This is a genomic window from Stenotrophomonas sp. MYb238 (assembly GCF_009496535.1).
In the GTDB taxonomy this organism is placed as follows: Bacteria; Pseudomonadota; Gammaproteobacteria; order Xanthomonadales; family Xanthomonadaceae; genus Stenotrophomonas.
Genome location: NZ_WIDL01000005.1, coordinates 113,563 through 210,989, shown reverse-complemented (window position 1 = coordinate 210,989; position 97,427 = coordinate 113,563). Strand labels below are relative to the sequence as shown.

92 protein-coding genes and 8 tRNA genes are annotated in these 97,427 nt (G+C 68.7%); 27 read left to right on the top strand and 73 right to left on the bottom strand.

The annotated features are described in order from the left end of the window. The first annotated feature begins 120 nt into the window (after positions 1–120). A complete protein-coding gene (locus tag CQ393_RS05635) occupies positions 121–825 on the top strand; it encodes a protein phosphatase 2C domain-containing protein (protein WP_153190610.1) in 705 nt (234 codons plus the stop codon). 34 nt (positions 826–859) lie between these two features. On the opposite strand, the gene dnaQ is transcribed toward CQ393_RS05635, so the two are convergent. Genes dnaQ through CQ393_RS05620 form a run of 3 tightly spaced genes read right to left on the bottom strand, consistent with a single transcriptional unit; the run spans position 860 to position 2,652 of the window. Then, the gene (dnaQ, locus tag CQ393_RS05630) at positions 860–1,585 is read right to left on the bottom strand and encodes a DNA polymerase III subunit epsilon (protein ID WP_153190609.1); all 726 of its coding nucleotides are present in this window, start codon (positions 1,583–1,585) and stop codon (positions 860–862) included. Between the two features lie 8 nt (positions 1,586–1,593). Beyond that, the gene (rnhA, locus tag CQ393_RS05625; RefSeq protein ID WP_153190608.1) at positions 1,594–2,046 is read right to left on the bottom strand and encodes a ribonuclease HI; all 453 of its coding nucleotides are present in this window, start codon (positions 2,044–2,046) and stop codon (positions 1,594–1,596) included. Positions 2,047–2,067: 21 nt separating this feature from the next. After that, on the bottom strand, positions 2,068–2,652 hold the full coding sequence (locus CQ393_RS05620) for a class I SAM-dependent methyltransferase (protein WP_228114289.1): 585 nt from the start codon (positions 2,650–2,652) through the stop codon (positions 2,068–2,070). Between the two features lie 80 nt (positions 2,653–2,732). Here CQ393_RS05620 and gloB point away from each other — a divergent pair, with 80 nt between their 5' ends. Next, complete coding sequence (gloB, locus tag CQ393_RS05615) at positions 2,733–3,497, top strand: hydroxyacylglutathione hydrolase (protein ID WP_153190606.1); 765 nt, start codon at positions 2,733–2,735, stop codon at positions 3,495–3,497. After that, on the top strand, positions 3,494–4,705 hold the full coding sequence (locus CQ393_RS05610) for a transglycosylase SLT domain-containing protein (protein ID WP_343199633.1): 1,212 nt from the start codon (positions 3,494–3,496) through the stop codon (positions 4,703–4,705). Before gloB ends, CQ393_RS05610 begins: the two co-directional genes overlap by 4 nt. Before the next feature lie 121 nt (positions 4,706–4,826). Here CQ393_RS05610 and CQ393_RS05605 read toward each other — a convergent pair whose 3' ends face one another. The 14 genes from CQ393_RS05605 to CQ393_RS05540 form a co-directional block, all read right to left on the bottom strand. Further along, a complete protein-coding gene (locus tag CQ393_RS05605; RefSeq protein WP_153190605.1) occupies positions 4,827–6,797 on the bottom strand; it encodes a peptidyl-prolyl cis-trans isomerase in 1,971 nt (656 codons plus the stop codon). A gap of 168 nt (positions 6,798–6,965) precedes the next feature. Next, positions 6,966–7,042, bottom strand: a tRNA-Asp gene (locus CQ393_RS05600). A gap of 30 nt (positions 7,043–7,072) precedes the next feature. Further along, positions 7,073–7,147 (bottom strand) — tRNA-Val (locus CQ393_RS05595). A gap of 12 nt (positions 7,148–7,159) precedes the next feature. Beyond that, entirely contained in the window at positions 7,160–7,432 is a 273-nt protein-coding gene (locus tag CQ393_RS05590) for an HU family DNA-binding protein (protein ID WP_054663508.1), read from the bottom strand. A 208-nt stretch (positions 7,433–7,640) separates the two neighbouring features. Continuing rightward, positions 7,641–10,097 (bottom strand): endopeptidase La, encoded by a 2,457-nt coding sequence (gene lon, locus CQ393_RS05585; protein ID WP_153190604.1) that lies wholly within the window; start codon positions 10,095–10,097, stop codon positions 7,641–7,643. Positions 10,098–10,244: 147 nt separating this feature from the next. After that, complete coding sequence (gene clpX, locus CQ393_RS05580) at positions 10,245–11,525, bottom strand: ATP-dependent Clp protease ATP-binding subunit ClpX (RefSeq protein ID WP_055767686.1); 1,281 nt, start codon at positions 11,523–11,525, stop codon at positions 10,245–10,247. Positions 11,526–11,652: 127 nt separating this feature from the next. Beyond that, positions 11,653–12,279, bottom strand: coding sequence for an ATP-dependent Clp endopeptidase proteolytic subunit ClpP (gene clpP, locus CQ393_RS05575; RefSeq protein WP_153190603.1), 627 nt, complete (start codon positions 12,277–12,279; stop codon positions 11,653–11,655). A 66-nt stretch (positions 12,280–12,345) separates the two neighbouring features. Continuing rightward, positions 12,346–13,641, bottom strand: coding sequence for a trigger factor (gene tig / locus CQ393_RS05570; protein WP_153190602.1), 1,296 nt, complete (start codon positions 13,639–13,641; stop codon positions 12,346–12,348). 170 nt (positions 13,642–13,811) lie between these two features. Beyond that, positions 13,812–13,896: transfer RNA gene (locus CQ393_RS05565), tRNA-Leu, on the bottom strand. Positions 13,897–14,053: 157 nt separating this feature from the next. Then, positions 14,054–14,129, bottom strand: a tRNA-Lys gene (locus tag CQ393_RS05560). A gap of 114 nt (positions 14,130–14,243) precedes the next feature. Continuing rightward, a tRNA-Lys gene (locus CQ393_RS05555) sits at positions 14,244–14,319 on the bottom strand. 81 nt (positions 14,320–14,400) lie between these two features. After that, positions 14,401–14,477 (bottom strand) — tRNA-His (locus CQ393_RS05550). 34 nt (positions 14,478–14,511) lie between these two features. Continuing rightward, positions 14,512–14,588: transfer RNA gene (locus tag CQ393_RS05545), tRNA-Arg, on the bottom strand. Between the two features lie 44 nt (positions 14,589–14,632). After that, positions 14,633–14,709: transfer RNA gene (locus CQ393_RS05540), tRNA-Pro, on the bottom strand. A gap of 136 nt (positions 14,710–14,845) precedes the next feature. Between CQ393_RS05540 and CQ393_RS05535 the strand changes: the two genes are divergently transcribed. Beyond that, on the top strand, positions 14,846–15,607 hold the full coding sequence (locus CQ393_RS05535; protein ID WP_153190601.1) for a Bax inhibitor-1/YccA family protein: 762 nt from the start codon (positions 14,846–14,848) through the stop codon (positions 15,605–15,607). A 146-nt stretch (positions 15,608–15,753) separates the two neighbouring features. On the opposite strand, the gene CQ393_RS05530 is transcribed toward CQ393_RS05535, so the two are convergent. The 3 genes from CQ393_RS05530 to grxC form a co-directional block, all read right to left on the bottom strand. Then, positions 15,754–16,758 (bottom strand): isocitrate dehydrogenase, encoded by a 1,005-nt coding sequence (locus CQ393_RS05530; protein WP_153190600.1) that lies wholly within the window; start codon positions 16,756–16,758, stop codon positions 15,754–15,756. A 129-nt stretch (positions 16,759–16,887) separates the two neighbouring features. Then, positions 16,888–17,223 carry a carboxymuconolactone decarboxylase family protein gene (locus tag CQ393_RS05525; RefSeq protein WP_228114303.1) on the bottom strand — a complete coding sequence of 112 codons (336 nt, stop codon included), beginning with the start codon at positions 17,221–17,223 and terminating at the stop codon, positions 16,888–16,890. A 53-nt stretch (positions 17,224–17,276) separates the two neighbouring features. After that, positions 17,277–17,552, bottom strand: a complete 276-nt coding sequence (grxC, locus tag CQ393_RS05520) for a glutaredoxin 3 (RefSeq protein WP_153190599.1) — start codon at positions 17,550–17,552, stop codon at positions 17,277–17,279. A 150-nt stretch (positions 17,553–17,702) separates the two neighbouring features. Between grxC and CQ393_RS05515 the strand changes: the two genes are divergently transcribed. From CQ393_RS05515 to ppx, 5 genes are all read left to right on the top strand, one after another. Further along, positions 17,703–19,352, top strand: coding sequence for a M48 family metalloprotease (locus CQ393_RS05515; protein ID WP_153190598.1), 1,650 nt, complete (start codon positions 17,703–17,705; stop codon positions 19,350–19,352). A 147-nt stretch (positions 19,353–19,499) separates the two neighbouring features. Next, complete coding sequence (gene phoB / locus CQ393_RS05510; protein ID WP_343199625.1) at positions 19,500–20,189, top strand: phosphate regulon transcriptional regulator PhoB; 690 nt, start codon at positions 19,500–19,502, stop codon at positions 20,187–20,189. 218 nt (positions 20,190–20,407) lie between these two features. Then, entirely contained in the window at positions 20,408–21,748 is a 1,341-nt protein-coding gene (gene phoR / locus CQ393_RS05505) for a phosphate regulon sensor histidine kinase PhoR (protein WP_153190596.1), read from the top strand. Next, the gene (ppk1, locus tag CQ393_RS05500) at positions 21,745–23,832 is read left to right on the top strand and encodes a polyphosphate kinase 1 (protein WP_153190595.1); all 2,088 of its coding nucleotides are present in this window, start codon (positions 21,745–21,747) and stop codon (positions 23,830–23,832) included. Before phoR ends, ppk1 begins: the two co-directional genes overlap by 4 nt. Before the next feature lie 188 nt (positions 23,833–24,020). Further along, positions 24,021–25,547 (top strand): exopolyphosphatase, encoded by a 1,527-nt coding sequence (gene ppx / locus CQ393_RS05495; RefSeq protein WP_153190594.1) that lies wholly within the window; start codon positions 24,021–24,023, stop codon positions 25,545–25,547. Positions 25,548–25,745: 198 nt separating this feature from the next. Here ppx and CQ393_RS05490 read toward each other — a convergent pair whose 3' ends face one another. From CQ393_RS05490 to CQ393_RS05475, 4 genes are all read right to left on the bottom strand, one after another. Continuing rightward, a complete protein-coding gene (locus tag CQ393_RS05490; RefSeq protein WP_153190593.1) occupies positions 25,746–27,830 on the bottom strand; it encodes a prolyl oligopeptidase family serine peptidase in 2,085 nt (694 codons plus the stop codon). Positions 27,831–27,856: 26 nt separating this feature from the next. Continuing rightward, complete coding sequence (locus tag CQ393_RS05485; protein WP_153190592.1) at positions 27,857–29,692, bottom strand: hypothetical protein; 1,836 nt, start codon at positions 29,690–29,692, stop codon at positions 27,857–27,859. Positions 29,693–29,719: 27 nt separating this feature from the next. Continuing rightward, the gene (locus tag CQ393_RS05480; protein ID WP_153190591.1) at positions 29,720–30,631 is read right to left on the bottom strand and encodes an ATP-binding cassette domain-containing protein; all 912 of its coding nucleotides are present in this window, start codon (positions 30,629–30,631) and stop codon (positions 29,720–29,722) included. 113 nt (positions 30,632–30,744) lie between these two features. Further along, a complete protein-coding gene (locus CQ393_RS05475) occupies positions 30,745–31,134 on the bottom strand; it encodes a GntR family transcriptional regulator (protein ID WP_153190590.1) in 390 nt (129 codons plus the stop codon). 214 nt (positions 31,135–31,348) lie between these two features. Here CQ393_RS05475 and CQ393_RS05470 point away from each other — a divergent pair, with 214 nt between their 5' ends. From CQ393_RS05470 to lpxH, 3 genes are all read left to right on the top strand, one after another. Further along, positions 31,349–32,485 (top strand): glycosyltransferase family 1 protein, encoded by a 1,137-nt coding sequence (locus CQ393_RS05470; protein WP_153190589.1) that lies wholly within the window; start codon positions 31,349–31,351, stop codon positions 32,483–32,485. Continuing rightward, positions 32,466–33,005, top strand: a complete 540-nt coding sequence (locus tag CQ393_RS05465) for a phosphatase PAP2 family protein (protein WP_153190588.1) — start codon at positions 32,466–32,468, stop codon at positions 33,003–33,005. Before CQ393_RS05470 ends, CQ393_RS05465 begins: the two co-directional genes overlap by 20 nt. Positions 33,006–33,093: 88 nt before the next feature. Next, a complete protein-coding gene (lpxH, locus tag CQ393_RS05460) occupies positions 33,094–33,834 on the top strand; it encodes a UDP-2,3-diacylglucosamine diphosphatase (RefSeq protein WP_153190587.1) in 741 nt (246 codons plus the stop codon). Positions 33,835–33,879: 45 nt separating this feature from the next. Here lpxH and CQ393_RS05455 read toward each other — a convergent pair whose 3' ends face one another. The 7 genes from CQ393_RS05455 to folC all read right to left on the bottom strand — a co-directional run bounded on the left by CQ393_RS05455 (position 33,880) and on the right by folC (position 40,629). Next, positions 33,880–34,293: a membrane protease subunit gene (locus CQ393_RS05455; protein WP_153190586.1), complete on the bottom strand. Its 414-nt coding sequence runs from the start codon at positions 34,291–34,293 to the stop codon at positions 33,880–33,882. A gap of 74 nt (positions 34,294–34,367) precedes the next feature. Beyond that, positions 34,368–34,814 carry a hypothetical protein gene (locus CQ393_RS05450; protein WP_153190585.1) on the bottom strand — a complete coding sequence of 149 codons (447 nt, stop codon included), beginning with the start codon at positions 34,812–34,814 and terminating at the stop codon, positions 34,368–34,370. A 119-nt stretch (positions 34,815–34,933) separates the two neighbouring features. Beyond that, the gene (locus CQ393_RS05445) at positions 34,934–35,776 is read right to left on the bottom strand and encodes a ferritin-like domain-containing protein (RefSeq protein ID WP_228114302.1); all 843 of its coding nucleotides are present in this window, start codon (positions 35,774–35,776) and stop codon (positions 34,934–34,936) included. A gap of 149 nt (positions 35,777–35,925) precedes the next feature. Then, the gene (gene purF, locus CQ393_RS05440; RefSeq protein ID WP_153190583.1) at positions 35,926–37,392 is read right to left on the bottom strand and encodes an amidophosphoribosyltransferase; all 1,467 of its coding nucleotides are present in this window, start codon (positions 37,390–37,392) and stop codon (positions 35,926–35,928) included. A 31-nt stretch (positions 37,393–37,423) separates the two neighbouring features. Beyond that, the gene (locus CQ393_RS05435; RefSeq protein WP_153190582.1) at positions 37,424–38,155 is read right to left on the bottom strand and encodes a CvpA family protein; all 732 of its coding nucleotides are present in this window, start codon (positions 38,153–38,155) and stop codon (positions 37,424–37,426) included. Positions 38,156–38,182: 27 nt separating this feature from the next. Further along, positions 38,183–39,199 carry an SPOR domain-containing protein gene (locus CQ393_RS05430; protein ID WP_343199616.1) on the bottom strand — a complete coding sequence of 339 codons (1,017 nt, stop codon included), beginning with the start codon at positions 39,197–39,199 and terminating at the stop codon, positions 38,183–38,185. 161 nt (positions 39,200–39,360) lie between these two features. Next, a complete protein-coding gene (gene folC / locus CQ393_RS05425) occupies positions 39,361–40,629 on the bottom strand; it encodes a bifunctional tetrahydrofolate synthase/dihydrofolate synthase (protein ID WP_153190581.1) in 1,269 nt (422 codons plus the stop codon). Between the two features lie 266 nt (positions 40,630–40,895). Between folC and CQ393_RS05420 the strand changes: the two genes are divergently transcribed. Next, the gene (locus CQ393_RS05420) at positions 40,896–42,914 is read left to right on the top strand and encodes an alpha/beta fold hydrolase (protein WP_153190580.1); all 2,019 of its coding nucleotides are present in this window, start codon (positions 40,896–40,898) and stop codon (positions 42,912–42,914) included. A 171-nt stretch (positions 42,915–43,085) separates the two neighbouring features. Here CQ393_RS05420 and CQ393_RS05415 read toward each other — a convergent pair whose 3' ends face one another. Both CQ393_RS05415 and CQ393_RS05410 read right to left on the bottom strand, forming a co-directional pair. Continuing rightward, positions 43,086–43,862, bottom strand: coding sequence for a TonB family protein (locus CQ393_RS05415; RefSeq protein WP_153190579.1), 777 nt, complete (start codon positions 43,860–43,862; stop codon positions 43,086–43,088). Then, entirely contained in the window at positions 43,862–44,506 is a 645-nt protein-coding gene (locus CQ393_RS05410; protein WP_153190578.1) for a histidine phosphatase family protein, read from the bottom strand. The genes CQ393_RS05415 and CQ393_RS05410 overlap by 1 nt, the downstream gene beginning before the upstream one ends. Positions 44,507–44,851: 345 nt before the next feature. On the opposite strand from CQ393_RS05410, the gene CQ393_RS05405 reads away from it, so the two are divergent. Together CQ393_RS05405 and CQ393_RS05400 are read left to right on the top strand one after the other, a co-directional pair. Then, positions 44,852–46,498, top strand: coding sequence for a hypothetical protein (locus CQ393_RS05405; RefSeq protein ID WP_153190577.1), 1,647 nt, complete (start codon positions 44,852–44,854; stop codon positions 46,496–46,498). Positions 46,499–46,626: 128 nt separating this feature from the next. Then, complete coding sequence (locus CQ393_RS05400; RefSeq protein ID WP_153190576.1) at positions 46,627–47,478, top strand: type II toxin-antitoxin system RelE/ParE family toxin; 852 nt, start codon at positions 46,627–46,629, stop codon at positions 47,476–47,478. A 356-nt stretch (positions 47,479–47,834) separates the two neighbouring features. On the opposite strand, the gene CQ393_RS05395 is transcribed toward CQ393_RS05400, so the two are convergent. Continuing rightward, entirely contained in the window at positions 47,835–50,000 is a 2,166-nt protein-coding gene (locus CQ393_RS05395) for a S46 family peptidase (protein WP_153190575.1), read from the bottom strand. Between the two features lie 147 nt (positions 50,001–50,147). On the opposite strand from CQ393_RS05395, the gene tdh reads away from it, so the two are divergent. Beyond that, positions 50,148–51,170, top strand: a complete 1,023-nt coding sequence (tdh, locus tag CQ393_RS05390; protein WP_153190620.1) for an L-threonine 3-dehydrogenase — start codon at positions 50,148–50,150, stop codon at positions 51,168–51,170. A 79-nt stretch (positions 51,171–51,249) separates the two neighbouring features. Here tdh and CQ393_RS05385 read toward each other — a convergent pair whose 3' ends face one another. The 6 genes from CQ393_RS05385 to CQ393_RS05360 form a co-directional block, all read right to left on the bottom strand. After that, entirely contained in the window at positions 51,250–51,948 is a 699-nt protein-coding gene (locus CQ393_RS05385) for a TorF family putative porin (RefSeq protein WP_153190574.1), read from the bottom strand. Positions 51,949–52,214: 266 nt separating this feature from the next. Further along, a complete protein-coding gene (locus CQ393_RS05380) occupies positions 52,215–53,267 on the bottom strand; it encodes a sulfate ABC transporter ATP-binding protein (protein ID WP_153190619.1) in 1,053 nt (350 codons plus the stop codon). A 7-nt stretch (positions 53,268–53,274) separates the two neighbouring features. Then, positions 53,275–54,234, bottom strand: coding sequence for a sulfate ABC transporter permease subunit CysW (gene cysW, locus CQ393_RS05375; RefSeq protein WP_153190573.1), 960 nt, complete (start codon positions 54,232–54,234; stop codon positions 53,275–53,277). Then, positions 54,231–55,073 (bottom strand): sulfate ABC transporter permease subunit CysT, encoded by an 843-nt coding sequence (gene cysT, locus CQ393_RS05370; protein ID WP_153190572.1) that lies wholly within the window; start codon positions 55,071–55,073, stop codon positions 54,231–54,233. The genes cysW and cysT overlap by 4 nt, the downstream gene beginning before the upstream one ends. A gap of 12 nt (positions 55,074–55,085) precedes the next feature. Beyond that, on the bottom strand, positions 55,086–56,108 hold the full coding sequence (locus CQ393_RS05365; protein ID WP_153190571.1) for a sulfate ABC transporter substrate-binding protein: 1,023 nt from the start codon (positions 56,106–56,108) through the stop codon (positions 55,086–55,088). Positions 56,109–56,121: 13 nt separating this feature from the next. Next, positions 56,122–57,549 carry a porin gene (locus CQ393_RS05360; RefSeq protein ID WP_153190570.1) on the bottom strand — a complete coding sequence of 476 codons (1,428 nt, stop codon included), beginning with the start codon at positions 57,547–57,549 and terminating at the stop codon, positions 56,122–56,124. Positions 57,550–57,713: 164 nt separating this feature from the next. Here CQ393_RS05360 and kbl point away from each other — a divergent pair, with 164 nt between their 5' ends. Beyond that, positions 57,714–58,928 carry a glycine C-acetyltransferase gene (gene kbl / locus CQ393_RS05355; RefSeq protein ID WP_153190569.1) on the top strand — a complete coding sequence of 405 codons (1,215 nt, stop codon included), beginning with the start codon at positions 57,714–57,716 and terminating at the stop codon, positions 58,926–58,928. A gap of 126 nt (positions 58,929–59,054) precedes the next feature. Here kbl and CQ393_RS05350 read toward each other — a convergent pair whose 3' ends face one another. The 4 genes from CQ393_RS05350 to CQ393_RS05335 form a co-directional block, all read right to left on the bottom strand. Next, entirely contained in the window at positions 59,055–59,357 is a 303-nt protein-coding gene (locus tag CQ393_RS05350; RefSeq protein ID WP_153190568.1) for a hypothetical protein, read from the bottom strand. 88 nt (positions 59,358–59,445) lie between these two features. After that, a complete protein-coding gene (locus tag CQ393_RS05345; RefSeq protein WP_153190567.1) occupies positions 59,446–60,288 on the bottom strand; it encodes a pseudouridine synthase in 843 nt (280 codons plus the stop codon). Positions 60,289–60,315: 27 nt separating this feature from the next. Further along, positions 60,316–60,801 (bottom strand): hypothetical protein, encoded by a 486-nt coding sequence (locus tag CQ393_RS05340; protein ID WP_153190566.1) that lies wholly within the window; start codon positions 60,799–60,801, stop codon positions 60,316–60,318. 213 nt (positions 60,802–61,014) lie between these two features. Continuing rightward, the gene (locus CQ393_RS05335) at positions 61,015–62,124 is read right to left on the bottom strand and encodes an OmpA family protein (RefSeq protein ID WP_153190565.1); all 1,110 of its coding nucleotides are present in this window, start codon (positions 62,122–62,124) and stop codon (positions 61,015–61,017) included. Positions 62,125–62,495: 371 nt separating this feature from the next. On the opposite strand from CQ393_RS05335, the gene CQ393_RS05330 reads away from it, so the two are divergent. The 5 genes from CQ393_RS05330 to CQ393_RS05310 all read left to right on the top strand — a co-directional run bounded on the left by CQ393_RS05330 (position 62,496) and on the right by CQ393_RS05310 (position 67,972). Then, entirely contained in the window at positions 62,496–63,521 is a 1,026-nt protein-coding gene (locus CQ393_RS05330) for a zinc-binding alcohol dehydrogenase family protein (protein ID WP_153190564.1), read from the top strand. A 76-nt stretch (positions 63,522–63,597) separates the two neighbouring features. Further along, positions 63,598–64,224 carry a hypothetical protein gene (locus CQ393_RS05325; RefSeq protein ID WP_153190563.1) on the top strand — a complete coding sequence of 209 codons (627 nt, stop codon included), beginning with the start codon at positions 63,598–63,600 and terminating at the stop codon, positions 64,222–64,224. Between the two features lie 63 nt (positions 64,225–64,287). Beyond that, entirely contained in the window at positions 64,288–66,318 is a 2,031-nt protein-coding gene (locus CQ393_RS05320) for an NADPH-dependent 2,4-dienoyl-CoA reductase (protein ID WP_153190562.1), read from the top strand. Positions 66,319–66,811: 493 nt separating this feature from the next. Further along, positions 66,812–67,270 carry a cell wall hydrolase gene (locus CQ393_RS05315; RefSeq protein WP_153190561.1) on the top strand — a complete coding sequence of 153 codons (459 nt, stop codon included), beginning with the start codon at positions 66,812–66,814 and terminating at the stop codon, positions 67,268–67,270. 84 nt (positions 67,271–67,354) lie between these two features. Further along, positions 67,355–67,972 carry a glutathione S-transferase N-terminal domain-containing protein gene (locus CQ393_RS05310; RefSeq protein ID WP_153190560.1) on the top strand — a complete coding sequence of 206 codons (618 nt, stop codon included), beginning with the start codon at positions 67,355–67,357 and terminating at the stop codon, positions 67,970–67,972. A 71-nt stretch (positions 67,973–68,043) separates the two neighbouring features. On the opposite strand, the gene msrA is transcribed toward CQ393_RS05310, so the two are convergent. Genes msrA through msrB form a run of 3 tightly spaced genes read right to left on the bottom strand, consistent with a single transcriptional unit; the run spans position 68,044 to position 71,083 of the window. Further along, entirely contained in the window at positions 68,044–68,778 is a 735-nt protein-coding gene (gene msrA, locus CQ393_RS05305) for a peptide-methionine (S)-S-oxide reductase MsrA (RefSeq protein WP_153190559.1), read from the bottom strand. Between the two features lie 16 nt (positions 68,779–68,794). Further along, the gene (locus CQ393_RS05300) at positions 68,795–70,549 is read right to left on the bottom strand and encodes a cytochrome c biogenesis protein CcdA (RefSeq protein ID WP_153190558.1); all 1,755 of its coding nucleotides are present in this window, start codon (positions 70,547–70,549) and stop codon (positions 68,795–68,797) included. 30 nt (positions 70,550–70,579) lie between these two features. Next, positions 70,580–71,083, bottom strand: coding sequence for a peptide-methionine (R)-S-oxide reductase MsrB (gene msrB, locus CQ393_RS05295; protein WP_153190557.1), 504 nt, complete (start codon positions 71,081–71,083; stop codon positions 70,580–70,582). Between the two features lie 143 nt (positions 71,084–71,226). Here msrB and CQ393_RS05290 point away from each other — a divergent pair, with 143 nt between their 5' ends. Both CQ393_RS05290 and CQ393_RS05285 read left to right on the top strand, forming a co-directional pair. Continuing rightward, complete coding sequence (locus CQ393_RS05290; RefSeq protein ID WP_153190556.1) at positions 71,227–71,946, top strand: response regulator transcription factor; 720 nt, start codon at positions 71,227–71,229, stop codon at positions 71,944–71,946. After that, the gene (locus tag CQ393_RS05285) at positions 71,943–73,433 is read left to right on the top strand and encodes an ATP-binding protein (RefSeq protein ID WP_153190555.1); all 1,491 of its coding nucleotides are present in this window, start codon (positions 71,943–71,945) and stop codon (positions 73,431–73,433) included. Before CQ393_RS05290 ends, CQ393_RS05285 begins: the two co-directional genes overlap by 4 nt. Before the next feature lie 15 nt (positions 73,434–73,448). Here CQ393_RS05285 and CQ393_RS05280 read toward each other — a convergent pair whose 3' ends face one another. The 6 genes from CQ393_RS05280 to CQ393_RS05255 form a co-directional block, all read right to left on the bottom strand. Then, positions 73,449–74,510: a suppressor of fused domain protein gene (locus CQ393_RS05280; protein WP_153190554.1), complete on the bottom strand. Its 1,062-nt coding sequence runs from the start codon at positions 74,508–74,510 to the stop codon at positions 73,449–73,451. Between the two features lie 84 nt (positions 74,511–74,594). Beyond that, on the bottom strand, positions 74,595–75,074 hold the full coding sequence (locus CQ393_RS05275; protein ID WP_153190553.1) for a hypothetical protein: 480 nt from the start codon (positions 75,072–75,074) through the stop codon (positions 74,595–74,597). 120 nt (positions 75,075–75,194) lie between these two features. Continuing rightward, the gene (gene prpE, locus CQ393_RS05270; protein WP_343199605.1) at positions 75,195–77,075 is read right to left on the bottom strand and encodes a propionate--CoA ligase; all 1,881 of its coding nucleotides are present in this window, start codon (positions 77,073–77,075) and stop codon (positions 75,195–75,197) included. Between the two features lie 94 nt (positions 77,076–77,169). Further along, entirely contained in the window at positions 77,170–77,793 is a 624-nt protein-coding gene (locus CQ393_RS05265; RefSeq protein ID WP_153190551.1) for an RluA family pseudouridine synthase, read from the bottom strand. Positions 77,794–77,965: 172 nt separating this feature from the next. Beyond that, positions 77,966–78,949, bottom strand: a complete 984-nt coding sequence (locus tag CQ393_RS05260) for a malate dehydrogenase (RefSeq protein ID WP_153190550.1) — start codon at positions 78,947–78,949, stop codon at positions 77,966–77,968. Between the two features lie 120 nt (positions 78,950–79,069). After that, positions 79,070–79,564, bottom strand: coding sequence for a peptidylprolyl isomerase (locus CQ393_RS05255; protein WP_153190549.1), 495 nt, complete (start codon positions 79,562–79,564; stop codon positions 79,070–79,072). Between the two features lie 205 nt (positions 79,565–79,769). Here CQ393_RS05255 and typA point away from each other — a divergent pair, with 205 nt between their 5' ends. From typA to CQ393_RS05240, 3 genes are all read left to right on the top strand, one after another. Continuing rightward, positions 79,770–81,599, top strand: coding sequence for a translational GTPase TypA (typA, locus tag CQ393_RS05250; RefSeq protein WP_153190548.1), 1,830 nt, complete (start codon positions 79,770–79,772; stop codon positions 81,597–81,599). 5 nt (positions 81,600–81,604) lie between these two features. After that, on the top strand, positions 81,605–82,087 hold the full coding sequence (locus tag CQ393_RS05245; RefSeq protein WP_153190547.1) for a DUF2127 domain-containing protein: 483 nt from the start codon (positions 81,605–81,607) through the stop codon (positions 82,085–82,087). A 283-nt stretch (positions 82,088–82,370) separates the two neighbouring features. Then, positions 82,371–83,915, top strand: coding sequence for an amidase (locus CQ393_RS05240; protein WP_228114299.1), 1,545 nt, complete (start codon positions 82,371–82,373; stop codon positions 83,913–83,915). A 24-nt stretch (positions 83,916–83,939) separates the two neighbouring features. On the opposite strand, the gene CQ393_RS05235 is transcribed toward CQ393_RS05240, so the two are convergent. The 20 genes from CQ393_RS05235 to rpsQ all read right to left on the bottom strand — a co-directional run bounded on the left by CQ393_RS05235 (position 83,940) and on the right by rpsQ (position 97,427). After that, on the bottom strand, positions 83,940–85,052 hold the full coding sequence (locus CQ393_RS05235) for a mechanosensitive ion channel domain-containing protein (RefSeq protein ID WP_153190545.1): 1,113 nt from the start codon (positions 85,050–85,052) through the stop codon (positions 83,940–83,942). 169 nt (positions 85,053–85,221) lie between these two features. After that, entirely contained in the window at positions 85,222–86,604 is a 1,383-nt protein-coding gene (locus CQ393_RS05230) for a 3-deoxy-7-phosphoheptulonate synthase class II (RefSeq protein WP_153190544.1), read from the bottom strand. A 36-nt stretch (positions 86,605–86,640) separates the two neighbouring features. Beyond that, entirely contained in the window at positions 86,641–87,156 is a 516-nt protein-coding gene (locus tag CQ393_RS05225) for a disulfide bond formation protein B (RefSeq protein ID WP_153190543.1), read from the bottom strand. Between the two features lie 771 nt (positions 87,157–87,927). After that, positions 87,928–88,314, bottom strand: coding sequence for a 50S ribosomal protein L17 (gene rplQ, locus CQ393_RS05220; RefSeq protein ID WP_132862515.1), 387 nt, complete (start codon positions 88,312–88,314; stop codon positions 87,928–87,930). Between the two features lie 193 nt (positions 88,315–88,507). Next, on the bottom strand, positions 88,508–89,506 hold the full coding sequence (gene rpoA / locus CQ393_RS05215) for a DNA-directed RNA polymerase subunit alpha (protein ID WP_054663357.1): 999 nt from the start codon (positions 89,504–89,506) through the stop codon (positions 88,508–88,510). Between the two features lie 55 nt (positions 89,507–89,561). Beyond that, a complete protein-coding gene (gene rpsD, locus CQ393_RS05210; RefSeq protein ID WP_054663355.1) occupies positions 89,562–90,191 on the bottom strand; it encodes a 30S ribosomal protein S4 in 630 nt (209 codons plus the stop codon). Between the two features lie 14 nt (positions 90,192–90,205). After that, entirely contained in the window at positions 90,206–90,598 is a 393-nt protein-coding gene (gene rpsK, locus CQ393_RS05205; protein WP_054663352.1) for a 30S ribosomal protein S11, read from the bottom strand. A gap of 13 nt (positions 90,599–90,611) precedes the next feature. After that, positions 90,612–90,968, bottom strand: a complete 357-nt coding sequence (rpsM, locus tag CQ393_RS05200; RefSeq protein WP_054663350.1) for a 30S ribosomal protein S13 — start codon at positions 90,966–90,968, stop codon at positions 90,612–90,614. A gap of 349 nt (positions 90,969–91,317) precedes the next feature. Beyond that, positions 91,318–92,673 (bottom strand): preprotein translocase subunit SecY, encoded by a 1,356-nt coding sequence (gene secY, locus CQ393_RS05195; RefSeq protein ID WP_153190542.1) that lies wholly within the window; start codon positions 92,671–92,673, stop codon positions 91,318–91,320. A gap of 7 nt (positions 92,674–92,680) precedes the next feature. Continuing rightward, positions 92,681–93,124 (bottom strand): 50S ribosomal protein L15, encoded by a 444-nt coding sequence (gene rplO / locus CQ393_RS05190; RefSeq protein WP_153190541.1) that lies wholly within the window; start codon positions 93,122–93,124, stop codon positions 92,681–92,683. A gap of 6 nt (positions 93,125–93,130) precedes the next feature. Beyond that, a complete protein-coding gene (gene rpmD / locus CQ393_RS05185) occupies positions 93,131–93,322 on the bottom strand; it encodes a 50S ribosomal protein L30 (RefSeq protein ID WP_005408214.1) in 192 nt (63 codons plus the stop codon). Continuing rightward, positions 93,315–93,857 carry a 30S ribosomal protein S5 gene (rpsE, locus tag CQ393_RS05180; RefSeq protein WP_055767513.1) on the bottom strand — a complete coding sequence of 181 codons (543 nt, stop codon included), beginning with the start codon at positions 93,855–93,857 and terminating at the stop codon, positions 93,315–93,317. Before rpsE ends, rpmD begins: the two co-directional genes overlap by 8 nt. Before the next feature lie 160 nt (positions 93,858–94,017). Next, on the bottom strand, positions 94,018–94,371 hold the full coding sequence (gene rplR / locus CQ393_RS05175) for a 50S ribosomal protein L18 (protein WP_054663339.1): 354 nt from the start codon (positions 94,369–94,371) through the stop codon (positions 94,018–94,020). Positions 94,372–94,404: 33 nt separating this feature from the next. Further along, on the bottom strand, positions 94,405–94,932 hold the full coding sequence (rplF, locus tag CQ393_RS05170; protein WP_153190540.1) for a 50S ribosomal protein L6: 528 nt from the start codon (positions 94,930–94,932) through the stop codon (positions 94,405–94,407). 18 nt (positions 94,933–94,950) lie between these two features. Further along, entirely contained in the window at positions 94,951–95,349 is a 399-nt protein-coding gene (rpsH, locus tag CQ393_RS05165; RefSeq protein ID WP_055767504.1) for a 30S ribosomal protein S8, read from the bottom strand. A gap of 215 nt (positions 95,350–95,564) precedes the next feature. After that, the gene (gene rpsN, locus CQ393_RS05160) at positions 95,565–95,870 is read right to left on the bottom strand and encodes a 30S ribosomal protein S14 (protein WP_153190539.1); all 306 of its coding nucleotides are present in this window, start codon (positions 95,868–95,870) and stop codon (positions 95,565–95,567) included. A gap of 18 nt (positions 95,871–95,888) precedes the next feature. Beyond that, complete coding sequence (gene rplE / locus CQ393_RS05155; protein ID WP_153190538.1) at positions 95,889–96,431, bottom strand: 50S ribosomal protein L5; 543 nt, start codon at positions 96,429–96,431, stop codon at positions 95,889–95,891. A gap of 11 nt (positions 96,432–96,442) precedes the next feature. After that, complete coding sequence (gene rplX, locus CQ393_RS05150; protein WP_054663326.1) at positions 96,443–96,760, bottom strand: 50S ribosomal protein L24; 318 nt, start codon at positions 96,758–96,760, stop codon at positions 96,443–96,445. A gap of 16 nt (positions 96,761–96,776) precedes the next feature. Then, entirely contained in the window at positions 96,777–97,145 is a 369-nt protein-coding gene (gene rplN / locus CQ393_RS05145) for a 50S ribosomal protein L14 (RefSeq protein ID WP_003479595.1), read from the bottom strand. 12 nt (positions 97,146–97,157) lie between these two features. Further along, on the bottom strand, positions 97,158–97,427 hold the full coding sequence (gene rpsQ, locus CQ393_RS05140; RefSeq protein WP_153190537.1) for a 30S ribosomal protein S17: 270 nt from the start codon (positions 97,425–97,427) through the stop codon (positions 97,158–97,160).

Sequence of the window (97,427 nt, the reverse complement as noted above, 5' to 3'; positions counted from 1 at the left end):
CCCCTCCCGCCTCCCGCGGGCGACCGCCTTGGGCCGGCACGGCGCCGGCTCTTGCCGTGCACCTGCGTGAACGCGATCATGAAAAACCTTTCCGCTGGAAACGGCCCCCTGCGGGCGCCCATGATCGAATTCGGACACCTCAGCCATGTCGGTCTGCGCCGCCAGCTCAACGAGGACACCTATTACGGTGACGGCGAGCTGGGACTGTGGCTGATCGCCGATGGCATGGGCGGGCATGCCTGCGGCGAGGTCGCCAGCGCGCTGGCGCGCGAAACCATCGTCCGCCAGATCCGCACCGGCACCGCGCTGCCGCAGGCCATCCGCGTCGCCGACGAGGAGATCATCCGCGCCTCGCGCCGGCGCAACGACAGCCTGCCGATGGGCACCACGGTGGTCGCCGCGCGCATACAGGGCAACCGCTTCGAGGTGGCCTGGGTCGGCGACAGCCGGGCCTATCTCTGGCGCGACGGCAAGCTGGCCCAGCTCAGCCAGGACCATAGCTACGTGCAGGAGCTGATCGCCCAGGGCTCGCTGACCGCCGAGCAGGCCCGCGCCCATCCGCACCGCAACGTCGTCACCCAGGCGCTGGGCGTGACCGATCCGGCCCATCTCAACGTCGCCACCATGACCGGAGAGTTGCGCCCGGGCATGCAGCTGCTGCTGTGCAGCGACGGGCTGACCGAGGAAGTGGACGACCGCAGCCTGGCGCAGACACTGGCGCAGGCCGACTGCAGCGCGCAGGAATGCGTGGATACGCTGGTGGCCGCGGCGCTGGACGGCGGCGGCTCGGACAACATCACCGCCATTCTCGTCCGCTGCCACTGAGCCGCGCGCCGGCCAGCAGCCGGCACCGTCCCGCCTACGCGGTGACGGCTTCCTCGCGCTTTTCCCCATCCCACCAGGCATGGCCGGCCTTCTTGCGCAGGCGCTCCAGGCGCGCCTCGTGCGCCTGCAGCTCGGAGGCCGTGGCCACCACCCGCGGGCGCGGCAGCAGCACCGCCGCGTCGAAGACCTGCACCATGCCCGCGCCGCCGACGGTCTCGGTTTCCGGCAGGCCGAAGCCGATTTCCTCCTGCCCCGAGGTCAGCGCGATGTAGACGTCGGCCAGGATCTGCGCGTCGAGCAGGCCGCCGTGCAGGTGGCGATGCGAATTGTCCACGCCCAGCCGCCTGCACAGCGCGTCCAGCGAGTTGCGCTGGCCGGGGAAACGCTCGCGCGCCATCGCCAGCGTATCGGTCACGGTCACCCGTTCGCCCAGCCGCCCGCGCCCCACGAGCTGCATCTCGTTCTCGAGGAAGCCCATGTCGAACGCCGCGTTGTGGATGATCAGCTCGGCGCCGTCCACATAGGCCAGGAACTCGTCGACGACTTCCTCGAAGCGCGGCTTGTCGGCCAGGAACTCCAGGCTCAGTCCGGTGACCTCCTGCGCGCCGGCCTCGAATTCGCAGTCGGGCCTGAGGTAGCGGTGGAAGTTGTTGCCGCTGGGACGGCGCTCGAGCAGCTCGACGCAGCCGATCTCGACCACGCGGTTGCCCTTCTTCCATTCCAGGCCGGTGGTTTCGGTATCAAGGACGATCTGGCGCATCACCTGCCTCAGTTGCTTGCGGCGCCGTCGCGCACGCGGATTGCTGCGTCGCGGGCCAGCTGGTCCACGCGCTCGTTGTCCGGGTCGCCATTGTGGCCCTTCACCCAGCGCCATTCGATCTGGTGGCGCCCGGTGGCGGCATGCAGGCGTTCCCACAGGTCGCGGTTCTTCACCGGGTCGCCGCCAGCGGTCTTCCAGTTGCGCCGCACCCAGCCCGGCATCCACTCGGTGATGCCCTGACGCACGTACTGCGAGTCGGTCTGCAGCATGATGTTGCAGGACTCGCTGAGCGCCTCCAATCCGGCAATGGCCGCCATCAGCTCCATCCGGTTGTTGGTGGTGTGGGCTTCGCCACCGGACAGTTCGCGCTCGTGCGCCTTGTAGCGCAGCAGGGCCGCCCAGCCGCCCGGCCCGGGATTGCCGAGGCAGGCGCCGTCGGTGTGTATTTCAATCGATTTCATGTCGTTCCGTTGAATGAAGCGTCAGGTCGCCACCGGTGCGCGCCAGCCCACGGGGCGGACGGCTTCGGGCCCGATGAAGGCCAGGGTGCGCTTCTCGAATTCCAGCACGCGGACCGCCCGCAAGGCCGGCAGCGCCCTGCCGCCAGCCTGCCCGGACTCGCTCCACAGCGGCCCCAGGTGGCGTACCGAGCGGACCCGCAATCCTTCCCGTTGCAGGAGGAGCCTGCAACGCGTGGCCGACGGCGGCCGCGCGCCCTGCCATTGCCAGTGCGCGCGGTAGGGGCTGCAGCGGTTGAGCACGGTCATCCACAGCCGCCCGCCCGGCATCAGCACGCGCGCGCACTCGGACAACAGCGTTTCCAGTTCCACCGTGGCCACATGCTGCAGGACGATGGCATTGACCGCCTCGGAGGGCAGCGGCAGCGGCAGCGCGCAGCACACCTCCCCGCCCCAGGCCCGTCCGTCGGCCGCCCGGTGCAGCCGTACCCCGCGTCCGTTTGGGGTTTCGGCCGGCAGCCAGGTGGCACAGGGCGCCAGCCACAGCCACGGCTGCGCGGGAAATCCCTGCACCTGCTCCAACAGGTAACCCTGTTCGGCAGTCCGCATCGCCTCCGCTCCAGCCTTCTCAAACCAGGCCGAGACTGCAGCTTGACGGGGGAACGGGGCGGCAGGCATGGTCCAATTCTATGCGACTGACCGCCCTGCCTGCATTCCAGGACAACTACATCTGGGCGCTGCAGGCGCCCGACGGACGCACGCTGTTCGTCGACCCGGGCCAGGCGCAGCCGGTGTTCGACGCCGCTGCGCAGGGCATGCAACCGGCGGCCGTCCTGCTCACCCATCATCACGACGACCATATCGGCGGCGTGGCCGCGCTGCGCGAACGCTGGCCGGAACTGCCGGTGTTCGCCCCCGAGGATGAACGGATTCACCTGCAATGTGAACGGGTCGGCGAAGGCGACCGGGTACAATCGGCCGGCTTCGATTTCAGGGTGCTCGCCGTCCCTGGCCACACCCGGAGCCATATCGCCTTCCATGGCCACGGTCAGCTGTTCTGTGGCGACGCGTTGTTCAGCCTGGGCTGTGGACGCATGTTCGAAGGTACGCCCGCCCAGATGCTGGCCTCGCTGAAGCGGCTGGCGGCACTGCCGGCGCAGACGCGGGTCTGCTGCGGGCACGAGTACACGCTGGGCAATGCCGTGTTCGCGCGGCATGTCGATCCCACCAACGCGGCATTGCATCGCCGCCAACAGGAAGCCATGGACATGCGCAGCCGCTCCCGCCCGACCGTTCCCTCGCTGCTGGCCAGCGAACTGGAATGCAATCCCTTCCTGCGCACGCATGCCGAACCCGTGCGCCAGGCCATCGCCGCGCGGCTGGACCGCGCACCGGTGGACGAAGCGGAAGTGTTCGCCGAATTACGGTGCTGGAAAGACGGTTTCCGCGCGTGAGGCGGCGCGGCCTGTCCCTGGCGCTGGGGCTGCTGCTCGGCGCCGGTGCCGGCGTTACCGCCGGCGCGCAGTCGCTGCCGGCCAGTGCCGGCCTGACCCAGAACATCGCATTGCTCGCGGCCCTGCCCGCCGAACCGGCCGCGCTGCCGGCACCGCTCACCCGCAACGGCCACCAGATATTCGCCAGCTTCCGCGAGGGACTGGCCATGGCGCAGTGCGATGCCGAGGCGACCAATCCCCGCTGGCGCAAGCAGTTCGCGCATGCGCCGTCGCGGCTGGGCAACGTCGAGGATGATGCCCTGCCGCTGTTCGGCTACGTCGTGGACGAACTGCGCGCGGCCGGCCTGCCCACCGAGTTCGCGCTGATCCCCTTCGTTGAGAGCGGCTACCGGCCCGGTGCGCGCAACGCCAGCGGACCGGCCGGGCTGTGGCAGTTCATCGCCACCACCGCGCGCAACCACCGGGTGCCGATGGAAAGCGGCTACGATGGCCGCCTGTCGGCGGTGGATTCCACCCGCGCCGCGGTGCGCTACCTGAAGACGCTGTACGGCATGTTCGGCGGCGACTGGCAACTGGCGGTCATGGCCTACAACGCCGGCGAGTACCGCGTCCTGCAGGCCCTGCGCCGCGGCGGCATGAACGCCCAGAACGCCCGGCCTGCCGATCTGCCCGGCCTGTCCCCGATCACCCATGCCTATGTCGAGAAGCTCCACGCCCTGGCCTGCGTACTCGAACAGGCGGAGAAGGAACCCGACCTGATGGCGGCCCTCGACCGGCCAGTGCCGGTCCTGCGCGGGCATGCGCTGCCGGCCGGGACCACCCTGGCCGACTGGTCGGCGCGCAACGCGCTGGATCCGGCGCGCGTCGCCCGCCTCAACCCGGCGGTCACCGGCAAGCGCGCCGGTATCCGGGTGCTGGCGCCGGCCCTGCCCGTAATGGACGCCGGCATGGACAGCCTGGCCATGGCCGCTCCCGCACCGACGGCGACTGCGCTACCTACGCCCGCGGCGGTCGATGTCGCCACGGCGCTGGCCGACAGGGGCGCCGGCAGCAGCGGGCGCCGCCACACGGTGCGCAGCGGCGAATCGGCCTGGACGATCGCCCGCCGCTACGGCATCCCGGTCAAGACCCTGCTTTCCCGCAACAACCTCGATGCCAAGGCGGTCCTCAAGCCGGGCATGGTGCTGCGCTTCGAGGAAAGCCGCTGACGGCGGCCCGCTGCGGCGCCACCCCCAGAAATGCGAAAGCCCGGCCATAGGCCGGGCTTTCTTGTTCATGGATGCCGGGATGCCCGCCGCCTGGCGGAGCGTCCCGGTCTCCCTGCAACGCTCAGAGCTGGGATTCCTGCACCTGCACCTTGAAGCGCTTGCGCAGGCCATCGACGAAGGCCTTGGCCGCCGCCGCGCCATCGATCTGGCTCAACTGCTGCTTCAGCATCGCCTGCTGCGGCTCCGGCACTTCCTTCAGGTCGCCCGGAGTGACCTTGGTCACCGCGAACACCGCGTAGCGGCCGTCGTCCAGCTTCACCTTGCCGTAGCTCGGCTTGCCGTCGCTGGGCGGAGCGGCGCTGAACACCGCGCGGTTGGCGGCGGCCGTCGGCATCGGCGCGGTGCGCGGCAGGCCCGGCATCGGCAGCAGTTGCAGCTTCTCGCCTTCGGCCAGCGCCTGCAGCGTCTGCCCGCCCTGCAGCTTGGCCAGCAGCGCATCGGCGGCCTTCTTCTCCGCTTCCTCGGCGCGATGCGCGTGCACCGCGGCGATCACCTGCTCGCGCGCCTGCGCCAGCGGGACGGCCTGCTCCGGCGTATGCGCGGTCACGCGGATCATCACGTTGTGGTTCGGGCCGAGTTCGATCGGATCGCTGACGGTACCGTCTTCCTTCAACGCATCGGAGAACGCCGCGCGCAGCACGGCCGGATTGGCGGCGATGCCGCTGGCGGTGGCGCGGTTGAACGGACCCAGCGTCTGCACCGGCAGGCCCACTTCCTTGGCGGCCGATTCCAGCACGGTCGGGTTCTTGTAGACCAGGTCCACCAGGCGGCCGCCCAGGTCGTTGAAGGCGCGCTCGGTGTCGGCCTGCAGCTGTTCGGCCGCCAGCTGGTCGCGCACTTCCTCGAACGGACGGCCTTCGCCGCCCTTGACCTCGCGCAGCTTCAGCACGTGATAACCGAACTCGGTCTTCACCGGCCCGGCGATCTCGCCCGGCTGCATGGCGAACAACGCGTCCTCGAACGGCTTCACCATCACGCCATGCTCGACCCAGCCCAGGTCGCCGCCTTCGGCCTTGGAACCCGGGTCGTCCGAGTTGGCCTTGGCCAGCGCGGCGAAATCGGCGCCCGGCTGCCTGGCGTCCGCCGCCAGCTTGGCAGCCTTGGCTTCGGCGGCCTTCTGCGAAGCGGCATCGCTACCGGCGCTGATCAGGATGTGCGAGGCCAGGCGCTGCTCCGGCTTGACGAAACGGGCCTTCTCCTCGTCGTAGCGACGGCGCAGCGCCGCTTCGTCCGCGGGGGCCGTCGCCGGCATGCGGGCCGCATCCAACTCGACGTATTCGATGGACACGCTTTCCGGCTGCATGAAATCGCGCGTGTGGGCGTCGTACCACTGCTTGATCTGCGCGTCGTCCACCGCCGAAGTGTCGGCTTCCGGCGCCGGCAGCATCGCGAATTCCACGTCGCGCGTCTCGCCCAGCAGCTTCAGCAGGCGCTCGCTCTCGCCCTTGGTGGCGAAGCCCGACTGCGCCAGCGCGGTGGGAATGATCGACTGCTGCAGGCTGGTGCGCACCACCTGGTCGAACATCGCAGGCGTGCGCGGCGGCTGGCTCTGCGCCAGCACCAGGCGGTACTGCTCCGCATCGAACTTGCCGTCGCGCTGGAAGGCCGGGATGGCGGCGATGTAGTTGCGCACGGCCTCGTCGCCGATCACGATGCGCGCGTCTTCGGCGGCCAGCCGCACCACCTGCTCGTCGATCAGCTGGTCGAGCACGGTGAGCTTGTTCTCGGTGGTCTCGAACTCGCGCGGATCGAAGTTGTCGCCCTGCTGCTCGCGCGTATCCATGCGCACCTGCTCGAAGCGCGCGCGGAAGTCCTCGACGCTGATCTCATGGTGGTTCCACAGGAACGACATCGGCCACCACGACGGCGCCGAGCGCCACCATGACGGCGGAGCGGATACCTTGGCGACGTTCTGCGCGCCGACACCGCCGAGATAGCTGTTGTCGATCACGAACAGGAACGGAATCATCAGCAGCCCCAGGATCACGGTCACGATCCAGCCCGAGGTCTTGTCGCGGAGTTTCTGCAGCATGGGAAAAATCAAGGCCTGATTGGCGAGCCGGGCAGTGTAACCCGCTTCCCGCCCGACGCCCAACCGAGCCGTCCGCACCCGCGACAGCGGCACCGCCACGGGCCGGCGCCATCCCGGCGACGCGGGCAAAAAAAAAGCCCCGGGCTTTCGCCCGGGGCTTGGAATCAATGGCGGAGCGGACGGGACTCGAACCCGCGACCTCCGGCGTGACAGGCCAGCATTCTAACCAGCTGAACTACCGCTCCACTTTCAATACTGCTCGACGGTGCTTTACGTGGTGGGTGCTGAGGGTTTCGAACCCCCGACCCTCTCCTTGTAAGGGAGACGCTCTACCACTGAGCTAAGCACCCCCGGTGAGCCGCTTAGTTTACAGCGTCCTTCAGGGCTTTACCAGCCTTGAACGCAGGATTTTTCGACGCGGCGATCTTGATGGTGTCGCCCGTCTTCGGGTTGCGGCCGGTGCGCTCGGCACGCTCGCGGACCTGGAAGGTGCCAAAGCCGACCAGCGTCACGGCGTCGCCCTTCTTCAGCGCCTTGGTGATCTCGGCGACGACGGCATCGACCGCACGGCCGGCTTCGGCCTTGGAGAGGTCAGCAGCGGCGGCAACGCCATCGATCAATTCGGTCTTGTTCATTATGTAAAACTCCCTATGCGGCAACCCGCGGAATAGATTGGGTTGGTCGTCGCCCATGACAGCAGCGGCGGCAACCGTAAGATCCTGCAAACACGCCGCCCGCTCGTCGAGCGGGCGCGTGAGTCGCACTTTTATACCAGCGCCCCCCTACCCACGCAAGCCGAAAAGCCAATAACGGCGCGGGTTTCAAGGGGTTTTGCGTTCATCATCAATGCTTGACGCGCGCTGCCGGAGCTGCCTTCGTCCGGCCCCGCACCGCCACGCGCTGGCCGTTCTTCTTCGCCTTCTTGGGTGCCAGCGGCGCCTCCAGCGCGATGTCCAGGACCTCGTCGATCCACTTCACCGGGATGATGTCCAGGTCGCGGGTGACGTTGGCCGGGATGTCGGCCAGGTCCTTGCGGTTCTCTTCCGGGATGATGACGGTGCGGATGCCGCCGCGCAGCGCGGCGAGCAGCTTCTCCTTCAGCCCGCCGATCGCGGTGACGCGGCCGCGCAGGGTGATCTCGCCGGTCATGGCCACGTCCGCCTTCACCGGCACCCGGCTCAGCGTGGACACCAGCGAGGTGACCATGGCGATGCCGGCGCTGGGACCGTCCTTCGGCGTGGCGCCATCGGGCACATGCAGGTGCACGTCGTGCTTCTGCAGGAAGTCCACGTCGATGCCCAGCGCCTGCGCCCGTGCGCGCACCACCGACAGGGCGGCCGTCGCCGACTCCTTCATCACATTGCCCAGCTGGCCGGTCAGCGTCACCGCGCCCTTGCCCGGGATCAGCGTCGATTCGATCTGCAGCAGGTCGCCGCCGACCTCGGTCCAGGCCAGGCCGGTGACCAGGCCCACTTCGTTCTCCTCCTCGGCACGGCCGAAATCGAAGCGGCGCACGCCCAGGTACCTGTCCAGGTTGGCCGCGTCGACCACCACCAGCGCCCTGGACTTCTTCGCTCCCTTCTTCGGCGCCTTCTTCGCCGGCTGCGGCCCGGCGAGCGCGATCTCCTTGACCACCTTGCGGCAGATCTTGGCGATCTCGCGCTCGAGATTGCGCACGCCGGATTCGCGGGTGTAGTAGCGCACGATGTCGCGGATGGCGTCTTCCTCGATGGCCAGTTCCGCCGGCTCCAGGCCATTGGCCTTGAGCTGCTTGGGCAGCAGGTAGCGCGTGGCGATGTTGAGCTTCTCATCCTCGGTGTAGCCCGGGATGCGGATCACTTCCATGCGGTCCAGCAGCGGGCCCGGGATGTTGAGCGAGTTGGAGGTCGCCACGAACATCACTTCGGACAGGTCCAGGTCCACTTCCAGGTAGTGGTCGTTGAACGCGTTGTTCTGCTCGGGATCGAGCACTTCCAGCAGCGCCGAGGACGGATCGCCGCGGAAGTCCATCGACATCTTGTCGATCTCGTCGAGCACGAACAGCGGGTTCCTGCTGCCGACCTTGTTGAGGTTCTGCACGATCCGGCCCGGCATCGAGCCGACATAGGTGCGGCGATGGCCGCGGATCTCGGCCTCGTCGCGCACGCCGCCCAGCGACATGCGCACGAACTTGCGGTTGGTCGCCTTGGCGATGGACTGGCCCAGCGAGGTCTTGCCCACGCCCGGCGGTCCGACCAGGCACAGGATCGGGCCCTTCATCTGCTTCACCCGCGACTGCACGGCGAGGTACTCGAGGATGCGGTCCTTGACCTTGTCCAGGCCGTAGTGGTCGGCATCGAGCGTGTCCTGCGCGACCTTCAGGTCCTTGCGCACCTTGGTGCGCTTCTTCCACGGCACGCCCAGCAGCCACTCCAGGTAGTTGCGCACGACCGCGGCCTCGGCCGACATCGGCGACATCTGCTTGAGCTTGTTCAGCTCGTTCTTCGCCTTGGTTTCCACCGCCTTGGGCATGCCGGCGTCGGCGATCTTGCGCGCCAGTTCCTCCAGCTCGCCCGGCGCGTCGTCGAGGTCGCCCAGTTCCTTCTGGATGGCCTTCATCTGCTCGTTGAGGTAGTACTCGCGCTGGCTCTTCTCCATCTGCGACTTGACCCGGCCGCGGATGCGCTTCTCCAGCTGCTGCACGTCGATCTCGCCGTCGACCAGGCCGACCAGCATTTCCAGCCGGTCGCCGACCTGCAGCGTTTCCAGCAGCTTCTGCTTGTCGGCCAGGCGCACGCCGATGTGGGCGGCGATGGTGTCGGCCAGCCGCGACGGTTCCTCGATGCCGTTCAGGGTCTGCAGCAGTTCCGGCGGCAGCTTGCGGTTGGTCTTGACGTACTGCTCGAACAGCGACATCAGCGAGCGCGCGATCGCCTCGATCTCGCGCGGCTCGCGCGACTCGTCCGACTCAAGCTCGATGCCGGCGCCCTGCAGCGCGCCATCCTGTTCGCGGATATTGTCCACGGCCACGCGCGCAAGGCCCTCGACCAGCACCTTGATGGTGCCGTCGGGCAGCTTCAGCAGCTGCAGCACCTGCGCCAGCGTGCCGACGGTGTACAGGTCGGCGGCGGCGGGGTCGTCCGTCTCGGCGGACTTCTGCGCGACCAGCAGGATGCGCTTGTCCGCTTCCATCGCCCGCTCCAGCGCCTGCATGGATTTGTCGCGCCCGACGAACAGCGGAATGACCATGTGCGGGAACACCACCACGTCGCGCAGCGGCAGGACCGGCAGGTCGAGGACTTGGGTTTGGGACTGGGCCATGGGGGGCTCCACTTGGATTCGGGGGTGGCCATGAAAAAAGCCGATGGCCCCGTTATGGGGCCATCGGCAGGGTGATGCAAGTGGCGTCGAGGGAAGGTCCTGAACCCGGCTTCAGCCGCCGTGGACGGAGCGTTCCCCGCAGCCTGTTCAGTCGCCCGAAGCGGCCTTGGCCGGCGGCGTCTGGTAGATCACGTAGGGCTCGGACTTGTGTTCGATGACTGATTCGTCGACCACCACCTTGCTCACGTTCTCCTGCGACGGCAGGTCGTACATGGTGTCCAGCAGCACCGACTCGACGATGGTGCGCAGGCCGCGGGCGCCGGTCTTGCGCTTGAGCGCCTTCTTGGCGATGGCCGACAACGCATCCGGGCGGAACTCCAGCTCGACGTTCTCCATCTCGAACAGCTTCTTGAACTGCTTGGTGATGGCGTTCTTCGGCTCGGTCAGGATCTTGATCAGCGCCGCCTCGTCCAGCTCCTCCAGGGTCGCCACCACCGGCAGGCGGCCGACGAACTCGGGGATCAGGCCGAACTTGATCAGGTCCTCGGGCTCGACCTCGGCCAGCACCTTGCCCACTTCCTGCTTGCGCTCGCTGCTCTTGACCTTGGCGCCGAAGCCGATGCCGCCTGCGTCGCTGGAACGCGCCTGGATCACCTTGTCCAGCCCGGCGAACGCGCCGCCGCAGATGAACAGGATGTTCTTGGTGTCCACCTGCAGGAATTCCTGCTGCGGGTGCTTGCGCCCGCCCTGCGGCGGCACGCTGGCCACGGTGCCTTCGATCAGCTTCAGCAGCGCCTGCTGCACACCTTCGCCGGACACGTCGCGGGTGATCGACGGGTTCTCGCTCTTGCGCGAGATCTTGTCGATCTCGTCGATGTAGACGATGCCCTGCTGCGCCTTCTCGACGTCGTAGTCGCACTTCTGCAGCAGCTTCTGGATGATGTTCTCCACGTCCTCGCCGACGTAGCCGGCTTCGGTCAGCGTGGTCGCATCGGCCATGGTGAACGGCACGTTGAGCAGGCGCGCCAGCGTTTCGGCCAGCAACGTCTTGCCCGAGCCGGTCGGGCCGACCAGCAGGATGTTGGACTTGGACAGCTCGACGTCGTCGCTCTTCTGACGGCTCTCGATGCGCTTGTAGTGGTTGTACACGGCCACCGCCAGCGTGCGCTTGGCGCGGTTCTGGCCGATCACGTACTGATCCAGGACCTCGAGGATCTCGCGCGGCTTGGGCAGCGAGCTGCGCGCCGACTGCGCCTTCTCCTCGAGTTCCTCGCGGATGATGTCGTTGCACAGCTCCACGCATTCATCGCAGATGAACACGCTCGGACCCGCGATCAGCTTGCGTACTTCATGCTGACTCTTGCCGCAGAACGAGCAGTAAAGGATCTTGCCGCTGTCTCCGGAACGACCTTGCCGGTCTTCGCTCATGCTTCGCTTACCCAGTTGCTCCCCCCGTGAACAGGGGGTTCGATTTCGAGAATAGCACAGGGCCGGATGGACGCCAGTCCAGTTCCGACCCTGCAGAAAACGCCGTGTTTTCGGCTACTTGCGCCGGTCACGCCGGCTGGATCGACTCTTCCGAGCGACGATCCACGACCTGGTCGACCAGACCGTATTCCTTCGCCGCTTCCGCGCTCAGGAAACGGTCGCGCTCCATGTCCAGCTCGATCCGCTCAAGCGGCTGCCCGGTGTGCTGGGCGTACAGCCCATTCAGGCGCTGGCGCAGGTACAGGATTTCCTTGGCGTGGATTTCGATGTCGGTCGCCTGGCCCTGCGCGCCGCCGGACGGCTGGTGGATCATCACCCGCGAGTTCGGCAGCGCGAACCGCTTGCCCTTGGCGCCGGCCATCAGCAGGAACGACCCCATGCTGCATGCCTGGCCGGTGCACATGGTGCTGACGTCGGGCTTGATGAACTGCATCGTGTCGTAGATCGCCAGTCCCGCCGTCACCACGCCACCGGGCGAGTTGATGTACAGGTGGATGTCCTTCTCGGGGTTCTCCGCCTCGAGGAACAGCATCTGCGCGACCACGAGGTTGGCGACGTGATCGTCGATCGCGCCGACCAGGAAGATGATCCGTTCCTTGAGCAGGCGCGAATAGATGTCGTAGGCGCGCTCGCCGCGGCTGGTCTGTTCGACCACCATCGGAACCATGTTCAAGGCTGTGGTTCGGTTGTCCATGTGAGGCACCTGTGTTTGACGGGGAACATCCCCGCGCCGGGGCGCGGGGCGGGTGGAGCGGCCGCCTTACGGGCGGATCGCTTCCTGGAACGACAGGGTCTGCTCGGTGTGCTGGGCACGCTCGGCGATCCAGTCGATGACCTGCTCTTCCATGACGCGGTTCTGCAGGCCACCCATCAGCTGGGGGTCGTTGCGGTACATCTCAATGACCTGCTCCGGCTCTTCGTAGGTCGAGGCGATCAGGCGCATGGTTTCGTTCAGGCGCTTCGGGTCCAGGCGGAGGTCGTTCTTCCGCGCGACCTCGCCGACCAGCAGGCCGACCAGCACGCGCTTGGAGGCGGCGTCCTTGAACCCTTCGTGCGCGTCGGCCGGCACCTGGCCCGGGTTGCCGCCCTGGCGACGGATCGCATCGACCTGCTGGGCGAGCATAGCGCGCGCTTCGTTCTCGACCAGGCGCGGCGGCAGTTCGACCGACGCATAGGCGGCGATCAGCTGCTCGCCCACTTCGCGGCGCAGGCGGTTCATCAGCGCGCCCTTGAGCTCGCGCTCCAGGTTGGAACGGATGTCGGCGCGGAACTGCTCCAGCTCGCCGTTCTTCACGCCGAAGCTCTTGATGAAGGCGGCATCGACCTCTGGCACCACCGGCTCGGACACCTCGGTGGCCTTGACCGTGACCTTGACGTTGCGGCCGGCCAGTGCCGGCACGCGCCAGTCGGCCGGGAACTCGACGTCCAGCGTCTTCTCGTCGCCCTTGGCCAGGCCGACCAGGCCCTTCTCGATCTGCTCAAACATCATGCCCTGGCCAATAACGATCGTGCCCTGCTCGGCGCCTTCGGCCGGCAGACGCTCGTCGCCGGCCTGCGACCAGGTTTCCAGCGCGACCAGATCGCCTTCCTGCGCACCGCGCGCGACCGCCTTCCAGCTGCGGCGCTGCTGGCGCAGGTTCTCGATCATCTGGTCGATGTCGGCGTCGGTGACCTCGGCGGCGTGGCGCACCACGGTCAGCTTGGTCACGTCGACGTCGCCGAAGTCCGGCACCAGTTCGACGGTGGCGACGAAATCGAACTCGCCTTCGCCGGCCTTGTCGATGCGCGGGTTGCCGGCGATGCGCAGCTCATGCTGGCGCAGCGCGGCGTCGAAGGTTTCGCGCAGCAGGCCGTCCATCGCCTCGGCGCGCACCTGCTGGCCGAAACGCTGCTCGACCACCTTGGCCGGCACCTTGCCCGGACGGAAGCCCTTGATGCGCACGGTGCGGGCGATCTCGCCGAGCCGGCCACTGATGTGGCTCTGCAGGCGCTCCTCCGGCAGGGAGAAGGTCAGGCGGCGTTCCAGGTTGCCGGTGGATTCGATCGAAGCTTGCATGTGGACTCCTGCCACCGGTGGCGCCCAGGCCCCGGTACGATGTGGAAGATGAACGGTTTCCGGCGGAGACTTGATCCCGCCGCAGCCCTGTAGTTTCGCCGATTCCGGCGGGCGCTTCCAGCCTGCCGCCAGACAGCCGCGCCCGGGAGACCATCCGGCCGACCCACGGATGGTGCGAAAGGGGGGACTCGAACCCCCACGCCTTGCGGCACTGGAACCTAAATCCAGGGCGTCTACCAATTCCGCCACTTTCGCGTCCGGCCGGCATTATCGCAGGCCGCGCAGGCAAAAAACCGCCGGAAACGCCCGTTCGGCGACCACGAGGCGCTACCGCACGGGACGCCGCGCCGGGGCCGCCGGCGATGCGCGGACACAAAGAAAAGGGCACCCGCCGCAGCGGATGCCCTTTGTCTGGTGGGCTGTCAAGGATTCGAACCTTGGACCTATTGATTAAGAGTCAACTGCTCTACCAACTGAGCTAACAGCCCTGAAACAACAACGATGCGCGCAACCAACCGCGGCACCTTACTCCTGCCCTGGAACGCAGGCTCCTCTGCTGGAGAGGAAAACAGCCACCCGGCGTACCGGATGGCTGTCTCGATTGGTGGGCCGTCAAGGATTCGAACCTTGGACCAATTGATTAAGAGTCAACTGCTCTACCAACTGAGCTAACGGCCCTGAAAATCAGGGGGCGAATGTTACCCGCACCCTTCAGTTCTTTCAACCCCGGAATGCACTTCCCGGCGTCTTTCTGTTCAGTGGGGTGGCTGAGGGGATTCGAACCCCCGACCACCGGAATCACAATCCGGTACTCTAACCAACTGAGCTACAGCCACCACTGAAAAACAACAACCCACCGCTTGCGCCAATTGGCGCGCCCGACAGGAATCGAACCTGTAACCGCCGGCTTAGAAGGCCGGTGCTCTATCCAGTTGAGCTACGGGCGCTCTGACCGGATCGTCGCACTCCAACGCGCGCTGGTCGCATCGGATGGTCGGGGTAGAGGGATTCGAACCCCCGACATCCTGCTCCCAAAGCAGGCGCGCTACCAGACTGCGCTATACCCCGGCGGTGAATCTCCCGAGGTTCCCCCCGAAAGGTCGGCTATTGTCGGAACTGCGAGGCAGTCTGTCAACGGCGGATTTCATCGCGACGGGGTTGGTTATGCTGCGGGCATTCCTCCGCATTCTCCAAGGAGTTCCTCATGCGCAGCGGCAACCCCGCCCTTTCCGACTCCACCTTCCTCGATTCCGGCAGCGGCGCCGTGGTCTCGCGCGGTACCGGGGCGATGACCCTCAACGGCACCGTCAACAGGACCGGCCTGCTGCTGTTGCTGGCGGCGCTGACCGCGGCCTTCGCCTGGAACCACACGTTGACCGATACGGGCGAACTGGCCAGCGGCGCGCGCCTGTACCTGTGGGGCGGCCTGATCGGCGGCTTCGTGCTGGCGATGGTCACCATCTTCAAGAAGAACTGGGCGCCGGTCAGCGCGCCGCTGTACGCGCTGGCCGAAGGCCTGTTCCTGGGTACGATCTCGGCGATCTACGAGGCGCGCTTCCAGGGCATCGTGTTCCAGGCGGTGCTGCTGACCTTCGGCACCCTGTTCGCGTTGCTGTTCGCCTACCGCAGCGGGCTGATCAAGGCGACCGAGAACTTCAAGCTCGGCGTGGTCGCGGCCACCGGCGGCATCGCCTTGGTGTACCTGGCGACCATCGTGCTGGGCCTGTTCGGCATCCAGATCCCCTACATCCACGAGTCGGGACTGATCGGCATCGGCTTCAGCCTGTTCGTGGTGGTGATCGCGGCGCTGAACCTGGTGCTGGATTTCGACTTCATCGAGAGCGGCGTGGAGGCCGGCGCGCCCAAGTACATGGAGTGGTACGGCGCGTTCGGGCTGATGGTCACACTGGTGTGGCTGTACATCGAGTTCCTGCGCCTGCTGTCCAAGCTGCAGTCGCGCAACTGATTGCGCACCGGCTCTCGTAGGAGCGACTTCAGTCGCGAGGGACTTTACCGGTGAAGCCCTTCGCGACTGAAGTCGCTCCTACGAAGCCGGGGACGAACGAAGAAGGGCGCCATCGGCGCCCTTCTTTTCACCCTCCGCAGCGCGCCTTACAGGCGGCTGGCGATGGCCCTGGCGAAGTCCATGGTGCCGCCGGTGCCGCCCAGGTCGCCGGTCAGCGAATCCTTGGCTTCCATGGTGGCGACGATGGCCTTGCGCAGGCGTTCGGCGTTTTCCGGCTGGCCGACGTGGTCCAGCATCTGCGCCGCGCCAAGCAGCAGCGCGCACGGGTTGGCGATGCCCTTGCCGGCGATGTCCGGCGCGGTGCCGTGCACGGCCTCGAAAATGGCCGCGCCCTCGCCGATGTTGGCACCCGGGGCCATGCCCAGGCCGCCGACCAGGCCGGCGCACAGGTCGGAGATGATGTCGCCGAACAGGTTGGTGGTGACGATCACGTCGAACTGTTCCGGACGCATCACCAGCTGCATGCAGGCGTTGTCCACGATCATTTCCTGGAACTCGATCTCCGGATAGTTCGCGGCCACTTCGCGGGCGACGTTCAGGAACAGGCCCGAGGTCGACTTGATGATGTTGGCCTTGTGCACGGCGGTGACCTTCTTGCGGCCGGTGCTGCGGGCCAGTTCGAAGGCATAGCGCACGATGCGCTCGGAGCCCTTGCGGGTGATTCGGGTGCCGGAGAACGCGGTCTCGCCGTCGGCCGAGACTTCCTGGCCTTCGGACAGGTAGGCGCCTTCGGTGTTCTCGCGCACGGTGATCAGGTCTACGTTCTCGTAGCGCGACTTGGTGTTCGGGAACGAGATGGCCGGGCGCACGTTGGCGTACAAGTCGAACTGGCGGCGCAGGGCCACGTTGATCGAGCTGAAGCCGCCGCCCACCGGCGTGGTCAGCGGGCTCTTCAACGCGACCTTGTTCTTCTTGATCGATTCCAGCGTGCTGGCCGGGATCAGCTCACCGTGCTTTTCCAGCGCGGCCAGGCCGGCGTCGGCGAATTCGTAGGACAGCCCGGCGCCGAGCTTGTCCAGCACGAACAGGGTGGCGTCCATGATTTCCGGGCCGATGCCATCGCCGCGGATGACGGTGATTGTCTGCGTCATGATTTGGGTTCCGAACAGAGAGGGGGGAGCGCGCCGGCCGGCTGCCCGGAATCAGGCGCATCCAAAAGTTTCAACTGTCAATTATGCCCGATCCGGCCTGCCCGCCCCAACTGGACCAAGGTCGCAGGTTCAGCCGTGGTCGTGCCCGGCGGGCGCCTGCGCGGCCCCGGACTCCAGCTGGTCCAGGAAATCCACCGCGCGCCGCAGGTGCGGGATCACGATCGAGCCGCCGACCACCAGGCCCACCGAGAAGGTCTCGAAGAACTCCTCGCGGTTGACCCCGGCGTCCTTGCACTGGGCCACGTGGTAGCTGATGCAGTCGTCGCAGCGCAGCACCAGCGAGGCCACCAGCCCCAGCAGTTCCTTGGTCTTCACGTCCAGCGCGCCGGCCTGGTAGGTCTGCGTATCCAGCGCGAAGAAGCGGCGCACGACCTGGTTCGGCTCGGCCAGGATGCGCTGGTTCATGCGCTGGCGGAATTCGGTGAATTCGGCCAGGCGGTCCTTGTCGCCGGCGGCGCTCACGCGCCCTCCCCCGCGAGCAGCGGCTCGAGCTTGCCGGCGCGGTGCAGCGCCATCATGTCGTCGTAGCCGCCGACGTGGACGTCGCCGACGAAGATCTGCGGCACGCTGGTGCGGCGGGTGCGCGTCATCATCTTCTCGCGTTCTGCCGGGTCCAGGTCGATGCGCACCTCGTTCCAGGTGCGGCCCTTGCTCTTGAGGAAATTCTTGGCGGCCACGCAGTACGGGCACACGGCGGTGGAATAGATGGTGATCTCGGGTGTCTGGCTGCTCATGGGAACCTCCGCGCGGGATTGTTGTCCCTCTATGGTAGCGACCGGGCCGATCACACTGGTCGCCGATGGAACACTGCGGGTTAACCTGCGCTTCACACCCGCCGGCCGCTTCCCCGTCATTCTCCGCCCCATCCCACCGGAGCCTCCCGCTTGCGCACGCTGCTGCTCGCCACCGCCGTCACCCTGGCCCTGGCCGCGCCCCTGTCCCTTGCGCAGGAAAGCAGGCTGCCGGACATCGGCTCGTCCGCCGGCGAGCTGCTGACCCCGGCCCGCCAGGCCGAATACGGCGGGATGATGCTGCGCGAACTGCGCAACTACGGCTATCTGCTCGACGACCCGCTGGTCGACGAATGGCTGCAGGCCATGGGCACCCGGCTGGGCTCCAACAGCGCCCAGCCGCAGCAGAAATTCACCTTCTTCATGCTCAAGGACCGGCAGATCAACGCCTTCGCCACGCTGGGCGGCTACATCGGCATGAACGCCGGCCTGGTGCTGACCGCCGAGCGCGAGGACGAGGTCGCCGCGGTGCTGTCGCACGAGATCTCGCACGTCACCCAGCAGCACGTGCTGCGCAGCGTCGAGAAGGCCCAGCGCGACCAGATCCCGATCCTGCTGGGCATGCTGGCGGCGGTGGTCGCCGCGCAGCAGGCCGGCGGCAATTCCTCGGGCGATGCCACCATGGCGGCGATCACCTCGGGCATGGGTCTGATGCAGCAGCTGCAGATCAACTTCACCCGCTCCAACGAATCGGAAGCCGACCGGCTCGGCATCCGCACGCTGGCGCGCAGCGGCTACGACGTCGATGCGATGGCCGGCTTCTTCGAGCGCATGTCCGCGGCGATGCGCGGCAACGAGGGCGGCTATTCCACGCCCGATTTCCTGCGCACCCACCCGGTCACCGTCACCCGCATCAGCGAGGCCAAGTCCCGCGCCGAGCAGATGAAGAAGGACACGGTGCTGCTGACCACGGCTACGCCCACCGGCGTGCGCCAGGAACGGGTGAATCCCACCGAGCCCAGCACCGACCCGATCAAGGCCAGCGGCAACCCGCTGCTGCCCGGCTCGATGCAGTTGTCGCTGCCTTCGCTCGGCCTGCCGCGCGGCGCCAGCGGCCAGTTCGACTGGGCCCGCGAACGCCTGCGCGTGCTCAGCGCGCCCACGCCCTCCGAACTGGTGCGCGAATACCAGGACCTGCGCCGCAGCCAGAAGAACGGCCTGAGCGACCCGCAGCGCTATGGCGTGGCCATCGCCCAGCTCCGCGACGGCGGCAACGCGGTCCCGCAGGCATTGCAGGACCTGCAGCAGCTGCAGTCCGAGCATCCCGACAACCTGTGGGTGAACCTGGCGCTGGGCGAGGCCGAATCGCGCAACGGCCGCCACGCCGACGCCAACCGCCGCTTCGACGCCCTGCTGCTCAAGCTGCCGCAGAGCCGGCCGGTAGCCCTGACCTACGCGCAGATACTCAACGAACAGGGCGGCGTGGAGGCCGGCAGGCGCGCCCAGGCCATGCTGCGCCCGCTGCTGGCGCGCGCCGGCGACGACCCGGTATTCCAGCGCACCTTCGCCCGCGCCTGCGAACTGGCCGGCGACACGCCCCGCGCCAGCGAGGCCTATGCGGAAGCGGCTTACCTGAACGGCCGTCCCGAACAGGCCTTGCTCCAGTTCCAGGCCCTGCTCAAGCAGCCGGGTCTGGACTACGTGAGCCGCTCCCGGGTCGATGCGCGCATCGAGGCGATCATGCCCACGGTGCTGGAGATGCGCAGGCTGGGCGTGCGCGATCCGGACATGGAGCGCCGGTAACGCCGGCCGCTCACCGCCCCCGACCGGCACCGCGCGATGCCGGTTCTGGCGGGCGCCGCCCCGCCCTTTGCGCTGTCACAAACCCGTCATCAAACCGTAGTCTACTGGGCACATCCCCGCTCCAACGGGCTCCCTGGCAGGCAAGACGTGCAGAAACGCATCCTTATCGTCGACGACGAACCGGCAATCCGCGACATGGTCGCCTTCGCCCTGCGCAAGGGCGAATACGAGCCGGTGCATGCCGGCGACGCGCTCGAGGCGCAGACGGCCATCGCCGACCGCGTGCCGGACATGATCCTGCTGGACTGGATGCTCCCGGGCACCAGCGGGCTGGAGCTGGCCCGCCGCTGGCGCAAGGAAACGCTGACCCGCGACGTGCCGATCATCATGCTCACCGCGCGCGGCGAGGAGAACGACCGCGTCGGCGGCCTGGAGGCCGGCGTGGACGACTACGTGGTCAAGCCGTTCTCGGCGCGCGAACTGCTGGCGCGCATCCGCGCGGTGATGCGCCGCACCCGCGACGACGACGAGGATGGCAGCGTGGCGATCGGCCCGATCCGCATCGACGGCGCCGCGCACCGCGTGTTCGCCGGCGATGCGCCGGTCTCGATCGGCCCGACCGAGTACCGCCTGCTGCACTTCTTCATGACCCATCCCGAGCGCGTCTACACCCGCTCGCAGCTGCTCGATCACGTGTGGGGCGGCAGCGTGTACGTGGAGGAGCGCACCATCGACGTGCACATCCGCCGCCTGCGCAAGACGCTGGAACCGTTCGGCGCGGAAAACATGGTGCAGACCGTGCGCGGCGCCGGCTACCGTTTCTCGGCATCTTGTTGAAGCGGGGAACAGGGGAAGGGGGCAAGGCCGGGAGTTCGTGGAAAAGCCGGGACTCACCTGAGCGACGTAAGTCTCCGGCGCGGCCCCATCGCTCCCCTTTCCCCGCCCGATGAGCAATAGTTGAAGCAACACGAACATTCCCTCCCCGCCTGCACGCATCAGGCGCCCAATTTCCTCCCATTCCCTTTTCCCTGTTCCCACATTCCCCGCTCCCCCCAATGCCCCGCCAATTCCGATCCGCCTGGTTGAAGACGCTGGCCACCGTGGCCGCGCTGCTGCTGTCGGCCCTGCTGATCGGCGCGCTGCTCGGCCATCCGGCGCTGGTGGTGGCGCTGGCCGCGCTCGGCATCCTGGCCTGGCACTACTGGCGGCTGCGCCAGGTGCTGCTGCGCCTGACCGCGCGCCAACGCTGGGAAACGGCCAGCGGCACCGGCGTGTGGAACGAACTCGACCGCCTCCTGCACCGCAACCAGCAGGAAATGCGCGCGCGCAAGCGGCGCCTGATCGACATGCTGCGCAGCTACCGCGCCGCCGCCGCGGCGCTGCCCGACGCGGTGGTGGTGGTGGACCGCAACACCCAGCGCGTGCAGTGGTTCAACGAAGCGGCCACCGCGCTGCTCGGCCTGCAGCACCCGGCCGACATGGACGCGCCGCTGGTCGAACGCCTGCAGCCGCTGCCGCTGGCGCACTGGCTGGCCGGCGGCCGCAACGCCGAGCCGATCCTGGACGCCAACTCGCCGGTCGACCCGGGCATCCGCCTGCACCTGCGCCTGATCCCGTATTCGGACCACCACTGGCTGCTGGTGGCGCGCGACGTCACCAAGCTGCTGCACCTGGAGCAGGTGCGCCGCGACTTCGTCGCCAACGTCTCGCACGAGCTGCGCACGCCGCTGACCGTGGTGCACGGCTACCTGGACATGATGGACCCGGAGGATTTCCCCGATACCGGGCCGATGCTGGCGGAGATGCGCAAGCAGTCCCAGCGCATGGCGCAGCTGGTGGAAGACCTGCTCACCCTGTCGCGGCTGGAATCGCAGCAGCACACCGAGCTGGAAACCGTGGCGATGGCCTCGATGCTTTCCTCGCTGCGGCGCGAGGCCGAGGCGCACAGCCAGGGCCGCCACACCATCGCCGTCGAGGACAGCGCAGGCGTCGACCTGGCCGGCTCCAACAAGGAACTGCACAGCGCGTTCTCCAACCTGGTCACCAACGCGGTGCGCTACACCCCGGCCGGCGGCCGCATCACCCTGACCTTCGCCCGCGAAGGCAAGGGCGCGGTGCTGGCGGTGACCGACACCGGCTACGGCATTCCCGCCAATCACCTGCCGCGCCTGACCGAACGCTTCTACCGCGTGTCCAGCAGCCGTTCGCGTGAGAGCGGCGGCACCGGCCTGGGCCTGTCCATCGTCAAACACATCCTCGGCCTGCACCAGGCGCGGCTGGAAATCCGCAGCGAAGTCGGCCAGGGCAGCACCTTCGCCTGCCATTTCGACGCCGAACACGTGCGTCCGCGCAGCGCCCTCCCCTCGTCCCCCTCCACGGAAGACTTCCCGGCATGAACGCTCCCGTCCCGCCTCCCGCACCGGCGGTCTCCGGCAACGATCCGCTGCGCGACCCGGCGCTGTACATCAACCGCGAACTGTCGCAGCTGGACTTCAACTTCCGCGTGCTGGCGCAGGCGATGGACGAGCAGGTGCCGCTGCTGGAGCGGCTGCGCTTCCTGTGCATTTCCTGCACCAACCTGGACGAGTTCTTCGAGATCCGCGCCGCGGCGGTGCGCCACGCGCAGGAATTCGGCCTGCCGCCGGCGCCGGACGGGCTGAGCCCGCAGGAAATCCTGACCGCCATCCACGACCGCGCCGCCGAACTGGTGGAGCAACAGTACCGCTGCTGGAACGACGTACTGCGGCCGGCCCTGCAGGAAGCGGGCATCGGCATCCTCTCGCCCTCGACCTGGACCGCGCGCCAGCGCCGCTGGCTGCGCGCCTATTTCCGCAACGAGATCATGCCGGTGCTCTCGCCGCTCGGGCTGGACCCGTCGCATCCGTTCCCGAAGATCCTCAACAAATCGCTGAACATCGTCGTCGTGCTCAAGGGCACCGACGCCTTCGGCCGCGCCGGCCACCTGGCGCTGGTGCGCGCGCCGCGCTCGCTGCCGCGCATCATCCAGTTGCCCAGATCGCTGGGCGGTACGCAGGATTTCGTGCTGCTCTCGGCGGTGCTGTCCACCTTCGTCGACGAACTGTTCCCGGGCATGGACGTGCGCGGCGCCTACCAGTTCCGCGTCACCCGCAACTCCGAGCTGGTGGTGGACGAGGAGGAAGTGGAGAACCTGGCGCTGGCGCTGCGCGACGAACTGGTCGACCGCGGCTACCGGCCCGCGGTGCGGCTTGAGATCGCCCACGACTGCCCGCGCGCGATCGTGCAGACCCTGCTGCAGAATTTCGGCCTATCCGAGAACGCCGCCTACCGCATCGACGGTTCGGTCAACCTCAACCGCGTGATCCAGGTCTACGACCTGGTACAGCGGCCGGACCTGAAATACCCGCCGATGACGCCGCGCGTGCTCAAGACGTCCGAAGGCATCTTCGCGGCGGTGGCGCGCGGCGACGTGCTGCTGCACCACCCGTTCGACTCGTTCAGCACCGTGCTGGAGCTGATCCGCGAAGCGGCGGCGGACCCGAACGTGCTGGCGATCAAGCAGACGCTCTACCGCACCGGCAAGGATTCGGGGATCGTCGAGGCGCTGATCCAGGCCGCGCGCAACGGCAAGGACGTGACCGTGGTGGTGGAACTGCGCGCGCGCTTCGACGAGGAGGCCAACCTGGGCCTGGCCGACCGCCTGCAGGACGCCGGCGTGCAGGTGGTCTACGGCGTGGTCGGCTACAAGACCCACGCCAAGATGCTGCTGATCGTGCGCCGCGAGGGCCGCAAGCTGCGCCGCTACGTGCACCTGGGCACCGGCAACTACCACAGCGGCACTGCGCGCGCCTACACCGACCTGAGCCTGATCACCGCCGACCCGGACATCGGCAACGACGTGCACCAGCTGTTCCAGCAGCTGTCCGGGCTGGCCCCGAAGATGAAGCTGGAGTGCCTGCTGCAGTCGCCCTTCACCCTGCACGCCGGCCTGCTGCAGCGGATCGAGCGCGAGATGCGGTTGGCGCTGGACGGCAAGCCGGGCCGCATCGTCGCCAAGATGAACGCGCTCAACGAGCCGCAGGTGATCCGCGCCCTGTACGCGGCCTCGCAGGCCGGCGTGCAGATCGACCTGATCGTGCGCGGCGCCTGCACCCTGCGCCCCGGCGTGGAAGGGGTATCGGACAACATCCGCGTGCGCTCGATCGTCGGCCGCTTCCTGGAGCACAGCCGCGTCTACTGGTTCGGCAACAACGGCGCACCGGAACTGTTCTGCGCCAGCGCCGACTGGCTGGAGCGCAACCTGCTGCGGCGCGTGGAGACCTGCTTCCCGATCCTGGACAGCGACCTGGCCCGGCGCATCTACCGCGAGGTGCTGCAGAACTACCTGGACGACAACCTCAACGCCTGGGAACTGCAGGCCGACGGCCGCTACCGCAAGTGCGTGCCACAGCCCGGCCAGCCGCCGCACTCGGCCCAGCAGGCGCTGCTGGAGGCGCTGTAGCACGCCCCCGGCCCCGGTGTAGGAGCGGCTTCAGCCGCGAAGGGGCTTTCCCGGCCATCCGAACCTGCGTTGCGGGTGGAAACATCGGTAGGAAGTCCCCTTCGCGGCTGAAGCCGCTCCTACGCAAGGCGCCGTCCGCATCGCGCGCGGGGTGACACGCCCCCCCGGCCATCCACTACCATTCCGCCATGCCCCAGTCCTCCCCGACCTTCCCCCCCCTGCAGGACGGCGACCTGCTGGCCGCCATCGACCTGGGCTCCAACAGCTTCCACATGGTCATCGCCCGCTACCTGCTCGGCCAGCTGCGGGTGGTCGACCGGCTGCGCGAGACGGTGCGCATGGCCGACGGGCTCGACGGCAAGGGCGGGCTCTCGGCCGAGGCGCGGCAGCGCGCGCTCGAATGCCTGGCCCGCTTCGGCCAGCGCATCCGCAACATCCCGCCGTACCGCGTGCGCGCGCTGGCCACCAACACCGTGCGCCAGCTGCGCTCGCCGCTGTCGTTCCTGATGCCGGCCGAAACCGCGCTTGGCCACGCCATCGAAGTGGTCAACGGCCGCGAGGAAGCGCGCCTGATCTACCTGGGCGTCGCCCACGCACAGCCGCCCAAACCGGGCCAGCGCCGGCTGGTCATCGACATCGGCGGCGGCTCCACCGAGTTCATCATCGGCAGCGGCATGCAGCCGCTGGAACGCGAGAGCCTGCAGGCCGGCTGCATCGCCAGCACCCGCCGTTTCTTTCCCGGCGGCAAGCTGAGCAAGAAGCGCTGGAAGGATGCGCTGACCGAGATCGGCGCCGAGTTCCAGCCGTTCGCGGCCAAATACCGGGCGCTGGGCTGGGACGAGGCACTGGGCTCGTCCGGCACCCACAAGGCGATCAGCGAGATCTGCGCGGCGATGAAGCTGAGCAAGGGCGCGATCACCGCACAGGCGCTGCCGCAGCTGCGCGAGGAACTGCTGCGCGCCCGGCACATCGACGACATCAACCTGCCGACCCTGTCCAGCGAGCGCCGGCCGATCATCGCCGGCGGCGTGCTGGTGCTGGAAGCCGCGTTCCAGTCGCTGGGCCTGCAGAAGCTGCTGGTCAGCAAGGCGGCGATGCGCGAGGGCATCCTCTACGACATCATGGGCCGCGCCAGCGACAACGACCCGCGCGACGAATCGGTGGCGGCGCTGACCCGCCGCTACGACATCGACGCCGCCCAGGCGTTGCGCGTTGAAGCCACCGCCCAGCGCCTGTTCGAGCAGGTCGCCGAGAGCTGGAAACTGGATTCGGACGACGCCCGCATGCTGGGCTGGGCCGCGCGCCTGCACGAACTGGGGCTGATGATCGCCCACAGCGGCTACCATGCCCACGGCAGCTACGTGATCGAGCACTCGGACATCGCCGGCTTCTCGCGCCAGGAGCAGCAGATGCTGGCCGCGCTGATCCGCACCCATCGCCGCGGCGTGCCCAAGACCGCCTTCGACGCCCTGCCCGACCGCCTGCTGCTGCCGGCCAGGCGCACCGCCGCGCTGCTGCGGCTGGCGGTGCTGCTGCACCGTTCGCACGAGGACGACCCGATCCCGACGCTGGAACTGAGCGTGGACGGCAACGCCCTGTCGCTGGTGCTGGACAAGGCCTTCATCGACGCCCGCCCGCTGCTGCGCGCCGACCTGGTCGGCGAGAACGAAGGCATGGCCGGCCTGGGCATCAGCTTCCGTCCGTTCGTGGCCTGATCCGGCAACACCGGAACACAGGCCGCCGGCATGCCGGCCGTTGCCCGGCACAATCGTCCGGGCTGCGCGCGGCCGGGTGTTGCCGGCATGCCTTCCGAGCAGTTGGTTTTCCTGCAGATGCATCCGCCCGTGCCGGCACGGCGCGCATGGATTGCACCGTCGCCGGGCCACGCGCGCAGAACGCCCCCCCGGTCCGGTTCACTCCTCCGCGGCGGGTTTGCTGGCCCAAGCCGCGAACTCCGGCCCCGCCAGCCGCAGGTTCTGGCGCAGGTAGGCGCGCAACCGCTGCCCCGGCGGCTCCGGCGCCGGTCCGCCGAGGTGACGCTGCAACATCGTTTCCATCGCAAACAGATAGGCCTCGCGCGGAACCGGCGCCACCGGCGAATGCCCGCCGTCGGGCTCCACCAGAAACGTGACAGGGCGTCCCGCCGCCTTCAGCGTCGCCACGTAATGGGTGACCTCGCGGATCGCCACCGTGCGGTCCGCGCCGCCGGCCATGATCAGCAGCGGCCGGTGCATCAGCGCCGCATTCGCCAACGGCGACTGCGCATGCAGGCGCGCATAGGTCGCGGGATCGGTGGAGTCCAGCGACAACGCCGCCAGCATGTGCTTGAGCGAGCGATCCGGCAGATCACCCTGATCGCCGGCGTCGACCAGCCAGCGCATCGCATGACCGAGATCGGCCGGCGGCGAGCCGGCCACGCCGACCTTGAACAGTTCGGGCTGGAAGGTCAGGCCCAGCAAGGTCGAATACCCACCGAAGGAATGGCCGACGATGCCGACGCGCGACGCGTCGCCGATGCCCTGCGCCAATAGCCAGCGCACGCCGTCGACGATGTCCTGTTGCACGCGGCCATTGCCGTAATCTCCATGCGCGGCGAATGTGTAGTCGCGTCCGTGGCCGCTGGAGCCGCGGAAATTCGACTGGAACACCACATAGCCGCGATTGGCAAGGAACTGGGCGACGCCGTCGTAGCCGGCGCGGAAATGGCTGATCGGGCCGCCATGCACGTGCGCGACCAGCGGCGCGCGCGCGGCATCCACGCCCGGCGGCAGCAGCAGGAAGCCGCGCACGCGCATGCCATCGGAGGCGAGGTAGTCGATGGCGATCTTGCGCGCCAGCGCGGCTTCCTTCGGCGTGCCCGCAGCGATCCCGGGATCGTCGAGGATGCGGTGCAAGTCGCCATTGCGCGGGTCGTACAGCCACCAGCGCGGGTCGCGCAGGGTCGAGGCGCGTTCCGTCACCAGCCAGCGCGCGGACGGGCCGTCGCCGACCTGCACGTCGATGTCGCGGCCCGGGAATTTCCTCGCGATGGCGGACACCGTGGCCTGCGCCGCGCCGATGCCGTAGGTCGCCGCGACGGTGCTGCGATAGCTCGCGACCAGCGGTTGCTGCGTGAGCGGGCCGAGTTCGATTTCGTCGAGGTCGGCCTCTTGGCGCGGGTCTTCGTGAATCGTCTGCAGCGTGTCGTCCGGCGCCAGGCGCAGCACGCGCCGGAAATTTCCGCCGGGCCCGTCGCTGCCGGGATTGCCCTCCATCAACAGGCTGCCGTCGGGCATTGTGGCAAGCAGGTCCAGCTTTTCCGTCGGCTTGAGGTGCAATGCTTCGCGCAGCGAACCATTCGGAAGCACGCGATGCAGCGCATCGTGGTCGCCCTCGAAGCGCGCCAGCGCAACGACGCGGCCACGCGCATCGAGCGCGACGTCGTGGATCCAGCGCGCGTCCTCGCGCAACAGGGTGCGCTGGCCGTGCGCGTCCATGCGCACAATCCGCCAACGCTCGCCCTTGCCGGCGGACACGCGCTCGCGCAACAGCACCGCGGCCGGCTGCGAGGGATCGAGCTTCATCACCTGACGCCGCTCGCTGCCGCCCAGCGGCACGCGCATGCCGCCGCGGCCATCGGCGCCGACGATGTCCAGCGAACGCGGCGCTCGCAGGAACAGCCAGCGTCCGTCGCGCGACCATAGAAGCTGTTCGGCCTGGCTGCGCGCGACCAGCACCCGCGGCTTGCCGCCCGCGGTGGGCAGCAGGAACAGGCTGCGCGACTCACCCTGCTCGCGCAGGTAGGCCGCGTAGTCGCCGCCCGGCGACAGCTGCACCGCGGCCAGGCCGCGGCCTTCGAGGAAGGCGGGGCGCGGCAGTTGCGGTGCGCGCGGCAGCGCGCGCTGGGCGGCGATGGCGTTGCGCAGTTCGGCGGTGGCGTCTGCCGCCGGCGCCTGCCTCGGCGCGAACAGCAGCGCGAGCAGGGCCAGCGTCCCGCACAGTTCACGGAACTTCGTCATCTCGATTTCTCCGTCGGTGCGTGCGTTCAGGCGGCCGCAGTTTGCAGGTCCGGCAGCGCTGCCGGCTGGGTTTCGCGCTTCGGCACCATCAGCCACAGCGCGACCAGCGCGGGCAGGCCGACCACGCCGCACATCGCCACCCACAGCCAGCGATTGCGCGGCGACAACTGCTGGCGCGCGCTCAGCCAGATCGCGCCGAGCAAGGACGCCACGCAGCAGGCCAGCGCCAGCCACAGCATGCTGCGCGGCATCGGTTGCGGCGGCGCGCGCAGCGGGTCGGGGGCGGCGTACAGGTCCTGCGCACCCAGGCACAGCGTGCGCAGCACAGGCGACAGCCACCAGATGCGCGCGGTGTAGGCGGTCGGCAGGTCCTGGGCGATGTCGCGACGCGCCACGATGCGCGCGCGGCCGTTGCCGTCGACGCGCAGCACCTGCTGGAACGGATGCTGCAACTCGCTCGACCACACGCCCCATGTGTAGGTGAACGACACCAGGTAGCCGTCGAGCAGTTCGATCATGTCCATCCGGCTTAGGTTGCCCACCTTGCCCGGCATCGGTACGCGCATCAGCGGCTGCAGCAGGTCCAGCCCGTTCACCGCCTCGCGGCCTGGATAGAAATAGGCGGCGCGGTCGCTGAGCACCAGCAGGTTGTCGCCGGCCGGTTGCGGCGGGCTGGCCATCACTTCGCCCTGCGGCAGGCGGATGCGTTCGTAGATGCGTCCCTGCCCGTCGTCGTACTGGTAGGCGGCCTGGGCGTTGTACAGGTAGTCGGCGGCGAACGGCATGGTCGGCGCCGGAAATTCCTTGGCGGAAGCTGCGGTCTGCGCCTCACCCACCCCGAGGTCGCCGCGCGCGCGCTTGTCCAGCGCGCCGTAGCCGACGAAGCGCATGCTGTCGTGCTTGAACACCCAGGTGATGTTGCGCTCGCCGTCGGTGAACTCCATCGGCTGGAGGTTGGTCATCTCGCCACGGTGCGGCAGGTTGCGCAGCGGGTAATGCGTGTACACGTCGGACAGCGCTATCTGCTCGCGCCACAGCATGGCATCGGGATCGCGGCTGTTCTCGATGCCCAGCAGCAGGATGTCCTTGCCTTCGGCGCGGTCGGCTTCGATGTAGCCACCCTTCGGCGGCGTCGGCGTGTTGAGCGGATGGGTGCCGGTGGCCGTCCACGCCATCTCGACGCCGAAGCCCAGCATCCAGACCAGGAAATACACACCGAGCTGCACCGGCAGCGCGGTCGCCGCGGTGGCGGCGAAGCCGCGCGGCGCGGCCACCGGATCGGGCCGGAACACGATGGCGACCAGCCCCACCAGCACAGCCAGCAAGGTCGCCTGCAGCGCCAGCATCGCAACGCCGGAGGCCTGCGAGAACATCAGCGGGCACGGCAGCACCAGCACCGCGAACGAATGCCGGCGGTTGCCGATCATCGCGTAGGCACCCGCCGCGTAACCGATGAGGGCGATCAGCCAACCGGCGATCGGCATCATCCAGTGGCGCATGTCCACCACGCGTGCGGTCATCGTGTCCTGGTACAGCACGATCAACGCGATCGGCAATGCCGCCGCGACGAACAACAGCACCGCGCCCGCGCCGCCCAGCGCACCGGCGATCCGCAGGCGATGCATCGGCCGGTGCAGCAGGCTGAGCCATTGGTTCGGCTTGCGGTAGGTGCCCATCTGGTACAGCCCGAGCAACGTGCCGGCCACCGCATAGGTCATGGCGAAAACCTGATAGACCAGCAGCGGTTGCTGGGCCAGGTCGACGATGCGGGCCATGAAGCCCAGGATGCCGGCGTGCACCGCCGCGGCCGCGACGGCCCACAGGCGGAAGCGCAGCAGCTCGCTCTTGAAGAGATCTTTCATGTTCGTGTCCTCAGGGCGCAGCGCGGCTCAGGCCGCGACCGGCGCCGCATGGTTCTTGGCAAGGAAGGCGTTGACCGCTCGGTCCAGGCTGACCGGCATCGACTGCACGTTGCGTGCGCCGGCTTCGCGCAGGAAGCGCTCGAAGCCGTCGTCCTGGTCCAGCACCAGGTAGTGGTGCAGGCCGTCGAGGCGCTGGACTTCCAGCAGGCCGGGCACGCTGCGCGGGTCCGGACCCTTGAACGGCACGTCGGCCACCCAGTGGCTCACGCGCGCGGTGAACTCCTCCGGCGCCGACATGTGCCGGAGCTGCCCGCGCTCGAGGATGATCAGGTTGTCGGCGACGCGCTCGATCTCCTCCATCTGGTGCGAGCAATAGATCACCGTGCAGTCGTCGGCGGCATTGCTGTACAGCAGCGATTCGAGGAAGGCGCGCTTGGCGACCACGTCCAGGCCCAGCGTGGGTTCGTCCAGCACCAGCAGTTCCGGGCCCTGCGCCAAGGCCAGCGCCAGGTTGAAACCGGCGCGCTCGCCGCGCGAGAGCTGGCCGACCTTCTGCTCCAGCAGCACGTGGTAGTGGCCGATCACGCCCTCGAACGCCTGCTGGTTCCATCGCGCGTACTGGTGCTTCTGCATCGCCATCACCTGCGATACGCGCATCCAGTTCGGCAGAGTGTGCTCCTCGTTGACAAAACCAATTCGGCTGCGGTCCTGCGGCGTGAGCGCCTGGCTGTCCTTGCCGAGGATGCGCGCCTCGCCGGCGCTCGGCGGCATGAAGCCGAGCAGGATGCGGAACAGGGTGGACTTGCCGGCGCCGTTGGCGCCGACGATGGCGTGGATGCGGCCGCGCGGGATCGCAAGGTCGAGATGATCCAGCGCCAGCTTGCGGCCGTAGCGCCTGGAGAGCGCGCGGGTTTCGATGACGTAGTCGTGGGTGGGCATGGGTGTGCTCTCTGGGTTGCCGTACCGGGCGCACGGGAAGAACCCGCCTGCCGGGACGGCGTGATGAAGCCGGTCCCTCGCTGCGCTAGGGACGACGGGGAAGGCAGATCGCGTCAGGCGGTCTTGCGCGGAACCAGCTGCCGGAATTCGCGGGCGACCCGCGCCTCCACCTCGTCCGGCGGGAACCCCAGCGGGATCACGTCGTTGACGAAGCGGCCGACGGCATCGTCCAGCCGGCGCCCGCGCTCGGCGTCGGACAGCCGCTGGCGCGGCGCGGCCACGTACAGGCCCATGCCCTGGCGCGACTCCAGCCAGCCTTCGGTGGTCAGTTCGGCATAGGCCTTGGCCACGGTGTTCGGGTTGATCATCAATTGCTGCGCCAGCCCGCGCACGCTGGGCAGCTGGTCGCCCGGATCGATCTCGCCGGTGGCGATCTTCATCCGCACCGCATCCACGATCTGCCTGCCGATCGGACGCGGATCGCCGGTCGTGATCTGGATCATCAACGCTTGAGTTCGTGCCATGTCCTTGTCTCGCCATCTGTACTATTTGAAATAGTACAGTTAATACGCACACGGGCGTCAAGCGTCTTCCGACAAATGCCCGCATCGCGGGGACGAACCGGCCCTGGCGGGCGACGGGGCGTCATCGCCCGGTCATCGCCGCGACACGCGCCGGTCATCCCGTGCGCGCACCCTGCCGGCAAACGGAGGAGCCATGCGCTACGCCATCGTCACCGAGACCTATCCACCGGAGGTCAACGGCGTCGCCTTGACCGTACAGGGCCTGGAGCGCGGACTGCGGGCCCGCGGCAACGAGGTCGAGGTGGTGCGCCCGCGCCAGGGGCAGGACACCGCGCAGCCGCACGAGCTGCTGGTGCGCGGCGTGGCGCTGCCGCGCTACCCGGGCCTGCGCTTCGGCCTGCCGGTGCCGTACCGGTTGGCCCGGCACTGGCGCCGGCAGCGGCCCGATGCGGTCTACATCGCCACCGAGGGTCCGCTCGGCTGGTCGGCGCTGCGCACCGCGCACCGGCTCGGCATCCCGGTCGCCACCGGCCTGCATACCCGTTTCGACACCTACCTGCCCGACTACGGCGCCGCCTGGCTGCAGCCCGTGGCGCTGGCCTGGATGCGGCGCTTCCACAACCGTGGCGACGCCACGCTGGTGCCCACCCGCGAACTGCAGGACTTCCTGGAAAGCAACGGCTTCCACCACCCGCGTCTGCTGGCGCGCGCGGTGGACGCCTCGCAGTTCTCGCCGCGGCAGCGCGACGCCGACCTGCGCGCGGCGTGGGGACTGCACGCGCGCGCCCTGGCGGTGATCCACGTCGGCCGCATCGCCGCGGAAAAGAACCTCGACCTGGCGATACGGGCATTCCGCAGGATCCAGCGGCAGCGCCCGGACGCGCGCTTCGTCTGGGTCGGCGACGGACCGCTGCGCGAGCGCATCGCACGCGAAAATCCCGACTTCGTGTTCTGCGGCATCCAGCGCGGGCAGGACCTGGCCCGCCATTTCGCCAGCGGCGACCTGTTCCTGTTCCCGAGCCGCAGCGAGACCTTCGGCAACGTCACCCTGGAAGCCATGGCCAGCGGCGTGGCCACGGTCGCCTTCGACTACGGTGCAGCGCGCGAACACCTGCAGAGCGGATACAGCGGGGTGACCGTGGACGACGAGGGGAACTTCATCGAGGCGGCGCAGCGCCTGGCCGGCGACGACGCCCTGCGCGCGCCGCTCGGCGCCAACGCCAGCCTGGCGATGCAGCGGCTGCACCCGGAGCACGTGGTCGCCGAGTTCGAGGCCCTGCTGCACGAACTGTCGCAACGGAGACGTGCCCATGCCCTTGCTGCCGCCTGACGGCCTGCTCGCCCGCGAAACCCGCTGGTGCCGGCGCGCGAACCACTACTGCCGCCGTCGCCGCGTGCGTACCCTGTTCGCGGTCATCAGCCGCCTCGGCGACGGCGTGTTCTGGTACCTGCTGATGGGCGCGCTGGTGCTGGCCGACGGCATGGACGGCCTGCGCGCGTCGGCGCACATGGCCGCCACCGGCGTGGTCGCGCTCACGCTCTACAAGACCCTCAAGCGCTGGACCCGGCGCCCGCGCCCGTTCGCCGCCGACCTGCGCATCCGCGCCTGGGTGGCGCCGCTGGACGAATACAGCTTCCCCTCCGGCCATACCCTGCACGCGGTGTCCTTCACCGTCGTCGCCCTGGCCTGGTACCCGTGGCTGGCGCCGCTGCTGCTGCCGTTCACCGCCGGCGTGGCGCTGTCGCGCGTCGTGCTCGGCCTGCACTATCCCAGCGACGTCCTGGCCGCGACCGGCATCGGCCTGCTGCTGGGTACCGCCTCGCTGCAGCTGGCGCCGCTGCCGCTCTGACCGGCGGCGCCGGCCTCATGCAAGCATAGGGCGACGCCCTCCTGCGCTCACGAAGTGAAGCCGCGGCATTGCCCCTACAATGGCCGCCATGACCACGCTGTTCATCTCCGACCTGCACCTGGACCCCAGCCGTCCGGCCATCACCGAACTGTTCCTGGACTTCCTGCGCACGCAGGCGCGGCAGGCCGAGGCGCTGTACATCCTCGGCGACCTGTTCGAGGCCTGGATCGGCGACGACACCCCCTCCGTCGCCGCCGATGCGGTCGCCGCCGCGTTGCGCGAACTGGTCGACGCCGGCGTGCCGGTGTTCTTCATCCGCGGCAACCGCGACTTCCTGCTCGGCGAGGACTACGCCCGCCGCGCCGGCATGCGCATCCTTCCCGACCCGTGCGTGATCCCGCTGTACGGCAAGCCGGTGCTGCTGCAGCATGGCGACCTGCTGTGCACCGACGACACCGCCTACCAGGCGTTCCGCGCGCAGACCCGCGACCCGGCCTTCATCGCCCAATTCCTCGCGCAGCCGCTGGAAGCGCGCATCGCCTTCGCGCAGAAGGCGCGCGCGGCCAGCCAGGCGCACCAGTCGGAAATGAAGGAAGGCGACCGCACCCGATTCGAGACCGTCACCGACGTGGCCCCGGCCGAAGTCGCCGCCACGTTCCGCCGCTATGGCGTGGACACGATGATCCACGGCCACACCCATCGCCCGGCCGTGCACAGCGTGCAGGCCGGCGACGCCACCTGTACCCGCATCGTGCTTGGCGACTGGTACGAACAGGGGTCGGTGCTGCGCGTGGATGCCGAAGGCTTCCGGCTGGAAGCCCTGGGCTGAGATCCCGCAACCTGCCGGGCAAGTCCGGCAGCCACACCCGGATGACTATTGCGCCGGCAGCGCCTTGCGCTGGGCTTCGAGGATGGGCAGGCCCACCTCGGTGGGAATGTAGATGGTCTGGTTCGGCGTGGTCTTGAGCGCGTCGATGTAGAGGTAGCGCAGGTAACCTTCGTTGCCCTTGAGGCTATCGCCGATGATACGGTTGGCTTCGGCCACGCCCTTGGCCCGCTCGATTTCCGCGGCGGCCAGGGCGACGGCGGCGTCCCGCGCGGCTTCGGCTTCAAGCACGGCGATGCGCCGGTTGCTCTCGGCCTCGACCAGGGCCGCCTTGCCACGCAGCTCCTGCACGTACACCCGGTAGCGGGGCCAACCCCAGACCACGCCGACCACGATCAGCACCAGCACCCCCAGCGTCACCAGCATGCCTGTCTGGCCATAACCCTGTTCGTGTCGCCGCATGTCTTCCCCCTTCGTTCACCGGAGGCAGGGCCATAGCCGATTTCCCGGCTCACCCGCGCGCAGCCAGGCCAGGCTCACTGCGGCAACAGCGGGGACGCCGGGTCGAACGCGCATCCCTTCGCGGTCTTGCCCTCCAACAGCCACGACACGCTGAACGGGTACGGCATGTCGGACATGCCGTCCGAGCACGGTTCGCGACGCACGTCCAGCCGGAACGGCGTGCCGCGGTCCTCGCCTGTCAGGTGCAGGCCGTCGGCATCGATGCTGCGCGTGGCCTGCAGCCGACGCGGCGCATCCATCGTTTCCGGCGTGGTATAGGCCAGCGTCCCGCCTTCCACCTTCACGCCCCAGAACGGCTCGACGCCCGCCGCCTGCAGGTTCGCCGGGAACACCGCCATGTCCGGGTCCACCTGCGCCGTAGCCGCTTCACGCGCGGGAGTATCGGCGTCCGGCGCCGCGGGGCTGCACGCGGCCAGCATCGCCATCGGTAGGGCCATCAACAGGAAGCGAGCGGAATGCATGGCGACTCTCCAAGGCTGCGGAACACGATGGCGGCCATCGTCGCACGCGGCGGGTAAATGCCATGCGATTCCCGCGCCGCGACGCCGGCGCTAAACGGGGAATACCGTTTCCGCCTTCGTCAGCCGGCCTGTTCGACCAGGTCCGCCAGTTCGTCCGCGTCGAAACCGGCCAGCAGGCGGGCCTCGAGGTTGAAGGGGCCGTGCAGGTAACCGCCGGCGTATTCGCACAGCAGTTCCTTGAACCGCGCGCGCGGTTCGACGCCGGCGCGCTCGCAGTACCAGCGGTACCAGCGCGAGCCGGCGGCGACGTGCGCGACTTCCTCGCGCAGGATCACTTCCAGCACGTCGGCGGTGGCGTCGTCGCCCAGCGAACGCAGCTTCGCGATCATCGCCGGCGTCACGTCCAGGCCCCGCGCTTCCAGCACGCGCGGCACCAGCGCCATGCGCGCCAGTCCGTCGTGCGCGGTTTTCTCGCACATTTCCCACAGGCCGTTGTGGGCGGGGAAATCGGCGTAGTCGTGGCCATGGGCCAGCAGGCGCTCGCGCAGCAGCAGGAAGTGGCGCGATTCGTCGTCGGCGCAGCTCACCCAGTCGGCATGGAAACTGCTCGGCAGCCCACGGAAGCGGTACACCGCGTCCCAGGCCAGGTCGATGGCGTTCAGTTCGATATGGGCGATGGCGTGGATGAAGGCCGCGCGGCCTTCCGGGCTGCCGAGGCCGCGTCGCGGCAGGTCGCGCGGATGCACCAGCACCAGCCGCGCGGGGCGGCCGGGCATGCGGATCGGTTCGGGATCGGGCGCGTTTTCCGGCAGCGTGAGTTTGCCGGCGCGGAACTGGGCGGCGTAGTGCTGGGTGAGAGCGACTTTTTCGAGCGGGTCGGCTTCGGCGAGGCAGATGCGGGCTGCGTCGAGGAGGTTGGCGACCTTCCCTTCCCGCTCCGGGAATGGATGCCCTTGGGGCAGAAGGTGGCGCGCAGCGCCGGAAGAGGGTTGGTTGCCCGAGGGGTTTTCTGCTTGTTGCATTGTCATCGGCATTCAGACATTGCTGCTTCGTTCGCCCCTCACCCCATCCCCTCTCCCGATGGGAGAGGGGCTTCCAGCGCTCTACGACGTCAGGCGCGGCGCTTGTTCTTGGCTTCGTCCGAACGCAGCTGCTGGATGCGCTCGAAGTAACCCGGCTCGATGCCGGTGACGTAGTGGCCGTTGAAGCAGGACGAATCGAACGCCTTCAGTTCCGGATTGCCTTCGCGCACCGCCGCTTCCAGGTCTTCCAGGTCCTGGTAGACCAGCCAGTCGCAGCCCAGGTGCTTCTCGATGTCCTCGACGCTGCGCTCGTGTGCGACCAGCTCCTCGGCCGCCGGCATGTCGATGCCGTAGATGTTGGGATGGCGCACCGGCGGCGCGGCGCTGGCCAGGTACACCTTGCGTGCGCCGGCATCGCGCGCCATCTGCACGATCTGCTGGCTGGTGGTGCCGCGCACGATGGAGTCGTCGACCAGCAGCACCACGCGGTTGCGGAATTCAAGGTGGATCGGGTTGAGCTTGCGGCGCACCGATTTAACGCGCTCGCCCTGCCCCGGCATGATGAAGGTGCGGCCGACGTAGCGGTTCTTGACGAAGCCCTCGCGGTACTTCACGCCGAGCACGTTGGAGATTTCCAGCGCCGCGTCGCGCGAGGTGTCCGGGATCGGGATGATGGTGTCAATGTCGTGGTCGGGTTTCAGCCGCAGGATCTTCTCGCCCAGCTTCTGGCCCATGCGCATGCGCGCCTTGTGCACGGAAACGTTGTCGATCATCGAATCCGGGCGCGCGAAGTACACGTATTCGAAAATGCACGGGGTCTGCTGCGTGGTGGTCGCGCAGACCTCGGCGAACAGTTCGCCGCGCTCGGTGATGACCACCGCCTCGCCCGGCAGCACGTCGCGCACGCGCTCGAAGCCGAGCACATCCAGCGCCACCGACTCGGAGGCGACGATGTATTCCTCGCCCTCGGCATGGCTGCGCCTGCCCAGCACCAGCGGGCGGATGCCGTGCGGGTCGCGGAACGCCACCAGCCCCAGCCCCAGCACCACGCTGACCACGGCGTAGCCGCCCTTGCAGCGGCGGTGCACGCCGGCCACGGCGCGGATCGCCGCTTCCGGGGTGAGCATGCGCTGCGCGTCCAGCTCGTAGGCGAACACGTTCAGCAGCACTTCGCTGTCCGAGTCGGTGTTGATGTTGCGGCGGTCGGCCTCGAACACCTGCTGGCGCAGCGCCTCGGTGTTGATCAGGTTGCCGTTGTGCGCCAGCGCGATGCCGTAGGGCGAGTTGACGTAGAACGGCTGCGCCTCGTCGGTGCCTTCCGAGCCGGCGGTGGGATAGCGCACGTGGGCAATGCCGATGCGGCCCTGCAACAGCGCCATGCGGCGCTCGTCGAACACGTCGCGCACCAGGCCGTTGGCCTTCTCCACGCGCAGGCGGGTGCCGTTGGCGGTGGCGATGCCGGCGGCATCCTGGCCGCGATGCTGGAGGACGGTCAGGCCGTCATAGAGCTGCCCGGCGACGTTCTGGTTGCCGACGATTCCGACGATGCCACACATGTTGCGCGATCTCCGCTGGGCCGTGGCCCGGTTAACGTGAAGGGGGCCGTGCCTGGCCCGATGGCCCGGTCCGTGCCGGGCCGGGGTGATCCGGGCGCACCTGCGCCGGATCGATGTTGGAAGGCCACGCCTTCGCCGGGTCCTGGCGGCTGCCTCCGGTCGCGGCCGGCCGGGCGTCTTCCGCCCCTTCCGGCACCGCTTGCGGCAGTCCGCTGCCCGCTTCATGTTCGCTGAGCGCGGCATTATCGCCTGCCAGCACCGCCTTGCCCAAGTCCAGCAGCGCATGGTCCGGCCTGGCGGGCAGTTCCGGCAGGCGCGCGCGCAGCCAGTCGGCCGGCGGCCGCAGCCACGAGGCCACCTGCGAATGCCGCCACGGCTCGCCGTCGGCCACCGGGGTAAAGCCCACCACCAGTACCGCCAGCACGGCCAGCAGCACGCCGCGCACGATGCCCAGGCCGAAGCCGAGCAGGCGGTCCGGGCCCTTGAGCAGGAACGTGGAATCGACCACCCCGCGCAGCAGCAGGCCGACCGCCGAAACCGCCAGCAGCACGCCGAGGAAGACGATGGCATGGCCGGCGGCGTACTGGCCCAGGGTCGGCTCCGCGCCGCCGCTGAGCATCAGCGTGGCATCGTGGCCGAAGCGGAACGCGGCCCAGCCGGCCAGCAGCCAGCCCAGCACGCCGAACACCGTGGCCAGCAGGCCCCGCGCCAACCCGGACAGAGCCGACAGGACGATCAGCCCCAGCAACAGCAGGTCGATCACGGGCGGCGCATCAGGCGGGCAGCCGCATCAGGGATGCGGCCGGACCATGCCGGCGATACCGATCTTCGCCGCGACCTGCGCCTTGAGCTGTTCGGCATCGGCGCGGCTGGCCACCGGCCCGACGCGGACGCGGTTGAGCACGCCGCTGTCGGTGCGCACCTGCTCGACGAAGGCGCTGAAACCGGCCGTGCGCACCTTGTCGCGCAGCGCGTTGGCATCGGCGGGCCGCGCGAACGCACCCAGTTGTACGGCGAAACCGACGCCGCTGGCCGCCGGCGCGGTGCTGACCGTCGTCGTGGAGCGCTCGGGCACCGCCGGCCTGGACGCTTCCGGCTTCGGCGCGGCAGGCTTGGGCTCGGGCCGGGTATCCGCCTTGGGCGCCGCGGCCACCGGCTTGGCCGGTTCGGCGGGCAGCGGTTCGCTGCGCACCGCGGGCGAAGCCGCGGCAGGCGTCGAAGCGGTCGCCGCGGCGGGCTGGGCGGCGGCCGGCGCCGCGGGCTCCTTGTCGGCGTCCAGCACCACCACCTGCGGGTTCACGTCGCGGCTGGCCTTGCCCGCCTCCAGGCGGATCAGCTCGGCCTGCGCGCGGTCGGCATAGGGGCCGATGCGCACGCGCCAGACGGCGCGGCCGTTGAGGGTGTCGGGCTGGCGGAAGCCGGGCAGGCCCGATTTCTTCAGGTGGGCGATCACCGCGTCGGCGTCGGCCTCGGTCGCATAGGCGCCGAAATTCACCGCGTAATTGCCGGCGGCCGCGGTCGGCGGCAGCGCCCCACCCTCCGCCGCCTCGGCCGGGGAGGCCGCTTCGGCCACGGGCGCCGCGCCCGGCATGCCCGTGGCGCTGCCCGACGCCGGCGCGTTGGGCGCCACCAGCGGCAGCTCGCGGGTTTCGAACTGGGCGTCGGCCGGTGCGTCGGGCGCGCGCAGCGGCACGTCCTGCACGCCGCTGTCCGGCGCCGGGCCCTTGACCAGCATGGGCAGGAAGATCACGGCCAGCGCCACCAGGACGATGGCGCCAATCAATCGCTGTTTCAGAGGAGTATCCACGGCAGGGCGTCGGGCGGCAGGCGAATGTCCGGCGATTATAGGCGGCGCTGCCGATGGTCAACGTCGCCGCAGCTGAACGGGTGGGAACGCACTTCAGTGCGCGAAGGGGTTCTGCCGGGAAAGCCTCTTCGCGCACTGAAGTGCGCTCCTACGGTTTCCCCTTACCGGCGCAGCAGCGGCAGGGCCTCGGCGACGGTGTGGAAGGAGCCGAACACCAGCACGCGGTCGCCGCGGCGGGCGTGCTCCAGCGCGCTGGCCAGCGCCTGTTCGACGTTCGCGCAGGCCGGGGCGCTGCCCGCCGCGCTGCCGGCCAGACGCGCACGCAGCTGCTCCGCGCTCTGCCCGCGCGCGCCGTCCAGCCCGGCCAGGTACCAGCGGTCGACCCGCGCCTGCAGCGCCGCGACCACGCCCGCGGCGTCCTTGTCCATCAACGCCGCGTACACCGCCAGGGTGCGCCCGGCGGCAGGCCGGGCCTGCAGGGCGGCGCCCAGGGCAGCGGCAGCCTGCGGGTTGTGGCCGACATCGACCAGCACTTCCACGCCCTCGCGCTCGAAACGCTGCAGGCGTCCGGCGACCTGCGCCTGCGCCACGCCCTGCGCCCATGCCGCGCGCGGGACCGGGCGGTCCAGCGCGCGCAGCGCGGCGATGGCGGCCGCGGCGTTGGCCCGCTGCACCGGCGCCCACAGCGCCGGCTGCGGCAGTTCGATGCGGAAGGACACGTCGCGCCAGCGCCAGGTATTGGCGTCGACCTCCTCGGCGAAGAAATCGCTGCCGAAGCGGATAGCGTTGGCGCCCAGCACGTAGGCGCGGCGCAGCACGCTGGACGGCGGGTCGATCTCGCCCAAGATCACCGGTTTCCAGCCGCGGATGATGCCGGCCTTTTCCTGGCCGATGGTTTCGCGGTCGCCGCCCAGCCAGTCGGCGTGGTCGATGTCCACGGTGGTGATGACCGATACGTCGGCATCGACGATGTTGACCGCATCCAGGCGTCCGCCCAGCCCCACTTCCAGCACCGCCAGATCCAGGCCGGCGCGCGCGAACGCCCACAACGCGCACAGCGTGCCGTATTCGAAATAGGTCAGCGGCGTGTCGCCGCGCGCGTCCTCGACGGCGGCGAAGCCTCTCACCAGGGTGGCGTCGTCCACGTCGGCGCCGTCGATGCGCACGCGCTCGTTGTAGGCCATAAGGTGCGGCGAGGTGTAGGCGCCCACCTTCCAGCCGGCGGCGCGCGCGATGGCCTCGATGAAGGCCACCGTCGAGCCCTTGCCGTTGGTGCCGCCGACCACGATGCAGTGCCGCGCCGGCCGCTCCAGGCCCATGCGACCGGCCACCTCGCGCACGCGCTCCAGCCCCATCGCGATAGGCTGCGGATGCTGTCGGTCGATATGGGCGAGCCACTGCTCGAGCGTGGTCGGACGTGCGGAGGACATGCGGGGGTTCTCGGATGACGCGCGCCGGCGCACGGTACGGCGGCGCGGATGGGCGCACATGATACAACCGCGCGCAGCACCCACCGCGGGGCCGGTCCGGGACGCCATCATCCAGTCCGGGCACCTTGGCCACGCGGGCGCGTTCCCGAGGAGATTGGAAGAGCCGCATCCGCTGCCTGTCTCGTCCGCAAGGCAACCATGGTCGGCATGGTCGCAAGGCATGCCCTTCCCGGCCCCGATCGAATACTCGCGGGCTGGCGAAAATTATGTTTGGATTCCAGCGCCTGAAAATCCAACAGTGGGGAAATGCAGTGAAGCAACTCCCGGAAGTGAAACGCTTTCAGAAGCGCGCATGTGGCCTGGTCGCGGCATTGATGCTGCTGTTCCCCACAGGCGCGGCAATGGCGGCCACGGTGCCGATCGAAGCCTTCGCCGCGCAGCAGACGTTCGAGAACCCCCGTATTTCCAGCAACGGCTCCTATGTCGCGGTGTCGGCCAATCTGGGAAATGACGAATACGGCATCATGATCTACCGGCTGGCGGACATGTCCAACACCGCCTTCCTCAAGCTGCCCAAGTACGAGCTGGCATACGAGATCCACTGGATCAGCGACACCCGCCTCGTCTACGTGAAGGGCGGCAAGCGGGGCGCGCGCGAGCAGCCTTTCAGTTTCGGCGAAATCATCGGCCTGGACTACGACGGCAAGAACCACAGCTATATCTTCGGCTACAAGGAATCCCTGCTCGGCGTCGGTGTCCCGCCTGGCTTCGGCGTGTTCGAGGGGCTGCCGCGCGACGCCAACGGCAAATTCTTCATGAGCCGCGCCTCGCCTGAGAACAGCCTGCCCGCCACGCTGGTGTACGAGGTGGACGCGAGCAGCGCGCGCAACGTCAAAAGCCGCCTTGTCGCCGACATCGGCGAACGCGGCATGGGCTTCGTGCTGGATGCGGCCGGCGTACCGCGTTTCGCCTACGGCACCGACAAGGACGAGAACCAGCTGCTGTACGTGGCCGACACGGCAGGCAGGAACTGGCGCGCACTGGCTTCGGCCACTGTTGGCGGTACGTTCCGGCCCATCGCCATCACGCCCGACAACCAGCATGTCATCGGTTACCACGCTGCCAATAACGGGCCTTCTTCGCTGGTGAAGGCCGACCTTTCGCTCGGCAACCGGCAGGTACTGGCCGAGGACGGCTTCAACAGCGTCGGCGCCGTGATATGGGACAGCAGCTGGCAGCCATTGGCCGCTGAAATAAAGGGCGGTCAACCGCGCGTGGTCTATCTGGACCCGGACAATCCCGACGCGAAACTGCACGCCGAACTGCGCAAGGGTTTCCCGGGCCAGAATGTGCGTTTCGCCGACCACAGCGCGGACGGCAACCTGTCGCTGATCGCCATCGACAGCGACCGCAATCCGGGCGAGTGGGCGGTGATGGATCGCAGGAAGGATTCGCTGGCACGCCTGCTGCAACAAAACGCCGCGATCGATCCCACCCAGATGGGATCGCGCCAATACTTTCGTTTCACCGCCAGCGATGGAACGGAACTGGACGGATACGCGACCCTGCCCGCAGGCGCGCAGCCTTCCAGACTGCCCATGGTGCTGCTGCCGCACGGTGGGCCGCATTACGTCGCGGACAAATGGAATTTCGACACCGACGCGCAGTTCCTGGCATCGCGCGGCTATCTGGTATTGCAGGTCAACTACCGCGGCTCCAGCGATCGCGGCTATGCCTTCCAGGAATCCGGCTACCGCAAATGGAATACACGCATCCAGGACGACCTCATCGAGGGCATGCGCTGGGCGGTGGAAAAAGGCTATGCCGATCCGCAGCGCATCTGCGTCTATGGCACGAGCTTCGGCGGCTACTCGGCGATGATGCTGGCGGCCAGGGCGCCGGAACTGGTCAAGTGTGCGGCAGGCCTGGCCGGCCTCTATGACCTGCGCGCGATGGCCAACAGGAGCGATACCTCGCGCAGCTACTATGGCCGCGCCGCGATCGAACGTTTCGTCGGCCACGACGACGCCGCGTTGCTGGCCGGTTCGCCGCTGGCGCTGGTCGCCCGTATCCGGCAACCGGTATTCCTAGCGCACGGCGAAAAAGATGAACGCACCCCGATCGCCCAGGCCGAAGCAATGAAGAGAGCGCTGGAAAAGGCGGGCAACAAGCCGCGCTGGATGGCCGTCGCCAGAGAAGGCCATGGTTTCTACAACGAGAAGAACGTGGTGGAGTTCTACAGGCAGCTGGAATCGTTCCTCGCGGAGAACATCGGCACCGATTGACCAAGGGGAACCTCACTGCCCGGCGGAACGGCGTCGGTGCCGTCGCAGCCGTCAGGCTATACGCCGCATCACACGTAGGAGCGACTTCAGTCGCGATGGGGCCGTACCGGGAAGTCCCCATCGCGACTGAAGTCGCTCCTACAAGAGCGTTGCAAAGGGCCGCGAAGACGCCTACGGCTGCGCGGAGTCGTCGGTGGCGACCGGCTGCTGCGGGCCGCGGGCGGCGCGCAGTTCCGCCAGCGCCTGGCGGCAGGCTTCCAGGTCGTTGCCGCACAGCACGCTGGTGACCACGAAGCGATGCCGGCCGTCGCTGACCAGGCGGTTGCGCACCATCATCGGCCCCTCGAGCTGGAACAGGCTCAGGCCTTCCTCGTCGCGCAGCCAGAAGTTGGCCTGCGAGCCGTAGCGGCGGAACAGCGCCAGCGGGCCGATCGCGGCGACGGCCTCGGGAATCTGCAGGAAGCCGATCGGATACGGATCGGCGATGTAGCCGGGCAAGGCGCCGTGCGCGTCCGGCGCCGGCATCGGCACACGACCGCTGCTGCGCTCCTCGAAGAACGGATCGTGCGGCCGCCAGCGTTCCTGCGCCGGCAGCGCCTCGGGCAGCGGTTCGAACACGAACGGCAGCCGGTAGCGCGGCTGGCCGCGGTAGTGCGGCGGCACGGTCCAGGCGCGGGCCGCCGCCAGTGCCGCGGCGTCCAATGCCACCACGCCGGAGGCCCGTTCGATGCGCGCGCCGGTCACCCGCCCGCAGGCGTCGACCTCGATGATCACGTTGATCGTGTAGCCGAGCAGGCGCCACAGTTCGGACGGCGGATAGTGCGGCGCGCGGTTGTCCTGCACGGAATAGGGCGGGCAGCCGTCGACCGGCTGCGCCATCGCCGCCAATGGCGACAGCGCGAGCAGCGCGGCCGGCAGCCAGCGCGCGCCTGCCCGTGGCACCGCCATCAGAGCGCCCGGTGCTTGGCCTCGCCGAAGAACGGGGTGTGGTGCGCGCAGTCGTTCAGGCGTACCACTTCCAGGCTTTCCACGTCCGGGCCTTCGAGCAGGTTCAGCGTGGTCGGCGCCTGGCGGAAGGTCCACAGCTTGCCGATCGGCAGGCCCAGCACCTTGCACAGGATCACGCGGTTGACCGCGTCGTGCGCGACCACCAGCAGGGTGTCGTCCGCGCCCAGCCCTTCGGCGGCGCGGGCCAGTCCGCGCCAGCTGCGGTCCAGCACCTGCCGCAGCGATTCGCCGCCGGGCATCAGTACGGTATCGGGCTCCTCGCGCCAGGCGCGCAGGCGCGCCGGATCCTTGTCGTGGATCTCGCTGGCGAGCAGGCCTTCCCATTCGCCATGGGCGATTTCCTGCAGGTCCGCATCGGTCTGCAGCATCGCCGCGCGGGCGCTGCCCAGCGCGGCGCGGGCGGTGCTCTGCGCGCGCGACAGCGGCGAGGCCACCGCACGGGCGATGTCCAGCGATTGCAGGCGCTCGCCCAGCGCCCTGGCCTGCGCCTCGCCCACCGGCGAAAGGGGAATGTCGATCTGGCCCTGGTAGCGGCCTTCGGCGTTCCACGGCGTTTCGCCGTGGCGGGCAAGCAGGATGCGCATGCAGTTGGGAGTCCGTGGCGGGGCCCGCATCATAGCCTGTCGCCGCGGCGATGCAGGGCACGGTTGCCTGCGTTACGAAATCCACGGCGGCGGGCGGCAGGAAGGCAGAGACGCGGGGATGAAAACGGCAGGAACGCCTGCGCCGACGGCCGGCGGCAGGGACGACGCATCCGCGCGCCCGGCCAGCGTCCTGCGCATATCGGGGCTTGCCGTATCGACGGCCGCGGACCGACATCACCGCGCGCCTCGCGCGCACCGCCGCACACGAACGTCCGCTTCCGGTGCCGCCCGGCGCGCGGCATCCTCGGCGACGGCCGCCGCGTGACGCCTGCTAGCATGCCGCGCATGAAAAACACGACCGATACGCTGCGCCGCGCGGCCGCCTGGCTTGCGGCGGCGGCGTTCCTCCTGCCCGCGCTGGTGGTGATGCTGCGCGCGCCCAAGGTGCCGTATGCCGATCAATGGCGCTTCCAGGCGCACCTGCTGTCCACGCCGTTCCCGCAGAGCGTGGTCAACGCCGACAACGGCCACCACGAACTGCTGCCCAGCCTGGTGCGGCTGGCCGAACTGCACTGGCTGCACGGCGGCCAGTGGCTGCAGATCGGCATCGGCATCGTGTTGCTGCTGGCCACGCAGGCGCTGGGCTGGCGGCAACTGGCGGGATTGCCGTCGTCGCAGCGCAACGCCGCGGCGCTGGCGTTGCTGCTGGGGCTGTGCTGGCTGGGCAACCAGCGCGCGCTCGGACATGGCAACGAGACCGTGCATGCCTACAGCGTGACCGCGCTGCTGCTTGCCGGCCTGCTCGTGCTCGGGCGAAAGCTGCGGCCAGACGCCGGCGCGGCGGGCATCGCCGCGCTGTGCGGCTTCGCCGCGGCGTTTTCCTTCGGCAGCGGCATCGCGGCGTTCGCGGCCTTCTTCCCGATGCTGTGGCTCACCCGCGCGCGGCTGGCAGCATGGGCCGCGCTGTCCGTTGGGCTCGTGCTCACGCTGGCAGCACTGCAGCTGACCGGCGACAGCACCGGCGCGCTCGCGTTCGCGCCGCTTTCCTGGGTCTCGTCCTGGCTGCGCTGGCTGGCCGGCCCCTGGATCCATGCCGTGTGGCCGGCGCTGGACCCTGCGCTGGCCGCGCGCCTGCCCTCCGCGGCCGGCGCGCTGCTCTCGCCCGTCGCATCGGCCTACGACGCCCGGTTCGGACCGGTGATGCTGGCCTGGTTCCCGCACATTCCCATCGCGCTGGCGGGCCTGGCCGCGCTGGCGTGGCAGGTGCTCAAGGCCTGGCAGGCCCCGCAGACGCCATGGGCGCCGGCACAACGGCTGGGCATCGGCATCGCCCTGTTCGCCGCCGCCACCGGCGCCCTGGTGGCGGTGGTGCGGGACGCGTATTTCCAGACGTATCCGGACCAGTTGCTGGCGCCGCGCTACCTGGTGTGGTCCAGCCTGTTCTGGGCGGGCCTGCTGCTGGCCGCGGTGGCGCGCGCATCGTCGCCACGGCGCGCCTTGTCGCTGGTCCTCGTGGTTGCGCTGGTGTTGCTGCCCAGTCAGGTGTGGACGGCCAAGCTGGCCGGCAGCATGCGCCAGGTGGCCGTGCATACCGCCGTGGCCGCCGCCGTCGGCGTGGTGGATCGCGCGGCGCCGCTGGGAGAGAACGTGCCGGCCGAGATCGTCGCCGCCTTGCCGTTGCAGCGGCAGGCGCAGGTCGAGATGTTCGCCTGGCCGCAGGCGCGCTGGCTTGGCCGCAGGCCGTCAACGGAACCGCTGGCCGTGCGCGGCATGCAGGCCGAAACCGTGGACAACCTGCTGGAAACACCGGCAAGGCGCGTGCGGTTCGCCACCGATGCGGCTGGCGGCGATGCGCGCCTGCTGCTGGTCGACGCGGAGGGCGTGGCTCGCGGACTGGCGGTGCCCGACCCGGCCGCAGGACCGGGCCACTGGATCGGCTGGATGGAAGGCAACGACACCACGCCGCCGCGGGCGATGCGCATGCCCGAATGAACGCAACGCGCCGATGCCGCCGGCGACGCGCGTGGCCGCCGACGCCAGGCGTTACCATGGCCGCCCCCATCGGCCGCATGGCATGACGCCCACATGAGGGCCAGCCCTTCCTCCGCCCGCAACGTGGCATGAGCAGCGACCCGGTTTCCGTGCACTCCAACCGCAGACCCTGGAACGAACGCCTGCAACCGTGGGCGGCCGCCATCCTGAGCGCGCTGCTGCACCTGCTGGTGCTGCTGCTCCTGCTGCATTCCACGCCGCCGGTGGTGACCACGCCGCAGGGAACGGCCGGCGGCGGCCGGGTCAAGGTGGATTTCGTCGGCGAAGCGCCGCCCTCCCCGCCCACGGCGCGCCAGCCGCCGGGGCCGAAGCCGGTGAATGACCGGAAGCGGCCCTCCAGGCCGGTGGCGCGCCGGCAGGCCGATGCACGCAAGCCGGTGCCGGAGGCCAGGTACATCGAGCCACCGGCCGAACCGGAACAGAAGCAGGACAGGAGCGAGGAGCAACCAGCCGCCGAGTCCGCGCAGGCCGCGGCCACGAGCCCGCCGGAAAGCGTCCAGCGCCGCCCGCAGACCTGGACCGGGCGCCCGCCGGGCTGGCAGCCGAAGGAAACCGCGCCCGACGACGGGCGCGCTTCCGGGCCGGTCAACCGCAACGGCTACCGCAACGACATGGCCGCCGGCGAGCCGGCCATGGAAGTGGGCGGCTACCAGATCGTCTACGACCTGCTGGCCGAAGCGCGGCTGCGTACCTGGATGGAACAGGGCATGAAGGAACTGTCCATCCCGTTGCCGGGCACCAGCTACCTGATGGTCTGCCCGGCGGAAGTCGCGCTCAGGCGCGGCTCCAGCAAATGCCGCCTGCTCGCGCCCGACGCGCCGGAACTGCGCTCCATCGGCGATGCGCGCGACGTGGTCACGGTGATGTACGTCTACCGGCGCGGCGAACTGGTCTGGCGCGGGCCGGGACCGTACCGCTGACGCAAGCGCGCTCCTGCTCGCCCGGTTTGCCCGCGTCCAGGTGCCGCCCGACTGCCTGATAGCCGGGGACTGCGGGAGGCCGCTGGCGCACGATTGTTCCTTGCGGAATACCTCAAAGCTATTCGCGGGTGAAGCCGCTCCAGCGGATCAGCGCCGTGGATTCCGGGCCTGCCCTGAACCGGGTTTCCGCATCCCGCACCGTGCGGGACGAGTCCGCCCCCATGAACCCATCGAAAACCGCCAGGAGCGGCCCATGACGTCGTGATGGCCCGCGCGGTCGCCTGCCAAGAACAGCGGCAATAGAAAAACCCCGGACGGTTTCCCGTCCGGGGTCTTCGATCAGGCCGGAGCGCGGCTTACTTCGACGCGGCTTCCAGTTCCTTCAGCAGCTGCGGCGCCGGCGCCACTTCCTGCATGATCCAGCGCATGTAGCGCTGGTCCACCGAGATCATGCGGGTCATCACCGGATCGAATACCCAGTTGCTGGCCACCGACTCCCAGATGCCGTCGAACGCCAGGCCGACCAGACGGCCATGCGCGTCGAGCACCGGCGAGCCGGAGTTGCCGCCGGTGATGTCCAGGTCGGACAGGAAATCCACCGGCACGCTGCCGATGCGCTTGTCTTCCAGCCCGCCGTAGCGCTTGGCCTTGACCGCGTCGAGCAGCGCCTTCGGCGAGTCAAACGGATCGACGCCGGTTTCCTTGGCGGCGACGCCTTCGATGGTGGTGAACGGCTGCTGCACCTTGCCGTCCAGGCCGGTATAGCCCTTCACGTTGCCGAAGGTGATGCGCAGGGACAGGTTGGCGTCCGGATAGACGAACTCGCCCTTGCTCTTCTTGTAGTCGGCGATGGCCTGCAGGAACAGCGGACGCGCCACCAGTTCCTCGCCGCGCTTGACCTTGTTCTGGTGCTCGATCTGCAGCAGCGCCGGCATCACCGCCACCGCGTACTGGATGGCCGGGTCGGTGCTGGCCTCGAACGCGGCCCTGTCGGCGTTGAACCACTTCATACGCTCGGCCAGGTCGCCCAGGCGCGAGCCGTCCAGGCGCGCCAGCGCCGCATCCACGGCCGCGGCGTCGCTGCCGCCCAGCCAGGTGTCGAACGCAGGCACGCGCTGAGCCGCAGGCAGCGCGACGTAGCGCTGCAGCCAGTACTGCTGGAACTGGCGATCCATGGCCGGCACGTAGCGGCGGTCCATCTGCTTCAGGCCGCCCTCGATGGCCGGCAGGTCGCGTTCCTGGTAGCCGTCCTCGCGCTGCGCGTCGGGCTTGGCCTTCTCGATCGCCAGGCGGTACAGGCGCACTGCGGTGCCGAGCGTGCCGGTGCGGTTGAACATGCCCAGGGTGATGTCGCGCTGCTGGGTGCTGCGCGCCTGCGCGCCGAGCGCCTGCAACTGCGCATGGGCGTCGAGCGCCGGCTTGCCCTGCGCGCCCTGCCCGCGCAGCCATTCCAGCACCGCGGCCTCTTCCTTCTGCTTCTGCGCCAGCACGTTGTTGCGCTTGAAGCCGTCCAGCTGGCTGTCGTAGTTCTTGCTGGTGTTATTCCAGCTGGCCATGCTGGCGGCGTACTTCACCGCGATGTCCTTGTCGTCTTTGCTGGCCGCCTCGACCAGCGCGATCTGGTCCTTGTAGGCCTTGGCGATGGTCGGATACGTCCAGCCGGCGGTGTTCTCGAACTCGCTGACCAGCGCATAACGGTCGGTACGGCCCGGGTAGCCCGCCACCATCACGAAATCACCCTCGCCCAGCGGCTGGTCGGCCAGCTTCAGCCAGTGCTTGGGCTGGTAAGGCACGTTGTCGGCCGAGAACGCGGCCGGCTTGCCGTCCTTTCCGACGTAGGCGCGGTAGAACGAGAAATCGCCGGTGTGGCGCGGCCACATCCAGTTGTCGACGTCGCCGCCGAACTTGCCGACGCTGCCCGGGGGCGCGTACGCCAGGCGCACGTCCTTGATCTCCAGGTTCTTGAACAGGCGGTAGGTGTTGCCGCCGGAGAAGCTGTACAGCGTGCAGCTGTAGCTGTCGTCGGCCTCGCACTCGGCCACCAGCTTCTTCTCCAGCGCTTCCAGCGCCTCGGTGCGCTTGAGCGGATCGTTGCCGGCGCCGGCGATGGCGGCTCTGACCTGCGCGGTGACGTCGGTGATGTCGTCCAGCACGTAGATGCGCGCGTTCGGGCCGGCGCTCAGCTCGTCCTTGAAGCTGGCCGCGCTGAAGCCGTCCTTGATCAGGTTCTTCTCGGCGGTGGAATTGAGCTGGATGGCGCCGTAGGCGCAGTGGTGGTTGGTCGCCACCAGGCCCTGCGGCGAGACGAAGCTGGCGGTGCAGCCGCCCAGCGCCACCACCGCGCCCATCGGGTCGCCGGTCAGGTTGCTCAGCTGCAGCGGGTCCAGCTTCAGCCCGGCCTTCATCAGCGGCCCGGCGATCTGCGGCAGCTGCTGCGGTACCCACATGCCCTCGGCGGCGGATGCCGCCTGCGCCAGGCCGAGCCCGGCCACCACGGAAAAAGCGAGAAGATTCAGACGCATGAGGCGGACCCCCGGAAAATGGAAACCCGATTGTAGCGGGTGAAACCATCGCCGTAGCCCGGACCCGCCGGTACGGGCGGTTACGGCCGAACGCATATAATCGGCACTCTTTCCCACTGCGGTTTCCCGGCAATGACACAGAAGACGATGCGCGCGCTGGTGAAGCGCGAGGCGACCAAGGGCATCTGGATGGAAGAGGTGCCGGTGCCGGTGCCCGGACCCAACCAGGTCCTGATCAAGCTGGAGAAGACCGCCATCTGCGGCACCGACCTGCACATCTACCTGTGGGACGAATGGAGCCAGCGCACCATCAAACCGGGCCTGACCATCGGCCACGAATTCGTCGGCCGCATCGCCGAGATCGGTCCGGGCGTGACCGGCTACGAAATCGGCCAGCGCGTCTCGGCCGAAGGCCACATCGTCTGCGGCCACTGCCGCAACTGCCGCGGCGGCCGCCCGCACCTGTGCCCTAACACCGTCGGCATCGGCGTCAACGTCAACGGCGCCTTCGCCGAATACATGGTGATGCCGGCCAGCAACCTGTGGCCGATCCCCGACCAGATCCCATCCGAGCTGGCCGCCTTCTTCGACCCCTACGGCAACGCCGCGCACTGCGCGCTGGAATTCGACGTGATCGGCGAGGACGTGCTGATCACCGGCGCCGGCCCGATCGGGATCATCGCCGCCGGCATCTGCAAGCACATCGGCGCGCGCAACGTAGTGGTCACCGACGTCAACGATTTCCGCCTGAAGCTGGCCGCCGACATGGGCGCCACGCGCGTGGTCAACGTCGCCAACCAGTCGCTGAAGGACGTGATGGCCGACCTGCACATGGAAGGCTTCGACGTGGGCCTGGAAATGAGCGGCAACCCGCGCGCGTTCAACGACATGCTCGACTGCATGTACCACGGCGGCAAGATCGCCATGCTCGGCATCATGCCCAAGGGCGCCGGCTGCGACTGGGACAAGATCATCTTCAAGGGCCTGACCGTGCAAGGCATCTACGGCCGCAAGATGTACGAGACCTGGTACAAGATGACCCAGCTGGTGCTGTCCGGTTTCCCGCTCGGCAAGGTGCTCACCCACCAGCTGCCGGTGGAGCGCTTCCAGGAAGGCTTCGACCTGATGGAACAGGGCAAGGCCGGCAAGGTGGTGCTGAGCTGGTACTGAGGCCAGCCGGCGCATCCCCGAGAAAGAAGAAAAAAGGCGCCTGACGGCGCCTTTTTTCGTTATCGCCCCACCGCCGCGCTCAGCGCGCGATCTTCACCGACAGCATGAGGCGGTCGTCAGCCAGCTTGCCGAAGTTGTCGCGGCCCTTGCCGTCGGTGCCGTAGTAGCCCAGCGAGACGTTGGCGATGCCGAAGCTGCGGCCGATGCCCACGCCCCAGTCGGTGTAGTCCTGCGCCACGTCGCTGTCGTTGAACACGCTGCGGCCGACGTTGGCGTTCAGGCTGAAGTCGTTCGGCAGGCCCCACTCGCCGCCGAGGCCGTAGTACCAGCCGGTGGTGCTGCTGCCCCACACGTCGTTGGTATAGCTGACGTTGACCTTCCAGTTCTCGGCGATGGTGGTGGTGGTGACCAGTTCGTTGTAGGCCATCTGGCTGGCACCCGGGTAGGTGTAGCGGTTGAGCAGCACATCGACGTTGACCTTGTCGCTGACGTCGAAGCCGTAGCCGACGAAGTAGTCCACCTCGATGTCGGGGCTGCCGTCGCCGAAATCCACGCCCGAGGCGAAGCTGCCGACGTAGAGGCCGCTCGCCGTGGTCCAGGTGACGCTGCCCTGCACCGTGGGCTTCTCGTCGGTCTGCGAGGCGCCGCGGAACAGGTAGTCCGAGACCGCGCCGATTTCCCAGCTGACGGGCGATGCCGCGTCTTCGGCGCAGGCGGCGAACGGGACGGACAGCAGGGCGGCACAGGCAACGGCGGCAAGGCGCTTGCAGGGAATCATGGGAATCTCCGTGAATGGGATGCCGGCGCCGCCATGGCGCAGGATTCACAAATTCTTAACCAGATTGGCCGGCAACGCCAGCGCCCCGGCGGGCGGGCGTGGGCGGACGCGCCGTTGAAGCCAGCGCCCCGGTTGCGAGTCCCTCGCCGGGCGCTGATTTCCCTGACCACCAACGACTAGGCATACCGCCGTGGACGGACCCACGGCACCGCATCGTCGAAGGAACAGCGCGCGCCCACGCGGCCCGGAACGCCGCGCGGCCGCCGCTAACCGGCGCTGGATACCGGAAACACCCCGTGGCGCCGCGCCGCCAGCGCGACCACCTGCCCCGCCGCGTAGTGCGGCGCGTCGGGCGGAAGCTCGACGTCCACGTCCACGTCCACAGCGGCGCCGCGCAGGCGGGCGCGCAGCCGCGCGCGCGCGCCGCTGCGCTGCACCGACAGCACCGTGCCCACCCAGTCGCCGGCATCGCCGACGCGCATGTCTTCCGGGCGCACGTAGACCTCCAGCGCATCCGCGGCCGGCAGGCCGGCAGGCCGCGACCAGCGCGCGCCGGCCACGTCCAGCGCGTCGCCGTCGGCCCGCGCCGGCAGGCGGTTGGCCTCGCCGACGAAGCCGTACACGAAGGGCGACGCCGGCCGGTCGTAGATCTCGCCCGGACTGCCGACCTGTTCGATGCGGCCGCGGTTGAGGATCGCCACCCGGTCGGCCAGTTCCAGCGCCTCTTCCTGGTCGTGGGTGACGAACACCGTGGTCAGGCCGGTGCGGTCGTGCAGTTCGCGCAGCCAACCGCGCAGGTCGCGGCGCACCTGCGCGTCCAGCGCGCCGAACGGTTCGTCCAGCAGCAGCACGCGCGGCTCGATCGCCAGCGCGCGCGCCAGGGCCACGCGTTGGCGCTGGCCGCCGGACAGCTGCGTCGGGTAGCGCCCGCCCAGGCCGTCGAGCTGCACCAGCGCCAGCAGTTCCTCCACGCGCGCGTCGATGCGCGCCTTCGGCCAGCGCTGCGCACCGCGCCGCACCTCCAGGCCGAAAGCGATGTTGGCGCGCACGTCCATGTGCCGGAACAGCGCGTAGTGCTGGAACACGAAACCGGCACGGCGCGCCTGCACGCTCAGCGCGGTGGCGTCCTCGCCGTCGAACAGGATGCGGCCCTGCTCGGGCTGCTCCAGCCCGGCGAGCGCGCGCAGCAGGGTGGTCTTGCCCGACCCGGAGGGCCCGAGCAGGGCCAGCAGTTCACCGCTGCGGATGTCCAGACTGACGCCGTCGAGCGCGGGGAATGCGCCGAAACGCTTGCCCAGCTGTTGTATGCGGATGTTCATCGTCACCTCAACGGTGGTGTGCGGCGGCCAGCGACTGGCCATGCCGCCATTCCAGGAAAGTCTTCAGCACCAGCGTCAGCAGCGCGGTGCCGGCCAGCAGCGAGGCGCAGGCGAACGCGGCGCTCCAGGTATGCGCGGAGGGCTCGTTGTAGAGGATCTCTACGTGCAGCGGCAGCGTGTTGGTGCGCCCGCGGATATGCCCGGACACCACCGACACCGCGCCGAACTCGCCCATCGCCCGCGCACTGCACAGCAGCACGCCGTACAGCAGGCCCCAGCGGATGTTGGGCAGGGTCACCTTCCAGAACATCTGCCAAGCATTGGCGCCCAGGGTCAGCGCCGCCAGCTCCTCGTCGCTGCCCTGCTGCTCCATCAGCGGCATCAGTTCGCGGGCGATGAACGGGAAGGTGACGAAGGTGGTGGCCAGCACGATGCCAGGGATCGCAAACACGATGCGCGGCAGCTGCAGCAGCACCTCGCCGATCACCGGCAGGTGCAGGCGCACGCCTTCCTCGATCAGCGGCCACAGCCAGCCGTCACGGCCGAACAGCAGGATGAACACCAGCCCGGCCACCACCGGCGACACCGAGAACGGCAGGTCGATCAGGGTCACCAGCCAGCGTTTGCCGGGGAAGCGGTGCTTGCTCACCACCCACGCCGCGGCGATGCCGAACACCAGGTTGAGCGGGATCACGATGGCGGTGACCAGCAGGGTCAGGCGCACCGCCGCCAGCGCGTCCGAGTCGCTCACCGCGCTCCAGAACGCCTGCGCGCCGCCGCGCAGCGCCTCGACGAACACCAGCAGCAGCGGCAGCAGCAGGAACGAGAGCAGGAAGCCCAGCGCGCCGAGGATCAGCAGCACCCGCACCCAGCGCGGCTCGGTGGTCACGCTGGCCACGCGCGGTGCGGCGCGGCGGCCATCCGCCGCGGCGATCGCCGCCGGCAGCCCGGATACCATCTCGTTCATCGCGCGCCCCTGCGTTGCAGCCGCGCCTGCAGGCTGTTGACCAGCAGCAGCACCAGGAAGGACAGCAGCAGCATCGCCGCGGCGATGGCGGTGGCGCCGGCGTAGTCGAACTCGTCCAGGCGGATGGTGATCAGCAGCGGCGCGATCTCGGTGGCGAACGGCAGGTTGCCGGCGATGAAGATCACCGAGCCGTACTCGCCCACCCCACGCGCGAACGCCAGCGCGAAACCGGTCAGCATCGCCGGCCACAACGTGGGCACGACCACGCGCGCGATGGTCTGCCAGCGGCTGGCGCCCAGCGTCGCGGCCGCTTCCTCCAGTTCGCGCTCGGCTTCGGCCAGTACCGGCTGCACGATGCGCACCACGAACGGCAGGCCGACGAACACCAGCGCGACCACGATGCCTACCGGCGTGTAGGCGACCTTCAGGCCCAGCGGCTCAAGCCAGCGCCCGACCCAGCCCTGCCCGCCGTACAGCGCGGTGAGCGCGATGCCGGCCACCGCGGTGGGCAGGGCGAACGGCAGGTCGATCATCGCATCGAACAGGCGCCGGCCCGGGAAGCGGTAGCGCACGAACACCCAGGCCACCCAGGTGCCCATCAGCGTATTGAACGTTGCCGCGGCGAAGGCGGTGCCGAAGCTCAGCCGCAGCGCCGACAGCACGCGCGGCTCGCTCCATATGCGCCAGATGCCGTCCACGCCCAGCCCGGCCGCGCGCAGGAACACGCCGGCCAGCGGGATCAGCACGATCAGCCCCAGCCAGAACACGGTGATGCCCATGCCGACGCCGAAGCCGGGCAGTACCCGGCGCCGGCGCCGCGCCTGCGGCAACGCTTGCATGCCTGCGGCCACCTATTTGCTCGCCTGGATCTGGTCGAACACGCCGCCGTCGGCGAAGTGCTCGGCCTGCGCCTTCTGCCACGAGCCGAACGCCTCGCGGATGGTCACCAGCCGCACCTGCGGGAAGCGCGCCACGTCGGCCGGCGCAGCCAGTTCGGGATGGCGTGGGCGGTAGTAGTGGCGCGCAGCGATGCGCTGGCCCTCGGCCGAATACAGGTACTGCAGGTAGGCCTGCGCCACCTCGCGGGTGCCGTGGCGGTCGACGTTGCGGTCGATCAGCGCCACCGAGGGCTCGGCCAGGATCGACAGCCGCGGCACCACGATCTCGAACTTGTCCAGGCCCAGTTCCTCCTGCGCCAGGAAGGCCTCGTTCTCCCAGGCCAGCAGCACGTCGCCGATGCCGCGCTGGACGAAGGTGGTGGTGGCGCCGCGCGCGCCGGTATCCAGCACCGGCACGTTGCGGAACAGCGCGCGCATGTAGGTGAGGATGCGCTCGCGGTCACCCTTGAAGATGTGCTCGGCATAGGCCCAGGCGGCGAGGTAGTTCCAGCGCGCGCCGCCGGAGGTCTTCGGGTTGGGCGTCACCACCGACACGCCGGCGCGCAGCAGGTCCGGCCAGTCGCGGATGCCCTTGGGGTTGCCCTTGCGCACCAGGAACACGATGGTCGAGGTATACGGCGCGCTGTTGTCGGGCAGGCGCGATTCCCAGTCGGCCGGCAGCAGCCTGGCCTTCTGCGCGATCGCGTCCACGTCGTAGGCCAGCGCCAGCGTGACCACGTCGGCCTGGATGCCGTCGATCACCGCGCGCGCCTGCTTGCCGGAACCGCCGTGCGAGGTCTCCACGGCGACGGTGTCGCCGCGGGTTTCCTTCCAGTGGCGGGCGAAGGCGGCGTTGAAATCGCGGTACAGCTCGCGGGTGGGATCGTAGGACACGTTGAGCAGCTGCACGTCGCGGGCGAACGCGCCGCCGGAGAGCAGGGTCAGCAGGAAGGCCAGCGAAGCCAGGCCGGCGCGGGAACGGAAGGTCTGGGTCATGGGGGATGCTCCGTCAGAAGGAAACCTGCAGGCGCGAGAACACGGCTTTCTCGGCAGGCAGGGCGGCGCCGCCGGACGCGGCATCGAAGCGGCTGTGCAGGTAGTTGGTCGCCAGCCTGAGGTTGGCCGTCAGGTACCAGTTCGCGCCGAGCGTCCAGGCGCGCACGCGCGAGGCGGAAGCGGCCGGATCGGCATAGAACGGGAATGCGTCGTCGTCGATGTCCAGCACGCCGTAGCGTGCCGTCAGCTCGAACGCGCCCAGGCCGCCGTTGCTGCCGAACGGCCGGGACGGCGTCACCCCGCGGTAGCCCGCGTCCTCGCCGCTGAGCACGTAGCTGGCGGTGGCCTGCCAAGCGCGGTGTTGCAGCGCCGCGCGGCGGCCGTCGCGCGCCACCTCCTGCCGCGACACGATGTACTCGCCCTGCAGGCCGAATCCGTCGCGGTAGAACCAGCCCTGCGGCGACCAGCGGCGATGGCTGCCGTCGGCCAGCACCGTGCCGCGGTAGCTGAAGAAGGTCGCCTGCCCCGGCGTGCGGTAGCGCGGCAGGAAACTGCTGCCGGCGCCGTGCTTCTCGCCCGAGCTCGCGCCCAGGCCGAATCCCAGCCCCGCCCAGGCGCTGCCCGTGCCCTTCAAGGGTTCGAAGAACACGCGACCGGCGAACTCGACATCGTCGTCCGGATTGCCGGTGGCCGCGTCGCGGCCATCTACCGCGCCATTGAACACGCCCAGCGCGTAGCTGAATTTTCCCTTGGCGACTTCGCCCTGCAACTGCACGCCCAGGTCGCGGTTGGGGGCCAGTTCGCTGGCCAGCGCGCGTTCGACATCGACCAGCGCGGAAGAGGACTGCAGGCGCTCCAGCCCGACCGGCGAGGTGAACCTGCCCACGCGCACGGTGTACGCCGGGTCGAAGCGCAGGTCGGCATAGGCATCGACGATGCTGGCGCTGTCGCCGGCGAACTCCGGGGTGAAACGGTAGGCCAGCAGCCGGCCCAGCGATCCCTCCAGCGTCGGCCGCGCGGTGCGCAGCAGGAAGGTGTCGTTCTGGCTGCTGTTGCCGAGGAACACCCGCGCATCACCCTGCAGCAGGCCGCGCAGCCTCAGTTCGTAATTGCCGTCGCCGGAAGTGAAGGCGGCGCCCTTGTGGTCGACCGCAACCCTCGGCGCGGCCTTGGCGGTGGCCACGCGTTCTTCTTCCTGCAGCTCCAGGCGGCGTTCGAGGATGCGCAGGCGCTGGTCCAGGTCGGCCAGGCCGGCACCGTCGGCGGGTGCGCCGCCAGATACGCCGGCCAGGCGCTCCAGCCGCTCCAGGCGCTGCTGCAGCTGTTCCACGGTAGGCGCCTGCGCCCACGCCGATGCCGCCGCTCCGCACAGCGCCACGGCCAGGCTGAGGGACAACAGCTTCCTGGTCGGCGCGGTGGACGGGAGGGGGAGCGCGGTCATCGAAGGTTCCTTGCGAAGGCGTGGGTGGGAGCGTCGATGCTGCGGGCGCACACGCGGGCGGAGAAATGACTTCGGCCGTGGCGCTTATAGCCATTCCCCATGAAACCGGCGGCGATGCCGCCCGGCCGCTAGAATCGGCACTCCTTCCATCGCAAGCCCCCGCCATGACCGCCAACGCGAACACTTCCCCGCTCACCCGGCATTACGCCGAGGAACTGGACGCCATCCGCGCGCAGGGGTTGTTCAAGTCCGAACGCATCATCACCAGCCCGCAGTCGGCCGAGATCACCCTGGACGACGGCCGCAGCGTGCTGAACTTCTGCGCCAACAACTACCTGGGCCTGGCCGACCACCCGGACCTGATCCAGGCCGCCAAGGACGCGCTGGACAGCCACGGTTTCGGCATGGCCTCGGTGCGCTTCATCTGCGGCACCCAAGACCTGCACAAGCAGCTGGAAGCGCAGATCGCCGCCTTCTTCGGCAAGGACGACACCATCCTCTACGCCGCCTGCTTCGACGCCAATGGCGGCCTGTTCGAGCCGCTGCTGGGCGAGAACGACGCGATCATCTCCGACGCGCTCAACCATGCCTCGATCATCGACGGCGTGCGCCTGTGCAAGGCCAAGCGTTTCCGCTACGCCAACTGCGACATGGCCGACCTAGAAGCGCAGCTGCAGGCCGCCGATGCCGCCGGCTGCAGGACCAAGCTGATCACCACCGACGGCGTGTTCTCGATGGACGGCTTCATCGCCCCGCTGGACGAGATCACCGCGCTGGCGAAGAAGTACGGCGCGCTGGTGCACATCGACGAATGCCACGCCACCGGCTTCCTCGGCGCCACCGGCCGCGGCTCGGCCGAGGTCAAGGGCGTGCTGGACCGCATCGACATCATCACCGGCACCCTCGGCAAGGCCATGGGCGGCGCGCTGGGCGGCTTCACCTGCGCCAGCGCCGAAGTGATCGAGCTGCTGCGCCAGCGTTCGCGCCCGTACCTGTTCTCCAACTCGCTGCCGCCGCACGTGGTCGCCGCCGGCATCAAGGCCTTCGACATGCTCGACAAGGCCGGCGACCTGCGCGAAAAGCTGGCCGAGAACACCGCCTATTTCCGCCAGAAAATGACCGCCGCCGGGTTCGACGTGAAGCCGGGCGTGCATCCGATCAGCCCGGTGATGCTGTACGACGCCCCGCTCGCGCAGAAGTTCGCGCAGCGCCTGCTCGAGGAAGGCATCTACGCGATCGGATTCTTCTTCCCGGTGGTGCCGAAGGGACAGGCGCGCATCCGCACCCAGATGAGCGCGGCGCACAGCCGCGACCACCTGGACCGCGCTATCGACGCCTTCACCCGCATCGGCCGGGAACTGGGTGTCATCAAGGGCTGATCCCGCTCAATCGTACAAACGGCAACAGGCGCCTGAGGGCGCCTGTTCCGTATCCGGCCAGAGGAAGTGGATCCAGCGGACATCGCATCTTCCGTGCAGGGCCACGAAGGCCCGCAGCTACGAAGGCTAGTTCTTGGCGGCCGGCGCCGCGGCGGCGCCATCGGGCGTATTGCCGCGCGCCACGCGGATGCCGTTGGCCTTCATCCACGCGTCGAACTGGTCGGCGCTCATGTTCTTTCCTTCCTGCTGCATCAGGAAGCGGTAGTTGCCCAGCGCGTCCTTCTCCGCCATCGGCGCCTCCACCGTCACCGTGACCGGCTTGTCCTCGATGGCCGCGGCCACCGGCTTGCCGGACGACGCGCAACCGGCCAGGACCGCGGCTGCCGCCGCGCCCGATAAAAAAACCGCAGTGCGGATGAAAGCTGGCATGGCCGCTCGACCTCGCTGGGAACAGGCCTACAGCCTAATCATGTACTTGAGAAAATCAAGCTATACACATGAATTTCATGGAGAAATTTCATGAATCGGCGCGCGATTCGGCTGAATGGGCGGCCAGCGCTTCCAGCTCCTGCGCTTCCAGCACGCGCCACTGCCCCTTGGCCAGCTCGCCCAGCTGCACCGGCCCGATCGCTACCCGCATCAACCGCAGCACCTCGAAACCCAGCACCTCCAGCAACCGCCGGATGTGCCGGTTGCGCCCCTCGTCCAGCACGATCTCCAGCCACGCGGTGCGCCCGCCCTGGCGCAGGACGGCAACCGAATGCGCGGCCAGGCGTTCGCCGGCATCGTCGATCCCGTCATGCATGCGCGCCAGCTGCGCCGCATCGGGCACGCCATCGATCTGCACGCGATAGGTCTTCAACGGCCCGGTCGCCGGGTCGGTCAGCCGCGCCGCCCATTCCGGGTCGTTGCTGAAGAACAGCAGCCCTTCGCTGGCCTTGTCCAGGCGGCCGACCGGCGCCAGCCATGGCAGGCCGGCACCGTCGAAGCAACGGTAGACAGTGTCCCTGCCCTGCTCGTCGCGGACGGTGGTGACCAGGCCGCGCGGCTTGTTCAACGCCACATACAGGCGCTGCGCCGCCACGATGGGCTGGCCATCCATCGTGACGCGCTGCCGCGTCGGGACGACGGGGAATTCAGGATCCCGCACCACACGGCCATCCACGCCGACCCTGCCGGCCAGCACGCGGCGCGCGGCTTCGGTGCGCGAGCACACGCCCGCCTTGGACAGCACGCGCGCCAGGCCATGGCGCGGCGCCGGGTCGGCTGTCGCGGCCTTCTTGGCACGGCTTGCCGGGGACGAAACGCGATGCCCGCCCTGTCTGGCGGGGCGGGCATCCGGATCGGGCCTGCGCGGCATGGAGAGGCCCTGGACGCTGCGTGCCGCTTACTTGACCTCGGCCGCCGGCTTGGCTTCGGCCGCACCTTCGGCCGGCGCCGCCGCCTTGACCACGCGCACGCCGCGCGCCTTCATCCAGGCGTCGAACTCGTCGGCGGTCATGCGCTTGCCGTTCTGGCTCATGTCGAAGCGCCACGGCGTGTTGTCGTACTGCGTCTGCGGCTTGTAGGCCGCCGGATCGTTGGGGTTGATCGCCGGACGCGCCGGCATCGCGCTGGCGACGTTGTTGCAGCTTTCCACGCGCAGGCGCATCAGCACGCGGTCGAGCGACTGTTCGTCGCTGGAGTTCGAGGTCAGCACGCCCGACGGCATGCCCAGCTGCCCCTGGCGGGCATACAGCTCTTCGGCGACCGGCTCGATCACCGTGGCCGGCAGCGGCGGCGGCACGACGGTGCTGGCCGAGCAATCGACGGCTGCGTGGGCGGCGGGGACGAAAACCAGGGCCATGGCGCCGGCCAGTGCGATACGCAGCATCGGTATTTCCATTCGAGCGGGGAACGCGGCGAGTGTAGGCATGCCCCGCAGGGCTTTCAACCTTCGCGGCAGGGTTCGCGCAAAGCGCGCTTCGCCGCATCCGCGACGGGCAGCCGATCCATGATCGGCGCAAGCGCCGCGCTTTCCGGCGCAGAACAAAAAAACAAGGCCCGGCTTTCGCCGGGCCTTGTTCGAATCAACCGATACGTCCGATCAGTTCTGGACGTTCAGCTCGGTGCGACGGTTCTTGGCGCGACCTTCCGGATTGTCCGAACCATCCGGGTTGGTGTTCGGGGCAATCGGACGGCTCTCGCCGTAGCCGATCGGACCCTGCAGGCGCGACGCGGCGACACCGTTGGTGGTCAGGTAGTCGTACACAGCCTTGGCGCGACGCTCGGACAGCTTCTGGTTGTAGGCGTCGGTACCCTTCGAGTCGGTGTGACCGGCGACTTCAACGCGCAGTTCCGGGTAACGCTTCAGGATCTCGCTGGCCTCGCTCAGGATCGCGACGGCATCCGGACGCAGCGTCGACTTGTCGAAGTCGAAGTTCACGCCCTTCAGGTCGATCGAAACCGGAACCGGGCAGCCGTCCGGACCGACGATCTGGCCAGCCTGCGAGTTCGGGCACTTGTCGTCGCAGTTGTTGACGCCGTCACCGTCGTCGTCCAGGTCGGCGCAGCTCGGCGCGACCGGAGCCGGCGGCGGCGGGGCAACGGCGGCAACCGGGGCCGGGCCCAGCGGGATCACGACGCCGACCGAAGCCAGCACGTCGCCGAACCAGTCGTTGTCCTTGCCAGCCAGGCGCGGGTTCACGCTCTGGTCGTCGAAATCGGCGCGGTAGGCGATTTCGGCACGCACGGCGACGCGCTTGTCGAAGGTGGTCTGCAGACCGGCGCCGACCTTGGCGGCCAGGTTGCCGTCCTTGCGGTCAATCGGCGAGTTCAGCGAGTTGACGACGTACTCTTCCTCGGCCTTCTGGTAACCCAGGCCGAACAGCAGGTACGGGTTCCAGCCACGGCCTTCCTGGATGAAGTGGCGACGCAGGTCGAGCGACACGCCGTACTGCGACCAGTTCAGATCCTTGTTCTTGTCGAAGTTCGGGTTCTGGTAGTTCAGCTCGCCGTCCAGCGACCAGTTCGGGCTGATGAACTTGCCCAGGCCCAGGGAGGCGAACGGAGCGTCGTTGGTGCCACGGTCCTTGTCCTGGAAGTTGAAGCCGGTCGAACCGGTCAGGTACCAGCGATCATCGAATTCCTGCGCCGACGCAGCCTGGGCAAACGCCAGACCACCCAGCAGCGCGGCGGTAAGGATCTTCTTGTTCATGAATACAACTCCTTGTTTCGGGGGTATGAAACCGGTAATGGCATGGTCCAGCACAGCGATTTCGTTCGTCGCGTCCGAAAGATGGCCGTTTCCGCACGCCAACGCGGTGCACATTATGCGCTGGGCCGTGAAGACGACGTTAACGGCTATATAACAAATGACGCAGCCCCGGACCTTGGTCGGCCGGTGAAGCGCCACCCTATACAGCTTGGTAAAAACACGCAATAGCCAAGCGGGGCGGGCGTTTCGGGCCATTCCACGTCGCCCGGGAAATCCAGCACGCGAGGGACCGCGGCGGCGCCCCATGTCGTCTTCACCTGAACGGCGCCTGCGTATCATGGCGTCGCCTCCTCACCGAACGGAACTTTTCCATGAAAGCTGTCGGCCTGAGCCGTTACCTGCCCATCGAGGACCCCCGCGCCCTGGAAGACGTCGAACTTCCACCGCCCGCCGCGCCGCAGGGACAGGACCTGCTGGTGGGCGTGCAGGCCGTCTCGGTCAACCCGGTGGATACGAAACTGCGCCGTTCGGGCACGGGCGAGGAAATCCCGCACCGCGTGCTGGGGTTCGACGCGGCGGGTGTCGTGCTGGCGACCGGTCCGGAGGTGACCGCCTTCGAAGTCGGCGACGAGGTCTATTACGCCGGCGACGTCACCCGCCCCGGCTGCGATGCCCAGCTGCAGCTGGTGGACGAACGGCTGGTCGGCCGCAAGCCGGCGACGCTGGATTTCGCCGAGGCCGCGGCGCTGCCGCTGACCACGCTCACGGCGTGGGAACTGCTGTTCCAGCGCATGCCCTACCAGCTGGACGGGCGGCGCAACGCCGGCCGGGTCCTGCTGGTCATCGGCGGTGCGGGCGGCGTGGGGTCGATGGCGATCCAGCTGGGCCGCCATGCGGGGTTCACCGTGGTGGCGACCGCCTCGCGCAAGGAAACCCGGGCGTGGTGCCGGCAACTGGGCGCCGAGCACGTCATCGATCACCGCCAGCCGCTGGCGCCGCAGCTGCACGCGCTCGGTATCGCCCAGGTGGACGCCGCGCTCAACCTGGCCGACACCGACCGCTACTGGCAGCCGCTGGGCGAACTGCTGGCCCCGCAGGGGCATGTCGGCCTGATCGTGGAACCGGCCGGCGACCTGCGCATCGGCGATCCGTACAAGGCCAAGTGCATCGGCATCCACTGGGAATTCATGTTCGCGCGGGCGCGTTTCCGCACCGCCGACATGATCGAACAGCACCGCATCCTCACACGCGCCGCCAGCCTGATCGACGCCGGGGAACTGCGTTCCACGCTGACCCGGCGCATGGGCGCGATCAACGCCGCCAACCTGCGCGAGGCGCACCGGCTGCTGGAAGCGGGCAGCGCCACCGGCAAGCTGGCGCTCGAGGGCTGGGACTGAGGCGCGCAGATACCTGGCGAATCCCACCGCAGGCACCCGGCGTGCCTGCCACTTCCCTCCTTCCCTGCCCATGCCGATGCCCTCGTTTCCATCATTCCCGCGCCTGCTGCAGCTGCTGCTGGGCCTTTTCCTGTTCGGCATCGCCTCGGCGCTGATGATCCGCGCCGGCATCGGCATCGCACCCTGGGACGTGCTGTCGCAGGGCATCTCGCTGCGCAGCGGACTGGCGTTCGGCCTGGTCACCAACCTGGTGGGCATCGCCGTGCTGCTGATGTGGTGGCCGCTGCGGCAGCGGCCGGGGCTGGGCACGGTACTCAACGTCCTGCTGATAGGCCCCAGCGCCCAGCTCGGGCTGCATCTCGTGCCGGCGGCGCAGGGACTGGCGTGGCAGGTGCTGCTGTTCCTGGCGGGGCTGGTGCTGCTGGCCATCGCCACGGGCCTCTATATCGGCGCGCGCCTGGGACCGGGACCGCGCGACGGGCTGATGACCGGCCTGCACGCGCGCAGCGGCTGGGCGATATGGAAGGTACGCACGCTGATCGAAGCGGCGGCGCTGGCGGTGGGTTGGGCGCTGGGCGGCAACGTCGGGCTGGGCACGCTGGCGTTCGCGCTGCTGATCGGGCCGCTGTGCGGGATCACCCTGCCCCTGTTCGACCGCCGCGGCCCGGCGACGCCGCCCGCCGCGGCCCCGTCGGCCGACTGAGCCACTTGCCGCAGGCAGGGTTTCGCGGCACGCTGGCCTGATCCGTACGCAAGCGTATCCATCATGACGCCAGCCACCGACACCGCCTATCCCCATCTGTTCGCGCCGCTGGACCTGGGCTTCACCCGGCTCCGCAACCGCATCCTGATGGGCTCGATGCACACCGGGCTCGAAGACCACGCCCGCGACTTTCCCAAGCTGGCCGCCTACTTCGGCGAACGCGCCGCTGGCGGCGCCGCGCTGCTGGTCACCGGCGGCTTCTCGCCCAACATCGCCGGCTGGCTGGCGCCGTTCGGCAGCAAGCTGTCCTGGCCGTGGGAAGTGGGCCGGCACCGGCAGGTCACCGCCGCCGTGCACGGCCATGGCGCCCACATCTGCCTGCAGCTGCTGCACGCCGGACGCTACGCCTACCACCCCTTGCAGGTGGCGCCGTCGAAGCTGAAGGCGCCGATCAACCCGTTCACGCCGCGCGCGTTGTCGGCGCGCGGCGTCGAGCGCCAGATCGCCAGTTACGCCCGCGCCGCCCGGCTGGCGCGCGAGGCCGGCTACGACGGCGTCGAGGTGATGGGTTCGGAAGGCTATCTGATCAACGAGTTCGTCGCCCCGCGCACCAACAAGCGCAGCGATGACTGGGGCGGCGATGCCGACAGGCGCATGCGTTTCGCGGTGGAGATCGTGCGCCGCATCCGCGAGGCCTGCGGCCCGGACTTCATCATCGTCTACCGGCTCTCGCTGCTGGACCTGGTGGAGGACGGCAGCAACTGGGAGGAAATCCTGCGGCAGGCCCGCGCGATCGAGGCCGCCGGCGCGACCCTGATCAATTCCGGCATCGGCTGGCACGAGGCGCGCGTGCCGACCATCGCCACCTCGGTGCCGCGCGCGGCCTTCGCCGGCGTCACCGCCAAGCTGCGCCCGCACGTGAACGTGCCGGTGATCGCGGTCAACCGCATCAACATGCCCGACGTGGCCGAACGGGTGCTGGCCGACGGCCAGGCCGACATGGTCTCGCTGGCGCGGCCGCTGCTGGCCGACCCGCAGTGGCCGGCCAAGGCCCGCGCCGGGAAACCCGAGACCATCAATACCTGCATCGCCTGCAACCAGGCCTGCCTGGACCACGTCTTCGTCAACAAGCGCGCCACCTGCCTGGTCAATCCGCGCGCCGCGCACGAGACCGAACTGGTCTATCGCCCCACCGCCGCCGCCAAGCGCGTGGCGGTGGTCGGCGCAGGCCCGGCCGGCCTGGCCTGCGCCACGGTCGCGGCCGAGCGCGGCCACGCCGTCACCCTGTTCGACGCGGCCGGGGAGATCGGCGGCCAGTTCAACGTGGCCAAACGCATCCCCGGCAAGGAGGAGTTCCACGAGACCCTGCGCTACTTCCGCCATCGCCTGGCCGATACCGGCGTGGACGTGCGCCTGGGCACCCGGGTGGACGCGCCGATGCTGGCCGGCTTCGACGAGGTCGTGGTGGCCACCGGCATCTCGCCGCGCAGGGTGGACTTCCCCGGCGCCGACCACCCGATGGTGGTCAGCTACCTGGACGTGCTGCAGGGCCGCGTCCAGGCCGCGGACAGGGTGGCCATCATCGGCGCTGGCGGCATCGGCTTCGACGTCGGCGAATTCCTGGTGCAGGAAGGCCCCTCGCCGTCGCTGGACCCGGCGCGCTGGATGGCCGAGTGGGGCGTGGACGCCAGCTTCGAAAGCCGCGGCGCGCTGGCGCGACCGCAACCGGAGGCGCCGGCGCGCAAGGTATGGCTGCTGCAGCGCAGCCCCGGCAAGCCCGGCGCCCGCCTCGGCAAGACCACCGGCTGGATCCACCGCGCCACGCTCAAGGCCAAGGGCGTGCAGATGCTGGGCGGCGTGGAATACCTCGGGGTGGACGACCGCGGCCTGCGCATCCGCGTCGAGGGCACCGAGCAGCTGCTGGACGTCGGCACCGTGGTGGTCTGCGCCGGGCAGGAGCCGATGCGCGCGCTGGCCGATGCGCTGGCGGCGGCCGGCATCAGCGCCCATGTCATCGGCGGTGCCGACGTGGCCGCCGAACTGGACGCCAAGCGCGCGATCGACCAGGGCAGCCGCGTGGCCACCGCGCTCTAGCATCGTCTCCCGGCTCCCTACCGGAGCCGGTCCCTGCCGGCCCGGTCGCAGCGCAGGGGAGCGAGCGGAAACGGACATCGGCCGGCGCCGACCGCATGCCTGTGCAGCCATCATTCAGCCGCGCGCCTTCCTTCCGCAGGCGGACCTGCACCCCGCAGCCAGCCCTGTTTTCGTGATGGAAACCACATCTTGCGCCGGGTACGGAAGGCTCGACCGGTGCTCCGATGGCGATTCCGGAGGATGCAACGAAGCTGAATGTCAAGAATGCGCATTCAGGATGTGTTTCGGATCGCCCCCCTACCTTGCGCCGACTTTCCGCTCACCCCCCAGTTCCGGTGAGCACGGCGCGGCCCCCACGATCATCGATCAAGGGCTGCCCACGGGGCGGCCCCGATGCCATGGCCGCCTCCCCATGACGCCAAGCCCAGTCGTCCGGTTCCCTGCCCGCGTGGAGGAACAGGCAGGCTGCGGCCCACACGGAGCAAGGAGACCTATGAAACTGGCCTGGATTCTCTGGCTGTCGCAGTTGTTGCCGCAGCCGGCCGCCGATTCGCTGTGCCTGAGTACCACCGTCTATCTGGAAGCCCGCGACCAGACCCTCCGCGGCCAGCAGGCCGTGGCCGAAGTCGCGCTGCGCCGCCTCGACAGCGGGCTGTGGGGCGATTCGATGTGCCAGGTGGTGACCGCGCGCAAGCAGTTCGCCCCCACCCTAGTGGCACCGGATACCCGGCTGCGCAACAACGACGCCTGGGCAGAGGCGGTGGACGTGGCCTTCGCCGCCGAGCGCAACTGGGCGCTGCCGGCCGGCCAGCGCAAGGAGATCGTGCCCGGCGCCAGCCACTTCGCCGCGCACGCCATCGCCAGCCCGAGCTGGCGCAATGCCTACCAGGTCGCGACCATCGGCGGGCATACCTTCTACAAGGTGCAGTCGCTCAAGCCGCGCGCCTCCTGAGGCGGCGGCGCCATCGCGCGCCGGTCACACCGACCGACGCGCCCGGGACGATAATGGGGGGTCATTCCACCCCCGAGGTACCCGATGAAGCTCTACACCAAGCCCGGCGCCTGCTCCCTGGCCGACCACATCGCGCTGATCTGGTCCGGCCTGCCTTTCGAGGCGCAGATCGTGGATTACGCGACCATGAAGTCGCCCGAATACATGGCCATGAACCCTGCCGGCGCGGTGCCGGTGCTGGAAGACGGCGGCTGGGTGCTGACCCAGAACGCGGCCATCCTGCACTACATCTGCGACAAAGCGCCGGCCGCCGGCCTGGACGGCGGCAGCGACCCGCGCACCCGCGCCGAGGTGAACCGCTGGCTGTCCTTCGTCAACGCCGACCTGCACCCGCTGTATTACCCGATCTTCGGCTCGACCAAGTACCTGGAAGACGAGACCGTCATCGCCCGCACCCAGCAGAACTCGCGCGACAAGCTGAAGGGCCTGTACCAGCGCCTGGACGACCGCCTGGCGCAGGTGGAATGGCTGGGCGGCACGCCGCGTCCGACCATCGCCGATGCCTACACCTATGTGACCCTGCGCTGGGCGCGCGGCCTGAAGATCGACCTGGCCGGCATGGACGCGCTGGGCCGCTTCGAGCAGCGCATGCTGGCCGATCCGGCGGTGCAGGCCGCGCTGAAGGCCGAAGGCCTGGAATAAGCGCGCATCGCCGCACGGCCCCCCGGGCCGCTGGTCGCAGGCCGGCGGCCCGTCGCGTTTCGGGGCGTGCGTCAGCGCACCGACAACGTCGCCACCAGCCGTGGCCGCTCACGGTAGAGCGCGGGATAGAGCCGCTTCAGCGCCTGCACCTTCGGCAGGTCGTTGATGCGGATGTACGGCGCATCCGGATGCAGGGCGAGATAGTTCTGGTGGTAGTCCTCGGCCGCGTAGAAACGCCTGCCGCCATCGACCCGCGTCACCACCGGCGCGGCGAACACGCCACTGCGCTGCAGCTGGTCGATGTAGGCCAGCGTCGCCGCACGCTGCGCCGCGTCGTCGGCATAGACCGCCGACCGGTATTGGCTGCCACGGTCCGGTCCCTGCCGGTCCAGCTGCGTGGGGTCGTGCACCACCGAGAAGAACACCTGCAGCAGCTGCGCGTAGCCGACCTGCGCCGGGTCGTAGGTCACCTGCACCGCTTCGGCGTGGCCGGTCCTGCCCGTACCGACGCGCGCATAGCCGGCATCGACCGCGCTGCCGCCGATGTAGCCGGACACCGCGCTCTCCACGCCCTTCACGTGCTGGAACACGCCCTGCACGCCCCAGAAGCAGCCGCCGGCGAACACCACGCGGGCATGCCTCACGCCAGGCTGGCGCAGATCGGCGATGCCGACCGGCGCGGGAACATCCACCACCGCCGACGCCGCGAGCACCGGGCGATCGAGGCTGAGCACACCCGACACCAGCAGGACGGCGACGAGGAAGGCAATGCCGCCGGCAACCAGTTTTTCCATCGCGGGCTTCATCGCCGGCCTCCGTGGGTCAACCGAAGGTAAAGGCGTAGGCGCGCACGCCCGGATCGAGGAACTCGATCTCGAAGCTGCGTTCCTTCACATCGCCGCCCTGGCGGATCAGCTGGTACAAGCGGTTGCCGTCCACCTGTCCCTGGCCATCGGCATCCACATCGCCGCCGGCCATCGCAGCGGGCGCATGGCCGTCGATGCGCACCCGGAAACGCACCGGCCTGCCGGCCGCCTGCGGCGCCATCACCAGATGCAGGTCGCGCGCATGGAAGCGGAATGCGATGCGGCCGTCCGCCTGCTCCAGCCGCGCATCCTCGTCGCCGACGGTCCAGCGTCCGCCCAGCGCCCATTGGTTGAGCCGCAGCGTGGCCGGCACGGTGTAGTCGAACACAGTGCCTGCGCGCAGCCCGCCCGGCGAAGCGAAGTTCTCCGCGCGCGCATGGCCGATGTAGGTTTCCGGCGACCGCAGGTTGGCCATGTCCGCCTCGCGCTGCACGCCATCGCCCACGGCAGCGACCGTTTTCACCGGCGCGGCATCACCGAGCAAGGTGTTGCCCGCCTCGCGCAGCAGCTGGCGGATGATCCTTTCGGATTGCCCGTATTCGCCTTCGCCGAAGTGATGGGCGCGGATGCGCCCCTGCGCGTCGACGAAGTAGTGCGCGGGCCAGTAACGGTTGTCGAACCCGCGCCAGATGGCGAAATCGTTGTCGAGCGCGACCGGCCAAGCGACGCCCAGGCTCTCCACCGCCCGCTGCACGTTGCGCACGTCGCGCTCGAACGCGAACTCCGGCGCATGCACGCCGATCACCACCAGCCCATGGTCGCGATAGCGCTCGTACCACCCGCGCACGTGCGGCAGCGCGCGCAGGCAGTTGATGCAGGAATAGGTCCAGAAATCCACCAGCACCACCTTGCCGCGCAGGCCCTGCGCGTCCAGCGGCGGACTGTTGAGCCAGCCGGTGGCGCCTGCCAGCGACGGCAGCGTGCCCTCGACCGGCAGTGCCGGCCGCGCGGCATCGGTCGCCATCATCATCATCGGACCGCCCGCCGCCGGCGCGGGCGCGGGCAGCGCGTCGAGCAACCCCTGCTCCAGGCGCGCGGTGCTTACGGTAGACAGCCGGGTCAGCACGCCGGTGTCCCAGCCCATCGCGATCGCGGCCACCGCCAGCAACGCGGCCGCGCCCAGCCCGCGCCGGATCCATTCGCCCGCCCCCAGGTGCCGCTTCAACGCGGCGAACATGCGGCCGCCAATCCACACCGCCAGCGCCAGCGACGTCGCCGCCCCCAGCGCGTAGGCCAACAGCAGGCCGCTGGTGCCGATGTTCGCGCCCTGCAGCGCCGCGCCGGTGAGGATCAGGCCAAGGATCGGGCCGGCGCAGGGTGCCCACAGCAACCCCGTGGCGATACCGATCAGCAGCGAACTGCCGACGCCGCTGCCTTCGCCCGCCGAAGCGTCCAACCGCCCACCCAGCCGCTGCAGCGGCGACAGCAGCCGGTTGGCGAGCGCGGGCCACAGCAGGGCCAGCGCGAAAACCGCCATCATCGCCAGCGCGATCCAGCGCCCCAGCTGGTTGGCCTGCGCCACCCATTGGCTGCCGACCGCCGCCAGGCTGGCCACCACCACGAACATCAGGGCCATGCCGGCCAGCAGCGGCAGTCCGCTGCGCAGGAACGGGCGGTCCGAGCGCGCGAACACGAACGGCAGCACCGGCAGGATGCAGGGGCTGAGGATCGTGAGCACACCGCCGAGATAGGCCAGCAGGAGCAGCAGCATGGAAAGTCCTTTGTGTAGTCGAAGGGGGGCTCAGGCCGCGATGAAGTCCATGGCCACGCCGTTCATGCAGTAGCGCAGCCCGGTCGGGCGCGGACCGTCGTCGAACACGTGGCCCAGATGGCCGCCGCAGCGTCGGCAATGCACCTCCACCCGCAGCATGCCGAAGGTGGTGTCGCGGTCCTCGCCGACCGCGCCGTGCAGCGGCGCCCAGAAGCTCGGCCAGCCGGTGCCGCTGTCGAACTTGGTGGCCGAGGAGAACAGCGCCAGCGCGCAGCCGGCGCAATGGAAGGTGCCGCGCCGGTGCTCGCCGTCGAGCGGGCTGCTGAAGGCGCGCTCGGTGCCCTGCCCGCGCAGCACCGCGTACTGTGCCGGGGTCAGCTGCCGCCGCCATTGCGTGTCGCTGCGCATGACCTCGAAGGTGCCCCGGCTGGCCGGGGGCGCCGGGGCGGCGCGGCTGCAGGCGCCAATGCCGGACAGTCCGGCCGCGGCCAGCGTGCCGCCGATGCCCAGCAACCTGCGACGGGTAAGGGACATGGCCGGTCTCCAGGCAGGAACGATGCGGCCATGCTGCGCCCGCGGCGATCAACGAATCCTCACGCGGAGTTAAATTTTCCGTGACACATCGGCGCCGGGTTCCACCGACAATGGAGGCTACTCCCCGCCGGCCGGACGTGCCGATGAACCGCGCCAAACGTGTGCTGATCGTCGAGGACGATGTCCACATCGCCAACCTGCTGCGCATGCACCTGCGCGACGAGGGCTACGAGGTGACCCACGCGGCCACCGGCGACGACGGCCTGCGCCTGCTCGAGAACGACACCTGGAGCGCGCTGGTGCTGGACCTGATGCTGCCCGGCGTGGACGGCCTGGAGATCTGCCGGCGCGCGCGGGCGATGACCCGCTACACGCCGATCATCATCACCAGCGCGCGCGCCAGCGAAGTGCACCGCATCCTGGGCCTGGAACTGGGCGCGGACGACTACCTGGCCAAACCCTTCTCGATGCTGGAGCTGGTCGCGCGGGTCAAGGCGCTGCTGCGGCGGGTCGAGGCGATGGCGCAGAACGCGCGCATCGATGCCGGCGCGATCGACGTGGCCGGCCTCCGCATCGATCCGGTCGCGCGCACCGCGCAGGTCGACGGCGCCGCGCTGGAACTGACGCCGCGCGAATTCGACCTGCTGCATTTCTTCGCCCGCCATCCGGACCAGGTGTATTCGCGCATGGACCTGCTCAACCAGGTCTGGGGCCATCGCCACGACGGCTACGAACACACCGTCAACACCCACATCAACCGCCTGCGCAACAAGATCGAACGCGACCCGGCCGCGCCGCGGCGCATCCTCACCGTGTGGGGGCGCGGCTACAAGCTGGCCGGCGGCGACGGGGGCGGCGAATGAACCGGCTGACGCTTTCGCAGCGGCTGTCGCTGGTGTTCTGCGCACTGCTGCTGGTGTGCTGCGGCGCGCTGGCGTGGATCCAGATGCGCAGCACGCGCATGCACGAACAGGAAACCGTGCAGCGCCTTTCGCGCGGGCTGGCCGAGCACATCGCCCGCAGCAGCGAACTGATGGACGCGCGCGGCATGCGCGACGGCGAGGTTCGCGCGCTGTTCGGCAAGCTGATGGCGGTCAATCCCAGCGTCGAGGTCTACCTGCTCGACGACCAGGGCCGCATCCTCGGCCACGACGCGCCGGACGGCCACCTCCGGCGCGACCGCGTCGACCTGGCGCCGGTGCGGGCGCTGCTGGCCGGCGCGCCGCTGCCCATCCTCGGCGACGACCCGCGCAGCCGCGACGGGCGCAAGGTCTTCAACGCCGCGCCGCTGCGCGTGCAGGGCCGGCAGGTCGGCTACATCTACGTGGTGCTGGTCGGCGAACAACGCGAGGCGCTGGCGGCGGACATCGCGGCCAGCGCCAGCCTGCGCACCACGCTGTGGTCGCTGGCGGTCGTGGCGGCCGTCGGCCTGCTCGCCGGCATCGTCGCCTTCCGCTGGATCACCCGGCCGCTGCGCCGGCTGACCCGCGACATCCAGGCCTTCGACGTCGACGCCGGCGTCCCGGCGCCGCCTGCACCCTCCGCGCCGCCGCGACCGGGCGGACGCGACGAACTGGCCATCCTGCAGCACAGCTTCGCGCACATGGCCCAGCGCATCGGCGAGCAATGGCGGCAGCTGCGCCAGCAGGACCAGCAGCGGCGCGAACTGGTCGCCAACATTTCCCACGACCTGCGCACGCCGCTGTCCTCGCTGCACGGCTACCTGGAGACGCTGGCGCTGAAGGACGCCACGCTCGGCGCCGACGAACGCCGGCGCTACCTGTCCATCGCGCTGGCGCAGAGCGAGAAGGTCGGCCGCCTGGCGCAGGCGCTGTTCGAGCTGGCGCGGCTGGAACACGGCGGCGTGGTGCTGGAACCGCAGGCGTTCTCGTTGCCGGACCTGGTCCAGGACGTGTTCCAGAAGTTCGAACTGGCGGCGCAGGCCAGGCGGCAGTCGCTGGTTGCGGACATTCCCGCAGGCCTGCCTGCCGTCCACGCCGACCTCGGCCTGGTCGAACGCGTGCTGACCAACCTGCTCGACAACGCCCTCCGGCATACGCCCGAAGGCGGCCGCATCGCGGTGGCGCTGCGGGCCGTCGGGGATGATGTCGAAGTCCGTGTCGCCGATACCGGCCCCGGCATCGCCCCGGAACGGCGCGCGCAGCTGTTCAGCGCGCCGTCCGCGCTCGACAGCCGGCACCCGGGCAGCGGCGGTCTCGGCCTGTTGATCGTGCATCGCATCCTGCAGCTGCATCACCGCCGGATCGAACTGGCCGCGGGCGATGCCGGCGGCGCGGAGTTCGTGTTCTCGCTGGCCGCGGCCAGCCGCAGGCCTGCCCCGCCGGGATGACGTCAGGCCGGCCGCTCAGCCGATCTCGCGGATCACCTTGCCGTGGCCGTCGCGCAGCTGCGTCGGCACCACTTCCACCTGCAGCCTGCCGCCCGGCAACGGATAGACGCCACGCGCGGCGCGGACGGTCTGCAGCATCGCCCCGAGCGTGGCGTCGGACAGCACGCAGCGCGCGCTGTCGTCGTCCAGCTGCAGGTCGTCCGCCACGCCCGGCTCGAACCGCCATTGCCGCTCCCGGCCGAGCACCACCAGCGGCCGGTCGTGCGGCAGGCGCAGCGGCAGCAGTTCCAGCACGCTCCCGACCTGCCCGGCGCCCAGCACCAGGGTGATGCCCGTGGCGTCGGCGGACCAGTCCAGCGTGTCCACGAACAGCATGCCGGTGCTGGAGCCTTCGCTCCGGCTGCCCGCTTCCACCCGCGCCGCCAGCGCCGAATCGGCCAGCAGCGAGCCGCGCGCCAGGGCTGTGATCCACGACGGCATCGCCGGCGCGAGCGCATCCAGCACGCCCAGCGTCGACCAGCGCCTGACCGCCGCCATCTCGTCGTCGGTCAGGCCCACCATCTGCAGGAAGTCCAGGCGCCCGTTGGGCGTATCGATCGCCGGCAGCTGCGGATCGGCCACGAAGGCCAGGTGGCGCAACTGCGTATCGGCCTCCAGCGCGATCGGTCCATTGGCATCGAGGTGATGCCCGGCCTCGAACACGTTGCCGCTGCCGAACACGTAACGGGCCACGTTCTGCAGCAGGTTCAGCGGCCACGCCGGCGGCGTGCCGCCGCTGTCTTCGCCTCCGTCCGCCGCGAGGCGGAAGGTCAGTTCGAAACCGAAGCCGCTTTCCTGCGGATCCTCGCTCTGCTTGCCGTACAGCTCGGAGAAGCCGTAGCTGACGTAGTGCCAGTGCGGCCGGGGATTTTCGCTCCAGTACACGCTGATGCCGTCCAGCGGGTCGTCGCCGCCCAGCGTGTGCGACACCAGCGTGCCGTAGTGCCTCGGTTCCTGCCGCGGATACAGCGCGCGCAACGCCGCGTTGATGGCATCCCAGCCCGCGGTGCCGGTTTCGTCGTCGTCCTGTCGATCCATGCCTGGGGCTCCCTGGGTAAGAGACCGCATGATAGTGCCGGCCATCGGCAGGCGGTCAGGTGCGCGCCCTGACCGCCGCCGGCGTCACGCCAGCACCAGCGCCCGGGTCTCTTCCAGCCAGCGGTTGGCGAATGCCGGACTCTTGGCCTTGCCCAGCGCGGCCGCCACTTCCGGCCACAGCTGTTCCAGCCCCACCGCGTTGCGGCTGCGCTCGATCTTGAGCTGGATCAGGTAGCCCTTCAGCCCGAGGTGCCTGCGCACCGATTCGGCCATCCAGTCGCGCAGCTGCTGGCAGCGCAGCGGGTCGTCGCCCAGCTGCGTGGTGACCGGCACCGCCGGCGCGCGCTCGACGCTGCCGCCGACCGCCTCGATCAGCCCCAGCGCCAGCAGCTGTTCCAGCACGTCCTCCGGCGCATGCAGTCCCTGCGCCATCTGCTGCAGCTCGCGGCCGTCGCGCTGCCCGTCCACCAGCAGCAATACGGAACGCAGCGCCGGCGCCAGGCGCAGGCCGCGGTCCTCGATCTCACGACGGCCAGCCGCCGTCTTGGCATGGATCAACGCCATTCCCCCTCCCGCACTGTGCATCGCAACCACGATGCGCGCGACCGGCAACCGGGGCCCCCGCCCCGTCATCTCCTGCCTGCACGCGCATCGCCCCCTGCGATCGCCGCCCTGCGGCCCGCGCTATGTCCCCAGCGCGCGGCGGATTTCCTCAAGCGCGCCCGGGTCGTCCAGCGTCGACAGATCGCCCGGGTCGCGCCGCTCCGCCAGGGCCTGCAGCGAACGCCGCAGCAGCTTACCCGAACGCGTCTTGGGAAGCGCATTGACCACGTGGATGTGGGCCGGGCGCGCCACCGCGCCCAGCGACGCGGTGACCTGGCGCATCATCTCCGCCGACAGCGCCGCCACCTCGTCGGCGGCCGCCGGCTGCCTGAGGGTGACGAACACCAGCGGCACCTGCCCCTTCAGTTCGTCGCGCACGCCGATCACCGCCGCCTCGGCCACGCGCGGATGGCCGCAGACGGCCTCCTCGATCTCGCGCGTGCCCAGCCGGTGCCCGGCCACGTTGATCACGTCGTCGGTGCGGCCGAGGATGAAGGTGTAACCATCCTCGTCGCGGATGGCCCAGTCCAGCGAGCTGTACAGCAGCTCGTCGAAATGGCTGAAATAACTCTTGAGGAACCGTTCGTCATCGTTCCAGACCGTGCTCATGCAGCCCGGCGGCAGCGGCGGCTGGATCACCAGTACGCCCTTCTGCCCGGGCGCGACCTCGGCGCCGGTCCGCTCGTCGATCACCTTCATCCGGTAGCCGAGATTGGGAAAGCCGGGCGAGCCGAACTTCACCGGCTTCATGTCCAAGCCCGGCAGCAGGGTCAGCGCCGGCCAGCCGGTCTCGGTCTGCCAGTAGTTGTCGATCACCGGCTTGCGCAGCGCATCGCCGATCCACTGCGCGGTGGGCTCGTCCAGCGGCTCGCCGGCGAGGAACAGGTACTTCAGTTCCGACAGGTCGTGGCGGTGGATGAAATCCACGTCGTGCTTCTTCAGCACGCGGATCGCCGTGGGCGAGGAGAACATCGTGCGCACGCCGTACTGCTCGCACAGCGCCCACCAGATGCCCGGATCGGGATTGGTCGGCAGTCCTTCGTACAGCAGCGAGGTGCAGCCGCCGATCAGCGGCCCATACACGTTGTAGGAATGGCCCACCGCCCAGCCGACGTCGGAGGTGGAGAACATCACCTGTCCCGGCGCGCAGTCGAATACCGTGCGCATCGACTGCGCCATCGCCACCGCGTAACCGCCGACATCGCGCTGCACGCCCTTCGGCCTGCCGGTGGTGCCGGAGGTATAGAGCAGGTAGCTGGGTTCGTTGGATTCCAGCCACTCCACCGGCACCTGCGCATCGCCCACCTGCCGGCGCAGCGCGGCGTAGTCCTCGTCGCGCCCCGGCACCCTCGGCAGCGCCGCGTCCAGTCCGCGCGGGACGATCAACACCTTCGGCGGCGGACTGGCGGCCTCGGCGCACGCCGCATCGACCATGGGCTTGTACGGGATCACCTTGCCGCCGCGCATGCCCGCGTCGGCGGCGATCAGCAGCTTCGGCCGTGCGTCGTCGATGCGCAGCGCCAGGTTGTGCGCGGCGAAGCCGCCGAACACCACCGAATGCACCGCGCCGATGCGCGCGCAGGCCAGCATGGCGAACACCGCCTCGGCCATGTTGGGCATGTAGATCACCACGCGGTCGCCGCGGCCGACGTCCAGTTCCTTGAGCACCGCGGCGAATGCGTTCACTTCGCGATGCAGCTGGCGGTAGGTGATCTCGCGGGTCGTGTCGGTCTCGGTGGAAACGACCACCAGCGCCAGCTGGTCGGGGCGCTCCTGCAGGTGGCGGTCGACGGCGTTGTAGCAGAGATTGGTCTGGCCGCCGACGAACCAGCGCCGGAACGGCGGGTTGGAATAGTCCAGGATCTGCCGGGGCGGGCGATGCCAGTGGATCGCCTTGGCTTCCTCGGCCCAGAACGCCTCCGGCTCCTCGATGGAACGGCGATGGATCTGCTCGTATTGCACGACGTCCTCCGGCACCTGGCTCGTTCTTCCGAGCATAGTCCGGCGTGGATCGCCGCTCCCTGCGACGATGGTCGTACGACGAAAGCCGAAGCCGCTAGAACGGACAGGGCGAGGCGAACGCCATCGCTTCGCCGGTCTGCGGATGCACGAACGCAAGCCGGCACGCGTGCAGGTACACGCGCGCGGCGGGCGCGGCGCCATACAGCACGTCGCCGACAATGGGATGGCCGAGGCTGGCCATGTGCAGGCGCAACTGGTGGCTGCGTCCGGTAACCGGCTCCAGTTCGACCCGCGTGCGGCGCGCCGCCGCGTCACGCGCCAGCACCCGCCAGCGTGTCAGCGCCGGCTTGCCGTGCGCGTGGTCCACCTTCTGCTTCGGCCGGTTCGGCCAGTCGCAGACCAGCGGCAGGGCGATCTCGCCGCCGTCGTCCTCGATCGTGCCTTCGACCACGGCCTCGTAGCGTTTGCCGACGCGGCGCTGTTCGAACTGCGCCGACAACGCCGCCTGCATTTCCCTGCCGCGCGCGTACAGCATCAACCCGGAGGTCACCTGATCGAGCCGGTGCACGGTCAGCACGTCCGCGTGCATCGCCTGCAGCCGCGATACCAGGCAATCCTGGTTCTCCGGCAGCCGCCCGGGCACGGACAGCAGGCCGGCCGGCTTTTCCGCCACCAGCAGGGCGTCGTCGATGTGGTGCAGCGCGATGTCGGGGGTCATGCGATACGAAATTGAGAACAGTGGCCGGACACCGTGGGATGGTGCCGGCCACAGGCCGGCAACCGCGGCGATGCCGGGGAAATGCGAGCCTGCCGACCGGCGGGCGGTATTGCCCGAAAACAGAACGGGGAAGCCTGAGCTTCCCCGTCCGTCATGCACCGGGCCGCTGCGGTTACAGCAGGTCGGCCACGCCGGCGCGCTCTTCTTCCAGCTCGCCCAGGGTGATGTCGATGTACTTGCGCGAGAAGTCGTCGATCGGCAGGTCCTTGACGATGGTGTACCTGCCGTTCTCGGTGGTCACCGGGAAGCCGAACACCACGCCTTCCGGAATGCCGTAGGAGCCGTCGGACGGCACGCCCATCGTCACCCACTTGCCGTTGCTGCCCAGCACCCAGTCATGCACGTGGTCGATGGCGGCATTGGCGGCCGACGCGGCCGAGGACAGGCCGCGGGCGGCGATGATGGCCGCGCCGCGCTTGCCGACGGTCGGGATGAAGGTGTTGGCGTTCCATTCCTGGTCGTTGATCAGCTCGGCCACCGAGGCGCCGCCGGTGGTGGCGAAGCGGTAGTCCGGGTACATGGTCGGGCTGTGATTGCCCCACACGGTGAACTTCTCGAAGCTGTCCACGGACTTGCCGGTCTTGGCGGCCAGCTGGCTCAGGGCGCGGTTGTGGTCCAGGCGCAGCATGGCAGTGAAGTTCTTCGGATCCAGGTCCGGGGCCGACTTCATGGCGATGTAGGCATTGGTATTGGCCGGATTGCCGACCACCAGCACCTTCACGTCACGCTTGGCGACGGCGTTCAGGGCCTTGCCCTGCACGGTGAAGATCTTGGCGTTTTCCAGCAGCAGGTCCTTGCGCTCCATGCCCGGGCCGCGCGGACGGGCGCCGACCAGCAGGGCCACGTCGGCGTCCTTGAACGCCACCAGCGGGTCGGCGGTGGTCACCACGCCGGCCAGCAGCGGGAACGCGCAGTCTTCCAGTTCCATGACCACGCCCTTCAGCGCGGCCTGGGCCTTTTCGTTGTCGATCTCGAGCAGCTGCAGGACGACCGGCTGGTCCTTGCCCAGCATCTCGCCCGAAGCGATGCGGAACAGCAGGGCGTAGCCGATATTGCCGGCAGCGCCGGTCACGGCGACACGTACGGGTGCTTTCATGGGGGTTTCCTCTGCTAAGAAAGGTGTTCTGGGGTCGCCCCGGCCATGGCGGCCGCGCAGGCGGGGGCGGAATCAGGGGGCATCACGAAAACGGCCACCCTGCAGGTGGCCGTAGGCGGATCAGGCGGCGAGGATCTTGTTCCACTCGGCCACGCGGTCGGCCTTGGCGGCCAGCACGGCGTCGGCATCGCCCTCGATGGTGATCTTGTTGATCAGGTCGCCCTGCTTGACCGAATCGACCACGTCCAGGCCTTCGGTGACCTTGCCGAACACGGTGTGCTTGCCGTCCAGCCAGTCGGTCTTGATGTGGGTGATGAAGAACTGGCTGCCGTTGGTGTTCGGGCCGGCATTGGCCATGGACAGCACGCCGCGCTCGTGGCGCACGCCGTTGTTGGTCTCGTCCTCGAAACGGTAGCCCGGGCCGCCGCGGCCGGAACCTTCCGGGCAGCCGCCCTGGATCATGAAATCGGCGATCACGCGGTGGAAGCTCAGGCCGTCGTAGAACCCGCGCTTGGCAAGGTTGACGAAGTTGGCCACGGTCAGCGGCGCCTTGTCGGCGAACAGCTCGACCTTGATCGGGCCGCGGGAGGTGTCGAAATGGGCGGTCAGGGACATGGGAATCCTTGTGGGAGAAGACGTCTATCGCAGACCGCATAGGATACACCCGGCCCGGCGGGCCGGGCTCCCCGGCCCCTGCCCCGCCGCCGGCTGAATGCCCGTTCCGCGGCCCGTCACGGCCCCCTTTTCGCGAATCGGCCGCATGCCCGTATAATGTTGGACTTCTTTTCCCCATTCACGGCACCGGCTGGCCGTCTTTCGCATGTCCATCGAAAACCTTCGCAACATCGCCATCGTCGCCCACGTCGACCATGGCAAGACCACCCTCGTCGACCAGTTGCTGAAGCAGTCTGGCACCCTGTCCGAGCGCACGGTGCTGGCCGAGCGCGTGATGGACAGCAACGACCAGGAAAAGGAACGCGGCATCACCATCCTGGCCAAGAACACCGCCATCAACTGGCAGGGCAACCGCATCAACATCGTCGACACCCCCGGACACGCCGACTTCGGCGGCGAGGTGGAGCGCGTGCTGTCGATGGTGGATTCGGTCCTGCTGCTGGTTGACGCGATGGACGGCCCGATGCCGCAGACCCGCTTCGTCACCCAGAAGGCGTTCGCGATGGGCTTCAGGCCGATCGTGGTGGTCAACAAGGTGGACCGCCCGGGCGCGCGCCCGGAATGGGTGATCGACCAGGTGTTCGACCTGTTCGACAAGCTCGGCGCCACCAACGAGCAGCTGGACTTCCCGATCGTCTACGCCTCGGGCCTGAACGGCTACGCCGGCATGGAAGACACCGTGCGCGACGGCGACATGACCCCGCTGTACGAAGCGATCATGAAGTACGTGCCGGCGCCGGAAGTCGAGACCGAAGGTCCGTTCCAGATGCGCATCAGCCAGCTGGACTACAACAACTTCGTCGGCGTGATCGGCATCGGCCGCATCCAGCGCGGCAAGGTCAAGAAGAACATGCCGGTCAGCATCGTCGACCGCGAGGGCAAGAAGCGCCAGGGCAAGATCCTGCAGGTGCTGGGCTTCATGGGCCTGGAGCGCATCGAGGTCGAGGAAGCCCAGGCCGGCGACATCGTGGCCATTTCCGGCATCCAGGAACTGACCATCTCCGACACCGTCTGCGCGCTGGACACCCCCGAGGCGCTGCCGGCCCTGACCGTGGACGAGCCGACCATCTCGATGACCTTCCAGGTCAACAACTCGCCGTTCGCCGGCAACAAGGACCTGTCCGGCGGCAAGTTCCTGACCAGCCGCCAGCTCAAGGAGCGCCTGGAGCGCGAGACCGTGCACAACGTGGCGCTGAAGGTCGAGCAGCTGGAGGACGCCGACAAGTTCCTGGTCTCCGGCCGCGGCGAGCTGCACCTGTCCGTGCTGATCGAGACCATGCGCCGCGAAGGCTACGAGCTGGCCGTGTCGCGCCCGGAAGTCATCATCAAGGAAATCGACGGCCAGCTGATGGAGCCGATCGAGCAGCTGGTGGTGGACATCGAAGAGCAGCACCAGGGCGGCGTGATGGAGAAGCTGGGCACCCGCAAGGCGCTGCTGGAGAACATGGAATCGGACGGCAAGGGCCGCGTGCGCCTGGACTTCAAGATCCCGGCGCGCGGCCTGATCGGCTTCCAGAACGAGTTCAAGACCCTGACCCAGGGCTCGGGCCTGCTGTTCCACGTGTTCGACCATTACGGCCCGAAGGAACAGGGCGCCATCGCCAAGCGCCTGAACGGCGTGATGATCGCCAACGCCCCGGGCGCCACCCCGGCCTACTCGCTGGGCCCGCTGCAGGAACGCGGCAAGCTGTTCGCCGCCGAAGGCGACAACGTGTACGAAGGCCAGCTGATCGGCATCCACTCCAAGGACAACGACCTGACCGTCAACGCGATCAAGACCAAGCCGCTGACCAACATGCGCGCCTCGGGCAAGGACGACGCGATCCAGCTGACCCCGGCGATCAAGTTCTCGCTGGAGCAGGCCCTGGACTTCATCGACGACGACGAGCTGGTGGAAATCACCCCGAAGGAAATCCGCCTGCGCAAGAAGTTCCTGACCGAGAGCGACCGCAAGCGCGCCTCCCGCGCCGGCTGATCGCCTTGACCGCGCGCAAGCCCTACAACCCGGATCCGCACGCGCATCCGGGACTTGCCGCCATCGCCCTGCTGGAAGCGGCCAAGGCCGTGCTGGCCTTTCTCGCCGCCGCGGGCCTGGAGATTTCCGGGCCCGCTCCCCTGCGCACCATCGTCAATACGCTGATCCGCCGCGTCGGCGCCGATCCCGAGCACGGGTCGTTCTCCACGCTGCTGGACATGATCACGCCCGACACCGTGCACGTCGGCGCCATCGCCCTGGTCGCCTACGGCCTGCTGCGCTCGCTGGAAGCCTGGGGCCTGTGGCGCGCCCGGGCCTGGGCCTCGTGGCTGGGCTGCGTCTCCGCCGCCCTGTACCTGCCGCTGGACGTCTACGCCATCGTCCGCCATCCCGGCTGGGCGTCGTGGCTGCTGCTGGCGGTCAACATCCTCGTGGTCTGGGTGCTGGCGCGCGATATCGGCAGGCGCCGACCGCTGGCCGGACGCTGAGCCCGCTTTCCGCCGCCGAAACCGGCGGCGGTCGACACCAACGCCGTGCGCACCCAGCCGGAACGCGCGGCACAGCACGCCTCGCGACCGCCCTGCATCCCGCGCCATGCGGCGCCGCCGCGTTTCCCGCGCCTGCCTGGAGTGCGTACGCAACCGCTCCCGCCGGACAAGACCGGAGCCGTGCGCCTGCCGTTTGCCAAGGCTTGTCCGGCCCGATAGCCTGCGCGGCATGCGGCCCATTCCGAAGTCTTTCCGACTGCTCCTGCCCGTGCTGGCGGCAGCGCTGTGCTGCGCCTGCCAGCGCACCTCCAGCGCCAGTCCGGCCGCCGCGCAGCCGTTCCCCTACCAGGAAGCGGGCATCGCCGAGCTGCAGGCGCGCATGACCGCCGGCGAGCTGGACAGCGTCACCCTCACCGACGCCTACCTGCGCCGCATCGCCGAGCTGGACCGGGCCGGCCCCACGCTGCGTTCGGTGATCGAGATCAACCCCGCCGCGCGCCGCGAAGCCGCGCAGCGCGACGCCGAGCGCCGCGCCGGACGCGTGCGCGGTCCGCTGCACGGCATGCCGGTCCTGCTCAAGGACAACATCGGCGCCACGCCCATGCACAACACCGCCGGCTCGCTGGCGCTGAAGAACTTCCGGCCGCAGCGCGACGCCTTCCTGGTGCAGCGCCTGCGCGAGGCCGGCGCGGTGATCCTGGGCAAGACCAACCTGAGCGAATGGGCCAACTTCCGTTCCACCCGCTCGACCTCGGGCTGGAGCGCGCTCGGTGGGCAGACCCGCAACCCGTACGCGCTGGACCACAACCCCTGCGGGTCCAGTTCGGGCAGCGCCGTGGCCGTGGCCGCCAACCTGGCGGTGGCCGCGGTCGGCACCGAAACCGACGGCAGCATCGTCTGCCCGGCGGCGGCCAACGGCATCGTCGGACTCAAGCCGACCGTGGGGCTGGTCAGCCGCGACGGCATCATCCCCATTTCCTTCAGCCAGGACACCGCCGGCCCGATGGCGCGCAGCGTCGCCGACGCCGCGCTGCTGCTCGGCGCGATGGCCGGCCGCGACGAATCCGATCCCGCCACGGCGGCCATGCCGGGACGCGCCGTGTACGACTACGGCGCGCGGCTGCGTCCGGACGCGCTGCGCGGCGCGCGCATCGGCGTACTGCGCAACGCGCTGGGCGACCGCCCGGAAATCAGGCCGCTGCTGGACCAGGCGGTGGCCGTGCTGCGTGCCGCCGGCGCCACCGTGATCGAGACCACGCTGCCCGGCGAGGACGGCTGGGAGAAGGACGAGCTGACGGTCCTGCTGTACGAGTTCAAGCACGGCCTGAACCGCTATTTCGGGCAATGGCGTACGCCGGTGGGCTCGCTCGGCGCGCTGATCGCGTTCAACCGCGCCCATGCCGCGCAGGAAATGCCGTTCTTCGCGCAGGAGCTGCTGGAACAGGCCGACGCCGCCGGTTCGCTCAACGATCCGGCCTATATCGCCGCGCGCGGCAACGCGCGGCGGCTCGCCGGCCCGGAGGGCATCGACGCCGCGCTGCGCGCCGACCGGCTCGACGCGCTGGTCGCGCCCACCACCGGCGCCGCCTGGCGCACCACGCCGGGCCAGGGCGACGCATACCCGGGCGGCAGCTACGGCGCCGCCGCGGTGGCCGGCTACCCGAGCCTGAGCGTGCCCATGGGCCACGCCGATGGCCTGCCGCTGGGACTGTTGTTCATGGGAACCGCCTGGAGCGAGCCGCGCCTGCTGGAATTGGGGCACGCCTACGAACAGCTGACGCGGGCGCGCAGGCCGCCGGCGTTAGCGGACACGGTCCCGGCCCACTGACAACAGAGGCGACGAGGCCGGCCCCTACGCCGGCGCGCCGTCCTCCGCGCCCGGCGAACGCACATCCTCCGGCACGCCGTCCTGCAGCGGATGCGGCGCCTCGGCTTGGCGCCCGATCTCCGCGCGCAGCCGCGGCAGGGCATAGGGATGCTCCCGCGTCAGGAAATCGATCATGCGCTCGCGCACGATGCAGCGCAGGTCGAAGGCGTCGCCGGAATTGCGCGCGCTCACCAGCAGCCGCACCTGGATGGCGCGTTCGCTCGTCTCGGTCACCTGCGTCACGCAGACGCGTCCGTCCCACAACTGCGCCTCGTGGCAGATGCGTTCCAGCTCGGCGCGCACCGCCGCGACCGGCGTACGGTAGTCCAGCCACAGGAACGCGGTTCCCAGCAGATCAGCGCTGCGTCGGGTCCAGTTCTGGAACGGGTTCTCGATGAACCACGACAGCGGCACCACCATGCGCCGCTCGTCCCAGATCCGCACCACCACGTACGAACTGCCGATCTCCTCGATCCGCCCCCACTCGCCTTCCACGATCACCACGTCGTCCAGCCGGATCGGCTGGGTCAGCGCGATCTGCAGCCCGGCGATCAGGTTGCCGAACACCGGCCTGGCGGCGATGCCGGCCACCAGGCCGACGATGCCCGCCGAGGCCAGCAGGGTCTTGCCGACCTGCCGTACCTGCGGGAAGGTCAGCAGCACCACCGCCACGCCGAACAGCACGATCGCGCCCATCAGCACCCGGCTCAGCACCCGGGTCTGGGTCTGGATGCGGCGTGCGGCAAGGTTGTCGGCCACCTCGATCGGGTGGTTGCGCAGGATCGCGCGCTCGCCCGCGGCTACCGCACGCACCAGCAGCCAGGTCAGGCACGCCACCACGCCCACGTGCAGCAGGTGCTGCATCGCCTGCAGCGCCCGCCCGTGCAGCGGGGTCGCGCCCAGCGCCATCTCCAGGAACAGCAGCGGCAGGAAGAACGCCAGCGGCAGGCTCACCACGCGCACGATGCGTGCGCGCCGGTAGTCGCGCCCCTGGGTGCGCCGGAACAGCCACAGCATCAACGTCCAGACGACGAAGCCGGCGAGAATCGCCGCCCCCAGCGGCAATGCGTAGGTGCGTATGACGGTCCAGTCGGCCATCGATGCGTATCCTCCGGGGAGACGAACGGATGTGCCGCGCATGATGCGCCAGGCGGCATGATCGCGATGTCATGCCGCAGGCGGGCCGCTTTCGGCCATCCTTCTCCTGTCCTGCGGATGCGCTTTCGTTCCGCGTGCGCCCGCGGCGTCCGCCACGCCTTGCCGGAGGCTAGGCTTCCGGCGCCTGCTGCCGCTTGCGCACGATCGCCATCGCGATCTCCAGCGACTGCTCGTAGTTCAGTCGGGGGTCGACCGTCGAACGATAGGCGCGCTCCAGGTCGCGGTCCGTCAGCTCGCGGGCGCCGCCGGTGCACTCGGTCACGTCCTCGCCGGTCAGTTCCAGGTGCACGCCGCCCAGCCGCGTGCCGGCCGCGGCGTGCAGGTCGAACGAAGCCTCGACCTCAGCCAGGACGTTGTCGAAACGGCGGGTCTTGTAGCCGTTGCTGGTGCTCTCGGTATTGCCGTGCATCGCATCGCACACCCACAGCACGCGGCGGCCGTCGCGCTTCACCGCGTCCAGCAGCGGCGGCAGCTTTTCCGCGATCTGCGCAGCGCCCATGCGATGGATGAAGCTCAGCCGGCCCGGCTCGTCGTCGGGATTGAGCGCGTCGATCAGGCGCAGCAGCTGGTCCGGCTGCACCGACGGCCCGACCTTGATCGCGATCGGGTTGCGCACGCCGCGCAGGTACTCCACGTGCGCGCCTTCCAGCGCCGCGGTACGCATGCCGATCCAAGGGTAGTGCGTGCTCAGGTTGAACCAGCCGTGCTGGCGCGGCACCTGCCGGGTCAACGCCTGCTCGTAGGGCAGCAGCAGCGCTTCGTGCGAGGTGTAGAAATCGACCCGGTTGAGGTTGTGCACCTGGGCGCCGGACAGGGTCTCCATGAAGCGCACCGCATCGCCGATGGAACCGACCATCTTCTGGTACTCCGCCGCCAGCGGCGAGCAGCCCATCCAGCTCAGGTTCCAGTACTCGGGATGGTGCAGGTCGGCGAAACCGCCGTCGATCAGCGCGCGCACGAAGTTCATCGTCAGCGCCGACCGCGAATGCGCGACGATCATGCGCTGCGGGTCGGGCACGCGCGCGGCCTCGGTGAACTCGGGCGCGTTGATCACGTCGCCGCGATAGCTGGGCAGGGTCACCCCGTCGCGCGTTTCGGTATCGGCCGAACGCGGCTTGGCGTACTGCCCGGCGAAGCGCCCGACCCGTATCACCGGCTTGCGCAGCCCGTGCACCAGCACCAGGCTCATCTGCAGCAGCACCTTGAGCCGGTTGGAGATCGTGCCGGATTCGCAATCGGCGAAGTTCTCCGCGCAATCGCCGCCCTGCAACAGGAAGCGCCGGCCCTCCTGCGCCTCGGCCAGTTGCTGCTTGAGCGCGAGGATCTCCCACGACGTCACCAGCGGCGGCAGCTGGCGCAGCTGCGCCAGCGCCGCTTCCAGCGCCTGCGGATCGGGATAGGTCGGCATCTGCAGCGCAGGCCGCCCACGCCAGCTGTCCGGCGCCCAGTTCGATGCGGAGGCGGCCGGGGACAAGGAGTGGGACAGGTTCATGCGGTTACCGTTGCGATGCGTGGGGGAATCGGGGAATCAGAACAGGCGCGTCCTGCGCGCGCGCAGGCCGGCATACAGCGCCCAGATGGCAAGCAGCGCGAACCACACCAGGCTCCACATCGGCATGCTCAGGCCCAGGAACGTCCAGTCGATGTTGCCGCAGTCGCCGGTGCCGGTGAGTACGGTGCGGAACACCTCGAACGGCCCCATGGTCTCGCTGAGGAAACCCAGCGGCGGACCGCAGCTGCTGCCCAGGTCCTTCGGCAGCAGCTGCACGTAGACGTGGCGCCCGGCGATGCCGGCGCCCACGGCCGCGGCGACGAACGCCAGCACGCCATACAGGCTGCGGCCGCCGCGCGACGACGGACCATGCAGCGCGCCCAGCAGGAACACCAGGCCCAGCGCGGCGAAGGCGATGCGTTGGAAGATGCACAACGGGCAAGGCTCCAGCCCCATCTTCAACTGCATGTAGATCGCGAACGCCAGAAGGCCGGCGCATGCCAGGAAACCCAGCAGGCACTGCGCGCGGAAACTCCACCGCAAAGGATTCATCACGTCATCCCGGATCAATGATCCGGCAAGCGTAGCAGGCCCGCCGCCGCGCGGCAGCACCGCGGGGCATGACGATGCCGCATAAGCCCCGGCCTGGGTTCCAACGCGCGGCTCGCATGTCCGCTGCGACGACAGTGGCATCTGCAGCCAGATCCGGCAACCGTCCGACAACTCCCCCGAATCTCGATGGACGGCCTACAGCTGCCCGCCAGCGGCCCCGGCTTTCCCGCAGGCGCGCGATACATCGCCGCTCCAAGGCCGTCGCGGATCCGCCAGAAACGAAAAAACCGGCCAAAGTAGGGTTCTCGTTTGCATCTTTCGCGTATGCCCGCCACGACGACAGGCATCCGCAGCCTATCCGGCAGCCGTCCGACAATTCCCCGGAATATCGATGGACGGCCTGCAGCCGCCCGCCAGCGGCACCAGCTTCCCGCAGGCGCGCGATACATCGCTGCTCCGGGACCGTCGCGGGTCCGCCGGAAACGAAAATACCGGCCAGGGCCGGATTCTCGTTTGCATCTTTCGCGCATGCCCGCCGCGACGACGACAGCGCATTCGCAGCCGGATCCGGCAGCCGTCGCCGTCCGACAGCTCAGCCGTTCGACAACTCCCCAGAACCTCAATGGACGGCCTGTCGCTGCCCGCCAACGGCCCCGGCTTTCCCCCAGGCGCGCGATACATCGCCGCTCCGAGGCCGTCGCAGATCCGTCAGAAACGAAAAACCCGGCCAGGGCCGGGTTCTCGTTTGCATCTTTGTCGCGGAAGGCGCGATTACTCGGCCACTTCCTCGGCAACGGCAGCCGGGCGATCCACCAGCTCGACGTAGGCCATCGGCGCGTTGTCGCCGGCGCGGAAGCCGCACTTCAGCAGGCGCAGGTAGCCGCCCGGACGGGTGGCGTAGCGCGGGCCGAGGATGGTGAACAGGTTGCCGACGGCTTCCTTGTCGCGCAGGCGGGCGAACGCCAGGCGGCGGTTGGCGACGGAGTCGACCTTGGCCAGGGTGATCAGCGGCTCGGCGACGCGGCGCAGTTCCTTGGCCTTGGGCAGGGTGGTCTTGATCAGTTCGTGCTTGAACAGCGAGGCGGCCATGTTCTTGAACATCGCTTCGCGGTGGGCGCTGGTGCGGCTGAACTTGCGGCCCGACTTCTGGTGGCGCATGGGTCTATTCCTTGGTCAATGATGGTTCGTTGGACTTCGTTGTCGCCATCCTGGCGTTGCTGCTGTGGACTGCGGATGGTCCTGGCCGCCCTTTCCGTGGACGACCGGCGCCGCGGCTTTGAAGCCGTCGGCGCGGGTACTGCCTGCAGCATTCCCCCGCATGGTCACCCATGCGGAGGAACAGATGCTGCCATCAACCCAGCATGCCGTGGGCGGAGACGCCGGCCGGCGGCCAGTTCTCCAGCTTCATGCCGAGCGACAGGCCACGCTGGGCCAGCACTTCCTTGATCTCGGTCAGCGACTTCTTGCCGAGGTTCGGGGTCTTGAGCAGTTCCACTTCGGTCTTCTGGATCAGATCGCCGATGTAGTAGATGCTCTCGGCCTTCAGGCAGTTGGCCGAACGCACGGTCAGCTCCAGGTCGTCGATCGGGCGCAGCAGCACCGGATCCACGCCGTTGTTGGCCGGCTTGGCCGCACCGCGGTCGCGGTGGGTGAAGTCGCCGAACACCGACAGCTGGTCGCTGAGGATGTCGGCGGCGGTGCGCACGGCTTCCTCGGCGTCGATCGTGCCGTTGGTCTCGATGTCGATGACCAGCTTGTCCAGGTCGGTGCGCTGCTCGACGCGGGCCGCTTCCACGGCATAGGCGACGCGGCGGACCGGCGAGAACGAGGCGTCCAGGACCAGACGGCCGATGGCGCGGGTTTCTTCGTCGGGACGACGGCGCGAGGCCGCCGGCTGGTAGCCGAAGCCACGCTCGACCTTCAGGCGCATGTTGATCGCCGTGTCCTTGGTCAGGTTGCAGATGATCTGCTCGCCGTTGAGGACTTCGACGTTGTGGTCGACCTTGATGTCGGCGGCAGTCACCACACCCGGACCCTGCTTGGACAGGGAGATGGTGGCGCTGTCGCCCGAATGCATGCGGATGGCCACGTCCTTCAGGTTGAGCAGGACTTCGAGCACGTCCTCCTGCAGCCCTTCGACCGTGGTGTACTCATGCAGCACGCCGTCGATCTCGACTTCCGTGATGGCGAAGCCCGGGATGGACGACAGCAGCACGCGACGCAGGGCGTTGCCCAGCGTATGCCCGTAACCCCGCTCCAAGGGCTCGATAACGACCTTGGCGCGGGTGTCGGTAAGGCGTTCGATCTGCGGACCGCGGGGACGCAGAACCTGGTTGGCGGTAACCGTCATGTTGCGGGTTCTCCTAGTGAACCCCCGGCCGTCGCCGGGGGTTCTCCAATGTGAATTACTTCGAGTACAGCTCGACGATCAGCGCTTCGTTGATGTCCGCCGGCAGGTCGGCGCGATCCGGCACGGCCTTGAACACGCCGCTGAACTTCTTCGAATCGACTTCGACCCACGACGGGCTCAGGTCATGCTGTTCGGCGATGGTCAGGGCTTCCTGCACGCGCAGCTGCTTGGCAGCCTTCTCGGACAGGGCGATCGCGTCGCCGGCCTTGACCTGGTACGAAGCCAGGTTGACCGACTTGCCGTTCACGGTGACGCCGCGGTGCGAGACCAGCTGGCGCGCGGCCGGGCGGGTCACGGCGAAGCCCATGCGGTAGACGACGTTGTCCAGGCGGGTTTCCAGCAGCTGCAGCAGGTTCTCGCCGGTGTTGCCCTTCTTGGTCGAGGCCTTCTTGTAGTAGTTGCGGAACTGGCGCTCCAGCAGGCCGTAGATGCGCTTGACCTTCTGCTTCTCGCGCAGCTGGGTGGCGTAGTCGGACAGCTTGCCCTTGCGGGCGGTAGCGCCGTGCTGGCCGGGCTTCTGCTCCAGCTTGCACTTGGAGTCCAGCGCGCGGGCGGGGCTCTTCAGCGACAGGTCGGCGCCTTCGCGACGGGCGAGCTTACAGGTAGGACCGATATAACGAGCCATTTCTTATCGCTCCTTTAGACGCGACGCTTCTTCGGCGGACGGCACCCGTTGTGCGGGATAGGCGTCACGTCGATGATGTTGGTGATCTTGTAGCCGACGTTGTTCAACGAACGCACGGCCGACTCACGGCCCGGACCCGGACCCTTGATACGGACTTCCAGCGACTTCACGCCGTAGTCCAGCGCGGCCTTGCCGGCCTTTTCGGCGGCGACCTGCGCGGCGAACGGGGTCGACTTGCGCGAACCGCGGAAGCCGGCACCACCGGAGGTCGCCCAGGACAGTGCATTGCCCTGGCGGTCGGTGATGGTCACGATGGTGTTGTTGAAAGAAGCGTGGACGTGGGCGACGCCGTCGGTGATGACGCGCTTGATCTTCTTCTTGGTCTTAGCAGCAGCGGGCTTAGCCATTTTCTAGGGTCCCTTACTTCTTAAGCGCCTTGCGCGGACCCTTGCGGGTACGGGCATTGGTCTTGGTGCGCTGACCACGCAGCGGCAGGCCGCGACGGTGACGCAGGCCGCGGTAGCAGCCCAGGTCCATCAGGCGCTTGATGGCGATGCCGACTTCACGACGCAGGTCGCCTTCGACGATGTACTTGCCCACTTCGAGGCGCAGACGGTCGATTTCCGGCTCCGACAGGTCGCGGATCTTGGTGGTCGAAGTGACGCCTGCGGCTTCGCAGACCTTCTTCGAGCGGGTACGGCCGATGCCGTAAATGCTTTGCAACCCGACCCAGACATGCTTCTGGGCTGGCAGGTTGACGCCTGCAATACGCGCCATGACGCGGTTCTCCAGCTGAGTGATGGCCGAATGCGCACCGCGTGGCGCGCCATTCCGGCAGGATGGATCAAAAAAGTGAACTAGCGATTCTAACAAGGCCTCGGTTTGCTTGGAAGTCCGTGGAACACAAGGTTCCATGGACCCGGCGTGGGGAGTGTGCCCATGCTCCGGCGCCGGATGTGCCTGGCAGGGAGATCGCTCTCCGAGCCGCCCGCGCTACTCCCGCGCGGAACAACCACATCGCACCCCCACCCGAGACCGCTGCGGGGGCCGCCCTTCTGTCTTGAAGGCCTGCCCCGGGAACCGGGGCGGCGCTTCGCGCTATGAAGCGGAAAGTATAGCGGGTGAATCAGCCGCGCGCAAAACCGCCGCGGTTGCCGCCCTTCAGGTTCGCCTTCTTCAGCAGGCTCTCGTACTGTTGCGACATCAGGTGCGCCTGCACTTGGGCGATGAAGTCCATCACCACCACCACCACGATCAGCAGCGAGGTGCCGCCGAAGTAGAACGAGGCGTTCAGCTGCGTGCGCATCAGCTCCGGCAGCAGGCAGACGATCACCAGGTACAGCGAGCCGGCGGCGGTCAGGCGGGTCAGCACGCCGTCGATGTACTCGGCGGTGGCCTTGCCCGGACGGATGCCCGGGATCAGCGCGCCCGACTTCTTCAGGTTGTCGGCCGTTTCCTGCGAGTTGAACACCAGCGCGGTATAGAAGAACGCGAAACCGGTGATCAGCGCGGCGAACACGATCATGTGCAGCGGCTCGCCCGGGCCCAGCGCATTGGCCACCTTCTGCAGCCAGGTAGCCGAGCTGGCCTGGCCGGACCACATCGCCAGCGTGGCCGGGAAGGCCAGGATGCTGGACGCGAAGATGGCCGGGATCACGCCCGCCATGTTCAGCTTCAGCGGCAGGAACGAGGTCTGGTTCATGTACGCGTTGCGACCGCCCTGGCGGCGCGCGTAGTTGACCGTGATGCGGCGCTGGCCGCGCTCGACGAACACCACGAAATAGGTGAACGCCAGCACCACGATGACGATCAGCAGCAGCGAGATGAAGCTCATGTTGCCGTCGCGGTAGGCTTCCACGGTGTGGATGACCGCCGCCGGCAGGCCGGCGACGATGCCGGCGAAGATGATCAGCGAGACGCCGTTGCCGATGCCGCGCTCGGTCACCTGCTCGCCGACCCACATCAGGAAGATGGTACCGGCGGTCAGCGCGACCACCGCGGTGAGCACGAAGCCCATGCCCGGCGCGTAGACGACCGGCGCGCCGCCCGGCGACAGCTGGTTCTGCAGCGCCAGGGCGATCGAACCGCCCTGCACGATAGCCAGCAGCACCGCGCCGATGCGCGAATACTGGGTGATCTTGCGGCGTCCGGACTCGCCTTCCTTCTGCATGGCTTTCAGGGCCGGGAAGATGTGGACCGCCAGCTGCATCACGATCGATGCCGAGATGTACGGCATCACGTTCAAGGCGAAGATGCTGAAACGGTGCAGGGCGCCGCCCGAGAACATGTTGAACATGTCCACGATTCCGCCGCCCTGCGCCTGCATCAGCGCAAGCATGGCATCGGGATTGACGCCCGGCACCGGCACGTAGCAGCCGATGCGATAGACGAGCAATGCCCCGACTACGAACAGAAGACGCTGGCGAAGTTCAGTGAACTTGCCCATTCCGCCCGCGAGGTTACCGATGCCAGCTTGCGCCATGTTCCAGTTACTCCTGTACGCTGCCGCCGGCAGCTTCGATCGCGGCCTTGGCACCGGCCGTGGCGGCAACGCCCTTCAGGGTGAACGCCTTGGTCAGTTCGCCCTTGACGACGATCTTGGCCTTCTTGGCGGTGCTCGGGACCAGCTTGGCGGCACGCAGGGCGGCGAAATCGATCTCGCCGGCCGGCAGCTTGTCCAGCTGGTACAGCAGCACTTCAGCGGTGTCCTTGGCGATCGGCGAACGGAAGCCGATCTTCGGCAGACGGCGCTGCATCGGGGTCTGGCCGCCTTCGAAGCCGGCCTTGATCTTGCCGCCACCCTTGCGGGCGAACGAACCCTTGTGGCCGCGGCCGGCGGTCTTGCCCAGGCCGGAGCCGATACCGCGACCGACGCGGGTGCGCTCGGTGCGGGCGCCCGGTGCCGGGCTCAGTTCATTGAGACGCAGAGTCATGGTCGATTACTCCTCAACCTGGACGAGGTACTGAACCTTGTTGATCAGGCCGCGGACCTGCGGGCTGTCCTTCAGTTCACGCACATCGTTGAGCTTGTTCAGGCCCAGGGCACGCACCGACAGGCGGTGGCGCGACTGGGTTCCACGCAGGCCGCGCACCAGGCGCACCTTCACGGTCTTGTTGGACTCATTAGCCATGGTTGAGTTCCTCCACCTTCTTGCCGCGCTTGGCCGCGATGCGGGCCGGCGACTGCATGCCCGCCAGACCCTTCACGGTGGCGCGCACCAGGTTGATCGGGTTGCGCGAGCCGGTGGCCTTGGCCAGCACGTTCTTCACGCCAACCGCTTCGAGCACGGCACGCATGGCGCCGCCGGCGATCACGCCGGTACCTTCCGAAGCCGGCTGCATGAACACGCGGGCCGCGCCGTGGCCGTCCTTGACGGTGTGCCACAGGGTGCCGTTGTGCAGGTCCACGCTGACCAGGTTCTTGCGGGCCTGTTCCATCGACTTCTGGATGGCGACCGGCACTTCGCGCGCCTTGCCATAGCCGAAACCGACCTTGCCTTCGCCGTCGCCGACCACGGTCAGGGCGGTGAAGGTGAACTGGCGGCCACCCTTGACGGTCTTGCTGACGCGGTTGACCGCGACCAGCTTCTCGATCATGCCGTCGTCGATCTTTTCTTCGCGGTTGCGGTCGCGGTCGCGACCCCGCTGCTGACGTTCTTCTGCCATGTTGATTCCTTGGTTGTTGGGTATGTACGGCTCAGGGCCGCTTATGGTTGTGGAATGACACGTCGTTCCGGTGAGCCGCTGCAGAAGAACGGCGCCGTCCGGCCTCGCTCAGGCCGGCGAGCGGGTGGGCAGGGAACCCGAAGTCCCCTGCCCCGATCCCTTAGAACTGCAGGCCGGCCTCGCGCGCGGCATCCGCCAGGGCCTTGATGCGGCCGTGGTAGCGGTAGCCCGAACGATCGAAGGCGACCTTCTCGACACCGGCGGCCTTGGCGCGCTCGGCAACGATGCGGCCGACCTTGGCGGCGGCGTCGGCGTTCTTGCCGTTCTTCAGGCCGTCCTTGACGTCGGCCTGGGTGGTGTTGGCGGCAGCCAGCACCTTCGAGCCGTCGGCGGTGAAGACCTGCGCGTACAGGTGCTGGCCGGTGCGCAGCACCGACAGGCGCGGCACGCCCAGGGTGCGGATGTGCGAACGGGTCGACTTGGCGCGACGCAGGCGAGCGATGTTCTTGTTCATGATCTTTATCCTCGAAAGCTGAAAACCTAGGAATTAGGCCTTCTTGGCTTCCTTGCGAATGATGTTCTCACCGGCGTACTTCACACCCTTGCCCTTGTAGGGTTCCGGCGGACGGTAGCCACGGATCTTGGCGGCGACTTCGCCGACCACCTGCTTGTCCGCACCCTGCACGACGATTTCCGTCTGCGTCGGGGTGGCCAGGGTGATGCCTTCCGGCGCCACGAACACGACGGGGTGCGAGAAACCCAGCGACAGGTTCAGGTCCTTGCCCTGCATGGCGGCGCGGTAACCCACGCCCACCAGCTCCAGCTTCTTCTCGAAGCCTTCGGACACGCCCTTGACCATGTTGGCCAGGATCGCGCGGACGGTGCCGGTCAGAGCATCGAAGGACGCATCCTTCGGGTTCAGCGTGGCAACGCCGTTGTCGATGGTGATTTCAACGCCAGCGGCCTTGTTCAGCGACAGGGTGCCCTTCGGGCCCTTCACGCTCACGGATTCCGGCTGGATGTTCAGTTCAACGCCCTTGGGCAGGTTGATCGGCTTCTTGGCTACGCGGGACATGTTCTTATTCCTTCTCGCTTAGGCCACGAAGCACAGGACTTCACCGCCGACGCCCTGCTGGCGCGCCTGCGCATCGGTCATGATGCCCTTGGAAGTGGAGATGATGGCGATGCCCAGGCCGTTGAGGACCTTCGGCAGCTCGCTCTTGCCGCGGTACTGGCGCAGGCCCGAACGCGAGAAGCGCTTCAGGGTCGCGATGACCGGCTTGCCTTCGAAATACTTCAGGACGATTTCCAGCTCGGCCTTGTTGTTTTCCAGCTGGTTGACGCGCAGGTCGGTGATGTAACCCTCGTCCTTCAGGACCTGGGCAATCGCCACCTTGATCTTGGACGACGGCGCTTTCACCGTCTGCTTGCCAACCGCGGCCGCATTCTTGATGCGGACCAGCAGGTCGGCGATGGGATCAGTCATGCTCATGTGTATACCTTTGAGTGCACCGATATCCGCTTTCGCGAAAATCTCGAGTTTTCCCGGAATGGGCCGGGGCCCTGCCAACATCACCCGGCACTTTCGGCCGGGCAAGACGCGGGATTATACGACAAAAAGTCCGACTTGCGTCGGACTCCCTGTTTTGCCGGCAGGTCGCCCTTCCGGCCCGCCGGCCGGGCCCTGCGGCCCGGCACGGAGGTTTCTTACCAGCTGGCCTTGCGCAGGCCCGGCACGTCGCCACGCATGGTGGCTTCGCGCAGCTTGTTGCGGCCCAGGCCGAACTTGCGGTACACGCCACGCGGGCGGCCCGACAGTTCGCAGCGGTTGCGCTGGCGGCTCGGCGACGAATCGCGCGGCAGCTTGGACAGCTTGGTCGCCGCTTCGATCTTCTCTTCGTAGCTCGCGTCCTGCGAGGACACGATCTTCTTCAGAGCGGCACGCTTGTCGGCGTACTTCTTGGCCAGCTTTTCCCGCTTGATGTCGCGGTTGACCATGGAGGTCTTTGCCATTTCGGTTTCCTCGACGGATCAGTTACGGAACGGGAACTTGAACGCTGCCAGCAGCGCCTTCGCTTCCGCATCGGTCTTGGCGGTGGTGGTGATGGCGATATCCATGCCGCGGATCGCATCGACGGCGTCGAAGTCGATTTCCGGGAAGATGATCTGTTCCTTCACGCCCATGTTGTAGTTGCCGCGACCGTCGAACGAACGCCCCGACACGCCGCGGAAGTCACGCACGCGCGGCAGCGAGATGTTGATCAGGCGATCCAGGAATTCGAACATGGTGTTGCGGCGCAGGGTGACCTTGCAGCCGATCGGCCAGCCATCGCGGATCTTGAACGAGGCCACCGAGACGCGCGACTTGGTGACCACCGGCTTCTGGCCGGTGATCTTGGTCATGTCGGCCACGGCGTTCTCGAGCACCTTCTTGTTGGTCGCGGCTTCGCCGACGCCCATGTTGAGGGTGACCTTGACCAGCTTGGGCACTTCCATCGGATTGGTGTAGCCGAACTGCTTCATCAGCGCCGGCACCACTTCTTCCTTGTAGATTTTTTCGAGACGGGAAGTCATCAGCTCATTCCTCAGGCGTCAATCGCCTCACCACTGGAGCGGAACACACGCAGTTTGCGTCCATCCTCCAGCACCTTGAAGCCAACGCGCTCGCCCTTGCCCGAAGCCGGGTTCAGGACATTGACGTTGGAGATATGGATCGAAGCTTCACGCTCGACCACGCCGCCGGCAACACCTGCCTGCGGGTTCGGCTTGGTGTGCCGCTTGACGATGTTCACGTTGGCGACGACCACGCGGTCGCCGTCGACGCGGACGACTTCGCCCTGCTTGCCCTTGTCCTTGCCGGTGTTGACGACGACCTGGTCGCCCTTCTTGATACGGTTAGCCATGATTATCTCCTGTCGCTCACAGCACTTCGGGAGCGAGCGAGACGATCTTCATGAACTTCTCGGAACGAAGTTCACGGGTCACCGGCCCGAAGATGCGGGTGCCGATCGGCTCCTGCTTGTTGTTCAGCAGGACGGCGGCGTTGCCATCGAAACGGATCAGCGAACCGTCGGCGCGGCGCACGCCCTTGCGGGTGCGCACCACGACGGCGTCGTACACTTCGCCCTTCTTGACCTTGCCGCGCGGGATCGCGTCCTTCACGGTGACCTTGATGATGTCGCCGATGTGGGCATAACGGCGCTTCGAGCCGCCCAACACCTTGATGCACATCACTTCCTTGGCACCGGAGTTGTCAGCGACGTCGAGGTAGCTCTGCATCTGGATCATGATTCAGGCTCCTTATTTCGCTGCGCGGGTGATGACTTCCACCCCCCGCCAGTTCTTGGTCTTGGACAGCGGCGCAATCTCGGTCACACGCACGAAATCACCTTCGTTGCAGGTGTTCTCGGCGTCGTGAGCGTGCAGCTTGGTCGAACGCTTGATGTACTTGCCGTACAGGGCGTGCTTGACCTGGCGCTCCACCAGCACGGTGACCGTCTTGTCCATCTTGTTGCTGACGACGCGGCCTTCGACCGTGCGCAGCGTCTTGCTTTCAGTATTTTCGCTCAT

What these genes read in the sequence shown, in the direction of transcription:
- rpsQ (WP_153190537.1), bottom strand. Translation starts at nt 97,427, where the DNA reads ATGAGCGAAAATACTGAAAGCAAGACGCTGCGCACGGTCGAAGGCCGC.
- rplO (WP_153190541.1), bottom strand. Translation starts at nt 93,124, where the DNA reads ATGACTCTGCGTCTCAATGAACTGAGCCCGGCACCGGGCGCCCGCACC.
- CQ393_RS05325 (WP_153190563.1), top strand. Translation starts at nt 63,598, where the DNA reads ATGCCCTCGTTTCCATCATTCCCGCGCCTGCTGCAGCTGCTGCTGGGC.
- rnhA (WP_153190608.1), bottom strand. Translation starts at nt 2,046, where the DNA reads ATGAAATCGATTGAAATACACACCGACGGCGCCTGCCTCGGCAATCCC.
- rplF (WP_153190540.1), bottom strand. Translation starts at nt 94,932, where the DNA reads ATGTCCCGCGTAGCCAAGAAGCCGATCAACCTGCCCAAGGGCGTTGAA.
- CQ393_RS05455 (WP_153190586.1), bottom strand. Translation starts at nt 34,293, where the DNA reads ATGCGGCGACACGAACAGGGTTATGGCCAGACAGGCATGCTGGTGACG.
- gloB (WP_153190606.1), top strand. Translation starts at nt 2,733, where the DNA reads ATGCGACTGACCGCCCTGCCTGCATTCCAGGACAACTACATCTGGGCG.
- msrB (WP_153190557.1), bottom strand. Translation starts at nt 71,083, where the DNA reads ATGTCCCTTACCCGTCGCAGGTTGCTGGGCATCGGCGGCACGCTGGCC.
- CQ393_RS05290 (WP_153190556.1), top strand. Translation starts at nt 71,227, where the DNA reads ATGAACCGCGCCAAACGTGTGCTGATCGTCGAGGACGATGTCCACATC.
- dnaQ (WP_153190609.1), bottom strand. Translation starts at nt 1,585, where the DNA reads ATGCGCCAGATCGTCCTTGATACCGAAACCACCGGCCTGGAATGGAAG.
- rpoA (WP_054663357.1), bottom strand. Translation starts at nt 89,506, where the DNA reads ATGACGGTTACCGCCAACCAGGTTCTGCGTCCCCGCGGTCCGCAGATC.
- CQ393_RS05635 (WP_153190610.1), top strand. Translation starts at nt 121, where the DNA reads ATGATCGAATTCGGACACCTCAGCCATGTCGGTCTGCGCCGCCAGCTC.
- CQ393_RS05310 (WP_153190560.1), top strand. Translation starts at nt 67,355, where the DNA reads ATGAAGCTCTACACCAAGCCCGGCGCCTGCTCCCTGGCCGACCACATC.
- rplN (WP_003479595.1), bottom strand. Translation starts at nt 97,145, where the DNA reads ATGATCCAGATGCAGAGCTACCTCGACGTCGCTGACAACTCCGGTGCC.
- ppk1 (WP_153190595.1), top strand. Translation starts at nt 21,745, where the DNA reads ATGAACGCTCCCGTCCCGCCTCCCGCACCGGCGGTCTCCGGCAACGAT.
- secY (WP_153190542.1), bottom strand. Translation starts at nt 92,673, where the DNA reads ATGGCGCAAGCTGGCATCGGTAACCTCGCGGGCGGAATGGGCAAGTTC.
- rplR (WP_054663339.1), bottom strand. Translation starts at nt 94,371, where the DNA reads ATGAACAAGAACATCGCTCGCCTGCGTCGCGCCAAGTCGACCCGTTCG.
- CQ393_RS05235 (WP_153190545.1), bottom strand. Translation starts at nt 85,052, where the DNA reads ATGGCCGACTGGACCGTCATACGCACCTACGCATTGCCGCTGGGGGCG.
- CQ393_RS05480 (WP_153190591.1), bottom strand. Translation starts at nt 30,631, where the DNA reads ATGCCCACCCACGACTACGTCATCGAAACCCGCGCGCTCTCCAGGCGC.
- CQ393_RS05420 (WP_153190580.1), top strand. Translation starts at nt 40,896, where the DNA reads ATGTTTGGATTCCAGCGCCTGAAAATCCAACAGTGGGGAAATGCAGTG.
- CQ393_RS05255 (WP_153190549.1), bottom strand. Translation starts at nt 79,564, where the DNA reads ATGTCCCTGACCGCCCATTTCGACACCTCCCGCGGCCCGATCAAGGTC.
- tig (WP_153190602.1), bottom strand. Translation starts at nt 13,641, where the DNA reads ATGCAAGCTTCGATCGAATCCACCGGCAACCTGGAACGCCGCCTGACC.
- CQ393_RS05620 (WP_228114289.1), bottom strand. Translation starts at nt 2,652, where the DNA reads ATGCGGACTGCCGAACAGGGTTACCTGTTGGAGCAGGTGCAGGGATTT.
- rpsK (WP_054663352.1), bottom strand. Translation starts at nt 90,598, where the DNA reads ATGGCTAAGCCCGCTGCTGCTAAGACCAAGAAGAAGATCAAGCGCGTC.
- purF (WP_153190583.1), bottom strand. Translation starts at nt 37,392, where the DNA reads ATGTGTGGCATCGTCGGAATCGTCGGCAACCAGAACGTCGCCGGGCAG.
- rplQ (WP_132862515.1), bottom strand. Translation starts at nt 88,314, where the DNA reads ATGCGCCACCAGAAGTCGGGCCGCAAGTTCAGCCGCACCAGCGCCCAC.
- rpsD (WP_054663355.1), bottom strand. Translation starts at nt 90,191, where the DNA reads ATGGCTCGTTATATCGGTCCTACCTGTAAGCTCGCCCGTCGCGAAGGC.
- CQ393_RS05525 (WP_228114303.1), bottom strand. Translation starts at nt 17,223, where the DNA reads ATGAACCAGCGCATCCTGGCCGAGCCGAACCAGGTCGTGCGCCGCTTC.
- typA (WP_153190548.1), top strand. Translation starts at nt 79,770, where the DNA reads ATGTCCATCGAAAACCTTCGCAACATCGCCATCGTCGCCCACGTCGAC.
- CQ393_RS05405 (WP_153190577.1), top strand. Translation starts at nt 44,852, where the DNA reads ATGAAAAACACGACCGATACGCTGCGCCGCGCGGCCGCCTGGCTTGCG.
- CQ393_RS05410 (WP_153190578.1), bottom strand. Translation starts at nt 44,506, where the DNA reads ATGCGCATCCTGCTTGCCCGCCACGGCGAAACGCCGTGGAACGCCGAA.
- kbl (WP_153190569.1), top strand. Translation starts at nt 57,714, where the DNA reads ATGACCGCCAACGCGAACACTTCCCCGCTCACCCGGCATTACGCCGAG.
- CQ393_RS05335 (WP_153190565.1), bottom strand. Translation starts at nt 62,124, where the DNA reads ATGAACAAGAAGATCCTTACCGCCGCGCTGCTGGGTGGTCTGGCGTTT.
- CQ393_RS05490 (WP_153190593.1), bottom strand. Translation starts at nt 27,830, where the DNA reads ATGACGAAGTTCCGTGAACTGTGCGGGACGCTGGCCCTGCTCGCGCTG.
- msrA (WP_153190559.1), bottom strand. Translation starts at nt 68,778, where the DNA reads ATGAAGCCCGCGATGGAAAAACTGGTTGCCGGCGGCATTGCCTTCCTC.
- CQ393_RS05225 (WP_153190543.1), bottom strand. Translation starts at nt 87,156, where the DNA reads ATGAATCCTTTGCGGTGGAGTTTCCGCGCGCAGTGCCTGCTGGGTTTC.
- CQ393_RS05450 (WP_153190585.1), bottom strand. Translation starts at nt 34,814, where the DNA reads ATGCATTCCGCTCGCTTCCTGTTGATGGCCCTACCGATGGCGATGCTG.
- CQ393_RS05275 (WP_153190553.1), bottom strand. Translation starts at nt 75,074, where the DNA reads ATGGCGTTGATCCATGCCAAGACGGCGGCTGGCCGTCGTGAGATCGAG.
- CQ393_RS05415 (WP_153190579.1), bottom strand. Translation starts at nt 43,862, where the DNA reads ATGGCGGTGCCACGGGCAGGCGCGCGCTGGCTGCCGGCCGCGCTGCTC.
- CQ393_RS05315 (WP_153190561.1), top strand. Translation starts at nt 66,812, where the DNA reads ATGAAACTGGCCTGGATTCTCTGGCTGTCGCAGTTGTTGCCGCAGCCG.
- CQ393_RS05230 (WP_153190544.1), bottom strand. Translation starts at nt 86,604, where the DNA reads ATGAACCTGTCCCACTCCTTGTCCCCGGCCGCCTCCGCATCGAACTGG.
- CQ393_RS05345 (WP_153190567.1), bottom strand. Translation starts at nt 60,288, where the DNA reads ATGCCGCGCAGGCCCGATCCGGATGCCCGCCCCGCCAGACAGGGCGGG.
- CQ393_RS05400 (WP_153190576.1), top strand. Translation starts at nt 46,627, where the DNA reads ATGAGCAGCGACCCGGTTTCCGTGCACTCCAACCGCAGACCCTGGAAC.
- CQ393_RS05385 (WP_153190574.1), bottom strand. Translation starts at nt 51,948, where the DNA reads ATGATTCCCTGCAAGCGCCTTGCCGCCGTTGCCTGTGCCGCCCTGCTG.
- rpsM (WP_054663350.1), bottom strand. Translation starts at nt 90,968, where the DNA reads ATGGCGCGTATTGCAGGCGTCAACCTGCCAGCCCAGAAGCATGTCTGG.
- CQ393_RS05350 (WP_153190568.1), bottom strand. Translation starts at nt 59,357, where the DNA reads ATGCCAGCTTTCATCCGCACTGCGGTTTTTTTATCGGGCGCGGCGGCA.
- phoR (WP_153190596.1), top strand. Translation starts at nt 20,408, where the DNA reads ATGCCCCGCCAATTCCGATCCGCCTGGTTGAAGACGCTGGCCACCGTG.
- rpmD (WP_005408214.1), bottom strand. Translation starts at nt 93,322, where the DNA reads ATGGCTAATGAGTCCAACAAGACCGTGAAGGTGCGCCTGGTGCGCGGC.
- CQ393_RS05285 (WP_153190555.1), top strand. Translation starts at nt 71,943, where the DNA reads ATGAACCGGCTGACGCTTTCGCAGCGGCTGTCGCTGGTGTTCTGCGCA.
- CQ393_RS05330 (WP_153190564.1), top strand. Translation starts at nt 62,496, where the DNA reads ATGAAAGCTGTCGGCCTGAGCCGTTACCTGCCCATCGAGGACCCCCGC.
- CQ393_RS05320 (WP_153190562.1), top strand. Translation starts at nt 64,288, where the DNA reads ATGACGCCAGCCACCGACACCGCCTATCCCCATCTGTTCGCGCCGCTG.
- lon (WP_153190604.1), bottom strand. Translation starts at nt 10,097, where the DNA reads ATGGCCCAGTCCCAAACCCAAGTCCTCGACCTGCCGGTCCTGCCGCTG.
- CQ393_RS05465 (WP_153190588.1), top strand. Translation starts at nt 32,466, where the DNA reads ATGCCCTTGCTGCCGCCTGACGGCCTGCTCGCCCGCGAAACCCGCTGG.
- CQ393_RS05475 (WP_153190590.1), bottom strand. Translation starts at nt 31,134, where the DNA reads ATGATCCAGATCACGACCGGCGATCCGCGTCCGATCGGCAGGCAGATC.
- cysW (WP_153190573.1), bottom strand. Translation starts at nt 54,234, where the DNA reads ATGAACGAGATGGTATCCGGGCTGCCGGCGGCGATCGCCGCGGCGGAT.
- rpsE (WP_055767513.1), bottom strand. Translation starts at nt 93,857, where the DNA reads ATGGCAGAAGAACGTCAGCAGCGGGGTCGCGACCGCGACCGCAACCGC.
- CQ393_RS05280 (WP_153190554.1), bottom strand. Translation starts at nt 74,510, where the DNA reads ATGGATCGACAGGACGACGACGAAACCGGCACCGCGGGCTGGGATGCC.
- CQ393_RS05395 (WP_153190575.1), bottom strand. Translation starts at nt 50,000, where the DNA reads ATGCGTCTGAATCTTCTCGCTTTTTCCGTGGTGGCCGGGCTCGGCCTG.
- grxC (WP_153190599.1), bottom strand. Translation starts at nt 17,552, where the DNA reads ATGAGCAGCCAGACACCCGAGATCACCATCTATTCCACCGCCGTGTGC.
- CQ393_RS05340 (WP_153190566.1), bottom strand. Translation starts at nt 60,801, where the DNA reads ATGCTGCGTATCGCACTGGCCGGCGCCATGGCCCTGGTTTTCGTCCCC.
- tdh (WP_153190620.1), top strand. Translation starts at nt 50,148, where the DNA reads ATGCGCGCGCTGGTGAAGCGCGAGGCGACCAAGGGCATCTGGATGGAA.
- clpP (WP_153190603.1), bottom strand. Translation starts at nt 12,279, where the DNA reads ATGGACAACCGAACCACAGCCTTGAACATGGTTCCGATGGTGGTCGAA.
- CQ393_RS05360 (WP_153190570.1), bottom strand. Translation starts at nt 57,549, where the DNA reads ATGACCGCGCTCCCCCTCCCGTCCACCGCGCCGACCAGGAAGCTGTTG.
- CQ393_RS05605 (WP_153190605.1), bottom strand. Translation starts at nt 6,797, where the DNA reads ATGCTGCAGAAACTCCGCGACAAGACCTCGGGCTGGATCGTGACCGTG.
- CQ393_RS05485 (WP_153190592.1), bottom strand. Translation starts at nt 29,692, where the DNA reads ATGAAAGATCTCTTCAAGAGCGAGCTGCTGCGCTTCCGCCTGTGGGCC.
- folC (WP_153190581.1), bottom strand. Translation starts at nt 40,629, where the DNA reads ATGTCCTCCGCACGTCCGACCACGCTCGAGCAGTGGCTCGCCCATATC.
- CQ393_RS05470 (WP_153190589.1), top strand. Translation starts at nt 31,349, where the DNA reads ATGCGCTACGCCATCGTCACCGAGACCTATCCACCGGAGGTCAACGGC.
- rplE (WP_153190538.1), bottom strand. Translation starts at nt 96,431, where the DNA reads ATGACTTCCCGTCTCGAAAAAATCTACAAGGAAGAAGTGGTGCCGGCG.
- CQ393_RS05590 (WP_054663508.1), bottom strand. Translation starts at nt 7,432, where the DNA reads ATGAACAAGACCGAATTGATCGATGGCGTTGCCGCCGCTGCTGACCTC.
- clpX (WP_055767686.1), bottom strand. Translation starts at nt 11,525, where the DNA reads ATGAGCGAAGACCGGCAAGGTCGTTCCGGAGACAGCGGCAAGATCCTT.
- CQ393_RS05380 (WP_153190619.1), bottom strand. Translation starts at nt 53,267, where the DNA reads ATGAACATCCGCATACAACAGCTGGGCAAGCGTTTCGGCGCATTCCCC.
- CQ393_RS05535 (WP_153190601.1), top strand. Translation starts at nt 14,846, where the DNA reads ATGCGCAGCGGCAACCCCGCCCTTTCCGACTCCACCTTCCTCGATTCC.
- CQ393_RS05265 (WP_153190551.1), bottom strand. Translation starts at nt 77,793, where the DNA reads ATGACCCCCGACATCGCGCTGCACCACATCGACGACGCCCTGCTGGTG.
- CQ393_RS05300 (WP_153190558.1), bottom strand. Translation starts at nt 70,549, where the DNA reads ATGCTGCTGCTCCTGCTGGCCTATCTCGGCGGTGTGCTCACGATCCTC.
- cysT (WP_153190572.1), bottom strand. Translation starts at nt 55,073, where the DNA reads ATGCAAGCGTTGCCGCAGGCGCGGCGCCGGCGCCGGGTACTGCCCGGC.
- rplX (WP_054663326.1), bottom strand. Translation starts at nt 96,760, where the DNA reads ATGGCTAACCGTATCAAGAAGGGCGACCAGGTCGTCGTCAACACCGGC.
- rpsH (WP_055767504.1), bottom strand. Translation starts at nt 95,349, where the DNA reads ATGAGCATGACTGATCCCATCGCCGACCTGCTGGTCCGCATCAAGAAT.
- lpxH (WP_153190587.1), top strand. Translation starts at nt 33,094, where the DNA reads ATGACCACGCTGTTCATCTCCGACCTGCACCTGGACCCCAGCCGTCCG.
- ppx (WP_153190594.1), top strand. Translation starts at nt 24,021, where the DNA reads ATGCCCCAGTCCTCCCCGACCTTCCCCCCCCTGCAGGACGGCGACCTG.
- rpsN (WP_153190539.1), bottom strand. Translation starts at nt 95,870, where the DNA reads ATGGCAAAGACCTCCATGGTCAACCGCGACATCAAGCGGGAAAAGCTG.
- CQ393_RS05530 (WP_153190600.1), bottom strand. Translation starts at nt 16,758, where the DNA reads ATGACGCAGACAATCACCGTCATCCGCGGCGATGGCATCGGCCCGGAA.
- CQ393_RS05365 (WP_153190571.1), bottom strand. Translation starts at nt 56,108, where the DNA reads ATGACCCAGACCTTCCGTTCCCGCGCCGGCCTGGCTTCGCTGGCCTTC.
- CQ393_RS05260 (WP_153190550.1), bottom strand. Translation starts at nt 78,949, where the DNA reads ATGAAAGCACCCGTACGTGTCGCCGTGACCGGCGCTGCCGGCAATATC.